Source organism: Mesorhizobium sp. IMUNJ 23033 (genome assembly GCF_044778005.1).
Lineage (GTDB): Bacteria > Pseudomonadota > Alphaproteobacteria > Rhizobiales > Rhizobiaceae > Mesorhizobium > Mesorhizobium amorphae_A.
This window is the reverse complement of the sequence record NZ_JBJACT010000004.1, coordinates 1-113,142: the sequence shown is the minus strand read 5'-3', so window position 1 is coordinate 113,142 and position 113,142 is coordinate 1. Positions and strand designations below refer to the sequence as shown.

General features: G+C 60.2%; 100 protein-coding genes and 10 pseudogenes. 48 read left to right on the top strand and 62 right to left on the bottom strand.

Annotation, left to right across the window (positions count from 1 at the left end; translation table 11 throughout):
* Positions 1 to 641 precede the first annotated feature (641 nt).
* Positions 642 to 1,760, bottom strand: coding sequence for an NAD(P)/FAD-dependent oxidoreductase (locus tag ACFX5Q_RS05780; RefSeq protein WP_404276087.1), 1,119 nt, complete (start codon positions 1,758 to 1,760; stop codon positions 642 to 644).
* Positions 1,761 to 1,870: 110 nt separating this feature from the next.
* Between ACFX5Q_RS05780 and ACFX5Q_RS05775 the strand changes: the two genes are divergently transcribed.
* The 5 genes from ACFX5Q_RS05775 (at position 1,871) to ACFX5Q_RS05755 (ending at position 8,598) form a co-directional block, all read left to right on the top strand.
* Positions 1,871 to 2,776: a LysR family transcriptional regulator gene (locus tag ACFX5Q_RS05775; protein WP_404276085.1), complete on the top strand. Its 906-nt coding sequence runs from the start codon at positions 1,871 to 1,873 to the stop codon at positions 2,774 to 2,776.
* 90 nt (positions 2,777 to 2,866) lie between these two features.
* On the top strand, positions 2,867 to 4,945 hold the full coding sequence (locus ACFX5Q_RS05770) for a hydantoinase/oxoprolinase family protein (protein WP_404276083.1): 2,079 nt from the start codon (positions 2,867 to 2,869) through the stop codon (positions 4,943 to 4,945).
* Positions 4,946 to 4,949: 4 nt separating this feature from the next.
* Positions 4,950 to 6,935 carry a hydantoinase B/oxoprolinase family protein gene (locus ACFX5Q_RS05765; RefSeq protein ID WP_404276081.1) on the top strand — a complete coding sequence of 662 codons (1,986 nt, stop codon included), beginning with the start codon at positions 4,950 to 4,952 and terminating at the stop codon, positions 6,933 to 6,935.
* Complete coding sequence (locus ACFX5Q_RS05760; protein WP_404276080.1) at positions 6,932 to 7,234, top strand: (2Fe-2S)-binding protein; 303 nt, start codon at positions 6,932 to 6,934, stop codon at positions 7,232 to 7,234. The genes ACFX5Q_RS05765 and ACFX5Q_RS05760 overlap by 4 nt, the downstream gene beginning before the upstream one ends.
* Positions 7,231 to 8,598, top strand: coding sequence for an FAD-dependent oxidoreductase (locus tag ACFX5Q_RS05755; protein WP_404276079.1), 1,368 nt, complete (start codon positions 7,231 to 7,233; stop codon positions 8,596 to 8,598). Before ACFX5Q_RS05760 ends, ACFX5Q_RS05755 begins: the two co-directional genes overlap by 4 nt.
* A gap of 43 nt (positions 8,599 to 8,641) precedes the next feature.
* Here ACFX5Q_RS05755 and ACFX5Q_RS05750 read toward each other — a convergent pair whose 3' ends face one another.
* The gene (locus ACFX5Q_RS05750; protein WP_404276077.1) at positions 8,642 to 9,967 is read right to left on the bottom strand and encodes an NAD(P)/FAD-dependent oxidoreductase; all 1,326 of its coding nucleotides are present in this window, start codon (positions 9,965 to 9,967) and stop codon (positions 8,642 to 8,644) included.
* A gap of 223 nt (positions 9,968 to 10,190) precedes the next feature.
* On the opposite strand from ACFX5Q_RS05750, the gene ACFX5Q_RS05745 reads away from it, so the two are divergent.
* Positions 10,191 to 10,667, top strand: coding sequence for an Lrp/AsnC family transcriptional regulator (locus ACFX5Q_RS05745; protein WP_127407051.1), 477 nt, complete (start codon positions 10,191 to 10,193; stop codon positions 10,665 to 10,667).
* 103 nt (positions 10,668 to 10,770) lie between these two features.
* Here the strand turns inward: ACFX5Q_RS05745 and ACFX5Q_RS05740 are convergent, their stop codons facing one another.
* From ACFX5Q_RS05740 to ACFX5Q_RS05710, 7 genes are all read right to left on the bottom strand, one after another.
* On the bottom strand, positions 10,771 to 12,426 hold the full coding sequence (locus ACFX5Q_RS05740; protein WP_404276075.1) for an ABC transporter ATP-binding protein: 1,656 nt from the start codon (positions 12,424 to 12,426) through the stop codon (positions 10,771 to 10,773).
* Positions 12,423 to 13,274: an ABC transporter permease gene (locus ACFX5Q_RS05735; RefSeq protein ID WP_404276073.1), complete on the bottom strand. Its 852-nt coding sequence runs from the start codon at positions 13,272 to 13,274 to the stop codon at positions 12,423 to 12,425. The genes ACFX5Q_RS05740 and ACFX5Q_RS05735 overlap by 4 nt, the downstream gene beginning before the upstream one ends.
* The gene (locus ACFX5Q_RS05730; RefSeq protein WP_404276071.1) at positions 13,271 to 14,221 is read right to left on the bottom strand and encodes an ABC transporter permease; all 951 of its coding nucleotides are present in this window, start codon (positions 14,219 to 14,221) and stop codon (positions 13,271 to 13,273) included. Before ACFX5Q_RS05730 ends, ACFX5Q_RS05735 begins: the two co-directional genes overlap by 4 nt.
* Positions 14,222 to 14,307: 86 nt before the next feature.
* Positions 14,308 to 15,918, bottom strand: a complete 1,611-nt coding sequence (locus ACFX5Q_RS05725; RefSeq protein WP_404276069.1) for an ABC transporter substrate-binding protein — start codon at positions 15,916 to 15,918, stop codon at positions 14,308 to 14,310.
* 64 nt (positions 15,919 to 15,982) lie between these two features.
* Positions 15,983 to 16,675: an HAD-IA family hydrolase gene (locus ACFX5Q_RS05720; protein WP_404276462.1), complete on the bottom strand. Its 693-nt coding sequence runs from the start codon at positions 16,673 to 16,675 to the stop codon at positions 15,983 to 15,985.
* A 267-nt stretch (positions 16,676 to 16,942) separates the two neighbouring features.
* Positions 16,943 to 18,316: an aspartate aminotransferase family protein gene (locus ACFX5Q_RS05715; protein WP_404276067.1), complete on the bottom strand. Its 1,374-nt coding sequence runs from the start codon at positions 18,314 to 18,316 to the stop codon at positions 16,943 to 16,945.
* A gap of 14 nt (positions 18,317 to 18,330) precedes the next feature.
* Complete coding sequence (locus ACFX5Q_RS05710; RefSeq protein WP_404276065.1) at positions 18,331 to 19,170, bottom strand: GNAT family N-acetyltransferase; 840 nt, start codon at positions 19,168 to 19,170, stop codon at positions 18,331 to 18,333.
* Between the two features lie 319 nt (positions 19,171 to 19,489).
* On the opposite strand from ACFX5Q_RS05710, the gene ACFX5Q_RS05705 reads away from it, so the two are divergent.
* The gene (locus ACFX5Q_RS05705) at positions 19,490 to 20,158 is read left to right on the top strand and encodes a haloacid dehalogenase type II (RefSeq protein WP_404276064.1); all 669 of its coding nucleotides are present in this window, start codon (positions 19,490 to 19,492) and stop codon (positions 20,156 to 20,158) included.
* A gap of 16 nt (positions 20,159 to 20,174) precedes the next feature.
* On the top strand, positions 20,175 to 21,449 hold the full coding sequence (locus tag ACFX5Q_RS05700) for an NAD(P)/FAD-dependent oxidoreductase (RefSeq protein ID WP_404276062.1): 1,275 nt from the start codon (positions 20,175 to 20,177) through the stop codon (positions 21,447 to 21,449).
* Positions 21,450 to 21,487: 38 nt separating this feature from the next.
* Here ACFX5Q_RS05700 and ACFX5Q_RS05695 read toward each other — a convergent pair whose 3' ends face one another.
* The 6 genes from ACFX5Q_RS05695 to argE form a co-directional block, all read right to left on the bottom strand.
* On the bottom strand, positions 21,488 to 22,945 hold the full coding sequence (locus tag ACFX5Q_RS05695; protein ID WP_404276061.1) for an NAD-dependent succinate-semialdehyde dehydrogenase: 1,458 nt from the start codon (positions 22,943 to 22,945) through the stop codon (positions 21,488 to 21,490).
* 17 nt (positions 22,946 to 22,962) lie between these two features.
* On the bottom strand, positions 22,963 to 24,006 hold the full coding sequence (locus tag ACFX5Q_RS05690) for a tartrate dehydrogenase (protein WP_404276059.1): 1,044 nt from the start codon (positions 24,004 to 24,006) through the stop codon (positions 22,963 to 22,965).
* A 10-nt stretch (positions 24,007 to 24,016) separates the two neighbouring features.
* Positions 24,017 to 25,480 carry an aldehyde dehydrogenase family protein gene (locus ACFX5Q_RS05685; RefSeq protein ID WP_404276057.1) on the bottom strand — a complete coding sequence of 488 codons (1,464 nt, stop codon included), beginning with the start codon at positions 25,478 to 25,480 and terminating at the stop codon, positions 24,017 to 24,019.
* Positions 25,481 to 25,625: 145 nt separating this feature from the next.
* Complete coding sequence (locus tag ACFX5Q_RS05680) at positions 25,626 to 25,979, bottom strand: cupin domain-containing protein (RefSeq protein ID WP_404276460.1); 354 nt, start codon at positions 25,977 to 25,979, stop codon at positions 25,626 to 25,628.
* Positions 25,980 to 26,001: 22 nt separating this feature from the next.
* Positions 26,002 to 26,925, bottom strand: a complete 924-nt coding sequence (locus ACFX5Q_RS05675; protein WP_404276055.1) for a 2-hydroxyacid dehydrogenase — start codon at positions 26,923 to 26,925, stop codon at positions 26,002 to 26,004.
* 12 nt (positions 26,926 to 26,937) lie between these two features.
* Positions 26,938 to 28,062: an acetylornithine deacetylase gene (gene argE / locus ACFX5Q_RS05670; protein ID WP_404276054.1), complete on the bottom strand. Its 1,125-nt coding sequence runs from the start codon at positions 28,060 to 28,062 to the stop codon at positions 26,938 to 26,940.
* A gap of 241 nt (positions 28,063 to 28,303) precedes the next feature.
* Here argE and ACFX5Q_RS05665 point away from each other — a divergent pair, with 241 nt between their 5' ends.
* Positions 28,304 to 29,206: a GNAT family N-acetyltransferase gene (locus ACFX5Q_RS05665; RefSeq protein ID WP_404276053.1), complete on the top strand. Its 903-nt coding sequence runs from the start codon at positions 28,304 to 28,306 to the stop codon at positions 29,204 to 29,206.
* Positions 29,207 to 29,259: 53 nt separating this feature from the next.
* On the opposite strand, the gene ACFX5Q_RS05660 is transcribed toward ACFX5Q_RS05665, so the two are convergent.
* Positions 29,260 to 30,210 carry a LysR substrate-binding domain-containing protein gene (locus tag ACFX5Q_RS05660; protein ID WP_404276051.1) on the bottom strand — a complete coding sequence of 317 codons (951 nt, stop codon included), beginning with the start codon at positions 30,208 to 30,210 and terminating at the stop codon, positions 29,260 to 29,262.
* A 72-nt stretch (positions 30,211 to 30,282) separates the two neighbouring features.
* Between ACFX5Q_RS05660 and ACFX5Q_RS05655 the strand changes: the two genes are divergently transcribed.
* The 3 genes from ACFX5Q_RS05655 (at position 30,283) to ACFX5Q_RS05645 (ending at position 33,321) form a co-directional block, all read left to right on the top strand.
* Complete coding sequence (locus ACFX5Q_RS05655; RefSeq protein ID WP_404276050.1) at positions 30,283 to 32,358, top strand: FAD-dependent oxidoreductase; 2,076 nt, start codon at positions 30,283 to 30,285, stop codon at positions 32,356 to 32,358.
* A 341-nt stretch (positions 32,359 to 32,699) separates the two neighbouring features.
* Entirely contained in the window at positions 32,700 to 32,855 is a 156-nt protein-coding gene (locus ACFX5Q_RS05650) for a DUF1127 domain-containing protein (protein WP_404276049.1), read from the top strand.
* Positions 32,856 to 33,066: 211 nt separating this feature from the next.
* Positions 33,067 to 33,321 (top strand): DUF982 domain-containing protein, encoded by a 255-nt coding sequence (locus ACFX5Q_RS05645; protein WP_404276048.1) that lies wholly within the window; start codon positions 33,067 to 33,069, stop codon positions 33,319 to 33,321.
* Positions 33,322 to 34,818: 1,497 nt separating this feature from the next.
* Here ACFX5Q_RS05645 and ACFX5Q_RS05640 read toward each other — a convergent pair.
* Together ACFX5Q_RS05640 and ACFX5Q_RS05635 are read right to left on the bottom strand one after the other, a co-directional pair.
* Positions 34,819 to 34,968 (bottom strand): hypothetical protein, encoded by a 150-nt coding sequence (locus ACFX5Q_RS05640; protein ID WP_404276047.1) that lies wholly within the window; start codon positions 34,966 to 34,968, stop codon positions 34,819 to 34,821.
* A 94-nt stretch (positions 34,969 to 35,062) separates the two neighbouring features.
* Positions 35,063 to 35,386 carry a DUF3606 domain-containing protein gene (locus tag ACFX5Q_RS05635; protein ID WP_404276045.1) on the bottom strand — a complete coding sequence of 108 codons (324 nt, stop codon included), beginning with the start codon at positions 35,384 to 35,386 and terminating at the stop codon, positions 35,063 to 35,065.
* A 334-nt stretch (positions 35,387 to 35,720) separates the two neighbouring features.
* Here ACFX5Q_RS05635 and ACFX5Q_RS05630 point away from each other — a divergent pair, with 334 nt between their 5' ends.
* Genes ACFX5Q_RS05630 through ACFX5Q_RS05620 form a run of 3 tightly spaced genes read left to right on the top strand, consistent with a single transcriptional unit; the run spans position 35,721 to position 38,858 of the window.
* Positions 35,721 to 36,566, top strand: a complete 846-nt coding sequence (locus tag ACFX5Q_RS05630; RefSeq protein WP_404276043.1) for an ABC transporter permease — start codon at positions 35,721 to 35,723, stop codon at positions 36,564 to 36,566.
* A gap of 3 nt (positions 36,567 to 36,569) precedes the next feature.
* Positions 36,570 to 37,802 (top strand): ABC transporter ATP-binding protein, encoded by a 1,233-nt coding sequence (locus tag ACFX5Q_RS05625; RefSeq protein ID WP_404276041.1) that lies wholly within the window; start codon positions 36,570 to 36,572, stop codon positions 37,800 to 37,802.
* 12 nt (positions 37,803 to 37,814) lie between these two features.
* On the top strand, positions 37,815 to 38,858 hold the full coding sequence (locus ACFX5Q_RS05620) for a polysaccharide pyruvyl transferase family protein (RefSeq protein ID WP_404276040.1): 1,044 nt from the start codon (positions 37,815 to 37,817) through the stop codon (positions 38,856 to 38,858).
* Positions 38,859 to 38,899: 41 nt separating this feature from the next.
* On the opposite strand, the gene ACFX5Q_RS05615 is transcribed toward ACFX5Q_RS05620, so the two are convergent.
* From ACFX5Q_RS05615 to ACFX5Q_RS05565, 11 genes are all read right to left on the bottom strand, one after another.
* Entirely contained in the window at positions 38,900 to 39,865 is a 966-nt protein-coding gene (locus ACFX5Q_RS05615; RefSeq protein WP_404276039.1) for a glycosyltransferase family 2 protein, read from the bottom strand.
* Positions 39,862 to 40,740 carry a glycosyltransferase family 2 protein gene (locus tag ACFX5Q_RS05610; protein ID WP_404276037.1) on the bottom strand — a complete coding sequence of 293 codons (879 nt, stop codon included), beginning with the start codon at positions 40,738 to 40,740 and terminating at the stop codon, positions 39,862 to 39,864. The genes ACFX5Q_RS05615 and ACFX5Q_RS05610 overlap by 4 nt, the downstream gene beginning before the upstream one ends.
* Positions 40,733 to 41,734: a polysaccharide deacetylase family protein gene (locus ACFX5Q_RS05605; protein WP_404276035.1), complete on the bottom strand. Its 1,002-nt coding sequence runs from the start codon at positions 41,732 to 41,734 to the stop codon at positions 40,733 to 40,735. Before ACFX5Q_RS05605 ends, ACFX5Q_RS05610 begins: the two co-directional genes overlap by 8 nt.
* The gene (locus ACFX5Q_RS05600; RefSeq protein WP_404276034.1) at positions 41,731 to 43,293 is read right to left on the bottom strand and encodes a glycosyltransferase; all 1,563 of its coding nucleotides are present in this window, start codon (positions 43,291 to 43,293) and stop codon (positions 41,731 to 41,733) included. The genes ACFX5Q_RS05605 and ACFX5Q_RS05600 overlap by 4 nt, the downstream gene beginning before the upstream one ends.
* Positions 43,290 to 44,387: an NAD-dependent epimerase/dehydratase family protein gene (locus ACFX5Q_RS05595; protein WP_404276032.1), complete on the bottom strand. Its 1,098-nt coding sequence runs from the start codon at positions 44,385 to 44,387 to the stop codon at positions 43,290 to 43,292. The genes ACFX5Q_RS05600 and ACFX5Q_RS05595 overlap by 4 nt, the downstream gene beginning before the upstream one ends.
* Entirely contained in the window at positions 44,384 to 45,484 is a 1,101-nt protein-coding gene (locus ACFX5Q_RS05590; RefSeq protein ID WP_404276030.1) for a Gfo/Idh/MocA family protein, read from the bottom strand. Before ACFX5Q_RS05590 ends, ACFX5Q_RS05595 begins: the two co-directional genes overlap by 4 nt.
* Entirely contained in the window at positions 45,468 to 46,460 is a 993-nt protein-coding gene (locus tag ACFX5Q_RS05585; RefSeq protein ID WP_404276029.1) for a glycosyltransferase family 2 protein, read from the bottom strand. Before ACFX5Q_RS05585 ends, ACFX5Q_RS05590 begins: the two co-directional genes overlap by 17 nt.
* Positions 46,457 to 47,389, bottom strand: coding sequence for a glycosyltransferase (locus ACFX5Q_RS05580; RefSeq protein WP_404276028.1), 933 nt, complete (start codon positions 47,387 to 47,389; stop codon positions 46,457 to 46,459). Before ACFX5Q_RS05580 ends, ACFX5Q_RS05585 begins: the two co-directional genes overlap by 4 nt.
* Before the next feature lie 59 nt (positions 47,390 to 47,448).
* A complete protein-coding gene (locus ACFX5Q_RS05575) occupies positions 47,449 to 48,420 on the bottom strand; it encodes an NAD-dependent epimerase/dehydratase family protein (protein ID WP_404276027.1) in 972 nt (323 codons plus the stop codon).
* A gap of 1 nt (position 48,421) precedes the next feature.
* Positions 48,422 to 49,612: a glycosyltransferase family 2 protein gene (locus tag ACFX5Q_RS05570; protein ID WP_404276025.1), complete on the bottom strand. Its 1,191-nt coding sequence runs from the start codon at positions 49,610 to 49,612 to the stop codon at positions 48,422 to 48,424.
* Positions 49,613 to 50,270: 658 nt separating this feature from the next.
* Positions 50,271 to 51,569: a polysaccharide biosynthesis/export family protein gene (locus ACFX5Q_RS05565; protein WP_404276024.1), complete on the bottom strand. Its 1,299-nt coding sequence runs from the start codon at positions 51,567 to 51,569 to the stop codon at positions 50,271 to 50,273.
* Between the two features lie 633 nt (positions 51,570 to 52,202).
* Between ACFX5Q_RS05565 and ACFX5Q_RS05560 the strand changes: the two genes are divergently transcribed.
* The gene (locus tag ACFX5Q_RS05560) at positions 52,203 to 53,315 is read left to right on the top strand and encodes a glycosyltransferase (RefSeq protein ID WP_404276023.1); all 1,113 of its coding nucleotides are present in this window, start codon (positions 52,203 to 52,205) and stop codon (positions 53,313 to 53,315) included.
* 270 nt (positions 53,316 to 53,585) lie between these two features.
* Here ACFX5Q_RS05560 and ACFX5Q_RS05555 read toward each other — a convergent pair whose 3' ends face one another.
* From ACFX5Q_RS05555 to ACFX5Q_RS05505, 11 genes and pseudogenes are all read right to left on the bottom strand, one after another.
* Entirely contained in the window at positions 53,586 to 55,460 is a 1,875-nt protein-coding gene (locus tag ACFX5Q_RS05555; RefSeq protein ID WP_404276021.1) for a Wzz/FepE/Etk N-terminal domain-containing protein, read from the bottom strand.
* A 464-nt stretch (positions 55,461 to 55,924) separates the two neighbouring features.
* Positions 55,925 to 56,224, bottom strand: coding sequence for an exopolysaccharide production repressor protein (locus tag ACFX5Q_RS05550; protein WP_404276020.1), 300 nt, complete (start codon positions 56,222 to 56,224; stop codon positions 55,925 to 55,927).
* A 227-nt stretch (positions 56,225 to 56,451) separates the two neighbouring features.
* The gene (locus ACFX5Q_RS05545) at positions 56,452 to 57,405 is read right to left on the bottom strand and encodes a glycosyltransferase family 2 protein (protein ID WP_404276018.1); all 954 of its coding nucleotides are present in this window, start codon (positions 57,403 to 57,405) and stop codon (positions 56,452 to 56,454) included.
* On the bottom strand, positions 57,402 to 58,682 hold the full coding sequence (locus ACFX5Q_RS05540) for an O-antigen ligase family protein (RefSeq protein ID WP_404276016.1): 1,281 nt from the start codon (positions 58,680 to 58,682) through the stop codon (positions 57,402 to 57,404). Before ACFX5Q_RS05540 ends, ACFX5Q_RS05545 begins: the two co-directional genes overlap by 4 nt.
* Before the next feature lie 93 nt (positions 58,683 to 58,775).
* Positions 58,776 to 58,862: pseudogene (locus ACFX5Q_RS05535) on the bottom strand (IS630 family transposase); the annotation flags it as partial.
* An 86-nt stretch (positions 58,863 to 58,948) separates the two neighbouring features.
* The gene (locus tag ACFX5Q_RS05530) at positions 58,949 to 61,069 is read right to left on the bottom strand and encodes a hypothetical protein (protein ID WP_404276014.1); all 2,121 of its coding nucleotides are present in this window, start codon (positions 61,067 to 61,069) and stop codon (positions 58,949 to 58,951) included.
* 54 nt (positions 61,070 to 61,123) lie between these two features.
* Positions 61,124 to 62,575, bottom strand: coding sequence for a lipopolysaccharide biosynthesis protein (locus tag ACFX5Q_RS05525; protein WP_404276013.1), 1,452 nt, complete (start codon positions 62,573 to 62,575; stop codon positions 61,124 to 61,126).
* Between the two features lie 28 nt (positions 62,576 to 62,603).
* Positions 62,604 to 63,818, bottom strand: a complete 1,215-nt coding sequence (locus ACFX5Q_RS05520; protein WP_404276011.1) for a glycosyltransferase — start codon at positions 63,816 to 63,818, stop codon at positions 62,604 to 62,606.
* A 33-nt stretch (positions 63,819 to 63,851) separates the two neighbouring features.
* On the bottom strand, positions 63,852 to 64,994 hold the full coding sequence (locus tag ACFX5Q_RS05515; protein ID WP_404276010.1) for a hypothetical protein: 1,143 nt from the start codon (positions 64,992 to 64,994) through the stop codon (positions 63,852 to 63,854).
* The gene (locus ACFX5Q_RS05510) at positions 64,991 to 66,229 is read right to left on the bottom strand and encodes a glycosyltransferase (RefSeq protein ID WP_404276008.1); all 1,239 of its coding nucleotides are present in this window, start codon (positions 66,227 to 66,229) and stop codon (positions 64,991 to 64,993) included. Before ACFX5Q_RS05510 ends, ACFX5Q_RS05515 begins: the two co-directional genes overlap by 4 nt.
* Positions 66,230 to 66,290: 61 nt before the next feature.
* Positions 66,291 to 67,391 (bottom strand): glycosyltransferase, encoded by a 1,101-nt coding sequence (locus ACFX5Q_RS05505; RefSeq protein ID WP_404276458.1) that lies wholly within the window; start codon positions 67,389 to 67,391, stop codon positions 66,291 to 66,293.
* Between ACFX5Q_RS05505 and ACFX5Q_RS05500 the strand changes: the two genes are divergently transcribed.
* From ACFX5Q_RS05500 to ACFX5Q_RS05490, 3 genes are all read left to right on the top strand, one after another.
* Positions 67,368 to 67,532, top strand: a complete 165-nt coding sequence (locus tag ACFX5Q_RS05500) for a hypothetical protein (RefSeq protein ID WP_404276482.1) — start codon at positions 67,368 to 67,370, stop codon at positions 67,530 to 67,532. The genes ACFX5Q_RS05505 and ACFX5Q_RS05500 overlap by 24 nt on opposite strands.
* A gap of 409 nt (positions 67,533 to 67,941) precedes the next feature.
* A complete protein-coding gene (locus ACFX5Q_RS05495) occupies positions 67,942 to 69,483 on the top strand; it encodes a GMC oxidoreductase (RefSeq protein ID WP_404276006.1) in 1,542 nt (513 codons plus the stop codon).
* A 41-nt stretch (positions 69,484 to 69,524) separates the two neighbouring features.
* A complete protein-coding gene (locus ACFX5Q_RS05490; RefSeq protein WP_404276005.1) occupies positions 69,525 to 70,670 on the top strand; it encodes a glycosyltransferase family 4 protein in 1,146 nt (381 codons plus the stop codon).
* 14 nt (positions 70,671 to 70,684) lie between these two features.
* On the opposite strand, the gene ACFX5Q_RS05485 is transcribed toward ACFX5Q_RS05490, so the two are convergent.
* Both ACFX5Q_RS05485 and ACFX5Q_RS05480 read right to left on the bottom strand, forming a co-directional pair.
* Positions 70,685 to 71,434, bottom strand: coding sequence for a methyltransferase domain-containing protein (locus ACFX5Q_RS05485; protein WP_192177380.1), 750 nt, complete (start codon positions 71,432 to 71,434; stop codon positions 70,685 to 70,687).
* A 157-nt stretch (positions 71,435 to 71,591) separates the two neighbouring features.
* Positions 71,592 to 73,043, bottom strand: coding sequence for an exopolysaccharide biosynthesis polyprenyl glycosylphosphotransferase (locus ACFX5Q_RS05480; protein WP_404276003.1), 1,452 nt, complete (start codon positions 73,041 to 73,043; stop codon positions 71,592 to 71,594).
* Between the two features lie 264 nt (positions 73,044 to 73,307).
* On the opposite strand from ACFX5Q_RS05480, the gene ACFX5Q_RS05475 reads away from it, so the two are divergent.
* Complete coding sequence (locus ACFX5Q_RS05475) at positions 73,308 to 74,078, top strand: Crp/Fnr family transcriptional regulator (RefSeq protein WP_404276001.1); 771 nt, start codon at positions 73,308 to 73,310, stop codon at positions 74,076 to 74,078.
* 1,913 nt (positions 74,079 to 75,991) lie between these two features.
* On the opposite strand, the gene ACFX5Q_RS05470 is transcribed toward ACFX5Q_RS05475, so the two are convergent.
* Positions 75,992 to 78,223, bottom strand: a complete 2,232-nt coding sequence (locus ACFX5Q_RS05470; protein ID WP_404275999.1) for a molybdopterin cofactor-binding domain-containing protein — start codon at positions 78,221 to 78,223, stop codon at positions 75,992 to 75,994.
* Positions 78,224 to 78,227: 4 nt separating this feature from the next.
* A complete protein-coding gene (locus tag ACFX5Q_RS05465; protein WP_404275997.1) occupies positions 78,228 to 78,698 on the bottom strand; it encodes a (2Fe-2S)-binding protein in 471 nt (156 codons plus the stop codon).
* A 546-nt stretch (positions 78,699 to 79,244) separates the two neighbouring features.
* Here ACFX5Q_RS05465 and ACFX5Q_RS05460 point away from each other — a divergent pair.
* The 5 genes and pseudogenes from ACFX5Q_RS05460 to ACFX5Q_RS05440 all read left to right on the top strand — a co-directional run.
* Positions 79,245 to 80,160: pseudogene (locus ACFX5Q_RS05460) on the top strand (aldo/keto reductase).
* Complete coding sequence (locus ACFX5Q_RS05455; protein WP_404275995.1) at positions 80,160 to 80,837, top strand: DUF6064 family protein; 678 nt, start codon at positions 80,160 to 80,162, stop codon at positions 80,835 to 80,837. The pseudogene ACFX5Q_RS05460 and the gene ACFX5Q_RS05455 overlap by 1 nt, the downstream one beginning before the upstream one ends.
* 201 nt (positions 80,838 to 81,038) lie before the next feature.
* Complete coding sequence (locus tag ACFX5Q_RS05450) at positions 81,039 to 81,299, top strand: hypothetical protein (RefSeq protein ID WP_404275993.1); 261 nt, start codon at positions 81,039 to 81,041, stop codon at positions 81,297 to 81,299.
* Between the two features lie 8 nt (positions 81,300 to 81,307).
* A pseudogene (locus ACFX5Q_RS05445) lies at positions 81,308 to 81,638 on the top strand (SLC13 family permease); the annotation flags it as partial.
* 516 nt (positions 81,639 to 82,154) lie between these two features.
* Positions 82,155 to 82,331 (top strand): annotated as a pseudogene (locus ACFX5Q_RS05440) (DNA repair exonuclease); the annotation flags it as partial.
* Here ACFX5Q_RS05440 and ACFX5Q_RS05435 read toward each other — a convergent pair.
* Entirely contained in the window at positions 82,259 to 82,417 is a 159-nt protein-coding gene (locus ACFX5Q_RS05435) for a hypothetical protein (protein WP_404275991.1), read from the bottom strand. The pseudogene ACFX5Q_RS05440 and the gene ACFX5Q_RS05435 overlap by 73 nt on opposite strands.
* Positions 82,418 to 82,670: 253 nt before the next feature.
* The gene (locus ACFX5Q_RS05430; protein WP_404275990.1) at positions 82,671 to 83,075 is read right to left on the bottom strand and encodes a VOC family protein; all 405 of its coding nucleotides are present in this window, start codon (positions 83,073 to 83,075) and stop codon (positions 82,671 to 82,673) included.
* A 626-nt stretch (positions 83,076 to 83,701) separates the two neighbouring features.
* Here ACFX5Q_RS05430 and ACFX5Q_RS05425 point away from each other — a divergent pair.
* Entirely contained in the window at positions 83,702 to 83,992 is a 291-nt protein-coding gene (locus ACFX5Q_RS05425) for a DUF982 domain-containing protein (protein ID WP_404275989.1), read from the top strand.
* Between the two features lie 14 nt (positions 83,993 to 84,006).
* On the top strand, positions 84,007 to 84,288 hold the full coding sequence (locus tag ACFX5Q_RS05420; protein ID WP_404275987.1) for a hypothetical protein: 282 nt from the start codon (positions 84,007 to 84,009) through the stop codon (positions 84,286 to 84,288).
* A 39-nt stretch (positions 84,289 to 84,327) separates the two neighbouring features.
* On the opposite strand, the gene ACFX5Q_RS05415 is transcribed toward ACFX5Q_RS05420, so the two are convergent.
* Positions 84,328 to 85,047 (bottom strand): Crp/Fnr family transcriptional regulator, encoded by a 720-nt coding sequence (locus ACFX5Q_RS05415; RefSeq protein ID WP_404275985.1) that lies wholly within the window; start codon positions 85,045 to 85,047, stop codon positions 84,328 to 84,330.
* Positions 85,048 to 85,240: 193 nt separating this feature from the next.
* Between ACFX5Q_RS05415 and ACFX5Q_RS05410 the strand changes: the two genes are divergently transcribed.
* Entirely contained in the window at positions 85,241 to 85,474 is a 234-nt protein-coding gene (locus tag ACFX5Q_RS05410; protein WP_404275984.1) for a DUF6894 family protein, read from the top strand.
* Between the two features lie 440 nt (positions 85,475 to 85,914).
* On the opposite strand, the gene ACFX5Q_RS05405 is transcribed toward ACFX5Q_RS05410, so the two are convergent.
* Positions 85,915 to 86,625 carry a L,D-transpeptidase family protein gene (locus ACFX5Q_RS05405; RefSeq protein WP_404275982.1) on the bottom strand — a complete coding sequence of 237 codons (711 nt, stop codon included), beginning with the start codon at positions 86,623 to 86,625 and terminating at the stop codon, positions 85,915 to 85,917.
* 216 nt (positions 86,626 to 86,841) lie between these two features.
* Between ACFX5Q_RS05405 and ACFX5Q_RS05400 the strand changes: the two genes are divergently transcribed.
* Positions 86,842 to 88,884: a sensor histidine kinase gene (locus tag ACFX5Q_RS05400; protein WP_404275980.1), complete on the top strand. Its 2,043-nt coding sequence runs from the start codon at positions 86,842 to 86,844 to the stop codon at positions 88,882 to 88,884.
* A 420-nt stretch (positions 88,885 to 89,304) separates the two neighbouring features.
* On the opposite strand, the gene ACFX5Q_RS05395 is transcribed toward ACFX5Q_RS05400, so the two are convergent.
* From ACFX5Q_RS05395 to ACFX5Q_RS05385, 3 genes are read right to left on the bottom strand one after another with little or no spacing between them, the layout of a single operon-like run.
* Positions 89,305 to 89,472, bottom strand: a complete 168-nt coding sequence (locus tag ACFX5Q_RS05395; RefSeq protein WP_404275979.1) for a hypothetical protein — start codon at positions 89,470 to 89,472, stop codon at positions 89,305 to 89,307.
* A gap of 46 nt (positions 89,473 to 89,518) precedes the next feature.
* Entirely contained in the window at positions 89,519 to 89,707 is a 189-nt protein-coding gene (locus ACFX5Q_RS05390) for a DUF6766 family protein (protein ID WP_404275978.1), read from the bottom strand.
* Positions 89,682 to 90,182 (bottom strand): DUF6766 family protein, encoded by a 501-nt coding sequence (locus ACFX5Q_RS05385; protein WP_404275976.1) that lies wholly within the window; start codon positions 90,180 to 90,182, stop codon positions 89,682 to 89,684. Before ACFX5Q_RS05385 ends, ACFX5Q_RS05390 begins: the two co-directional genes overlap by 26 nt.
* Before the next feature lie 223 nt (positions 90,183 to 90,405).
* Between ACFX5Q_RS05385 and ACFX5Q_RS05380 the strand changes: the two genes are divergently transcribed.
* The 3 genes from ACFX5Q_RS05380 to ACFX5Q_RS05370 are packed head-to-tail and all read left to right on the top strand — an operon-like array spanning position 90,406 to position 92,550.
* On the top strand, positions 90,406 to 90,690 hold the full coding sequence (locus ACFX5Q_RS05380; protein WP_404275975.1) for a hypothetical protein: 285 nt from the start codon (positions 90,406 to 90,408) through the stop codon (positions 90,688 to 90,690).
* Between the two features lie 2 nt (positions 90,691 to 90,692).
* Positions 90,693 to 91,940 (top strand): hypothetical protein, encoded by a 1,248-nt coding sequence (locus ACFX5Q_RS05375; protein WP_404275973.1) that lies wholly within the window; start codon positions 90,693 to 90,695, stop codon positions 91,938 to 91,940.
* Complete coding sequence (locus tag ACFX5Q_RS05370; RefSeq protein ID WP_404275972.1) at positions 91,927 to 92,550, top strand: hypothetical protein; 624 nt, start codon at positions 91,927 to 91,929, stop codon at positions 92,548 to 92,550. The genes ACFX5Q_RS05375 and ACFX5Q_RS05370 overlap by 14 nt, the downstream gene beginning before the upstream one ends.
* Before the next feature lie 21 nt (positions 92,551 to 92,571).
* On the opposite strand, the gene ACFX5Q_RS05365 is transcribed toward ACFX5Q_RS05370, so the two are convergent.
* From ACFX5Q_RS05365 to ACFX5Q_RS05345, 5 genes are all read right to left on the bottom strand, one after another.
* The gene (locus ACFX5Q_RS05365; protein ID WP_404275970.1) at positions 92,572 to 93,024 is read right to left on the bottom strand and encodes a GtrA family protein; all 453 of its coding nucleotides are present in this window, start codon (positions 93,022 to 93,024) and stop codon (positions 92,572 to 92,574) included.
* A complete protein-coding gene (locus ACFX5Q_RS05360) occupies positions 93,002 to 93,601 on the bottom strand; it encodes a class I SAM-dependent methyltransferase (protein WP_404275968.1) in 600 nt (199 codons plus the stop codon). The genes ACFX5Q_RS05365 and ACFX5Q_RS05360 overlap by 23 nt, the downstream gene beginning before the upstream one ends.
* A 67-nt stretch (positions 93,602 to 93,668) precedes the next feature.
* Entirely contained in the window at positions 93,669 to 94,691 is a 1,023-nt protein-coding gene (locus ACFX5Q_RS05355; protein WP_404275966.1) for a glycosyltransferase family 2 protein, read from the bottom strand.
* A 207-nt stretch (positions 94,692 to 94,898) separates the two neighbouring features.
* Positions 94,899 to 95,123, bottom strand: a complete 225-nt coding sequence (locus tag ACFX5Q_RS05350; protein WP_404275964.1) for a hypothetical protein — start codon at positions 95,121 to 95,123, stop codon at positions 94,899 to 94,901.
* Between the two features lie 884 nt (positions 95,124 to 96,007).
* Positions 96,008 to 96,157: a hypothetical protein gene (locus ACFX5Q_RS05345; protein WP_404276480.1), complete on the bottom strand. Its 150-nt coding sequence runs from the start codon at positions 96,155 to 96,157 to the stop codon at positions 96,008 to 96,010.
* Between ACFX5Q_RS05345 and ACFX5Q_RS05340 the strand changes: the two are divergent.
* The 3 genes and pseudogenes from ACFX5Q_RS05340 to ACFX5Q_RS05330 form a co-directional block, all read left to right on the top strand.
* Positions 96,153 to 96,374, top strand: a pseudogene (locus ACFX5Q_RS05340) (sorbosone dehydrogenase family protein); the annotation flags it as partial. The gene ACFX5Q_RS05345 and the pseudogene ACFX5Q_RS05340 overlap by 5 nt on opposite strands.
* The gene (locus tag ACFX5Q_RS05335) at positions 96,347 to 97,282 is read left to right on the top strand and encodes an NAD-dependent epimerase/dehydratase family protein (protein WP_404275962.1); all 936 of its coding nucleotides are present in this window, start codon (positions 96,347 to 96,349) and stop codon (positions 97,280 to 97,282) included. The pseudogene ACFX5Q_RS05340 and the gene ACFX5Q_RS05335, both read left to right, overlap by 28 nt.
* 679 nt (positions 97,283 to 97,961) lie before the next feature.
* A complete protein-coding gene (locus ACFX5Q_RS05330) occupies positions 97,962 to 98,405 on the top strand; it encodes a CBS domain-containing protein (RefSeq protein ID WP_404275960.1) in 444 nt (147 codons plus the stop codon).
* Between the two features lie 467 nt (positions 98,406 to 98,872).
* On the opposite strand, the gene ACFX5Q_RS05325 is transcribed toward ACFX5Q_RS05330, so the two are convergent.
* Positions 98,873 to 99,016, bottom strand: a complete 144-nt coding sequence (locus ACFX5Q_RS05325) for a hypothetical protein (protein WP_404275958.1) — start codon at positions 99,014 to 99,016, stop codon at positions 98,873 to 98,875.
* Between the two features lie 1,428 nt (positions 99,017 to 100,444).
* On the opposite strand from ACFX5Q_RS05325, the gene ACFX5Q_RS05320 reads away from it, so the two are divergent.
* Positions 100,445 to 100,714: a hypothetical protein gene (locus ACFX5Q_RS05320; protein WP_404275957.1), complete on the top strand. Its 270-nt coding sequence runs from the start codon at positions 100,445 to 100,447 to the stop codon at positions 100,712 to 100,714.
* A gap of 658 nt (positions 100,715 to 101,372) precedes the next feature.
* On the opposite strand, the gene ACFX5Q_RS05315 is transcribed toward ACFX5Q_RS05320, so the two are convergent.
* Positions 101,373 to 102,128, bottom strand: coding sequence for an SDR family NAD(P)-dependent oxidoreductase (locus ACFX5Q_RS05315; RefSeq protein WP_192178023.1), 756 nt, complete (start codon positions 102,126 to 102,128; stop codon positions 101,373 to 101,375).
* Positions 102,129 to 102,489: 361 nt separating this feature from the next.
* On the opposite strand from ACFX5Q_RS05315, the gene ACFX5Q_RS05310 reads away from it, so the two are divergent.
* The 9 genes and pseudogenes from ACFX5Q_RS05310 to ACFX5Q_RS05270 all read left to right on the top strand — a co-directional run bounded on the left by ACFX5Q_RS05310 (position 102,490) and on the right by ACFX5Q_RS05270 (position 109,446).
* A complete protein-coding gene (locus ACFX5Q_RS05310; RefSeq protein ID WP_404275955.1) occupies positions 102,490 to 103,086 on the top strand; it encodes a L,D-transpeptidase in 597 nt (198 codons plus the stop codon).
* A gap of 206 nt (positions 103,087 to 103,292) precedes the next feature.
* Positions 103,293 to 103,433 carry an ABC transporter gene (locus ACFX5Q_RS05305; protein WP_120019056.1) on the top strand — a complete coding sequence of 47 codons (141 nt, stop codon included), beginning with the start codon at positions 103,293 to 103,295 and terminating at the stop codon, positions 103,431 to 103,433.
* A gap of 146 nt (positions 103,434 to 103,579) precedes the next feature.
* Positions 103,580 to 104,152, top strand: a complete 573-nt coding sequence (locus ACFX5Q_RS05300; RefSeq protein WP_120019076.1) for a hypothetical protein — start codon at positions 103,580 to 103,582, stop codon at positions 104,150 to 104,152.
* Between the two features lie 166 nt (positions 104,153 to 104,318).
* Entirely contained in the window at positions 104,319 to 104,906 is a 588-nt protein-coding gene (locus tag ACFX5Q_RS05295; protein ID WP_404276456.1) for a protein-S-isoprenylcysteine O-methyltransferase, read from the top strand.
* A 9-nt stretch (positions 104,907 to 104,915) separates the two neighbouring features.
* Positions 104,916 to 105,695 (top strand): hypothetical protein, encoded by a 780-nt coding sequence (locus ACFX5Q_RS05290; RefSeq protein ID WP_404275954.1) that lies wholly within the window; start codon positions 104,916 to 104,918, stop codon positions 105,693 to 105,695.
* A complete protein-coding gene (locus ACFX5Q_RS05285) occupies positions 105,692 to 106,582 on the top strand; it encodes an SDR family NAD(P)-dependent oxidoreductase (RefSeq protein WP_404275953.1) in 891 nt (296 codons plus the stop codon). The genes ACFX5Q_RS05290 and ACFX5Q_RS05285 overlap by 4 nt, the downstream gene beginning before the upstream one ends.
* 864 nt (positions 106,583 to 107,446) lie before the next feature.
* Positions 107,447 to 107,649 (top strand): annotated as a pseudogene (locus ACFX5Q_RS05280) (recombinase family protein); the annotation flags it as partial.
* A gap of 94 nt (positions 107,650 to 107,743) precedes the next feature.
* A complete protein-coding gene (locus ACFX5Q_RS05275; RefSeq protein WP_404275952.1) occupies positions 107,744 to 108,166 on the top strand; it encodes a hypothetical protein in 423 nt (140 codons plus the stop codon).
* 89 nt (positions 108,167 to 108,255) lie between these two features.
* The gene (locus ACFX5Q_RS05270) at positions 108,256 to 109,446 is read left to right on the top strand and encodes an NADH-quinone oxidoreductase subunit D (RefSeq protein ID WP_404275950.1); all 1,191 of its coding nucleotides are present in this window, start codon (positions 108,256 to 108,258) and stop codon (positions 109,444 to 109,446) included.
* A gap of 84 nt (positions 109,447 to 109,530) precedes the next feature.
* Here the strand turns inward: ACFX5Q_RS05270 and ACFX5Q_RS05265 are convergent.
* The 3 genes and pseudogenes from ACFX5Q_RS05265 to ACFX5Q_RS05255 form a co-directional block, all read right to left on the bottom strand.
* Positions 109,531 to 109,919, bottom strand: a pseudogene (locus ACFX5Q_RS05265) (NYN domain-containing protein); the annotation flags it as partial.
* A 53-nt stretch (positions 109,920 to 109,972) separates the two neighbouring features.
* Positions 109,973 to 110,332: pseudogene (locus ACFX5Q_RS05260) on the bottom strand (transposase); the annotation flags it as partial.
* 359 nt (positions 110,333 to 110,691) lie between these two features.
* Positions 110,692 to 111,201, bottom strand: a complete 510-nt coding sequence (locus ACFX5Q_RS05255; RefSeq protein ID WP_404275948.1) for a PRC-barrel domain-containing protein — start codon at positions 111,199 to 111,201, stop codon at positions 110,692 to 110,694.
* Positions 111,202 to 111,393: 192 nt separating this feature from the next.
* Between ACFX5Q_RS05255 and ACFX5Q_RS05250 the strand changes: the two are divergent.
* A pseudogene (locus ACFX5Q_RS05250) lies at positions 111,394 to 111,502 on the top strand (IS6 family transposase); the annotation flags it as partial.
* Between the two features lie 53 nt (positions 111,503 to 111,555).
* Positions 111,556 to 111,720, top strand: a pseudogene (locus ACFX5Q_RS05245) (LuxR C-terminal-related transcriptional regulator); the annotation flags it as partial.
* 76 nt (positions 111,721 to 111,796) lie between these two features.
* On the opposite strand, the gene ACFX5Q_RS05240 reads toward ACFX5Q_RS05245, so the two are convergent.
* Positions 111,797 to 112,234 (bottom strand): hypothetical protein, encoded by a 438-nt coding sequence (locus ACFX5Q_RS05240; protein WP_404275947.1) that lies wholly within the window; start codon positions 112,232 to 112,234, stop codon positions 111,797 to 111,799.
* A 751-nt stretch (positions 112,235 to 112,985) separates the two neighbouring features.
* Here ACFX5Q_RS05240 and ACFX5Q_RS05235 point away from each other — a divergent pair.
* Positions 112,986 to 113,126 carry a hypothetical protein gene (locus ACFX5Q_RS05235; protein WP_404275945.1) on the top strand — a complete coding sequence of 47 codons (141 nt, stop codon included), beginning with the start codon at positions 112,986 to 112,988 and terminating at the stop codon, positions 113,124 to 113,126.
* The last annotated feature ends 16 nt before the right edge of the window (positions 113,127 to 113,142 follow it).

Here is a 113,142-nt window from a genome sequence, read left to right as displayed (position 1 = left end):
GGCTATCCAACCTGACCAGCCGGCGCGCGTCGCCGGGCGGTCGTTGGCGGCTTCAGCGCGGCTTCACCAGGAGCGGGAACGCTCCTCTGCGGACCAATGATGCACATAGCATCGCATACTCAGCGACAATCCGTCACCGTTCGCCGTCGACCGCGTTCGGTCTTCAGCCCGAATGACTGCTCGTGACCGATATGGGCATCCTGTTGGTAGCGTCGTCGTGCAGCATTGAAATTATTGAGTAATTTTGTCTGGAGGCGCTACCACATATGCGCGATTTACTAGTTATTTCAATAGCTTATTATTTTGGTAGCGGGAGGGCGCTGCCACCTTTCCCGACACTCATCCAACAGTCAGTTCAGGCTTCGCTGCTAAGGCTAAGCCAAACTAGCTAATCTGCGAATCTGGGTCGAGAGCGCGTGCCAACTGAAGAACGTAGGTCCCTGGGTTGGTATCCTGTCGTCACCTCTTCAGGCTGAATGTCAGGAACGCGCCTCAAATCGGACATTAGCCAGGATTGAGTCGTCCGAAAGCCGCCATACATCCAGGCCGAACTCTAGCAGCTTCGTGCTCCCCAATTCGGCCCAGTCGCCCACCAGCGGTCAAATGGAAGCATGGAGCGCTGATGGTCGGCAGTTGTGTCTTTAAGCGGTGCGACTGAAGCGATCGACCCTGAAATCATCGAGCGGCGTTTCGCAGCGGTCGGTCATGATGAGCTCGGCCATGGCGTCGCCCACGCCCGGACCGAGCTGGAAGCCGTGTCCGCTGAAACCGAAGGCGTGGAACAGACCCGTCGTCGTCGCCGAGCGTCCCATGACCGGCAGCATGTCCCGCATATAGCCCTCGCAGCCGGACCAGGTGCGGATGACCGCGACCTGAGCAATCGACGGCAGAAGGCGCGCGACGGCGCGCAATTGCGACGGAAGGCGCATGGGATCGGCGGCCGCATGGCCGGGATCCAGGTCCACCGCCACCCTTTCGGCGGCGCCGCCGAAGACGATGTTGCCCCGCTCGACCTGGCGCAGATAGGCGCCATGGTCCTTGTCGCGGGTCCAGATGCCGACCACCGGCAGGATCCGATGCGGCAATGGCTCGGTCACGCCCATCTGCGGGCCGCGGGCGTCGAGCGGAACATCGTCCCCGAACTGCGCGGCGATGCGAGCGCCCCAAGCGCCGGCGGTATTGAGCAGGCACTCGGCAGCGAACGTGCCCTTTGGACTGGCGATAAGGAAACCGGAGCCCGTGTAGGTGATCTTCTCGACCTGAGCTCCCTCAACGATTTCCGCGCCGAGCTTGCGGGCCGCCTCGGCAAAGGCAGGGGCGATCAGCCGCGGATTGCTGCTGCCATCTTGCGGAGAGAACGACGCCGCGATCGCTTCGGGACCGAGGCCGGGAAAGCGGGAACGTAACTCGCGCGAGCCAAGTTCTTCCAGTTCGAGCCCCCAGGGCCGCGCCGCCTCGGCATAGGCCCGCATGTCGGCGAGACTGCCTTCATCGAAGATCAGCCGGATATGACCGGTGGCGCGGAATTCTACGTCGCGGCCAAGCATCTTCTCGGCCTCGCCCCATAGGCTGAGCGAGCGGTGGGCCAGCGGAAGCTGAGACAGATGGCGTCCCGTGCGCCGGATGTTGCCGAAGGAGGCGACAGTTGCCCCGGTGCCGATCCGGTTGCGCTCGATCAGCGTCACGCGTGCGCCACGCTTGGCGAGGAAATAGGCCGAAGCCGCCCCCATCAGTCCGCCGCCCAGCACGATCACATCCATAGTGGCCCCTTGCAAACAGCAACCTTTGCCTGCCCGATCTTGTCGGCGCCGCGGCATTGCGTCAAAGATGGGTTTGGACAAGAACCATAAGCTTTACCTATGGAGTGGCAATGCGGGCGCGGCAGCTCGAAGTGTTCATCGCCGTCATGCGCGCGGGTACAGTCACCGCCGCGGCGCGGATGCTGAACATCTCCCAACCTGCTTTGAGCCAGATCCTGCTCCACACCGAAGACGAACTCGGCTTCACGCTGTTCGAGCGGGTCAAGGGCCGGCTACGGCCGACCCCGGAGGCGCTTGAGATATTCGCCGACGCCGAGAGGCTGTCGGCTGGGCTGGAAGGCTTGCGCCGCAAAACCACCGACTTGCGTCTCGGCCGGACTGGGCTGGTGCGGGTCGCGGCTTCGCCACCGCCGGCCATGGCGATATTGCCGCGCGCTTTCACCGGATTCCGGGCGCAACATCCCAATATTTTGCTGCGTTCCCATATGGCGCCGATCGCCGCGATCATCGACATGCTGCGCGCCGGCGATGCCAGCCTCGGCGTGGCCATGGACGACCGCCTGCCTCCCGATATCGAGGCGGAAGTGATCGGCAGCGTCGGCTTCTCATGCCTGCTCCCTGCCGCGCATGCGTTGGCCAGAAAAACCGAGCTGACGCTCGCCGATCTCGTCGGCGAGGAATTGATATCCTATCGCGGAAACACCCGTCCCGCCGACGAACTGGCCCATGCGGCCCGCGCGCAGGGTGTGGCGCTTTCGCCGTCGCTCGAGATCGACGTATCCATCTCCGCGGTCGGCTTCGTCCAGGCCGGTCTGGGCATCGGCCTCGTCGACGCGCTGCTGCCGTGGCACCAGTTTGCCGGGCTTGCCGTCAGGCCGCTCGCGGCGGGGACGCAATTTCCGATCGCGCTGCTGACCTCGCGCACCCGGGCTCTTTCGCGGGCTGATGAGATGATGCGCGAGCAAATCCGTACGGCCTGTTCCGCCGTCCTGGGCGAAGACGGCACAAGGGCATAAGCAAGACTTATATCCTTGCCCGTCATACGTCTTGGACCCGGACCGTCCGGTCGTGCCAGCTTTGCGTTGGCAGACAGGAAGGGACGCATCATGGACAGTGCCATCGCGGCGGATGCAGCGCAGAACGGGGCCGACTGGAAGGTCGGCGTCGATATCGGCGGGACATTCATCGATTTCTGCGCGCTCGAAGCCCGTTCCGGTCGGGTCGCCTCGTTGAAAGTGCTGACGACGCCGGAAGATCCGGGTGCCGAGTTGATGACGGGCCTCACCCTTCTGGCCGAACGCGAAGGCTTCGATCCTACGCGCATGACGCGCTTCGTGCACGGAACGACCGTCGGCATCAACACGATCATCCAGCGCAAGGGCGCGCCGCTGGCGCTGTTCACCAATGCCGGCTTCGAGGATGTGATCGAACTCGCGCGGCTGCGAATGCCGGACATGTATTCGCTGTTCTGCTCGCGGCCGGACCCGCTGATCTCGCGCGACATGGTTTTCGGCATTCCGGTCCGCATGCGTGCCGATGGAAGCGAATCCCAGGCACCGGACATGGCGGCGGTGGAGAGGGCGGTGACAGTGGCGAAGGCAAGCGGGGCGCAAGGTATCATCGTGTCCTTCCTCCATTCCTGGCGCAATGCCGCGCAGGAAGCCTCCGTCAAGGCGACGATCGCGCGTCTTGCGCCCGACCTCTTCGTTTTCTCCTCGGCCGAGGTGTGGCCGGTCATCCGCGAATACGAGCGCAGCTCGACGGCCATTCTCAATGGCTATGTCCATCCGCGTGTCGCAGGCTATCTGACGGCGCTGGAAGTGCGGCTGAAGGGTCTCGGCGCGCCAGCCCGCCCCATGCTGACGAAGTCGAATGGTGGGCTGATGAACGCTGCCGAAGGCAAGCACGCCTGCGTCAACATGCTGCTGTCGGGAACGGCCTCCGGCGTCATCGGTGCCTCATGGCTGGCGCGTCAGGCAGGCGAAGACAAGGTTCTTACCCTCGACATCGGCGGGACCTCGGCCGACTTTGCGCTCATCATCGGCGGCGAAGCGCAGTTCGGCACCGGTGAACTGATCGGCGAATTTCCGCTGCACATCCCCTCTGTGTCGGTGAGCTCGATCGGTGTCGGTGGCGGCTCGATCGCCAGTGTCGACGCGCAAGGGGTACTGCGTGTCGGGCCGGAGTCGGCCGGTTCGACGCCAGGACCGGCATGCTACGGCCGTGGCGGCGAGCAGCCGACGGTGACGGACGCCATGGTGGTGTGCGGATGGCTCGGTCACAGCGAGATGGCCTATGGCCAGCTCAGGATCGATACTGGATTGGCGCATCGCGTGGTTGGCGAGCTTGCGGCCCGGCTCGGCCGGGCGGTCGAGCAGACCGCGCAGGCGATCCTCGACATCGCGGTGTCGGAAATGTTCGTCGAGGTCGAGAAGCTCGCCTCGCGGGCCGGCGTGGACCTGCGCGATTTCACGCTGATGCCTTTCGGCGGCGGCGGTCCGATGCTTGGCGCCTTCCTTGCACGCGAGCTTGGGATGAAGCGTGTCATGGCGCCCCGGCGTCCCGGCGTGGTGTCGGCGCTGGGCGGGCTGGTGGCGGACCTGCGCGGGGACTTCATTCGCACCGTCTTCAGCCCGCTATCGGGCATGTCGCTTGCAGGAATTCGCGAGGCCTTCGAGGCCCTCGCGCGTGAGGGTCGCGACTGGCTTGCGGCGCAGGGGCACGACGCACCGGCGGAACTCAGTCTTTCCTGCGACATGCGCTATGTCGGGCAGAGTTATGAGATCGAGGTCGTCCTTCTGCCGGAATGGCTGACGGACGGCAATGTGGCCGCCATCGAGCAGGCCTTCCATCTCACCCATGAGCAGCTCTACGATTTCCACGACCCTGACGGCGAGATCGAGCTTGTGAATGTCCGGCTGTCCGCCGTAGGCGCGGGGCCGAAACTCTTCTTCCCGGAGGTCGATGCGATCGACGCCCCGGCCATTCCGGCGCGCCGGCTCCCGGTCTACACGGGCGTGAGCGTCGAGACCATCGACCTCCACGACCGGCAAATTCTCGTGCCGGGCAGCACGTTCCTCGGGCCTGCCGTGGTGGTGCAGGAAGACACGACCTTTGCCATTCCCGCCGGAACCCAGGCACGGGTCGACCGCCATCTCAATCTTCTGCTGACCTTCCCGGAGTGATGCCTTGTTTGACCGGACAAACCTGCAGGTTCTGGCGAACCATGCCCGCGCGGCGGCCGAGAACATGGCCCACACGCTGCACCGCACCGCGCACTCCGCCTTCGTCAAGGAGACGCAGGATTTCACGGTGATGCTGATGGACCGCTCGGGGGCGACCTTCGCCGTGCCGATGGAGCTCGGCGCCACCTGGTATCCGGGGCTTACGTATCACCGTGCGATCGCGATGGTCGACGACTACCGGCCAGGCGACGTCGCCTTCACCAACGATCCTTATTCCGGCCACGTCGCCACGCACGCGCCCGACACGCATCTGTGGAAACCGGTCTTCGTCGATGGTGAGATTGTCGCCTGGACCGGGGGGCACATCCACAACACCGACATGGGCGGGGCGGTGCCGGCTTCGCTCAGCCGGGCGCTGACCGAAATCCATCAGGAAGGCATCCGCTTTCCCCCGATGAAGCTGGTGAGGGAGGGCGTCTTCGACGAGACGATCCTGCGGATCATGAGCACCAATGTGCGCAAGCCCGACCTCAACATCGGCGACATCAAGGCGCTGGTCGGCGCGCTCAACACCGGCGAGCGCAAGATCCAGGCGATGGTGAGGAAGTTCGGCAAGGCCGGCTTCATCGAAGGCGTTTGCGCTCTTCTCGACCATGCCGAAGCGCAGGCGCGCGACGTGCTGCGCTCCATGCCTGACGGCACTTGGGAATTCGCTGACTATGCCGACGAGGATTCGGTCGAGGCCAATCCCTGCCGGCTTAAGCTGACGCTGACAATCAGGGGCGACGAAGCAGTGCTCGACTTCACCGGGTCCGATCCGCAGCTCGGCTCGTCGCTCAACGTGCCTTCCGGCGGTGACCCGCGCCACACCATGCTGCTGGTGGGCGTCTACTATGTGCTCTACACGCTCAACCCGAAGATCCTGCTCAACACGGGCCTTACCCGGCCGTTCACCTGCATCGCGCCCCAGGGTTCGGTGCTCAATCCGGTCCACCCGGCCGCGGTGGGCATGCGCTCGCTCACCTGCGCCCGGCTGCGGTCGGTCATCTTCGGCGCCTTCTCGCAAGCAGTACCGGAGCGCCTGCCTGCGGCTCCAGCCGGCAACAACTGCATCGTCAACGTCATGACCACGGACGAGCGGACGAGCCGGACCATCATCACGGCGGTGAACCCCGTGGTGGGCGGCGGCGGCGCGATGCCGCATCGCGATGGGACCAACGGATCGGGCGCCGATGCCGCCTATCTCAAGAACACGCCGATCGAGATCACCGAGACCGAGACCCCGGTCGAGTTCGTGAAATACGGGCTCGCCAGGGACAGCGGCGGTGCGGGCCGTTGGCGCGGCGGGCTGGCGACCGAGATGGCCTTCCGTGTCTTCGCCCCCGACTCCAGGATCACGGCGCGCAACCGCGACCGCAGCTTCTTTCGTCCCTGGGGCGTGCTGGGCGGCAAGGCGGCCGGCCTGTCGGACATGGTCGTCAATCCGGGGACCGAGCACGAGCGGCGGCTGGGCAACATCGACACTGCGGTCCTGCAGCCTGGCGACGTGCTCGATATCCGCTCCGCCGGAGGCGGCGGGCGCGGCGATCCGCATGAGCGTGAGCCCTGGCAGGTCGTGCAGGACGTGCGGCGCGGCTATGTCTCGCCGGCTGCTGCCGAACGCGACTATGGCGTCGTCATCCGCGGCGGCCAAGTCGACGAACAGGCGACGCAAAGGCTGCGCGCGCGGCAGCGGCCGGCCCCCGGCCATTTCCATTTCGGTCTGGAGCGTGAGGGCTACGAAGCGCAATGGACGCCGGCCGCCTATGACCGGCTCACCGCCATACTAAGGGACCTGCCGATCCACTGGCGGTTCTTCGCCAAGACGGAGATCTTCCGTCGCATGAAGGGGCGCTCGGGGCCGGAGGGCGTCCAGGCGGCGTTCGATGCGGTCTGCGAACGGTTCCCCGAATTGCCTCGTCCTGGCCCGGTGCGAGAGGCAGCGGAATGATCACGGCCGGCCGCATCGTTCGGCTGGCCGAGCGCGACCGTGCGCAGCTGCATTTCTTTCTCGACGGGCAGATGCGTACTGCACTGGCGGGCGACACCGTGCTGACCGCCATGCTGGCTTCAGGGCACGCGTTGCGAAAGTCCGAGTTCGGACCCGAGCCGCGGGCCGGTTTCTGCCTGATGGGAGCCTGCCAGGATTGCTGGGTGTGGCAGGACGAGGGACCGCGCATGCGGGCGTGCTCGGCACTTATCAGGGAAGGCATGCGGTTGCGCACAACGGAGCCGGAGAGCTGGCCGTGAGCGAGACCTTACCGCCGCGGATCGTGATCGTGGGCGCCGGTCCGGCCGGCATAAGGGCCGCCGCGACGCTGGTAGAGGCCGGGCTCCACCCGGTGGTGATCGACGAAGGGCAGCGCGCAGGCGGCCAGATCTATCGGCGCCCGCCTGCCGGTTTTACCCGCACAGCGGAGCAACTCTACGGGTCGGAGGCGGCGAAGGCGGGCGCCCTGCATGCGCTCTTCGACCGATTGGCCAAACCGGGGCGCCTTACACATTGCGCGGCGAACTCGGTCATCGCAGTGCAGGAGGGTCGGCTGCACGTGCTGGGAGAGTGTGGCGTGCAGGTGATCCTCTATGACCGCCTGATCCTTGCGACCGGCGCATCCGACCGTGTCGCTCCGGTCCCGGGCTGGCAGAGCGCCGGCGTCTACAGCCTTGGCGCGGCACAGATCGCGCTCAAGGCGCAGGGCGTGGCGCTTGGGCGGCGGATCGTACTGATGGGGTCGGGGCCTTTGCTGACGCTGGTCGGCGCCCAGCTCGTCAAGGCTGGAGCCGATGTGGCAGCGGTCCTGGACACCTCTCCCTGGCATCAGCAGATGCGGGGGCTCTGGAAGCTTGCCGCCCGGCCGCTCGTCGCGCTGCGCGGTCTGGCCTTGCGGGCGCGGCTCGGCGGCCGCTACCATGCGGGCGTGACGCTCGAACGGATCGAGGCCGACGGGCAGGGTGTCACAGCGATGCGCTGGCGCGACGCCGGAGGTCGGGAGCGCCGGACCCCATGCGACATGATCGGCATGGGCTGGCACCTGCGTGCGGAAACGCATCTGGCCGACCTTGTGGGATGCGCCTTCACCTATGACGAGGAGTGGCGGCAATGGCTGCCAAAGAGCGACGAGATGGGTCGGGCCGGCAACGGAGTCTATCTTGCGGGCGATGGGGTTCGTCTTCTGGGTGCGGACGGCGCAGAAATCGCTGGACGTCTCGCGGCGGCGGCATGCCTTGCCGATCTCGGACATCCGGAGCCTTCCGCCAGCGCCGATCTGCGCAAGCTCGCGAGGCTCGGGCGCTTTGCCCGTGGACTGGCTTGCGCCTTCCCCTGGCCGGACGAAATGGTGCGGGCACTGCCCGACGACGCGGTCGTCTGCCGCTGCGAAAATGTGAGTGCCAAAGCCGTGCGCGAGAGCGCGGATTTCGGCGGCGGCGAGGCTAACAGGGTGAAATCCCTCTCACGTGTCGGCATGGGGCGATGCCAGGGGCGCTACTGCCAGTTGGCTGCCGTCGAACTCGTCGCGGCGCAAGCCGGCTGCACACCCGACGCTGTCGGCCGGTTCCGCGGGCAGGCCCCTGTCCGCCCGGCGCCCGTGGGTGCTTTTCTTCGAGATGGCTGATGCGAACGTCACATCGCTAACGGAGGTGGGGTTCTGCCGCTCTCTAGAAGTCGGCGACCTTGCCCCAGGCCGACGCCTCGAAGCGCCGTGGATCATAGGATGTCGCATCGACGATCGGTTCCGAACCGGTCACCAGATCGGCGACGAGATGGCCGGCGCCGGGCCCGATGCCGAACCCGTGCCCCGAAAATCCGGCAGCCAGGAAGAAACCGGGAACGGTGTGGATCTCACCGATGGCAGGCACGCCGTCCGGCGTGCTGTCGATGTAACCGGCCCAGGCCGCACTGATCCTGGTCTGGCGCAGAGCCGGCAGCAGTTCGAGAGCCCGGGCGTGGGTCAGGCGGATCGTCGCCCTATCCGGAACAGGATCGAGGATGCGCATCCGCTCCATCGGCGTCGGCTGGTCAAGCCGCCAGTGTCGGAGCGTTTCGTGGCCCGAGCGCATGGCCTGCAGCCCACCTGGCGCGAGGCTTCGCCACCGCTTCAGGAACATCGGCAGGAACTGCGACGAGAAACGCAGCTGCTGCGGCGTCACATCCACGCGGCCGCGTCCGCTTATGGCGAGTGTGTAGCCGCCGTCGCTGCGACGCGTGGCCGAGATCCTTGCCGTGTGCAGCGCATCCGGCAGACCTTCAGCGCCGGGCGAGACGGACAGGATGGAGGAACGGATCGACGCCTCCGGAAAGCGGAAGCCGAACTGATGGCAAAACGAGGAGGCCCAGGCGCCGCCGGCCAGGATCGCCACCTTGGTCCGGATGGTTCCGCTTTCCGTGACCACGCCGCTCAGGCGGCCGGCCTCGGTCTCGATACCGCGCGCAGCGCAATTCTGGTGCACGGTGCCGCCGAGCTTGAGGATGGCACGGGCGACCGAGGGCGCTGCGCGCGACGGGTCGGCGGTGCCGTCGCTCGGCGAGAAGACGCCGCCCTTCCAGGTCCGGCCCGTGGCGCGGCCCCGCTCGCTGGCCCCAGCGCTGTCGAGCATGTGCGTGGTCACGCCCGCCGTCCTGGCGAAGTCACGCCAGCGCGCCCAGCCGGCCAGTTCCGCCTCGTCATTGCTGAGATAGAGCAGGCCGCAACGGCGAAATCCGGTGTCCTCGCCGGTTTCCGTCGCGAAGCTGTCCCACAGATCGAGGCTGCGGGTTGCCATCGGCAGCTCGCGCGCGTCGCGGTTCTGCTGGCGGCACCATCCCCAGTTCCTGGAGGACTGCTCGGCGCCGATGCGTCCCTTTTCGACAAGCGCGACCTTCATGCCGCGCCTGGCCAGATAGTAGGCCGCGAAGACACCGACAATGCCGCCGCCGATCACCACCGCGTCCGCGGACTGTGGCAGTTGGCCAGATGTCTCGATTTGCTGCAGCGGCGCGCGCATGGTCTCTCTACCTTGAAGCGCCAATCTAGCGCGTTGCGCAGGCAGCCGCTGCTGCAGTTGAGGTCGAAGCAGAATTTTATTCCGGCAACCAGGCTGAAATCGGGAGTCGCTGCGTTTCAAAGCGGTGCCCGCTCGGTTGGACAGGCCAGCGGGCTGTGGTAGTGTCGATGGAAATTAGTACGGCAGCATTTTGTGCTGTGGCATGCGATCTTCGGAGACGGCCGTGAAACTGGATCGGATCGACATCAAGATTCTTCACGAATTGCAGAAGAACGGCCGCATCACCAATGTGGAACTGGCTGATCTGGTGCATCTGTCGCCAAGCCCGTGCCTGATGCGGGTCAAGAAACTGCAGTCGGAAGGTTACATCGAAGGCTATTCTGCGCAGGTCAACATCGGCAAGCTTGGCCAGACGCTGACCGTGTTCACCGAAATCACCTTGAAGAACCATCGCCAGGTGGACTTCGCCCGCTTTCTCGCCGTGGTGGAGAAGATCGACCAGGTCATCGAATGCCACCTCGTGTCGGGCGGCTACGACTATCTGATGAAATTCGTGACCGCCGGCATCGGCGAGTACCAGACGATCATGGAGCGGCTGACCGACATGGATATCGGCATCGACAAATACTTCAGCTTCGTGGTGCTGAAGTCGCCCATCGTCAAGGCGCACATGCCGCTGCCCAGCCTGTTTCCGATGTAGTTAGAGCAATTCCAGAAAAAGTGTGAAACGGTTTTCCGTCCGGAATTGCGTCAAAAACAAAGAGATAGAGCGGTTCGCCGTTTCCGTAAAACGGCGAACCGCTCTATCGGTGTCCGTACTGGCTGACGAGCTCGGGGTCGCGGACGAGGCCGTCGAGCCAGGTCGGGTCGAGCTTCGGCACTGAGGAGAACAGAAGCTTGGAATAGGGGTGGGTTGGCGCCGTCAGCTTGTCGGGTGTGATCTGCTCCACCCGCTCCCCATTATACATGACCATGATCTCGTCGCAGATGGCCTCGACCACGGAGAGGTCGTGGCTGATGAAGATGTAGGAGAGTCCCAGTTCGCGCTGCAATTCCTTGAGCAGCTCTATCACTGCGGACGCTACCACTGTATCGAGCGCCGAGGTGATTTCATCGCAGATGATGAGCTTGGGGTTGGCCGCCAGGGCGCGCGCGAAGTTCACCCGCTGCTTCTGGCCGCCAGAGAGCTCCGATGGGTGCCGGTAGCGCAGCGTTCTCGGCAGGCGCACCATATCGAGCAACTCGTCGACGCGCTTCGAGCGCGCCTGCCTGTCGAGCCGGTGATAGAAGGCCAGGGGGCGGGAGATGATGTCTTCCACGGGCTTCGCCGGATTGAGCGCGGTATCGGCATATTGGAACACGATCTGCATCTCGCGCAGCTGGTCCTGGCTGCGTTTCCTGGCGGAGCGTTGCAGATCCTTGCCGTCGAAGACGATGTCGCCGGCCGCCGCCGGATGGATGCCGGCGATGACGCGCGCCAGCGTCGATTTTCCGCAACCGGATTCGCCGATGACCCCGAGATTGCGCCCCTTCTCGACGACCAGGCTGACGGAATCGACCGCGCGGATAAGTGGCAGTCCGTCAGCCCGCACCGCGCCATAACCTGCCGTCACATTGTCGATGCGCAGCAGCTGCTTTGTCCCGGCATCCGCGTCCGCATGCGCTTGCCGCGGCTTCGGTTCGAAGGCGGCCAGCAGTTCGCGCGTGTAGGGATGTTGGGCAGCCGAAAGGATAGCCGCCGTAGTGCCGGTCTCCTGCACTTCGCCGCCTTTCAGCACCACGATGCGGTCGGCGATCTGTGCAACGACCGCGAGGTCGTGGGAGACATAGACACCCGCTACCCCGCCCGCCCGCATGACCGACTTGAAGGCCTTCAGCACGTCGATCTGCGTCGTCACGTCGAGTGCCGTCGTCGGCTCGTCGAAGATGACCAGCTTGGGATCGCTGATGAGCGCCATGGCCGCCGACAGCCGCTGCAACTGCCCGCCCGAAACCTGGTGCGGATAGCGGGCGCCGATCCCTTCCGGATCCGGCAACGACAAGGCCCTGAACAGCTCGACCGCGCGCTGGCGGGCCCGCTCTGGCGGCATCAGCTTGTGGATCCGTGTGACTTCGATCACCTGCTCCATGATCGTGGATGAGGGGTTGAAGGAGGCGGCGGCACTTTGCGGAACATAGGCGATATCGGTGCCGCGCAGCCTGGCACGTTCCTTTTCGGAAAGTGCTGCCATGTTCTTGCCGTTCACGTTGATCTCGCCGCCGGTGATCCGGCAGCCGGGGCGCGCATAGCCCATGAGCGAAAGCGCCACCGTGGTCTTGCCGGAGCCGCTTTCGCCGATCAGGGCGACGATCTCGCCGTCGGCGATGTCGAGGCTGACGCCCTTGATGATCTCGACAAGCCGTCCGGAGTCGGTCTTCGCCTCGATCTTCAGGTTCCTGACCTCGACGAGATTGCTCATGCGTCCCGGTCCCTGATCTTCTGCGGCAGGTTGTCGATCAGCAGGTTGACGCTGATGGTGAGGCTGGCGATGGCCAGCGAGGGCACGATGACGGCGGGGGCCGCGAAGGGCAGGCCGCCGATGTTCTCGCGCACCAGCGCGCCCCAGTCGGCGAGCGGGGGCTGGAGGCCGAGCCCCAGGAAGGACAGGCCGGAGAGCAAAAGCACGATGAAGACGAAGCGCAGGCCGAAGTCGGCCAGCACCGGGCGGATGATGTTGGGCAGGATCTCGGACCCGATGAGATAGACTGTGCTCTCGCCACGGACGCGCGCGACGGTGATGAAGTCCATGGTGTTGATGTTGACGGCGAGCGCGCGCGCGAAGCGGTAGGCGCCGGGGATGTAGATGACGGCGAGCGTCAGGATCAGCACCGGGATCGACGAGCCGACCGCAGCGACGACCACAAGGCCGAACAGCTTGCTGGGGATGGAGTTCATGGCGTCCAGGAAGCGGCTGAGGCAGGTGTCGAGCCAGCCACCGGTGACGGCCGCGATCATCCCCAGCACGACGCCCGAAAAACAGGCGATGGAGACGGCGGCAAGCGATATGCCGACGGTGTAGCGGGCGCCCATCAGAACTCGCGAGAGCATATCACGCCCCAGATAGTCCGAGCCGAGCCACAGTCCCTGGCGCATCGGGCCGAAATAGTCGTCGTCGACAATGTCGCCGATCGAATGGGGAATGACGTAGGGCGCTAAGATCGCGACGAGCGTCCAAGCCAGGATGACCAGCGCGGCCACGACGCCCACGAGGCTGTAGCTGTGGCCCAGGAAGGACCGTCGGGAGGTTGTCACGCGCGCTATCGTCATCTGAGCCTCGGGTTGGACATGATGGCGACGACGTCGGCGGCTGTGATGAGGAAGAGATAGCCGAGGCAGAAGATCATCGCGCAGCTCTGGATCAGCGGCAGGTCGCGGGTGGCGACGGCATCGACCATCAGCTTGGCGATGCCGGGATAGTTGAAGATCGTCTCGACGATGATGACGCCGCCGACCAGATAGGACAGCGAAAGCGCGACCGCATTGACGATCGGCCCGAGCGCATTGGGGAGCGCGTGCCTCAGCACCATGCGGCCGCGCGAGGCACCTTTCAGAAGCGCCATCTCGACATAAGGCGTGGAGAGCGTTTCGATCACCGCGGCGCGGGTCATGCGGATCATCTGGGCGGAGATGACGAAGGTGAGCGTGATCACCGGCATCGCATAGATGCGCACGAGATCGGTCAGCGAATGCGCTTCATTGACCGAGGACAATGCCGGCAGCCATTTGAGATAGACTGCGAAAAGCAGGACGGCGAGGGTCGCGACCATGAATTCCGGCACCGAGATGATACCGATCGAGAGAACAGTGACGGTGCGGTCGTAGACGGAGCCACGCAGCATCGCGGCGGTGATGCCGAGCGTCAGCGCCAGCGGCACCGAGAGCAGCGTGGTGATGCCGGCGAGCTTCATGGTGTTGACCAGGCGCCCGCCGATCAGCGTCGCGACTGGCATCTCGTTGGCGTAGGAGGTGCCGAGGTCGCCGTGAAGTAAGCCAAGAAGCCAGCGCAGGAAGCGCAGGATCGCTGGATCGTTGAGATGCATGGCCTCGCGCAGGCCAGCGACCGCTTCCGGAGTCGCCGCCTGGCCGAGCAGGATCGACGCGGTGTCGCCAGGCAGCATGCTGGTGGCGAAAAACACGGCGAACATGACGATCAAAAGCGTGACGACCGCGATCCCCAGCCGCTTCAGCACGAGGTTCAGAACCCCAGACTTCATGGAAGCGCTCCCTCCGGTTGTTCGGCCAAGCAATCTTGCGCAATGCAGTGCCGAGGACCGGCTGACCGGCCCCCGGCAGGCTTCTCCTAGGCTTCGAGCCAGAGATATTCCGCCATTGCGTAGCCCATCATGCCACCGAGCGGGTTCGCCTCCAAACCCTTCACCTTGCTGGAGAGGGCATCCACGTTGGAAATGTAGGCCGGGATGATGGTGCCGGCCTCCTCGGAGACCATAGCCTGCATCTGGCCGTAGATCTCCTTGCGCTTGGCCTGGTCGAGCAGGCCGCGCGCCTCGATGAGCAGCTTGTCGAACTTCTCGGACTTGTACTGGCTTTCGTTCCACGGCGCGTTGGACGCGTAAAGGAGCGAGAACAAGATGTCCGGCGTCGGGCGCGGATTGATGTTGCCGAAATGGATCGGCGCCTTGAGCCAGTAATTGTCCCAATAGCCGTCGGACGGAACGCGCTGGACGTCGAGCTTCATGCCGATATCCGCGCCGGCGGCCTGGATGATCATCGCCATGTCGATCGACGAGGTCGCGGCGTCGGAAGCGATCACCGGGATAGACTGGCCGAGCAGGCCTGCCTTCTGGAAGTGGAACTTCGCCTTGTCCGGGTCGAAAGCCTTCGGCTTGACGTCGGCGTTATGGAAGATATTCGCCGGCGAGACGGGCTGGTCGTTGCCGATTTCGCCGAGGCCGCGCAATGCCGATTTGACGATCTGCTCGCGGTTGACGAGATACTTCATGCCGGCCACGAAGTCGGCCTTGCTGCCGGGATCCATGTCGAGCCGGATGTTCAGGTCCGTGTAGTTGCCCGAGGTCGTCTTCGACAATTCGAAGCCCTGCTGGCCGCCGATGAGCTTCATCGCGCGCGGATTGATCGAAGCCGCAAAATTGATGTCGCCGGAAAGCAGGGCGTTGACGCGGGCGCTGTCGTCGCTGATGGCGATGAACTCGAAGGAGTCCAGGTAGGGCTTGCCCGACTTCCAGTAGTTCTTGTTCTTGGTGACCACCGACCGCACGCCCGGTTCGAATGTCTCGAGCACGAAGGCGCCGGTGCCATTGCCCTTGGAGAAGTCCGTGGTGCCGTCCTGGACGATCATGAAGTGATGCAGCGCCAGGATGGTCGGCAGGTCGGCATTCGGGTCGGCGAGCGTGATTTCGACGGTCGATTTGTCGACCGCCTTGAAGCCGGACATCTGGGCGGCGATCTTGGCGACCTTGGAACCGACCGCCGGATCAAGATGGCGCTTCAGCGAGTAGACGACGTCGTCGGCGGTGAGGTCCTTGCCGTCGTGGAACGCGACGCCCTTGCGCAGCTTCACGGTCCAGGTCTTGGCGTCCTTGCTGTCGAAGCTCTCGGCCAGTTCCATCTGCGTGACGCCATCCTTGTCGAGGAAAGTCAGGCGGTTGTAGAGCGAGCAGCAGCGGACATAGTCGGTGGAGAGCGACGCCTTTGCAGGATCGAGCGTGTCGGCGGTCGATGACGACCAGCCGGCCGCCTTGAAATTTCCGCCGGAAACCGGCTCGGCGGCGACGGCATCAGTGGCGCGGCCAAGCACCACGCTGCCCGCGGCAACCGCGGCGCCGCCGGCCAACAGCATCTTGAGAAGCTCGCGGCGGCTCGCGCCTCGCCGAATGGCGTTTTCGACCATGGCATCGTCTGCGCTGGTCCAGTTCGTGATCTTGTCGGTCATGTTATTCCCCTTTCTGTTTGTTTGGTCGGGATGCTCGTCTTGCTGCGGCTTTCCGGGCTTGGGCTCAGGTTCGTTCCTTCAGGCTTTCCCGAACGGCCGCCGCCAACGCGGCCATTGAGGTGAAATGGTAGTCCGGCATGGTGAAGCGCTCCGGCTCGATCGTGCCGCCATAGCCCTTCTGGGCATGCCGGCGCTCGATCCAGCAATTGGTCAGGCCAAGTGCCCGGGATATGCCGATGTCGTGATACTGGCTTTGCGCGACATGCAGGATGTCGTCCTTGCTGTCGCCCCGGGCGGCGACGAAATCGAAGACCTTCTGGAAAAACGCCGGATCCGGTTTCTCCGTGCCGGTGTCGTCGGCGGTGAAGGTGGCGAAGAAGGGTGATCCGAGTTGCTTCTCGAAATGGTCGAGCGCCCAGCGCCGGGCATTGGTCATGGCAATCAGCTTGTGGGATTTCGCAAGCTCGGCCAATGCCGCCGCGCTGTCGGGGAAACCTTGCCAGGTGCTGGCGGAGTCCCGCAGGCGGACGCCGTATTTCTCCTCGGCCGGCAGGCCGAGTTGCGCCGCGATGACCATGTAGACACGTACGAGATCGTCAGGGAACAGCCCCGCATCGGGCATGTAGCGGGCCTGCCGGTACAGGGCCAGCGCGGCTTCGCCATCGATGGAGACGCCAGCGTCGGCTGCAATCCCGGCCAGGCAGGCCGTTATGCCGCCTTCGAAGTCGATCAGCGTGCCGACGACATCGAAGGTCATGTATTTGAATTCGCTAAAGCCCCTGGCCAAGACTGGCTCTCCTCTGCGCGCGGCCGAATTGCATGGTGCTGAACAGAACAAAATTCCGTGCTGTCCATGGCGTCGGCCTTTTCAAAAGCCCGGAAATTTGGGCCTTCTGGCCTTGTCTTAGGAGCAGTCTGGCACTTCCCCCGCGCTGGATTCGCCGAAAAGGCGCAGGGCTGCGGCACAAAATTGCGAAATCGCCTGCCCCGGCGCTATTTCGAAACGCGCGGTATTCGTCTCCCGTCATGCCAGGGCCTGGCGCACATCTGGATCGTCCAGCGTCTGATCGAGCGTCCGGCGCGTGCGCTCGATGATCGCGTCGATGTCGTCGTCGGTGCAGCAGAGCGGGGGAGCATAGCCGAGAACCCCGTTGGCAAAGGCACGGATGATGAGGCCGTTGTCCCACGCCCTGTCGAAGACGCGCCGCGCGGGCGTGGCCGATGCGGGAAGTGGTGTCTTCTTCTGCTTGTCGACCACCAGTTCGATCGCGGCAAGCATGCCGCGACCGCGCACATCGCCGACGAGCGGGTGATCGCTCAGGCCTTCCAATCCTGCCATCAGGCGAGCGCCGGCCTTGATGCCATTCTCCAGAAGGCCGTCTTCGTAGAGCCTCAACACCTCAAGCGCGACGGCGGCGCTGACGGGATGGGCGGAATAGGTGTAGCCGTGGCCGACCGCCGAGTTGCCCGCACCATCAGCGATGACGTCATAGACATGATCGGCCATGAACACGGCGCCCATAGGAACATAGCCCGATGTCAGGCCCTTCGCGGTCGTCATGAAGTCGGGAACGATGTCCTCGTCCGTGCAGGCGAACAGGGGTCCTGTGCGGCCGAAGCCGGTGATGACCTCGTCGGCGATGAACAGGATGCCGTACTCCTTGCAGAGCTCGCGTATCGCCTTGATCCAGCCCTTCGGTGGGACAATGACACCGCCCGAGCCCTGGATCGGCTCGGCATAGAAGGCAGCGACCCGGTCCGGTCCGATCTCCTCGATCTTGGCCTTCAGCGCGGCGAGCGATGCGGCGATGATCGTGTTCGCGTCCTCGCCTACCGGGTTGCGATAGGGATAGGGCGAGGGGATCTTGTGTTGCCATTCGAAGGGAATGCCAAAACCGGCGTGAAAGGCGGGCAGAGCTGTCAGGCCCGCGCCGACCACCGACGACCCGTGATAACCCTGCTCGATGGAAATGAACTGGTTGCGTTTCGGCTCGCCCCTGGCATTCCAATAGTAGCGGACGAAACGGATCGTGCTGTCGACCGCATCAGACCCGCCGAGCGTGAAATAGACGTGATTGAGATCCCCGGGCGCGCGCTCGGCCAGTTCCGAGGCGAGCCGGATGGCCGGCTCCGAGCCGAGGTCGAAATAGGCAGTGGCGTAGGGAAGCTCGCGCATCTGCCGGGCCGCCGCCTCGACGATGCTGTCGTGGCCGTAGCCGGCATTGACGCACCAAAGCCCGGCGAAGCCGTCAACGAGCTGCCGGCCCGACGCTTCGGTCACGGTCGCGCCCTTCGCCGATTTCAGCACGCGCACGCCGAGCGCCTCGTGGCCGCGATATGAGGAAACCGGATGGATGAGATGGGCGCGGTCGAGTTCGATAAGGGAATTGGCGAGCATTGTTGTTCTCCGGACTAACCGAGCGCCTGGTTGGCGAGGGCGTAAACTTTTGACCTGGCCTGTTCCGCGCCATTCTTGGGCGGACGGTCCATGGCCACGCCGCCGCCGACATGTGCGAGGCCGATTTCCTCGAGCCAGCCGGCAATCCCGGTCCTGCTGTCGGTATCCACGCGCAGGAAGGCGCCGCGGCGCGGCGCGGCGAAGAAGGTGATCAGGTCTTTGGCGGCGTCGGCGCTTCCTGCGATGACCGGCCCGATTACCTCGCCGCGTCCAAACGGGCGGATCGCGGCATAGGCCTCGATGCCACCGTTGTGGCGGATGACGGCGAACTGGCCGCGCTCGGCCAGTGCATCGATCAGAGCTTCCCGGTCGGCGCCATAGGCGTCGCGGTCCAGGGCCTTGATTTCCGGCAGATCGTTGGTACCTGCTGCTTCCACGCCGTCGGGCGCGCCAAGCTCTGCAACCTTGCCTTGATGCTGCAGGATCGTACCGGAGGGCACGAAGCCCAATTTCTGGTAGAGAGGCATGCCATCCACCGTCGCGACAAGCCGCAGCGGACGGTCGCCGGCAAGGGCGAGGGCCTTGTCCATGAGCCGGCGCCCGAGCCCCTTGCCCCGCACATTCCTGTCGACGATCACCATGTTGATCATGGCGCAATCCGTGCCGTAGGGCGTTACCAGGATGGTTCCGGTGACACGGCCCTGGTCGTCGAGCGCGACCGCGCCGCTCGAGAGCTGCAGCGCCATCTGCCAGTCCTGCGCGCGATGCGGCCAATTCTCCTGGCGAGAAAGCGCTACCGCCCCCTCGATATGGTCCGGCCCGAAGGCCTGCAGTTCGATCTCGCCCTGCTGCATGAGGCATCCTTTCGTCTGCCCTCAAGTCTCGACCATTGGCGCGTCGCTAATCGTCTGAAGGCTTCGGCTTCGGCGATATCTTTCGCCGTAGCGCTAGGGGTGCGCCGCATCTTGTGCTGGCACTCACCGCAGCGGACGCGCTTCACGTCTCGCGCGGCGTCGTGCTCGGCACACCAGATGCTACAGCGTGCCAAACCGGATGGTGGATACGGAACTTTCTGCTTTCGGGAGGGCGATTTCGGTGAGGTGGGTCGCCACCTGTCGTCCTATGATGAAATGCATCCCAACGCGGATGTGCTTCCACCGGAGATCGACGGACATGGCTTCTTTCAGGCCCAAATACATCACCTTCGACTGCTATGGCACGTTGACCCATTTCCAGATGGCGGAAGCGGCGCGCGATCTCTACGGCAGCCGGCTCGACGAGCCGCGCATGCAGGATTTCATCAAGAACTTCGCGGCCTATCGGCTCGACGAGATCATGGGCGACTGGAAGCCCTATGCCGATGTCGTCCACAACGCGCTCGAGCGCTCCTGCAAGCGCAACGGCGTCGCCTTCAGCGTCGACGACGCCAGGATGGTGTATGAGCGAGTCCCGACCTGGGGACCCCACGCGGACGTTCCGGCCGGCCTGGCGAAGGTGGCCAAGGAGATTCCGCTGGTCATCCTGTCCAACGCCATGAACGCGCAGATCATGTCCAATGTCGAGAAGCTGGGCGCGCCGTTCCATGCCGTCTACACGGCAGAGCAGGCGCAGGCCTACAAGCCCCGTTTCCAAGCCTTTGAATATATGCTGGACATGCTGGGCTGCGGCCCGGAGGATATCCTTCACTGTTCGTCGTCGTTTCGCTACGACCTGATGTCTGCCCACGACCTCGGCATCAAGAACAAGGTCTGGGTCAATCGCGGCCACGAACCAGCCAACCCGTACTACGGCTATGTCGAGATCGCCGACATTTCGGGTCTTCCAGGCGTGGTCGGTCTCTGAAACAGGCGGATTGCCGATGAAATTGGTCTCCTACTGGCACGACACCGCCCCTGTCTTTACCGGCGGGGCGCAAGGCCCGGTCGAGGGGCACTACGATGCCGCCATCATCGGCGGCGGCTTCACCGGACTCGCCGCGGCGCGCCAACTGGCGAAGGCCGGCGCGAAGGTGGCAGTGCTGGAGGCGGAGCGCGTGGGCTGGGGCGCATCCGGTCGCAATGGCGGACACCTGAACAACGGCCTCGCCCACAGCTACCTTTCGGCCAAGGCGGAGCTCGGCAAGGAACGGGCAATCGCGCTTTACCGGGCGCTGGACAGTTCCGTCGACACCATCGAGGCGCTGGTCGCCGAGGAAGGCATCGACTGTAACTTCCGCCGCGCCGGCAAGCTGAAGCTTGCCTCCAAGCCGCAACATTTCGAAGCGATCGCCCGCAATTTCGAAGCCCTTCATGTGGAAGTGGATCCGGATACGGCACTGCTGTCTGCGGCCGATCTCAGATCCGAGATCGGTTCGCCCTTCCACGGCGCGATGCTGTCGAAGAAGAGCGCCATGATGCATATGGGCCGCTATGTGGCAGGCCTGGCCACGGCCGCCGCCCGCCACGGTGCGGTGATCCACGAGAACGCGACTGTGACCGACCGCAAGCAGGCCGGTGGCAGGCATGAGCTCATCACCTCGCGCGGCCGGATCAGCGCCGACAATGTGCTGGTGGCGACCGGCGCCTACACCACGCCGAATTTAGGCTATTTCCGCCGAAGGATCATCTCCGTCGGCAGTTTCATAATCGCCACGCGGCCGTTGAGCGACGCCGAGATCGCCGTGACCATGCCCGGCAACCGGACGTGCGTGACATCGATGAACATCGGCAACTACTTCCGGCTTTCGCCGGACAGACGCCTGATCTTCGGCGGCCGCGCGCGCTTCTCTGCGACATCGGACCAGCGCTCCGACGCCAGGAGCGGACAGATATTGCAGGCGGGCCTCGCGGCGATCTTCCCGCAGCTCGCCAAGGTCGAGATCGACTATTGCTGGGGCGGGCTGGTCGACATGACCAAGGACCGCTTTCCACGGGCCGGCTACCATGATGGGGTCTGGTATGCGATGGGCTATTCCGGCCACGGCGCACAGCTTTCCACCCATCTCGGCATGATCATGGCCGATGCCATGCTTGGCCGCGAGGACCGCAATCCACTGAAGGGGCTCGAGTGGCCCTCCATTCCCGGCTATTCCGGCAAGCCCTGGTTCCTGCCGATCGTCGGCTTCTACTACAAGGCGCTCGACCGGATCCAGTGACCGTCGATCCGACCCAGTCGGCCTTCAGCCAAATTGCCTCAGCTGAGTCCGCCCATGTGGAAGCTTTTCATCTCAAGATATTCCTCGATACCTGCCTGCGCCCCCTCACGCCCGAGCCCGGACTGCTTGACGCCGCCGAAGGGGGCCACTTCCATCGAGACCGAGCCGGTGTTGAGCCCAACCATGCCGAACTCCAGCGCCTCGCCGACGCGCCAGGCGCGCTTCAGGTTCTCGGTGTAGAAGTAGGAAGCAAGCCCGTAGGGCGTGCCGTTGGCCAGCGCGATCGCCTCCTCTTCCGTCTCGAACCGGAAAAGCGGCGCGACCGGGCCGAACGTTTCCTCGCCGGCGAGCTGCATGTCTTTTGTGGCGCCGATCAGCACCAGCGGCGCGACATACTGAGGACCACCCGGCAGCGCCAGCTTCTCGGTGATGATCGCCGCGCCTTTGGCGAGCGCATCCTCGACGTGGCGGTTGATCTTCTCGACCGCCGCCATGTTGATCATCGGCCCGATGGCGACACCGGGTTCTGTGCCCGGTCCTACCTTCATGGCGTTGACGCGAGCGGAAAGCTTCGCGGCGAAGGTTTCGTAGACACCGGCCTGGACGAGGATGCGGTTGGCGCAGACGCAGGTCTGGCCGCCGTTGCGGAACTTCGAGACAAGCGCGCCCTCGACGGCGAGATCGAGATCGGCGTCGTCGAAGACGATGAGGGGCGCGTTGCCGCCGAGTTCGAGGCTGAGCCGTTTCACAGTATCGGCCGCGCCGCGCATCAGCAGCGAACCGACCCGCGTCGAGCCGGTGAAGGAGATCTTGCGAACGGTCTCGTTCACCATGATCTCGTTGCCGATTTCGGCCGGCATGCCGGTGACGATGTTGATGACGCCGGCGGGGATGCCCGCCCGTTCGGCAAGCACGCCGAGCGCCAGCGCCGAGTAGGGCGTGAACTCGGACGGCTTGATGACCACAGTACAGCCGGCTGCCAGCGCCGGCGCGACCTTGCGGGTGATCATCGCGTTGGGGAAATTCCAGGGCGTGATGATGCCGCACACCCCGACCGGCTCCTTCAGCACGATGATGCGCCGGTCCGACGTCGGCGAGGGGATGGTATGGCCGTTGATGCGGCGTGCCTCCTCCGCGAACCATTTGACGAAGGAAGCGCCGTAACGAATCTCGCCCCTGGCCTCGTCCAGCGGCTTGCCCTGTTCCGTCGTCAGGATCAGCGCCAGATCGTCCAGATGCGCAAGCATCAGGCCATGCCAGGCCTCCAGGAGGCCAGCGCGCTCGGCGTTGGTCTTCTTCTTCCAGTCACCATAGGCGGAAGCCGCGGCCTCTATGGCCGCGCGGGTCTCCGGACCGGCCATGTCGGGCACCGTGCCGATTGCTGCCTGGGTCGCCGGATCGACGACATCGACCGTCTTGCCGGAACCGGAAGCGACCCATTTGCCGCCGACTAGTCCGGCTTCGCGGAAGAGACTTTTGTCTTTCAGGTTTTTCATCGAAAACGACCTTGCAATCAGGTGAGTGCCGCAACGATGGCGGCCGTAATGGCTTCCGTGCTGTCCTTGCCGGGAGTTGTTCCAATGCCTCGCGCGGTCGTAGCTTCGACCGCCTTCATGACGCGTCCGGCCGCAGCCTTTTCGCCCAGATGGTCGAGCATCATTGCGCCGGACCAGATGGCGGCAATCGGATTGGCGATGCCGAGATGGGCGATGTCGGGCGCCGAGCCGTGCACCGGCTCGAACATGGAGGGCGCCGAGCGGTCGGGATTGATGTTGGCGGAGGCGGCGTAGCCGAGTCCGCCCTGGATCGCGGCGCCGATATCCGTCAGGATGTCGCCGAACAGGTTAGAGGCGACGACCACGTCAAGGCTCTCCGGCGCCATGATCATGCGCGCGGCGAGCGCGTCGACATGATAGCTGGTCACTTCGACGTCCGGATAATCCGCAGTCAGCTTTCGCGTGATCTCGTCCCAGAACACCATCGAGTATTTCTGCGCGTTGGACTTGGTGACGGAGGCCAGTTTGCGCCGCCGCGACCGCGCCTGCTCGAAGCCGAAGCGCAGGATGCGCTCGACGCCGGCACGGGTGAAGATCGAGGTCTCCACCGCGACCTCGTCCAGCGTGCCTTGATGCACGCGCCCGCCGGCGCCCGAATATTCGCCTTCGGTGTTCTCGCGGATGCACAGTATGTCGAAGCTCTCGGCCCGCAGCGGCCCCGTCACGCCCGGCAGCAGGCGGTGCGGCCGGATGTTGGCATATTGCACGAACGCCTTGCGGATCGGCAGCAGCAGGCCGTGCAGCGAGACGGAATCCGGCACCTGCGCCGGCCAGCCGACCGCGCCGAGAAGGATGGCATCGAAGCCGCGCAAGATTTCTATGCCGTCCTCGGGCATCATGCGGTCGGTCTCCTTGAAGAAGCGGCAAGACCAGGGGAATTCGGTTCCCTTCAGGACAAAGCCGGAGTGCTTGGCCACTGTTTCCAGCACCGTCCAAGCGGCGGCGGTCACATCGCGGCCGATGCCGTCACCGGGTATCAAGGCGATCGAGTAGGAATTCATCGGTATCTCTTTACAGGCTGATCAGGACGCTCTTGGTCCTGCGGTTGGCAAGATAAGCCTCGCGGCCGAGATCCTTTCCGATGCCGGAGCGCTTGTAGCCGCCGGTGGGCAGGATATGGTCGCGCGAGCGGCTGTAGCGGTTGACCCAGACGGTCCCCGCTTCGAGCTTGCGCGCGAAGCGGATGGTACGGGACAGGTCGGAGGTGAACAGGCCAGACGCCAGCCCGTAAGTCGGATGGCTGGACAGCGCCAGCGCCTCTTCTTCGGTCTCGAAGGTCTGGACGGTCAGGACCGGGCCGAAGATTTCCTCGACGATCGCCGGATTGGCCTGGTCGATATTTGCGATCAGCGTCGGCTCATAGAAATAGCCTGGACTGTCCATGGCGTTGCCGCCGGTCAGGCATTCGCCGCCTGCCTCGACCGCGGCCTTGACGATGCCGTCGATACGCGCGCGCTGCCGGTCTGAGATGATCGGCGAATAGTGTGTCGCCTCGTCCCAAGTCGGGCCGGGCCGGGGCGCCTTCATCCGCTCCAGGATGGCGGCCATCAGTCTGTCGGCAATGCTCTTCTCGACGATCAGGCGCGTGCCGGCCACGCAGGCCTGGCCGGCGTTGAAGGTGACGCTGCCGGAGATCGCCGCCGCCGCCTTGTCGAGATCGGCATCGGCAAAGACGAGCTGCGGGCTCTTGCCGCCGAGCTCCAGCGTCATCGGCTTGACGCCGGTGCGGGCGACGTTCGCCATGATGGCCGAGCCGGCGCGGGTCGAGCCGGTGAAGCTGACCTTGGCGATCTCGGGATGGCCGGTCAGCGCGGTGCCGGTCGTCGGACCGTCGCCCAGAACCACGTTGATCAGCCCGGCCGGCAGGCCAGCCTTAACGGCGAGCTCTGCCAGATAGACCGCCGAGAAGGGCGTCATTTCCGACGGCTTCAGCACCACCGCATTGCCCGCAGCCAGTGCTGGACCGAGCTTCCATCCGGCCATCGAGATGGGAAAATTCCAAGGCGTGATCGCGCCGACCACGCCATAGGGCTCGCTCATGATCATGCCGAGACTGGCGTCGTCGGTCGGCACGAGCTCGCTGCCTTCCTTGTCGGCGAACTCGGCAAAGAAGCGGATCTGCTCGGCGGTCACGGCGATGTCGCCGGCAACGACCTGAGCTACGGGCCGGGTGGAGCACAGCGCCTCGATCCTGGCCAGCGTTTCGGCTTCCGCCTCGATCAGGTCGGCCCAGGCCTGGAGTGCCCGGGTGCGCTCGCGCGGTCGAACGCCGCCCCAGTTGCTGGCCTTCAGCGCCGCCTTGGCGCTTTCCACCGCACGGTCGATCATATCGACATCGGCCACGGGGCAGGCGGCATACACCCTGCCATCCGACGGTCGGCGCACCTCGATCGCACCCTCAGCCGCGATCAGCTCTCCGCCAATGAAATGGCCAATGGGGAGGGGAACCGCGTCCGGATCGAAGCTCAGGTTCATGGGCGACCACCTTGCAGTATTCTGGAGGAGCCTAGCGCGAGCATGACCGCAGCGTGCACCGTTCGGCGATCAGTCGCGGATGATTGTTGCGTGCTGGCGATGAGGGACGGCGAAATCTGTTGCGGGGCACCTCAGGCGGACCCAATTACCCTACCGTCACGTAGATCTTGCGCACCGTTTCGATGGTCTTCCAAACACCGGTGAAGCCAGGTTTCATCACGAAGCTGTCGCCGGCGCGGTAGGTCACCGCCTCGCCGCCATCGGGCGTGATTTCAATCACGCCGGTGAGGATGTGGCAGAACTCGAAAGTCTCTCCCTTTATCGAGCGCGTCTCTCCCGGCGTCGCCTCCCAGACGCCGGTGTGGACGAGGTCGGACTTGGCGACATCCTGCGCCCAGGTCTTGAACGCGGGGTTGCCGGCAATCAGTCGTTCGGGCAGCGCCTTGGATTCGCGTGGCGGGAAGGCTGGATTGGTGTCGACGGTTTTGAGCAGGGACAAGGGATAACCTTTCATTTGGACGTCAATAGCCGAGAGACCGGTCGATGAGCCCGATTGGATCGAGCCCGGCGCGGTGACGCTTGATGTTGTCGATGACGGCCCGCGCGGCGGTCGCGGGCTGGGTGACGCTGGCGATATGCGGCGTCAGGATGATCTTCGGATGCGACCAGAACGGATGTCCTGCGGGCAGCGGTTCGGGATCGGTCACGTCGATCATCGCCGCCGAGAGTTGACCGCGGTCGAGCGCGGCGACAAGCGCTTCGTGGTCGAGCTGCGGCCCGCGGCCCGTGTGGACGAGCGCCGCGCCTTTTGGCAGTTTCGCAAACAGGTCGGCATCCAGGAAACCGCGCGTCTCCTTGGTCAGGGGCAGCAGGCAGATCAATATGTCGCAGGTCGCGAGCATCTCCTCCAGCCCAAGCTCGCCATGATGACAGGTCACGCCCTCGATCTGCCGTGGCGAGCGGCTCCAGGCGGCGAGCGGGAAACCGAAGGGCTTCAGCCGGTCGAGGACGGCCTGGCCGAGTTGCCCGAGGCCAAGCACGCCGAGTCGGCGCGACCTGGCCTGGAGCTGCGCGATATCCCTCCATTCGCCGGCGCGCTGCTGAGCCAGATAGGCTGGCAGGTTGCGGTGGAGGGCGAGCACGGCAAGCGTTACATATTCCTGCATCATGCGCACGATGCCTTCCTCGATCATGCGCACGATCTTCACGTTAGGAGGCACCGCATCGAGGCGAAGCTGGTCGACGCCGGCGCCGATGGAAAACAGGATTTCCAGGTTGCTGTAGCGGGCGAGGTTATCCGGCACGGTCCAACTGATCAGATAGCGCACGGCGTCGGGATCGACCGTTGCGGCATCGATCGTGAAGGGGACGTCCGGTAGGTCCCTCGCGAAGGCATCGGCGAAGATCGCCCCGCGCCGCGCATCCGAATTGAACAGGAATGTCATTCCGATTCCCCTTCAAGCAGCGCAGCGGGCGCCCAGCGCCTCGATCAATCGCTGGCAGGCGGCGAGTTCGCTGGTGAGAATGTACTCATCCGGCTTGTGGGCGCGGCCGATGTCGCCGGGGCCGCAGATGATCGCATCGAACCCGGAGGCCTGGTAAAGTCCGGCCTCCGTGCCGTAACTGACGGCGGCAAGCGGCACCTCGCCTGTCAGCTCGCGCAGCAGTGCCGCCAGCGCCGCGTCCTCCGGCAGCGACAGCGCTGGATAGGCGCTCATCGGCGTCCACTCGATCCGAAAGCCTTCGGCCGCAAGCGCCTCTGCCCGCGCCTTTACCGGCGTGAGCAGGCTGGCCGGGTCGACGCCTGGAATGGCGCGCGCCTCCAGATCCAGCGTGCAGGCGCTGGGGATGATGTTGACCGACTGTCCGCCCGCCACCACGCCCGCTTGCAGCGAGGAGTAGGCCGGCTCGAAGGCAGGGTCGAACGGACCATTCGTCAGCCGCCCGGCTTCGCTCACGGCCGCGCTCAGCGCACCGGCCATGGCGTGGATGGCGTTGAGGCCGAGATCGGGCCGCGAAGAATGGCCGGAGCGCCCGTTGATCGTCACGCGGGCGGCTGCCTTGCCCTTGTGGCCGCGCACGGCGCGCATGCCGCTCGGCTCGCCGACGATCACGCCGAGCGGCTTGGCGCAAAGTTCGGGAAGGTGGGCGATCAGGTGCGGCACGCCGCGGCAGCCCACCTCCTCGTCATAGGAGAAGGCGAGGTGGATTGGCCTGGCAAGGCGCAGTCCCGCAAGCATAGGCACGGCCGCGAGTGCCGCGGCAAGAAACCCCTTCATGTCCGTGGTGCCGCGTCCGTAGAGCCGTTCACCCTCCCGGCGCAGCGCGAAAGGAGCCGAACTCCATTGCGGCTCGCCGGCGGGAACGACGTCCATGTGGCCGGACAGGATGTAGCCCGGGACATCGGCGGGGCCGATCGTCGCGAAAAGATTGAAACGGTCGCCTTCCGGCCCTGGTAGAACGGAGACCTTCGTCCTGTGTTCTGCGAGCTGGGTCTCGATCCAGCCGGCGATGTCACCGTTCGGCTTGCCGGCGACCGATGGAAAGGCGACGAGACGGTCGAGGATATCGAAGACGTCCATTCCAGCCCTCAAGGCGTTTCGGGTTCGCCGGGATCGATGCCGACGATTGTGTGCGGCAACATTTCCGCAGAGGATGTCTGCGTTCTCCCGCGATTGCGTGCCGAAAGCGGAAATGTTTCAGTTGAATCTTGCGTTAGCACGTGGCTTTCGAGCAAATCGTACGGGCGTGTTTGTTTAGCGTTGGTGGACAGAGGGCGGCTGCGGCGTGTCGCCCGTCAATTTGCGGGTATCTTTCAGAGGCATGGAATTGAAGCCGTCCGGAAACTTGAAAATCGACAACTTCTCGATGCGTATCGGCGACATCGAAGGCGTCGAGTTGGACCGGTTGCACGCACTATCTCTGTCCGTGGGATGGCCGCATCGGGCCGAGGACTGGCAATTCCTGCGCGAGTCGGGAGAGGGGTTCGTGGCGCTCGATGACATCGGCCGGGTTCTCGGTTCGGCCATGTGGTTCGCGCACGGCGCCGATTTCGCCACCGTGGGAATGGTCATCACCTCGCCGCGACTCCAGACGCTGGGGGCGGGGCAATGGCTGATGAAGCGGGTCTTCGACAATGTGGTCGGGCGCGACTTGCGCCTCAATGCGACCCGGGCGGCTAAGCGGCTCTATCTTTCGCTCGACTTCAAGCCGGAGAAGACCGTCTATCAGTGCCAGGGGATTGGCCGCGCCACCACGGCGGCTGGAATAGACAAGGCGCGTGGCGAGGTCCGTCAGCTGCGGGCCGAACACTTGCCGGCAATCATCGCACTCGACGCGGCTGGTTTCGGGGTGCATAGACCAGCGCTTGTCGAAAAGCTGTTCGACCAGTCCGTTGGCTACGGGCTCTTCGACGAGGACGCGCTCAAGGCCTTCGCCCTCTGCCGGCGCTTCGGCCGCGGCCACGTCATCGGTCCGGTCGTGGCGGAGCGAGATACCGATGCCATCGCGGTGGTCCGGCCGCACGTGGCCGACCATTCGGGGTCTTTCCTGCGGGTGGATACTCATATGAAAAGCGGCGAGTTCGCCGCATTTCTGCCGCACAGCGGAATGCCGGTCTTTGACACAGTGCTGACCATGTCGCTGGGCAAACGCCTCGCTGACTTTTCCGTCGGCGGCGCGGCTACACCGAGGGCCTATACCCTTGCCAGTCAAACTCTCGGGTAGTTCAGCCCAGGACGCGCTCCGATAGTTAGTCGACAAGAGAGCCGGCCCGACGTTCAACCCGATTGCCAGACGTCCGGCCGCAATGTTGCGTGCAAAGCCTTCAACTCCGCTTGCATCTCGGCAATCATCCAAGCGCAGATCTCGGAGACGACAGGCCGCAGCGGCCGCGAGCGTGGCGCAATCAGGTGATGAGTGCGGCCGGTGTTGATCTGCCGGTCCGAAGCCGGAACAAGTGCTCCCTGAAGCAAGGCCCTCGAAACATTGCTGAGCCAGCCGAGCGCGACGCCTTCCCCGTTCATCGCGGCCTGAAGCACAACCGCGTAGTCTGAGAATTCGAGCCACTTTGCCCTGCTGGTCTTGCGGTCGGCGACGTGGCCCCAAGTGTCCAGCCACTGCAATTTGGGATCGGTGAGATGGAGCAGGACATGACCTCCGCCGTCCGCGTCGTGCTTCAACGGACCACGAACCGACAGGTAGGAAGGACTGCATACCGCAACGATGATTTCCGGCGAGAACGCCCAACGATGATAGCTCGTGTCGTCATCGGCCAGGATTCTCGTGGCAAGGTCGACGTTTTCGGCCGGCCCGCGCAGAACGCCCGCGATCAATTCGAATCTCAGGTCCACATCTGGAAATCTTGTATTGAAGGCGCTCAGCCTCGGAACAAACCAATGCGTCACCAGCGAACTCGAAAGGGAGAGCGTCACGACCGGCTTTGCCGCATTCTTCTCCTTGATCCTGTGGATCACCTCCTGGATGCCGTCAAATCCCTCCCGCACAGCCGAATAGAGGGCACGTCCATCTGGGGTCGGGGTCAACCCCGTTGGACCCCGCGTGAAAAGAGCGACGCCAATATCGGCCTCGAGCTGGGCGATGCTTCGGCTGACGGACGGTTGTGTGACGTTGAATTCCCGGGCGGCGGCCGTGAAACTTCCCGATCTGACAGCCGACTCAAAGACAAGAAGTCCACGCGCTGAAGGAACGAGTTTTGCGAAGCCAGCCATGCGCCCAGCGTATAGCCACCCCAACAATTTTCAAGCTTTCTGCGATCTCGGAAATGGCGAAGTATAACCTTCATGAATGGGGCGGAGCAGGACGTGAAGGTAGCGGGATCTCAAGCAGGCAGCACATCCAGCGATCCTCTGCTTCAGCCGTTTCGGCTCAAGAATCTGACGCTGCGCAACCGTGTTGTCAGCACCAGTCATGCTTCGATGCTGGACGATGGCGGCCAGCCGCTCGAGCGCTACCAACGCTACCATGAGGAGAAAGCGCGCGGCGGCCTGGCGATGACTATGGTGGGCGGCTCGGCCATGACCTCGCCCGACTCGAGTTGGGGCGGCGGTCAGCTGGATCTTTCGAGCGACCGCATTGTCCCGCATCTCCAGTCGCTGTCGCAGCGCATCCATCGCCATGGTGCCGCCGTCATGTGCCAGGTGTCGCACCTTGGCCGGCGCGCTACTGCCTATGCCGGGAATTGGCTGCCGCCGGTGGCGCCGTCACGCGTTCGTGAGACGCGAAACCGGAATTTTCCGAAAGAGATGGACGCCGCGGACATCGACAGGATCGTCAAGGATTACGCCAGTGCCGCCAGGCGCTGCCAGGCCGGCGATCTGGATGGCATCGAGACAGTCACCGGCGGGCATCTGATTGGTCAATTTCTTTCGCGCAGAACCAACAGACGCACGGACGCCTTCGGCGGCTCGCTGGAAAATCGCGCGCGCTTCGGCCTGATGGTGCACGAGGCGATTCGTCGCGCGGTGGCCGACGACTTCGCTGTCGGCATCCGCCTCGTGATCGACGAGGCCGTCGAGGACGGGTCGGATTTCGAGGAATGTCTTGCCTTCGCCAGACTGTTCGAGCGGGAAGGTCATATCGACTTCTTCAACTGTATCTTTGGCCGCATGGACACCGACTTGTCGCTGGCTGAGCAGAACATGCCCGGCATGTTCAGCCAGAGCGCGCCGTTCTTGCCGCTGGTCGGACAGTTCAAACGGGAAACCAGGCTGCCCGTGATCCACGCTGCAGGCATTCGGGACATAGCCACGGCGCGGCATGCGATCCGCGAGAACCTTGTCGATCTGGTCGGCATGACCCGAGCACATATTGCCGACCCGCATATCGTCAACAAGGTGATGCGCGGAGAAGAAGAACGCATCCGCCCGTGCGTCGGCGCGTCCTACTGCCTCTATAAGAAGGTCCATTGTATCCACAACCCGGCCAGCGGACACGAAACGCTCGTCAGCCACATCATCGAGCGGGCCGAAACACCGAGACGGGTGGTCGTGGTCGGCGGTGGTCCGGGCGGGATGGAGGCGGCAAGGGTCGCCGCCGAGCGCGGGCACAGCGTGACCCTGCTGGAAGCCGGAGCGCGGCTTGGTGGACAAGTGCTCGTCGCGGCCTCCGCCTTCGACCGCAAGGATTTGATCGGCATAGTCGACTGGCGCATCGACGAACTCGCGCGCCTTGGCGTGGAAGTCCGTCTCAATACCTATGCGGATGCAGAGCTTGTCCTTGCCGCAAGACCCGACGCGGTGATCGTCGCCACCGGCGGCGTTCCCGATATGGAATGGCTGGAGGGCGCTGAACATTGCGACAGTGTTTGGGACGTCTTGACCGGGGTCGTGCCGGCGAAGGACGATGTGCTCATCTACGATGAGACTGGACGCCAGGCCGCGGTTTCCTGCGCCCTGCATCTTGCTCGCATGGGGCGCACGGTTACACTCGCCATCGCGGACGACACGCTGGCGATCGAGACCCCCTACCCGGATAGGGTAATTTTCCGCAAGCGCCTGTCGGAACTCGGCATCCGGGTTGTCAGTGATGTCCGGTTGGCCAAGGCAGCGCGCCATGGCAACGGGATCATCGGCAGGTTCCGGCATGAGCTCACAGGTGCAGAAACTGAAATGCGTGCTGCCCAACTCATAATCGAGCGTGGCACGGTCCCCATGGAGGACGTTTATCAGGAATTGCGTGCCCGCTCTTCCAACAACGGCGTCACCGACATTGCGCTGATGACGGCAGCGAGGGCGAAGGGGGACACCCCCTCCCCGATCGCGGGATCGTTCGAGTTACACCGCATTGGGGACGCGGTTGCCAGCCGGGATATCTACTCGTCGATCTATGAGTCCTACCGTCTCTGTTCGCAATTGTAGACGGGCGACAGCCCGACAGCCACGAAGGGGCGGTGGGCGCGACCTCGATCGTGGGTGACATTGGACCGCATACCTAACGTTTCAAAGGATCGCCAAACCGATATCCATTTTGCAGAAATGAAAAACTCCTTACGACCGTGGCTGTAGCGCGAAGCGGGCATCACACGCAAGTATCCAGGCATTGGAGGCTTGGACCATCCTGCCTGGCGGGACAGCGAGAAGCGCCAAAGCTGGCCAAGAAGCCAGCGCTATCCTTTCGATCGGCATGTGCTTCGCGCAGATGCTTTGCGCTTTCGACCAACCCAGGCGCGCGGGCGTTCCGCGCGCCAAAGGAGACGATCATGTTGTATGAACTTCGACACCGTTTTGCCCGCTGGCTTGCCTATCGCCAGACGATTGCGAGCTTGAGGCAGGTCCCGGACAGCACATTGGCGGATGCTGGCATTTCTCGCGAAGAGATCCGCGAGCGTGCCTGCCACGCCAGCCTGCTTCGTTGAAATGATGGAGGCGGGTCACGACCGTCGAAACCGCAATACCGAACCTACGCAAATTCCTCGACGGCGGTGTTGCTGCGGGGCGCGGCGACGCCAAAAGGATAGATAATGCGGCCGCTGTGGCGAGAAGCGACGGGCCTGTCAGCGAGCAGACTACGCTAGCTCCGCTCAGAAATTTCTACCCAACATTCCGCTGCTCCATTAGACTTTACTAATGTCCGCTCTCTCGTTCAGCCCCAAGGTCCCTGTGAAGACCAATGCCGGTCACCGACTTCTGATCAGCGACGTACAGGCTGCGTCCAAGGAACTCCTGACATGGACCGAGCGTGGCCCGCACTGGAACCGAGCGGCACGCGTTTGCACCGCCGCCCTGACTGGCAATGCGACTCCGCAGGAGGCCAGGAGGTGCTTCAGGATTGCCGCCATAGAGAATGGTCGCCTCCTTCCCCGCATTGAAGAAGAAAACTGAATACCTATGCCGCCTCGGCCACCTTCGTCGGTCGCCGCTTCTTTCTGGCACTATGGTTGATTGGGACGTTGGCAGTGCGGACGAACAACTGCAAGGCAAGGGGAGAGCGACATAGCCCTAAAACTGGGGGAAAACTGCGCCGCAGGCTTTTATTAAGGAGTTGCTAATATTACTATTGACGCTAAGCCGGCTTTGCCACCCTAGCCGGTTAGGCCCGGCGGTCACGCAGTTCTACCCCAACAGACTGTCGGGCCGCTGCGGGGACGGTTGTGCCAGCTGGGAACCGCCGACAAGCCTGGTTCGGCTTTCTCCCGCAGATGCGTGGCTTTGCGCGCCGGCCGAAGCATGCCCGAGATCACCTGGCTCTTTCGGGTGCGGATATGAAGAGCGTTCTGCACGACATTGCCAATCTGATGAGAACCCCAGCAGCCGAGTCTCGAGACCGCTTGCGGCCTGGCAGTTGGCATGTGTGGTGGTCACCTCATCGCTGATTGGCCCGCCATGCGGGAAAAAAGCTGGGGGAGACCACGACGTTTGTAAGGCTTGCCGTTGATCGGACTTCATGGCCTTCAACAAGCCATACGCAGAGCCTGAAGAGCGAGACACCCTCTGCGGCGTTAACCACCTTGCTATGTCAGGTCGAACCCACGGTTCGTCTTTGCCGTTGGGGAACCATGGAAGATCACAAAGCGAGCTTCCGACGTCCCCTCGAAACGTCGGGTACTTGGAGGGAGACCCCTTTACTGGAGGGACATGGCAGCGCGCCAAGGTAGCCTGCGACCTGCTGAAGCTCATCTTCGACAACCAGTTGGAGGCTGGATCGCGTGGCAGCAAGAGCAAGCCCTCGGACGATCCGGCAGATCGTGTCGACGATCTCATTTCATCCATCCGCAAGCGCCGCGGTGCTCTCAAGAAAACGCACGCATTGCCGCCGCACAGGCACGTTGACGATTTCAGCAGTAGGTAGTGGGGATTGCAGCATCCTAAACGGGATCCTGCTACATTCCCCCATGGCCGTCCGAATAGTGGTTGTCCTGGCGCTTCTTTTCGCCTTCGCCTACGGATTCGCAAAACTCGTGAGCGATCAGCCGTCACCCTGTGAACAATGGTCATTGTCCGATTGCGCGAGGCCAGATGCGCCGCCTGCAAGGTAGCGATACGCCCATCTGTTCCACGCCGAAACCGAAGCGCTGTTCGCTCGTAGAAGATGGCCTGCGCCCCGTTGGGCGGGGGGCTTTGGGGTAAAGGGCGCCGGCCAGGCGGGCAATCGGTCCGCCGCCTGAGCAAGCTAACAGAAGAGCCGCCGTCGCGTATAGACGTGATGCGGAGTTGACCGTCGAACGCTTGAGCCTGGGCGGGTAAGCCCGTCGGATTCAGTCCGGCATATCACCAAGTGCCGCTCAGCGGTGCGGCCATTCAAATCCAGTTGCCAAGCGCACCTTAGCCAGATCGACCGTCACAAGCGGCCCAAGGTTCAAGGTCACTTTGCCAGCGGCATCATCGATGCGCGTGACTTCCTATCAGCTCAATGTTCTGACCCTTCTTGGCAATGCGGTCTGCTACCGAGTGCGGGAAGTCATAAGAAGGGATCGCCACGCTGACGCGGTCGTCATCCATGCGCTGCAACACGGTGGCGATTATCGACATGTCGTCGCCAATGCCAATGCCTCGTTTCGATTTGCGTTTGGTTGTGATGCGTTTATTTCCAGCGGCGGCGTGTGTCCCGGCTGCTCGTGCCTGATCACCTGCCGCAGGTCGCGCCAGTCGACGGCCTGGCCACGAACCGGGCAGCAGTGGAAATGGTCGCGCTCTCATGCTTCACGGGCTCACCATGACGCGTGCCGCCGATCGGCGGCCCAAGGTCCGAGAGTTGGTCATGTGTTCCCGGCAAAGCCTGCGCGGCCTTGGTTAGGGTCGCCCTATTGTTGCCGTGCTGGCGGATCAGCTCGCGCACCTGTTCTGGTGTGATGTTGTTTTGCAGCGCGAAAAATTTCACCTCATATTCGTCATCCGCAGAGAGCTGCTTGCGGTCCCGGAAGTCGCGTTTGCTTTTGTCGTCTGCCATATCGGCTGCTCCTTAAAATTTGCAGAAAATTGCTATGTTCGCTCTGGCTAATATAAGCCAGCGGCCTACACTCGGTTCCATGCGCAGGCGGGCAGGCGCCGGCACCATCCGGCTGGAGTTCATTGAGCCGTTGATGCCGACCCTGGTGGAAAACCACCACAGGGCGGCGACTGGATTCATGAGGTGAAGTTCGACGGCTACCGCTGACGGAGGCTGAAACCAATAGTCCAGGCGTTCGAGCGTTCCGGAGGATAGACTACGGAGAAAGTCCTGATTGCACTGCGCGGAAATGTAGGCCTCAATGGGCCGTCAAGGAAGCAGGGACGCCATCATAGTGTCGGTTCGGACAGACCCGCTACCTGCAACTGTTGAGACGGTGATCGATCCGTCCCGCAAGCGGCGGCTGATCGACCTTCCCGAGCTTTGGCGATATCGGGAAGTTGTGTTCTTCCTGGCCTGGCGCGATTTCAAGGTCAAATACCGCCAGACTTATCTGGGCGTACTTTGGGCAATGTTGCAGCCGCTCGTTGCCATGTCGGTCTTCAGCGTCTTCTTTGGTCGACTCGTAGGCATCTCATCAAACGGCGCGCCATACCCGCTGTTTGTCCTGTGTGGGCTCGTGCCATGGAATTTTTTTTCGCGAGCGGTTGGCAGCATGACGGGCAGTCTTGTCAGCAACCAGGAACTAGTGAAGCGCGTCTATTTTCCGCGTCTGATCATTCCCATGTCCGCTATAGCCGCGTGCCTGACCGATATGATCGTCGGCTTCGCTCTTTTGTTCGCCGCGCTGCTGGCATTCGGAAGCTGGCCGGCACCGCAGGTGCTCTTCCTGCCACTGTTCGTGCTCGTCATGGCAGCGTCGGCGACTGGGCTGGGAGTGGCGCTATCTGCGATCAATGTCCGCTTTCGCGATGTGGGATATCTTGTGCCGTTCAGCCTCCAGATAGTTCTGTTCATGACCCCGGTTGTCTATCCGGGCAATCTCGTGCCCCCCTTCTGGCGGCCGCTCTACAGCCTGAACCCTATGGTCGGGGTAGTCGAAGCCGTGCGCTGGAGCGTACTGGGCACGCCCGCCGATTGGGTCATGATCTCGATATCGACCCTCTCCTCACTGGCCCTTCTCGTTGCCGGACTGGCTATTTTCTCAAAGTCCGAACGCGCGTTTCCGGACCTGATCTGAGCAATGACCGACATAGTGATTCAAGCCACCAATCTCTCCAAAGCCTATAGATTGGGGGTGGCGAACAACAGCTTCCCTACCTTGCGGGACGCGCTGGCCAGCGGCGCAAGGCGAATAATTCACGGGGAGCCAGATTTGGGTCGGCGCAACAGTGGAGACGATCAATTCTGGGCCCTGAGGGACGTCTCCTTCGAGGTGCGCGCAGGCGAAGTCCTTGCCGTGATCGGACCCAACGGCGCGGGAAAGAGCACCATTCTCAAGATATTGGCGCAGATTGTGGAACCGACTTCCGGTCGCGCGAGGATACGCGGACGGCTGGGAGCTTTGCTGGAGGTCGGCACGGGGTTCCATGCGGAGCTCACCGGCCGCGAGAACATCTATCTCAACGGAGCGATACTCGGCATGCGGCGCGCCGAGATCAGATCCAAGCTCGATGAGATCGTCGATTTCTCCGGCGTCGAGCCGTTTCTCGACACGCCCGTCAAGCGTTACTCAAGCGGTATGTACTTGCGGCTCGCCTTTGCCGTGGCGGCGCATGTCGAGCCCGACATCCTTGTCGTAGACGAGGTGTTGGCGGTCGGCGATGCGGCATTCCAGAAGAAGTGCATCGGCAAGGTGGGGCAGATCGCGCAGACTGGCCGCACGGTCATTTTCGTCAGCCACCAGTTGTCCGTGGTCCAGAAACTCTGCAACCGGGCGATCCTTATCGGCGACGGCACGATCAAGGCAGACGGCCCCACTGCAAAAGTGATCGAAACTTACCTTCGGACGATCACGGACCAGGCCGCGGAGGATCTCGCCACTCGCGCGGTCCGCTCCGGTCGCGGGCGGGTTCGCTTGATGGCGATCGAGATCGAAGGCGATACGAGCGTCCCGACCTCCGGCCAGCGCACTCGTTTTCGTTTTCGTGCCGCTGGCGACCAGTCGCTGGTCGATTGTTCTTTCACAATCTACGATGAGTTCGGTGATGCCGTGACCTCATTCGACTCTGCCGAGCATTCTGACAGCGAGCTCGTCGGCGACAGTTTTGTTTGCGAGTTCCAGCCCTTGCTGCTGCGTCCCGGCCGCTATCGCATCAATGCCGCGCTGACATCGCGGGAGGGTGCGCTCGAGGATCACGTCGAGGGTGCGGCGACCTTCGATGTGCAGCCGGGCGTCCTCGGCGGACGGCTGGTCAATGCAGAGCCAGGGTACGGCAGCATGACGATGCCTCACCGCTGGACCAGGGGAACGTAGGCTAGGATATCGATGAAGATACTGGTGGCCGGCTGGTTCAGTTTCGCGCGCGGGCACGCCACGGCCGGCGACCTGTTGTCACGCGACGTTCTTTGCCGATGGCTCGACGAAAGATCCATTGCCTACGATCTGGCGACTGATCCGCCCTTTGCCGGCGGCTTAAACTGGCGACTGCTCGATCCTGGCGACTATTCCCACGTGATCTTCGTTTGCGGTCCGTTTGGCCGCGGCGAATTTGAAGCGGAATTCCTCGGGCATTTCGCGCGATGCCGGCTCATCGGGCTGAACTTGTCGATGGACCTCCCGTTGGACGAATGGAACCCGTTCGATCTGCTGATCGAGCGTGACAGTTCAGTCGTATCCAATCCGGATATGGTCTTCGCGGCGCGGCAGGATCTTCCTCCGGTCGTCGGCGTCTGCCTCGTCGAGGAGCATCCGGGCGCGGAAGTCGCGCGCACCAACGCGGCGATCGCGAAACTGATCGAAGCCCGCGAGCTCGCCATCGTTGGCATCGACACGCGGCTCGACGTCAATGAGGGGGGTCTGCGCACCCCCGGAGAAGTCGAAGCGCTGATCGCGCGAGTCGACGTCCTCATTACGACGCGCCTGCACGGCCTCGTCCTTGCCCTGAAGAACGGCGTGCCGGCGCTTGCAATCGATACGGTGCCGGGCAGCGGCAAGATCGCCAAGCAATGCACCCGGGTTGGCTGGCCGAACGTGCTCACGCTGGACCAGATCGACGAGCGGCAACTAGCGCAGGCGCTGGATTTCGCCTTGAGTCCCGAGGCAAGGCGGTTGGCAGGAGAGTGCGCGTCGGACGCCGAGAAACTCCTGCTTCAAACCCGCGAGCGGCTGTTGGACAGCTTGACCGGTGACGAGGTCGAGGCCTCGTTCCGCGCCCGTCAATTGCCCGAGCGAATGGAAGCGTTCAGGGCCGGCCTTCAGCCCGTCGGCGATTTGACAGCCGAACGGAACGATGTGGAGACGCCGCCTGCGGCCAAGTCGTGGAGACGCAAGGTTGTCCGGGGAGCTTTCACCATGCTTCGTCGAGGATGAACGAGCCGGGGCGTATCGCTGACGCGCTCACCAATTGGTGGTCACGATCCGCTGACGCTCCCGGTCATCAACCTGTAAAGGCGAGCAAGTCTTCGCGCAAAGCGATGACGAAGCCGCGCGAGCTGCATTGCGGCTTTCAATGACAGCCGATCGGCCTTGTTTCGAACGGTCGGCTCGCTGGTGTAAGGCGATCGCGCGAGGCGAATTGCGCGATCGAGCTTCGGATCCTTTATCCCGCTTTTGACAACGTACTCGGTGAGCCAGTCGAGAAAGGGTGCGCGGGCCGGATGCGAGCCCATGCGATCATAAAGGCCACGCTTGGCCGCATCCGCCGACACCGAGCCGGAGTGCTGCCGATAACGCGAAAGACAGATTGGTGTGACATAGGCCGGGTAGCGCAAAAACAGCTTAACCCACAGCGCCTGGTCCTCGTAGAGCCGGAAGCGTTCCTCGAAGCCGACGACAAGTTCGATGGCACTCCGGCGCACCAGCACGGAACAGGTGCACGGAACGTGACCATCCTGCATCAGCAGAAGCCGACTTAGAAGCCGCGGAGGTTGATGCAAACGGCCGGCAAGCCCGTCCGTCGGCTCGATCCAGTCGGGGCTCTCACCGTCTGGATACCACCATCTCGTCGGCCCGAAGATCATTGCGGCTTCCGGGTTGGCATCGGCTGCCGCCAGAACCGTCTCGAGCATATGCGGTTCGTACAGATCGTCTGCATCCAGGAAGGCAAGCAAATCGCCGCTGCTGGCCTCTATTCCGGCGTTTCTCGCTGCCGCGGCGCCACGCTTGGATCCGGGAGGCCTGCGCAGCACCTTAATTCGGGGATCGGTTGCCGCAACATCATTGGCGATCTTGACACTGTCATCCGTCGAGCCATCGTCGACCAGCAAGAGCTCCCAATCCGTAACCGTCTGGGCTCGGACGCTGGCGATCGCTTCGCCCAGAGTTGCCTCCGCATTGAGGAAGGGGGTTATGATCGTCACCCGCGGCAGGGAAGTCATCGTTGAAGCCGTCTCTTGATACTTCGCTTGTTCGCTTTCCAGGTTTCGCGCGCGAGCACTTTCCAGATTGCGGAACGAATGCGGAAAGAGGCGCCCTGATCCGCCATCACGCCATTCAGCCACTTGAGAAACGCAATACGCGCGGCCTCGTCAGCGCCTGCCCTGGCGGAGGCGACAGAGCAGCTTTCAGCATGCTGGCGGTATTTTGCCCAAATGCGGCCGGATACATAGACGGGCGCGAATGCGAGCGCCTTGGCAAAGAATGTCTGATCCTCGAACATCAGGCGAAAGCTGTTCTCGAATCCCCCAAGCGTTGCGAACAAGCTTGAACGCATCAGGGCATTGCAAGTTGTCGGCGTCTGGACCTCGTTCTGCAGCAGCAGCTCCAGCAGCACAGGTGGTTCATAACGGGCGTCTGGTTCGACGCCGAGCGGGTAGTGGAAGTCTGCATGATCGGCAGCCTCGTCCCAGCTATGCCAGATCAGAGTGCGGCCATAGATCATGCCTAGCGCCGGATCGCTTTCCATGATGGAGACTTGTTCGGAAAGCTTTTCGGGCAGCCATGTATCGTCTGCGTCGAGAAACGCGACATAGGCGCCGCGCGCCTCCGCCAGCCCACGGTTGCGCGAGGCACTGATACCATGATTGCGGTTGTCGTGATGAGACAATAGCCGAACCTTGCCCGGCAGGCGCTGCTCATAGCCGCGTATGATGGCGGACGACTGGTCAGTCGAGCCATCGTCGACAACGAGGAGTTCCCAGTCGACGAAGCTTTGACCTACAATGCTATCAACTGCTTCCCGGAGATACCTCTCACCGTTGAACACGACTATAATTGCCGTGACACGCGGCTGTCCGCCTGAATTGTCAGCCATGGCATAGCACCATGCGCCGAAAGTCAGCCTCATCCCAATTGGCGACCGTAACGCGCGGCAATCGGAATGGGTCGACGCGAGGCCCAGCTTCACGCGGCAGGGTGGTTACTGCATAGTCCATGCCGGCAGACCTTACGGCGTTGGCGGTGCTGTCATCGAAATCTCCAAACGGGTATGCGAATCCCACCACCCGCCGTCCTGTAATCTCCTCGCATTTTTGGCGGCTGCCCGAAATCTCGCGCTTAAGATCGTCCCGTTTCAGTAGCGGCAAGGATGGGTGCGTACAGGTGTGGGCGCCGATCGCAACGCCATCGAAGTCGGCGAGCTGCCGCAGCTCCGAATGCGTCATGGCGCGATCGCGCCCTCGGGGACTGGCGTCGGTTCCTGCCCATCTTGCCAGCCGCTCCAGCGCCTTCTCGCGTTCGTGTGCTCTCAACGGCTTCAGCAGTGCGTGCAAGTGGAAATGGAGCTTCGTGCGGTTGATCGCGTTATTGGAGTCCGCCTGCATTGCGTCCTTCCTCACGCGCCAGTCATAGTTTCGGCCAGCGATCTCGATCTCCAGAGCATTCGGGAGAGCTGGCATTTCCAAAATGATGCGGGATAGAATATCCCACCAGAACACTGACGGATCGGTGATCGCATGGGTGGTGACGAAGACAGTCGCAGGACAGTTCATACGCCGCAGGATCGGCACGCCGTTTTGGAGGACATCCGCGTAGCCGTCGTCAAAGGTGATTGCCACCGCATTTCTCGGTGGCCGTCCCTCGCGAAGCCGTTGCGCCAGCCACTGCAGGGGAACAATGCCACGCGCTTTCGTCAAGACTTCGATCTGGCGTGCAAAATTTTGCGGCGAAACCGCGAGTTTCCACGGATCGACGGGCGGTGCTCCGACGCGGTGATACATCAGCACGATAGGTCGATTGAAACCGGCAAGCAGGCGCCCCCGTCGCAGGAGTTTGCTGACAGTTTGACGCGCAGTCACGGCGCCGCTCATCGCCTGAAAGCCCGCGCCGCGACTATTACCGGACAGTAGGGGTCGTTCACATCAAGTAATGCCGAATTCAGCTCATGTTCTGCCAGGCCGTAGAGGAAGCCCGTAGCAGAATACGCGCTTCCATAGTGACTGACTTCGACGTTCTTCGCCCCGAACCTGTCCGACAGAAGTCGCCTCAGGGCAGCCGGAGTAAGCGACCAGTACCAGCTCCCACCCCATTCTCCCCTGTCAATCGGGCTCACCCAAGGCACTGTAATCAGAAGCACGCCTCCCGGCTTCAGGATCCGCCACAGGGTGGCGACCGCAGCGGGTAGATCGAAAACGAGGTGCAGGGTCTGGGTGAGCACGATACAATCGAAGGTCTCGGAGGGCAGATCCTCGCTGTTCGCCAGGTCACCCACGTAGGTTGTCAACGGGTGGCCGTCATAACGGTTCAGAACATCGCTTGTGGTGACCCGACTGCCTCCGAAACGCATCGTATAGGCGTTGTCGCCAATCTCCAGGACCCTTCCGGATATGTTCAACGAACAGGACGCGAGGAAAGTCTCGACATAGCGGCGGTCCACTGGCTTGCCGCGATCAAACCCGAACTCCGTGCTGAAGGGTACGGTACGCTCGAGGTCACCGAACCGGGTGCTCGAGCGGTGCCGACTTGAACGGCGCCTGATGCGATGCCGGAGCATCAAGGCGGTCTGCAACGGCGCTGCAAGCGCAACGGCGATCGTGCTGCTGAATTGACCGGCGAGTGAAGAACGGGATCGAAGCGCTGTACCAAGCTGTGCCAGTTGCAGGTCCGTATAATGGCACTTCCATTTTTCGACACCCTGACGGTATGCGGCCGCCCAATCAGGATTGGTCTGCGCGACGTTCCGCTGCCGGCGAAGGACCTTCAGCGCCGCGCGCAACATCATCGGATTGCTCTTCGACATATTGCTTGCGTGCCGACGGTAATCTGCGAGGCATTCCGGAGTGCAGGCTACCTTGTTCGCCCGTGATAGGCGAAGGTAGACGTCGTAGTCCTCGCAAGCCCGCAGTGACCGGTCAAATCCGCCGGCGGCTTCCAATGTCCTGCGGCGATAAAGCACTGTCGCATGCATTCCAATCAGGTTGCCTGTCAGGAACCCCGCATACGGGTCCTCGCCCGCCGACCTCAGTGGCACAGTATTCCTGACTGCACCGCCCTCGTCGATGTCGCGGTAGGCACCGTAGACGAACGCGCAATCGGGATTGTCGTAAAACAAGGCAAGATTGGTTGCGAGCGCGACCGGGCGCAGCCTGTCGTCGGCATCCAGGAAGGCAATGAATTCGCCGCGCGCTGCCGTCATCCCTGTGTTACGGGCAGAGGCCAAACCCTGGTTTTTTTGGCGGATGTAGTGGACGTCGTCATATCGACGAACAACACTTTCGGGATTGTCCGACGACCCATCGTCCACAATGATGATCTCATCCGGCTTTACGGTCTGGTTGCGGACGCTGTCGATGGCTTCGGCAAGGAACCGCGCATGATTGTAGGTCGTGATGACAACTGAAACGCTGGATGCAGCGGGGCGGGTGGTCATCTCTCACCCGCTCCGTTTCCGCAGGTCGGGTAGCCCGCAAAGGTCAACCAGCCGATCGACCGCCGACATGCTTCCTCGAAGCTGACAGCCGGCTGGTATCCGAGTTCGTGCTCGGCCTTACGCCATGGAAGTTTCGTCTGGCACTGGTGCAACAGTGCACGCTCCTCCGATACCATGACCGTTGGGGCCATAGTCGCACCGGTCGCATTGCGTCCTGCCTTGCGCCACTCGGCATAGCCTGCCTTCAGTCCGCTGCGAACAGGCCTTGGCAGGCTTCGGGCAAGCCGCCGATATCCTTCGCTTTCCTTCAGCCTTTGTTTCCAGCTCGGAGCAAATGACAAGGGCGCTGAAATCGAAATCGTGGCCAGGTCGAACCCCAGTGCCTCGGCGATCGGTCGGCAAAGATCTGCCCAACTGATCTCTTCCAGGTCTCCGATCAGATAGGTTCGCCCAGACGCCTCGGGCACTTCTATGGCAAGCTTGATCGCGTGAATGACATTGTCGACATAGGCGCTGTTGCAGATACCACGACCGCCATCCACCAAGTAGGCTGAACCGTCAATGAGCTCGTCGGCAAAACCACCCGTCCAACGGGAGCGTGGGCCAAAGACAATTCCAGGCCGCAGCACCACTACCTGCACCGCGCCCTCGCGTGACAGGTGCCCGAGTCGGCGTTCGGCATGAACCTTCGCATTGTTGTACTCGATCGTTTGATCGTCATGCAGCGCGCTCGTTTCGTCCGTCCCGGGCGGGGGCGATTGGCCATGAACGGAAGCGCTGCTGAGATAGATCAGACGAAGCACGCCGGCAGCGGCGGCTGCACGATAGACGGGCTCGATAGCATCGACGATCGTGCGGGCATCACCGGCAACTGCATGTACGACGTACTGACAGCCTGCAAAGGCCGCGGTAAGAGCCTGAAGATCACGCGCATCCGCCACCATTGCGTCAATCGCAAAGCGAGACAGACTGGCCAAAGCATCCGGCCTGCGAACGATCGGCCTGACATTCGCCCAGCCGGAAAGTTGCAGAAACTCCACTGTGCGGCAACCTATGAAGCCGTTGGCGCCAAGCACTGCAACTGTGCCGGTCATTGTCTGATCCCAGCGCAAGCGGTGATATGGAGCAATTCTTCCGAACCGAGCCAGGGCATGTCCATCAGTTTCCGTCTGGCATAGCATCCTTCGACCAGATCGAGCACATTGCGCCCAGCGCTGGCCGGCACGGAAAGGGGGGCCCCATTCCGGACCGCATCCACCAAGCCCGAAATCTGATCGCAAAATGCATCGACAAAATCGCGCGACCGGCCGTCGGCATTGGTGAAGGAAGCGAAGCCTGTCGTGCGACTTCCATTCAAGGCGACCTCCACAGTCTCGGTCTCATTGACTGTCCAGGAAATCGAGCCGCGTTCGCCCTCAAGGCGGTACAGATTCGGGCGAGCCCAATCCCGGCTCAACCTGACCGTCGCGTCGAAGCCGCTAAAACGCAGCCGGACAAGGCAGTTCGCCTCGACGCCGCCCATTGCGTCATCGGCGTAGTGAATCTCGTCGGGTTCTCCAAACCACCAGGTCAAGAGGTCAAGGCAATGCGTGCCGATATCCTGAAGCACGCCACCACCGGACTCCGAGAAGCTAAAATAGCTCATCGAAGCCACCGGCCACTGGAAGAAGCCGCCCTCAAAACAACTGACGCTTCGCAGCCGTCCGATCAATCCGCCCTCCAGCATGGCCTTTATCGAACGCGTCGCGGGGAACTGCCTTCTGACGAGCCCTGTTGCCACAAGAAGATTGTTGGCTGCCGCTGCCGCCAGGGTACGATCCGCCTCGGAGCAGTTCGTGGCCATCGGCTTTTCGCACAGAACATGCATGCCGGCTTCCAACGCCTGTATGGACTGATCAGCGTGATATCGAGGTGGCGAAGCAATGATCGCGATATCGGCGTCCATAGCCAAAAGGCCCTCGAAACTGGCCGCAACCTTGGCTGAGGGCAGTCGCCCCTGAACGAGCGCGGCCTGCTTCGCTACTGGATCGAATATCCCCGCGACTGCAACTTGGCCTCTGCTTTGAAGGCGTGAAAGCGCTTCCGCATAGTAGAGCTTTGTGACGGCGCCACATCCGGCCAAAACGAGCCGGACCGGTTCAGCTTGCTGGAGTCCTGCAGGCCGCTGCTCGGTTTCAGCCAGGATGGACAATCCTGCCTCCTTGTCTTGCAACGAGCCGCAGCATACGCCCAATTGTCTTGAGTGAGGGATCGAAGCGGAACGCTTCGCTCATCTGCGCCAGGCATCCAGCCCAATCACCGGCGCCGAGCTGTCGCCGCGCAGTTTCGAGAGCGCTTAGCGCATAGGTTCGCCGGGCCGACGCGGCGACATCGTCCGCAAGCTCGGTTGGAAGATAGCTCTTGAAAATATCGATCGCCATTCGCGTGTAGGCCATGTCCTCGGCACTTCGGATATGGCGCCCTGTGTTCGACTGGGGGTGCATCCGATAAAGTGCAAGGGCCTGCGGTTCGTACCAGACAGGAAACTGAGAAGCGATACGGACCCACATCTCCCAGTCTTCACTGCATTTCAGCCGCCGGTCGAACGCGCCGAGTTCTTCGTAGACCGCGCGCCGCACCACGATTGATGGCGTCATGATGTGCTGTTCCAGCGCCAGTCGAACCGCCGCATTCTCGAGCCGTCCGGGGCTTGACTGCATTGCAGGCGGGATCGACAGCTCCTGTCCGTGGGCATCCATGAAGATCGCCCGACAGAATGCCGCGCCCGTATTCAGGTCCGCATCGAAGCCTCGTCCGAGCAATTCGTAGAAGCCGGGGCGGACAGCGTCGTCGCCGTGCAGGAGATGTACGAGTTCGCCCTGGGCACGATCCAGGCAGGTATGGAAGTTGCCGATATGCCCTAGATTCTGCGGCTGGTGGAAAAAGCCAACGCGGTTCCTACCGATTTCATTCAAGACTCTTTGCGGATCATCGGAGGAACAGTCGTCAACCACCTCGATTTGCATCTGAGCCGGGCCGGGGTCCTGCGCCAGCACGCTTTCCAGCGTTGCGGCAAGAAAGCGGGCGCAGTTATAGGCGGGGATCATCACCGACCATTTCGGGCGAGCAGCCTCCCGTGGCAACGGCGAGATCGGATCGCGATACTCGAAGTCGCGGACCGCCGTCATCTCTGGAGCACCGAGGACTTCAGCAGGTGCAGCCCCAACCTGGCAATGTCGCGTTTGGGCACATCACGTGCGATGCCACCGCCGCGAAGGCTCCGCAGGAAGCACGATCTGGCCGATGGCAAATCGCCTTCTACCAGATACCGCATTGACCATTCATAGAAGTAGCGGGAGCAGCCGCCACGCGCAGAATTTGCCCCCTGAGTGTCCATGACCTGCGCCATGCGCCGGTAGAATCCTTCGATTGCATCCAGCTTGCGCCGGTTTGGCAGTGCCGATACGAGTCCGCCCGGATGCAGACGGTAGACACCTGCTACCTCGTCGACGAAAGCGAGATCTGCTGTCTTTGCGCAAAGCACATACAGCGGCCAGTCAGTAATCGGAAAGAAATCAGCATACCACGACGGCACGTTTCGAACGCACGCGGTTCGCATCATGCCGGCGCAAGTTGCGAAAGGATTGCCTTCCCAGATATCCCTTTGGGTCACGATGGGTTTCTGGTCCGCCCGCGTCCACCGCGTCGATGTGACCTCATCGCCATCCGCCACGACTGCATTATAGAATACTGCGGAGAGTTCCGGGTGCGCGTCGAGATGGGCCGCCTGATCTTTCAGCTTGGTCCTGGATGTCCACAGGTCGTCTCCATCGAGGACCGAGACGTAGCGCCCACGCGCCACCCGGAGTCCCCTCGCGACGACTTCGTTCGATCTCACATTACTGCCGGAATAGATCGCCGACAGCCTTTCAGGATGGTTGGAAACATATCGCTCGACAATCTCCCGGGTACCGTCGGTCGAAAAGTCTTCACTGATCAATATCTCGACACCGAAATCGGCCTCTTGCATGAGAGCGCTGTCGATTGCGGCCGCCACGTAGCGTGCGTGATTGTAAGTGACAATAAGGACGGTCACGCGAACCGTTGATTCATTCACCTTCCGCTCCGCAGTACGTGCCGATCGCCTATTTCAGATCATGCCGATCATTGCCGGCTCTAGATCGCATGGGTTGCCCTCATTTCCGCAATTCCACCATTGCCCTCAAACCAGCGCAAGGTGCGCACGAGACCCTCTTCATAGGGCACTTTGCATGACCACCCCGGCAGGATTCTTCGGCACAAGGTCAGGTCAGGACGCCGGTTGGTCGGATCCTGTGGCGCCGGCTCATCATGAACAATTGTCGTTCCGGGAATGAGGCCCGCAACATATTGCGCGATCTCAAGCACCGAAATTTCCCGGTCGTTTCCTACGTTGACTGCTCCCACATGATTGAAGTTCTCCAGCCAGAACAGCCGTTCGAGCCCATCGACAATATCGTCGACATAACCCCAGCTGCGGGTTTGGAGACCATCACCATGAACGACGATCGGCTTGCCGGACAACGCATTGGCGATAAAGTTGGAAACAGCACGCCCATCATCGGCTCGGGTGCGCGGACCGTAGACGTTAAAGATCCTGGCAACCCGCACATCGACGCCACGGACACGGTTGCTCTCGAAGAGGAGCGCCTCGGTGCAGCGCTTGCCTTCGTCGTAGGAAGAGCGCGGGCCCGTACAGTCCACTGACCCCCGATATGTCTCGGGCAGGGGGTTGACCAACGGATTTCCATAAACCTCCGAGGACGACGCAAAGCAGATTCGCCCACCCTTTTTGAGCAGCTTCAAGAGCCGCATGGCGCCAATCAGATTTGCTGAGACGGTACGCTCGGGCTCGCGCATATAGACTGGCGGCGATGCGGGCGACGCAAGATGAAAAATCTCGTCGAATTGGAAATCGGATTTGAAATGCTCCACCTCGGAGCGGACCAGCACTAGGCGTTGATCTCGGATATGATCAATGTTTTCGGCCCTGCCGGTCCATAGGCTGTCGACCACAACCAGCATGTCCAAATCGTTTCTTTTAAGAAGCCGGTCGACCAGGTGCGACCCGATGAATCCTGCTCCTCCAGCCAGCAACAGCTTCTTCATCTCATGTCTCGAGGGGACGTAGTAGGCTGTCGGAATTCGTGTGCTCGTTGGGCATTGCAAGCGTCCCTTGTTCAGGAGGCCGCGTCAAATAGGCTCCGCTTGGTCCAAGTTTCTCGTCCATTACAGCAAGATTGCTGAGCCCCACGCGGTGGTTGGCATGCTCGTCGGAATCCGCAAACTCATGAATAGAGTAGTTCCAAAAATTTCGTGCGATCTCCGAGCTGCGGTCCTGGCTTTCCGGTTGCGGAAGCGCTCGCTTCACCCTGCGCAGGAAAATGGCCGCGAATGCTGCAACGAGTTTCGCGAACTGCACAGGTGACCGCCAGAGCATCTTGGTGCAGTGCCTGGCGACCGCAGCAAATCGGCGCGTCATTAACCCAAGCTTGGCAATCTCGACATCGGTACGGAACATCGCATCCAGCAAGTCCGGCTTCACCGCCTCTGTACAGCGGGCAAGTACGCTTTCGAGCACCAACCGACGCGAGATGAGCATTCGCACGAAATCTGCCGACATATTCCCTGGCGTTCGGCGATATCCGACAAGATGCTCCTCAACGGCGCCGAAGCGGTATTTCGAGGCAACGCTTTGTTGGATGAAGAAGTCCTCGCAACCCTCTGCACCGCTCTCGCGCAGTCGCGAGGAGTAGCCACCCATTTCGAAGAGAACATCGCGCCGAAACATCGCCGAACTGCCGTTGCCGATGAAATTTTGTCCGAGATGCTGCATGAACACCCATCCATTCGGGTGCGTCCGCTTCGGCGTCATGATCACCATATCGTCGGCATCAATCGTCCGGTAAAGTGTATAGACAAGCCCTAGGTCATTGCCAGCCGCAGCGAAAACACGCAGTTGCTTTTCGAGCTTGGTCGGGTGCCAGAGGTCATCGGCGTCTATGGGCGCTATAAAGGTGCCCTTGCTAGCCCGCATCCCCGCATTCCGCGCCGACGCGACGCCACCATTCTTCTGTTGGAGCAACTTGATGCGCCTGTCGCCATCAGCCAGTCGTCGAACGATCGATGCTGTTCCATCGGTCGAACCATCGTCAACGACTATTACTTCGATATTCCTATGCGTTTGGGCAAGCACGGACGCCAAGGTACGCTCGATGAATGCTTCCGCGTTGTAGGCAGGGATGATAACCGCCACGAGCGCGTGGGCAGAGTGTTGTGAATTGCTCGGCAACTCCGCCATCCCTAGTCACGCCAGAACGAAGAGCACTGCGATCGTTCCCAGATTGGCCAGAAATGATTTGACGGACAGAGTGTCATCTAAACCCTTCTCCGCTGGTGTGCAGGCTTCCGCAAAAACCGCTGAATGTCTTTGTTTTTCAGCGTTCTTCGTCTGCTGCTATCCGCCGCAACGCTAGGCACAGAGTTGCTGGGATGGGTCGTTTACTGCACATATTAGCTGAAACTACTATTCGTGCCAAGGAGTTGAAACCGGGCGATATAGCGACGGCGGTGCGTTCTATCTCCGCGTAAGAAAGGCGGAACCAAGTCCTGGGCCGTCGTCCACTTCAAGGGCTCTGGCGCCGGCCGCGTCTGGAAGGAAGCCGGACTCGTCTCCTTAGGCCCGGTGCCAAGACACGAGGGCAGCCGCTTGCAGACTTCGTCCGAACGCCGTAGCGCGCCTCGCGAACCCGTGGTCGCCCGCTGCGCGTCAATTCGAGACCGGCGAGGGGTTCGGTATAGAACCCTGGCGCTGCTTGCTGACGATCTAACGCGGCGTACCAGGCATGCGGCAATCACGTCTTTGCCCAGACCCTGAGCGGCCACCTGAATTCTTTTGGCCCGGATCACATCTCGATAGAACACCGCTGATCTCCGCCTCTAATACAATATTTAGCTAGCTAGTTCGCGACCGCCGCTCCTGGCGGGGCCTGCAGCGTAATTGTGATGGTGTCACCCGGAGCGAGCAGGGTATCTTCAGTCGCCCCGGTCGTCTCTGCCTGTCCTTCATTGGAACGGGTTACACCTATCGTAACCCGCCGGCTCCCTTCGGCCACAAGGTCGCTGCGCAGCTGCCTCACGTAGGCGATTTGTTTGGCCAACGAAGCCATCTCAGCGCGCATTTGCGTCATCGCCGCGCTTTCGGTCTGCAAGTTAGCCAGCAGGTCAATTCGACTTTGGTCGGCAAGCTTCTCAAGGCTTCGCTGCAAATCGCCTTGGTCGCGTTCAAGTCGAGAGATCTCAGCGTTGGTTTGCAAAGCGCGGGTCGCGGACAAGAGCACTGCGCGTTGAGCATCGTTGACCCTGGTGATCTGGATCAGACCTTTTTCGAAGAGCTTCTTGAGGCGAACAAGTTCCGCCGCATCCGCTGCCGCACCCGCCTGATCTGTCTTCTGCTGCTCCTTCAGGTAGCCCATCCGTTCCGCCGCCTTGGTCGTGGCCAACTTGATTGAAGCGCGCTCCTTCTCCTGATCCCCATAGAGAGCTTCAAGATGCTTCTGCTCCTGCTGCAAAGCTTCGTCGCGACGAGGTTTTAGGCTCGGGTCACGTTCTGCGTCCGGAACCTCAATCGCCCTGGCGCCGCTCAGCTGTGCTTTTATGCGAGCAGCTTTGATTTCGCTTTCCTGATACTTGATGCGCAGAACGTCGAGGCGGCCGCCAAGGTCCGCCACTGTCAGTTCAGGGTTTTCAAGCTCACCACGACCGAGCTTATAGCCGCCGCCAGCCGCCACAGCTTGTCGAACAGTCATTCCTGGTCTGAAGGCCTGAGTCCCAGGAGAAGCAATGTCGCCGTCAATATAGACGGGTCGGTATTCCTCAATATCAACTATAATCTGATCTGGGTAGAAATTAGTCCAATTCTCAGTGCCGTCGGCGGATCGCTGCGGAAGGGACTTCGGTTTTAGAACCTCGATTACCTCCTTGCGTACGTCCTCTATTGTCTTCTGGAGAACGTTTAGGGGACCCAAGACCGGTAACACAATTATACCGCTCTGATCGATAACAGCTCGCTTTTGCATCTCGGGATAGCCTATGACAGCGAAGCCGATCACGTCGCCAGTCTGCAGACGGTACTTGTCGACATTGTGCTCCTCAGCTAGGGCAGGGCCATTCGACAGATTCGCGCATGCGAACCACAGAAATATGCACGCGGGCGCGGCGCAGCTGCCTGCCTGCCACCGCCCCGATCTATTCGACATTTGCGCTCACTCAATTCAGCCCCTTGTCGCAACCCATTCAATGGATTGAGCAGTCACGCATCGAGGAGGATATCAGCTGCTCCAACCTGTCATGAAAATATCGAGTTCACTGTGCCCTCGGTCACAGCGTGTCTGTCCGATATGCCTCACTTATCCCAGGTAAAGCTCGGTACAAAAGTCGCCCAGGCGGAAGAGTTCGACGGGATCGGCGTGACGGACCGAAGAGCTAGCGTCGTTCCCGCAGCACTATCGTTGAAGTAGTGGCGTGTAGCGGCAGGTGAGAAGGACACCTATCCCCGGAGCAGGCAGAACCATGGAGCTGGACGGCGGCTGGCAACGCAGCCCTTCGAGTCGATTGTTTTCGGCCTGCGTCGCGCATCCAATGCTCATTGGCAGGCAGTGGAGATAAACAAAGCCATATGATCGGGCCTGAAAGGGCAGAAACCGGCCATCTTGTGGTCTACCGGTCTTTCAGGCGGTTGCGAGGTCTCTTAAGGCGGCAGGAACCGAGAGACCTCCCAAGCCGCACCACCGGCCCCTCACCGCAAGCGGTGGAGAAGTCCGCACAAGATCGGCCAGTTATTTGCGATAGTAGATACGAGGTGCAACATAATCGGAGCGCTTCACTATCACATGCGAATTCTTTACTTCATCTACGGATTCGATCCCGGTGGCGCCGAGCACGGGCTGCTTACCTTGTTGCGAGCAGGATTTTTCAGCGGCCACCAGCTGAAGATTCTCGCCTGTTGCCGTGGTCGCGGGGGGGCTCTTGCCGATGAAATTGCCGCACAGATCGGAGAGCACAATTTTATCCTGACTTCGCAGAGTGAAGAGACTTCCTTGCGCAACTTCGTGGGCTCGTTCTTTGTAGTATTACGCCTCATCTGGGAGTGGCGGCCGGATATGGTTGCGTTGTCGCTCAAACAGGCCAATCTCCTGGGACGGCTTGCTGCGATGTTTGCTCCTCGGCTGCACTGCGTTTCATTCGAACACAGCGCCCGCTACCGCTACCGCTCCCGGCGCGCCGCAGGCGTTTATGGCCCTGTGCTCAAGGCGCTGTCCTGGCGCGTCGACGAAATCTGGGCTGATTGCGAAAGTACGCTGCAGGAGACGCAAGCATACTTCCTGCCGCGCAGGCGCCGGTCGCATATCGTGCCTCTGTTTTGCTCCAATGAGGCTTCCAGCTACAAGCGCGATTACGCGCTTCACACACCCTTGCGCCTTGCTGCTGCCGGACGGCTAATCCCGCTGAAGAACTTTGACCGCCTGATCGAGGCCATCCGAATGCTCCAAGACCGCAGCGTTTCTGCAAGCCTGGATCTTTACGGCGACGGGCCGGAACGGCAGGCGCTTTCGCGCAAGGCGGATGAGCTCGGCGTTGGAGATCGTGTGCATTTCCATGGCTATGTCGCGCGCTGGTTCGAGCTTGCCTGTGATCATGACGTGTTCATCAACCTATCCGATACGGAAGGGTTCTGCATCGTCGTCGCCGAGGCGATGCTTGCCGGCCTTCCGGTGATCGCGACCGACGTCGGCGGGGTCCGGGATTACGGCAAGGATGGAGAGAATATGCTGAAGCTTGCTGTTCCCTCGGCGGAGATGGCGGTGACGCAAGCACTGATGTTCGCGGGCGATGAAACGCTCCGCAAGAAGATCGGAATGCAGGCACGACAGAATATGCTGCAGGCCTATTCGCAGGCCGCTTTGCGTGTCCGCGCTGAGGCGGTGTTGGGCGACGGAATGTAAGGACCGGCAAAGGACTGGCGACCAAGATAGCCGGGCCGATCGTGAATTCTGACGGCTCCGCATCTCGACCTGGCCCTTCTCCCAGCCCGATGCCAGCGCACAGGCCGACGATCACCGTCTCCACCGCCGCGGATGATGCGCGCAGACTCCGCCTAGAAGGCGAACGCCCGGTCATGCGCGTCGAACACCATTTCCTGCGTCTCGCACGGATAGGCCCGGACAGACATCATTATTCGTCATTCTCGGCTTAAAACAATGCTTACTCCACAACTAAGACTGGTAATACTGACCATAACGTTCACTGTAAAATTCGGCACTGCCGAACTTTTGATACAGCTTGATTCTTTTGATATCGACCTTGTTGAGCAGAACGCCGATACATTTATCCGCAAGGATCGGATTGTTGTTGAGGCATTCGCGCACGAATGTACGAGCGGTCACGCCCCATTCAACAACCAGAACAAGGCCGTCGAGGTGCTGGACGAAGGACCTCACGTCCGCGACTGGAGCCAACGGGGGCAGATCAACGACGACGTAATTGAACGTAGAGCCCGCCTTGATCAGAAAGTCGCCCATTTTCTCGATAGGCTGGACGGTCTTTGCGAGCTTTTGTTGGCTTTGGTTCACGCCGGGCAGGAACCTCAATGGCAATGATTGATGGGCCAGCATATCTTTCGCATTGAAATCTCCAGCCAACAAGTTGGCCAGGCCCCGTTCCCAGCCGTTGGCTAACATAGGGGACAAGCCCGGATTGTGGATGTCGGCATCGATCAGCAGCGTCCTACAACGCTGCATGGCAAGAACCGTCGCAAAATTAGCCGCGACCAGCGACTTTCCTTCTCCCGGAAGGCAGGAAACGATGCCGATCGCCTTGGTGCTCTTCGTTGGTATCTCGACATCAACAGCGACTTTCACCGTTCGCATCGCTTCAGCGAATTCCGAGCGCGGATGCTGCTCTACCCAGTTAAAAGCGGTGTTCCCCACCTCAATGAATGACCGCTCTCCGGCCTCAGGATCACGCTTGTTCCGGCGAATTGGCTTCCCGTCCAGCAACGGGATCATTCCGAGCGTGTCAAGTCCGAGCTCATCGCGCACTTGACCCCTCGTGCGGAAAAAGCGCTCCCGGTACTCCCGAATTCCGCCCACACCGGCGCCAATCATGCCGCCGAGCACGGCGCAGATCGCCAACGTAACAATGCTGTTCGGAGAACTCGGTCCGCCGGGGTATGACGCTTCCGAGATAATCCGCGCCTCAGTCAACGCCATCGAAAGGTTCTGCAGGCTCGCTTGGTACTGCTGCAGGACCTGTTCATATTGCGACTTGAGGGAAGACGCTTCAAGTTCGAGCTGGCGTAAGGTAACCAGCGTTTCCTTGGTCAGCACAATGTCTGTTCGGAACCTGTGGACCGCGAGCTCGGCGTCGACCGATCGCTTGCGCACCGTCTCGACTTCTTCCGCCAGGGCACTGCGAGCCCGGATGATCGACTCATCTTTGGCTCCAACTTGGTCAGAGATATAAATTTCAGCATATTTATTGGTTATTTTTTGCGCCATTTCAGCGCTAGGCGACTGAAATCGGATTTGTAGAATGTAAGAATCGCCTACGCGAGCTACCGTTAAATTATCAGCCAGAATGCCAAATGCCTGCCATCGATCAGGCCCTCGCGCCGCGCTCGGTTCCACCGGCGCTCCTCTCTCTTCGGAACTGCCAATGAATGACCGCACCACCGAAGCGAACGATCTTGTGAGAGTGGTGAGCAACGAATACGGCGCTGACAGGAAAGAGCGATCGGTAGCAAGACCGAGACTGTCAACGACCTTTAGCCCGATCCGGTCGGAACGCAACAATTCGACTTGACTCAGCATCATCGGGTCAAGCTGTGTGGAGCTTCCGCTCTCTGTTAATTTCGTCACGACGGATGGCTGGTTCTTGTCGATCAGGATTCTGGCCGTCGACTCGTACAAGGGCACCTCGGCCGCCAGGTACGCCAACCCAAGCATAAGGCCTGCGAGCGCGCATGTAAGGACGAACCTCAACTGCCGTCGCGCTGCCGCCAAGAGTGTTTCGAGATCAATCGTTCCCGACAGAGGATCGCCGAATATGAAGGCAGCATCCGGGTGCCGATTTTCAACTTCGCGGAGCATAAGCCTTCAAACCCGTGGGATGAGACTGGCAGCGCATAGGAGAAACACCTTACCACACTATCTGACTTAATGTCCGCAAATTCAGTATCGACGCCGGCGGAGCACAGGGGCGCACTGCTCGGGCGGACATCAGCCCGTTCCCTCGCCAAAGGCGCGAATTCCTAACCTCTGATTGCAACAAACAAAACTCACGCGGCCCCATGCTCCCCTCCAGGTCGAGCGATCCAATTAAAAGAAGAAACTGGGTCGTATTGCCAAATGGCAACATCTGAGCAAGAGATTTCGGGCCTAGGTTGAGCCTGTCCTGCGGGAAACAGGGATGTCGATTCGAATGACTCGTCGATCACAGGCGCGCGATAACGATCATAGCAAGAGGTCTGCGCGCATTTGGCGCCTCGCGGAACGCCTCTCCAGTGCCCGAATAAGACAGGGTGCAGTCACATTTTGTATCGTGGTGTGGGGTGTCATCGTGCTGATCGTCCTCCTCTAGGCGGAAAGTGGTCCGCCTTATTCACCAAGTGGCTAGGCCGTTGCTCCCTTTCGGACTCATCGCGCGCGATGTGTGATTTCGGAATCTCGGATTCTTTGGAGACCGAGCGCCACACAAGCAGCATGACAGCAACAAAGTACCCAATCTGGATCAAGATCCCGCAAATTACCGTTTGGACAAACGTGGTCCAGAGCGAGCCGGTAAGCAAGTATGTACTGATGGCGAATGCCAACAGGACTATAATAAGGCCGCGCAAAAATAGCAAAAAGGACATCGCCGTCCCACTCGCAGCCGCTCGCGTGACGCGCTCCTTGGGTATCGATTTCTCAGCGCGTTAACCATCATAACATATCGGAACGGGTCAGAGCGGTAAAATATTAGGAAATGCGAATAAACGTGCCTACCGTTTTGCCAGGACGCTTTCGGCGGATTTGGCGGTGGTGGATCGCCAGGCTGCCGCATGAGATGCTCGAGCTCTCCAATCCGCTAGCATCTTTAAGGTCAAAGTTTTTTGCGCATGACGCGGTAGAACAATAGCTTGGCTGCGCGGCGCACCTGTGGCTCCATGCCTGTAGGTAGGGCGCAGAGAAAAAGGTAAACGTATACCCGCCAGGACAATGGATCGTGCAGTATCGCGCGAATGAGCAAGCGCGCTCCGCGTTTCTTTTCGCCTTGAGCCACGCAATCATTGCCGGCTTTTGCGTATAAACGCGCGTTGCGCCGCCGCGCGAGGTGCGCAAGCTCCGGCCGTCGGATGACCCATTCTCGCGTAAGGTGTTCAGCTACCGGCAGAAGCGCGTCGAGTCTGCGGGTTGTGTTTGAGCCATGACGCCGTTTATAGACGAGTGCTCCGGCCACATGTTGAAATGTCCAGCGCTCTGCTACGCGCATGCAAAACTCTGTATCCTCTCCAACCCTGACTGTCTCGTTGAACAACCCGATATCTTCAACAATCTCCCGCCGCATAACGATACTGGAAGGAACAATCGGCCCATCAAGCAGAAAATACGTCGGCAGCGTATCGCGTTGATCCGCGCGATAGCGGCCAACGGCCACGGGCACAGCATCGGAAAGATCTGGAGCGGAAAAGTCGACTAAATCACCATAGACGAGAGCTGCCTTGCAGCCATTGCCGAAGGCGGTCAATTGAAGCTCAAGCTTGTCCTCAGCCCAGAAATCATCGCCGTCGAGAAATGCAATAAAATCACCGGTAGCATGTCTGATTGCAAGATTCCTCGCCGATGAAGGCCCGATACCCGCCGTTGTCAGGATATGGATGCGCGGCTCCCGATCGACCAACGACGCAATCACTTCGGTCGAGCCGTCCGTCGAGCCATCATTGACAATGATGATCTCTTTGATGGCGCCCGAAGCGGTCTGATTGATCACGCTTTCCACTGCCTGCACAATGAAGCGTTCCTCATTGTGGCATGTCAAAATGACCGAAACACTCATCTTGTGCTTCCTGGCAAGGCGCGGCCAAGAAATCGAGAATGACTAGTGCTCGTCGGGTGGGACCTCCGCGCCCTGTTCAATACCAGGCAAAGCCCGTGCCCCGTCAATTCCGGCAGGAGCGAGACAAGGATCAGCGTGACGAAAGCTCGTGTGCCCGAGGCTTCTGTTCCAACGTAGAAAGCGCAGGGAACAAGGATCACGAGGGGCAGAAGCCGTGCCTGGGCTGCTCCGATCAATCCGTGAAAAAGTGCCGAGCTTAGAACACGGCTTAACCGAAACCATGCGGCGGCCCATATCAGAAGATAGAGGCTGAGCCCAATGATGCCATTCTCGGTGAGTATGCGTTGAAACTCGCCATGGATCCCCAGCCGCAACTCGTCAGGAAGACTGCGGAACTCAGTATCGATGATATTTTTGAATTGGTTCGTGCCCACGCCCACTAGTGGATGTTCGGAGATGAGCCGTCTGGACAGAGTGAAGGCAAACGAGCGCTGGACGTTGCTCGGCGTATCTCCAGGGGCATATTTCCCCTTTGCGGCAAGGTATTCGTACTGCCCCATGCTCAGCGGATCGAGCATGGTCTGCAATTGCTTCTGGATATAGGCGTTGTCCATCGTGGTCGATAGCACAAAAAGACCCACGAAGCCGGCGGCGATCGCCGGCACCATCGCGGCCAGCCGTCCGCGTGTCAGAAGCGCAGCGGTCAGAAAGAGATAGATCAAAAAAGCCTTACGTTCCCCAGATAGCACGAGCAGGGGGAGTAACCCTGCCCATGCTAACCAAAGGTTGCGCCGCTTGGCCCGGCTGGCGAAGAGCAGCAGCCCCGCGAGCGTAATTGGAAGGAAGGTGAACACGAGCCTTGGATCGAACAGATGTTTCCAACCGACCGGGTACCCATGAGCCACATGCCAGGCGATCGTATAGGCGAGGATCAGCACCATGCCGAAAAGCAAGATGTTCACTGTCTGGTGCGTATCGAGCCGTCTGGCCTCCTGTGCGAGGACGAACGCAAAGGCGCCCACTGCGGACATCTGCAACAGCTCGCGCAGGCCGTTCTCTATGTCCACGCTTAAGGCCGAGACCATGTGCCAGCCCAAGAAGGGCAGGAGGAGTAGAAAACCGGCTGGAAAAACCAAACCTCGCCAACGCCCCGTCGTGAGGCCAATGATGAGCGACAGCAATGTGATCAGCTCGAACGGACGCAGCAATACAAGACCCGTCTCGAGCCTGATTGGCAGGAAAAGGCTTAGTATCGCGAATGTGAGGAGATAACGCATCATAGCCCCACGCGGCGCGATATCCTTTTAACATGTTCTCTTTCCCGGAGACAGAATCTTGTTGGTATGCCGGCGGGCGGAGAAGATTTTGCGCCGTTTCATTGGTGTGTCGACGACGAAAGGGGCGGTGAGCCCATGACAGCGCAGCCCAGCGATGAAGGTCTGCGTCTTCCAATGTCCAACGGTGCCTTCGAGCGTAGGATAGAACTCATCAGGTAGTCGACGGAGAGTGATGGCGCATCGTTACGGTGCGCAGTCGATGCGGCCTAGCCGACGGTCTCGCTTTCCGGGGTCCAGGCTTCTGGCTGGTCGAGCACAGAGACTGCGCGAACATGGCAGCGAATTTTATGCCCCATATCCTGCGAGCCGAGCTCATAGCTTGTGCCGGTTTCGCCCACGATCGGAACGCCGTCACGATACCAGAGACATTCTATTTGCGACGCAACCACGTTCGGTACGACAGTCAACGCTTGGCTTGGTGAAGCCCGGCCCGACAAGGTCGGCAATGCGCTGAAACCCGGCGGGACCCTAGCCAGATCCGTTTCCGTCTGCCGGACCTTTATATAGTCAATGACCATGTCATACGTCTGCGACGGGTCCGGTTGAGCACGCCCCTTGTTTTGATCGTAGGCGAAATCCACCATGATGTATTTTTTCGCTGCGAGTTCCGGGCTCGTCGGAACGCGCGCCACTTCCCAGCCATCGATCACGAAATAACTATAATCATCCTCGATCTGGGCGTACCAAGTATGAAATTCGCCATCGTATATGTCGATTGTCGCTGGAAAGCCATTTGATGGATCGACTTGATAGCCGGCTATTTTCCGGTGCACGCCACCTGTCGCGATTTGTGGATCTGCATAACCGAGTTTGGGTTTGTGCACGTGCTGGCTTATGTTGATGTAGGCCCCATTGAGACCATCATATTCCCAAAAGTCAGTCTCAAGCCGATTGCGCGTCCTCCAGAACAGATGCTCTTTGCCATACGCCCAAAAAGCAGGAAAAAATCCGGGGCGGGGCGCTGCGATCTTTGGAAGTCTGGCACGGATCTCAAAGATTCCCTTTCCCCAACACCGCCCTTGGCCATTGTTGTTCACTGAAGAGAACGCACCTGTCCTCCAGCGGCCCTTATGTAAGAGCCGGAGCGCCAGCGTGTGGCTGGCGGCGTCGTGCACATATGAGGAAGGCGACCCCGAGATCCGCTGGGCATTGGCGTCAACGCCGACATTCGCCAAAGAGGTCGGCGCATACCAGATGCTGGCTTGGGCACCTTTGGAATCATCGACAACCGTGTTGGAATCGAAATCATCAAAAAAAACCGTTGTGTAACCGCGGATCGGTGGCGCCGCCTCTCCACGATGAGCATATCGCTCATTGCCGATGCCTGCCCAGGACTCCCACGAGACTGAGTCGAATGCGTAACGTGCCGGTTTGTTGTTCGCATCCACGGATGAAGGAGGGCGCTGGCGATAGGGATGATCGCTGGGCAGGGCGGATTGCCGGCCGACGCGCCACATGCCCCATCCCATCAGCATGTCGATCAGCGAGTCATCTAGTTCGCTTTGCCCGATGATGACGCAGTCGATCGCCACATCGGCCCTCATCGGATTGATCACATCGCCCATGAAGCTCTCCGATTTCATCCGGTTGGGTGCCAATGCATAAATCGTCTGACCGGCCGTCTTGACCCCATTCACCACGGCCTGCATCACGAATCCGCGGCGGTACCCGACCATGACATTCCAGCCGCCAAAGTCCGTCGAGCATTTCCCTTCCTCGCTCTTGATCTTACCATCATCGACCTGTGAAGCGAACGTGCCTGTCGATGGCCTGAAGCAGACCCGCGGCTGGCGGTGCACCGAACCACCCTCGGCGCCATTGACGCACAAAACAGAAACGTTGTTCGCATCGGCGTTGGCTGCGGAATCGCACCGGGCGATCACGAGCCACCAGCGGTGAAGGTATGGGGCGTCGTTATCGGCGGGCCAAGTCAATGCCTGTTTCGTGCCCTTCTCGAAGACGACGCCACGACTATTCGGAAGCTTTGTCGGGCACAGAGAAGGCTCGGCCTGCACCGCAGCCACAGGCTTCACGCCGCCGGATTGCCACGAGGAGACCTCGCCTTCGGCCAGATCCTCCTGATACCAGGATTTCACGATCATCTCCGGGAACAGATCTGGATGCCAAAGTTGCGAGCCCTGGTCCGGACCGGCGGCGAGAGCATCCCGTCCTGGGCGACCGGAAGCCGTCAGCAGAAGGGCGGCGCATGCGCCGCGCGCCAGATCCCGGCGGGAAATGCGGCTGGTCATCGTCGTGGTGCCGGCACGGGATTCTGCCGTGGACACCCGCTGCCAACCATTGCGCTTCTTCAGACTCCGTACACTCATGATTCATCCTCGGATGGGCGGCCGGTGATGCGGCGAGAATGCAGCTACATTGAACTATGCAAATCTGACCCATTTCGCGTTCTTGGATGTCAGCGTTTGCAGGACTTCCGCACCATACTTCCCGAAGAGGAGCGACGCTCTCAGATAAAGAGTAACGACAGATAATGTGCCTATAACGAGAAGCCCGGTCGCGAGCACTAGATAGTCGGGCGATCCGGCAAGCAGCGTTTTGACCGCCGAGCCAGTGGCGAAGACCACGGCGGCAAATGCGACAGGTGGTACATGGACGAGCGCGAAATCCAGCACTGACAATCCCGTCATCCGACAACTGACCGCCGCATAAAGGAAGAAACTTGTCGCAATGGCGCCGGACACTGCAAAGGCGACCGCGTTCACGCCGTGGGGCGCCGAGAAGAATGCGGATGCAGTGACAAGGCCCATGTAAATGAATTGCATCAAGGCCGTTCGGTAACTTCGACCTGTGGCTAGCGTCACGGCTCCGCATACTTTGTAACCGACGCGGAAATAAATTACTGCAGAGAATGCAACCATAGGAGCAACGGCGCCGATCCAGTTCTGGCCGAGGACCGTCAGGACAAGCTCTTTCGCAAAACAGCATAGAAACGCGCTGGTCGGCAGGGCAAGCGCCGCCGTCAAAGCATAACCCTTAAGCTGAGCTGTGCGGAGCCTCGCCTTGTCGTGATGAACCTTTGACAGCAGGGGGAAGACCACACTCTTGTTCAGATCGCCGAAAAGATTTGCCGGCATCGCGATCAGATAAAACGCTCGCGAATATATGCCCAGTTCCGAGGTGCCGATCAAGCGCGCGACAATAACATTGTCGATATATTTGGCGATGAAGCTCGATATACCTGCCAGCGAATAGCCCAGGCTCTGGCTGCGGATATCGCGGTAGGACTGAATGTCGAAACGAGGACCCACAAGATAGTCCCTGGCAATGAAGAAATAGATGCCGGCCAAGATGAATGCCTCGGCCATGTACGCGACCACCAAGGCCCAATAGCTGAGGCCAAAATAGGCAAGCGGAATGGCTAGGCCGACATTGGAAGCAATCCAGGCGACCAGCCTCGCTATGGAGGATATTTTGAATTTCAGATGCCGTGACAAAATGGCCTCGGCGGTCAGATTGAACGCGTTCGCAATCATCATCACCGCAAGGATGCGCGAAACGAGAACCAATTCCGGCACATGAAGAAAATCGGCAATCTGCTCTGCAAACACCCATTGAAGCAAGCCGAGGATAAGAGCGATTGTCAGCGAGAAGGAAACTATGGTTCCGATATGGCGCTCTTCGATGTCCGCTCGCTGTACCAAGACCTGCGACATGCCAAGGTTGGCAATGTTACTGCCGATGGCCACGATGATCAGCGCAGCGCCAACAATACCGTACTCTCGGGGGGAAAGCAGGCGCGCGAGAACGGCCGTCACCAGGACATTCAACAAGGTTCGAGCAAGCAATGTGGTACCTGCCCACGAGAGGCCCATGGCTGCCCTTCGTGTCAGCTTCCTATGTTCAGCTATTTGGTCCAAGTTGACATGACCCAGACTGTCCAATTGGTCGGCGACGCTTCAGTGCATGCAAGCGAGCTGCAATATCGTCAGCTATTTTTGTCGCCCACGCTTCGCGGGTGAATTCACATTGCATTCGCCGTCTCGCGTTCTCGCCGAGCCGCGTCCGCAACTGTTTATTCTCGCGCAATTGAGTCAGCGCGCGGGTCCAGTCCATAACGTCGTCCGGGGAGCAAAGGAGGGCGGTTTCGTCGGCAGTAAATATCTCTCGCAAAACCGGCAAATCGCTGCACAGAATGGCTTTTCCATGCGCCATGTATTCGAATGCCTTCAAGGGCGACATCCAGTCAGCGAGGTTCGTCGTATTGTTGTCGACGCCTCGCACAACCCGCTGATAGGGCGCGAGCACCACGTCGAATGCCGCCAGGAACGACGAGATCCGGGCATGTGGCACATATCCGTGAAAGATAATATTTCTCTCGGATTTTGCCCGAGCCCGCCATTGGTCGATGTCATGCTGCGCCCCACCGACGATATGAAAGGTGGCCCAAGGGCAGGCTTGCGCAAGAGGAAGTATGACCTCCATTCCTTTTCCGGGATAGAGTTGCCCCGCATATCCGACATTGAAATTCCCGCAGAGCGGGATCGCGTCTTCCTCCGGCGTTGAAACGAGATTGCCACCGAGCGGCATGGACAGGATGCGACCTGATAGCTCGGGCCACCGGCTTTCAATGTGTTTCCTCAATGCTTCGCTGATGACAACGAGCGAAAGAAGGTTTTTCGACTTCGCCAAGTTGTCGAAGCGCCTGATGACGGCCTGGTGCTCGGTATCAATCGAGCTATGCAGTTCCAGCACTGTCGGAACGCCGGCCGCAACCGTAGCCCTGGCAACGGAGATCGCCCGTGTGATCACGGCATCGCGCGCCGTCAGCCATGCAAGCAACGACACGGCACCGCCAAAGGCGAGCTTTCGGGCTGGAATATGATCGAATGGTATGTGCCACAAACCAAAACGCCGCTCTGGATCATAGGCCTTCCTGATTTCGCCCCACTTGTTGGTACCGGGTCGATCAAGGGGAATTGCAAGGACGGTTCTGCAGCCGATTGCTTGGAACGCGCTGCATGCCTTCACGACCTGTACGGCGTTTGCCGCCTGGCTCGGAATAGGCACGGGATGCGCATAGACAAGCTTCAAATTACTCATTCCTTTGGCGCCCAATCACCGTTTCCGCAGTCACTTCATCAAGCACCGTCATTGAAACCGGTTTGCCGCCTGCAGCAGCAGTCGGCGTATTCCGCTGGCGCGTGCAAAATCGAGAGGCCATGAGAGAAATGGCAGCCGCCCGCGCACCAACGACGCCGCCCGTATGAGAACGCGTTCCAGGCGGAAGGAGACCTGGCGCTGAACGGCCTGGTAGTGGAATTCGATCTCTCGCTTGTTTTTGAGCGAAAGTCCTGGATAAGGTTGCCAGGACGCCCTGGCCGCTTCGAGGTTGAACTGTGGAAAGGGCGGCAGAGTAAATTCGGTTCGCAGACGCTCCATCGACGGTTCCAGCATCGAAAGGAGCTCGGCCCTTTTATCGGGTGAGAGATATTCGTGATTGTTGTTGGGGCTTGCTATTCTCTGGTCTACTGCTGCAAAGATCCTACGTTCCAATTTGCGCTCGGAATATCGAATATGTTCATTTCTACACCGCTTATATTCTAGGAGATCTCGGCTTAGCCGCTCATTGGCACGAAGATGCGGTTTTGTGAACGAGGAGATATCCTCAATTCCGAGAACATGCCGCACGAAATCATTGATCAGATTCGGCAGAGCCGCTTCGTAAGGGCGCACCGAGCAAGCGGTGCTCCCAAAGACATCGCGCCAGATCGATAGGTAACGATGATAGTCCAGCATGTCATAAACTATGCTGAGAAAGTCGCCAACATCGCCGCTAAACAGAGCGCCCTTCTTTACATTTTGATTGTAAAGTGACTCAAGATAACAATCTGGCCTTCGTACGTAGCAAATTATGTGGCATTCCACGTGGGCAGGAATAGCGGCGTGCAGGCGCTCAATGAGACTGCGCTCTTTCGCAAGGACCTCCGCGCTCGTTTTCTGGGCGTGGAAGCATTCCAGATACCGCACCATAGCATAAAGATTTTCTGAGCTTGCGATGATTGTATCGCCTCCGTTTTGCTCTGCCTTTCTCAAAATCTCAAGAATGAAATTCCGGAGTCTCTCTTGCCCATCTACCAAAGGTGCGTTCACAAGACTATTGCAATGGAACTCGTGTGCTGGTGACGCGTAGTACATGCCATGCTCGCCCAATCCTTTTCCGTTTGCGTAAAGGAATTGCTGCAGCGCCGTGCTCCCTGTCTTATGCGTGCCGATATGGAGGATGAGCCTCATGTTACTTTTGCCGGCAGGTGAGCTGGCGCATGGCGATCTTTCTGCATAAGCGTAGCGATGAGACTCATTTGCCGTGTTGCGACGCTTTCCATGCTGAATTGCGCAGCGACAGTTCGTATGGCGCGGCGCGCCATCGCATTGCGCTCGGCTTCCGATAGGCCAAGCGCGCGAAGCAGGAGCCCGCCATACTCCACATGCGAGCGAGCCAAAAAGCCGCTGCGCTCATGCTCCACAATATCGGACGCACCGCTGACATCGGTGATGATCGGGACCACACCGCAACTCATGGCCTCGAGCAGGGCGTTTGACATGCCTTCCGACACCGAGGTGGAAAGATAGAAGTCAGCCTTCCACAGGAATGGAAAGACATCTTCGACCGCGCCGGCGAATTTGACCCTGCCGGAAAGGCCCAACCGCACCGTCTGTTCCTCGAGCGCGGCGCGACACTGGCCATCGCCTAGGACGGTGAGTTGCGCCTGTGCCTCGGCGGGAAGGGCCGCGAACGCGTCGATCATGTGCTCGAGGCATTTCTCCGGCTCGATGCGGCCAAGGCAAATGAAGCGTCGGGTGCCATCTGTGCTCGGCTGGCGGCGAGGGTTGCGGGGCAGATCAATCCCATTTGGAATCATGTGAATGCGATCCGCCTCGATGCCATGTCTCTTCAGGTCACCTGCGATTTGGCGGCTATTGGCGATGAAAGCCGTGACGTGCCGTTTGATCACGGACGACGCCCAGCGACCGACAATTTTCTTTTCGCGCACAACGTCGAGATCGAAACACCGTCCGCCGCGGCCCATTTTTGCGAGAACGGGCTTGTGCAGGAGGGCCCCTGCCACCGTCGCCGGAACGGCGTGAAGTCGGGCATGAATGATATGCACAACATCGAATTCGTCGCGACGGCGCAGCATCCAGATCGCAAGCTGGACACACCACGACAGGAACGACAGCATATGCCGCCCGCCCAAATTCGGCGCGGCGTGCAAGCGAAGGCGCTCGATGAGCACTCCGTCGATGGCGGACCGTTTCGGCGTCGAGTGTGACAATCTGGGTGCCAAAATGGTTACGCAGACGCCCCTTTCAATCAGCGCCCGAGCAAATCGCCGCGTCTGTTGCTCGGCGCCGCCATATGACTCTGGAAAATAGGTGGAGAGCACGAGCAAAATGCGTATGCTGTGAAGGGCTTCGGCTCGCGGGGTAATCATCGGATGAGCAGAGGCACCTTCTGTTACATTCATATCAATCCACCGAATTTACCGCCAACAAATCCGGCAATCTGCCCGATCTCTGTAGGGCACTTCATCGCGGAAGCGCCAGATTTCGAACAGGAGGCCTAGTCGACGCTCCCTTGCTCGCCAGATGCTGGTTGAGAGCCTGGCGGTAAATGGAGTCGATCCGCTTGCCCATGCGATTGGCGTCCCAGTTCGAAAGGTCCGTCGCTGCGGCACCTCGGGCGAGGCAAGCCAGTCTTTCGCGATCCTCCAGGAGGGCGGCCGTGGCGTCGGCCATGGCGTCCAAGTCGTCCGGGGGTGTGATCACGCTATTGGTGCCAGGACGGAGCACTTCGCGAAGACCTGGCAGATCGCAAGCGACGCAAGGCTTGCCGCCGGCGAGATATTGCATGAGCACGCGGGGCAATCCCTCCCGTATGGAACAGAGCAGGCAGAGATCCGCGAGTGCGATCAGCCGCTCGGGGTCGTCGCGATAACCGGCAAAGACCACTCGGCGTTGGATCCCCAGCCGGTTGACTTGCAATTCGGCGATCGAACGAAGCGGCCCATCGCCTGCGAGCACAAGTACCGTGTCGGGTAAGCGGGCGGCGATTTTCTTGAAAACCTCTAGAAATTCCGCGTGTCGCTTGCGTTGCTCGAATGCCGCAATCATCAAGAGCACAGGCGGGCGCGGCGCGTCCGGTGTCAAGCGCAACAACTCACGCCAATCGGCAGGCGGACTGGCGTTGCGAAAGCGATCGAGATCGAATCCGGAATAGACGACATGATGCTTGTCAGCATGTCCCACTCCCGCGCTCATGCATAAGTCACGGATGCCCTCGCTCACACTGATGAATGCACTGGTGACTGGCGCCGCCAGTTTTTCCAAGGCGAGATAGGTGAGCCGCTCGGCGACGCCGACGTTGACAAAAGGCACGATATGCACGCCATGAATGATCACTGGAACCCTCGCCGCCCATGCTGCGAAACGGCCGAGAATGCCTGCCTTGCTAGTATGCGTATGTACGATGTCGGCATTCAAGGCGCGGAATCTCCGGGTAAGCGCCAACAATGCCCTCACGTCGGAGGCAGGCGAAATGGACCGGGTCAAGTCGGGGACGTCAATGAGTTCCACCCGCGGGTCCACTTTAGCTAAAATTTCTGGGTGAACCGCCTCGCCGTGGAGCAGGAAAACATCATGTCCTCGTTGCGCGGCCCAATTGCAGGAACAGACGGTATTCTCATCAGCGCCGCCATTGATGAGACGAGTAATGACATGAGCGATACGCAGTCGATGCGCCGCGTCAATTTTGCCTTCCGCATTCCGTGATTTCAAATCGCCGCTACCGGGCTCAATCCACCCGATGGTGGCGCTGCCCCCCCGGGCGCCCCTTTTGTTTCCTGACCTCCAGATAGCGGTGCTACTGCGTTGGAGTGACATGTCACGTCCTCAGTAAGTGCATGCCGTACGGAGACAAACCCTGACTCCTGGCGCACCCCGTCTCTCTTGGGGGCGCACCTCTCCTATCCATAAGGACAGGTTCCAAACGGCTTTCAGTTGGTCAGATTTGATTCATGTTTTAGACGTCGCAGAGACGTGTCGCTGTTACCGCGGGCACAGCCGGGAGCCTATTCGTCGTATAGTTATGCGCGAATACTTTTCTCCTTTGCCGCGCTTGTGTGAAGTCGGACCGGACTCGTTCGAAGAGGCAGTCAAGGCAACGGGATGTGCCTCGCATATGAATTCGCTTCTGGATGTGACGACAACCGAGTTGACGTGCCAAGCCTGCGTCATTGGTTCCGGACCCGCCGGAGCGCTCGTTGCCCTCCCCCTCGCCGAACGGGGGGTGGATGTGATCCTGGTAGAGGCGGGAAACCTGGATCCGACACCACTTTCATCTGCGCCCCTAGCGCAACTCGATGTCGATGGTGCGGTTGATCTGTCTTACGCCCAAGCTTTGCAGCTCGGTGGATCTTCAAATCTTTGGGCCGGTCGCGTGGCGAGAATGGACGAGGCAGATTTCGTGGAAAGGCCGGACATTGGCGCACCGGCTTGGCCATTTCCGCTGTCCGAACTTTCTCCATACTACGAGCGTGCGTTGGACATCTTGTGTATGCCTAGTTCCGAACACTACAACGAATTGCCACGCATGCCTCGTAGCTGGAAGACGTTCGCGGCGAGCGATCGGGTTGACATAAAATATCTCATGTGGTCGCGACCGGCCTTCAAAGTCGCCGAGCTCGTGACAAAATCCGACGGAAATCTCGCCAATCTACGGGTTCTGACTGACGCTCCCGTGTTCGACGTCACACCTAATGGAGATCGGCGGACTATCGAAAGCGTCACCGTCGGTCGTCGGCAAAACCACAAAAGAATCAAAGCTCAGGTGTTTGTTCTCGCCGCCGGTGGGATCGAAACCACTCGGCTCTTGCTGGGCTATGCGCGCCGTCACTGGAGGGATGAAGAGGGGGCAATCGGTCGATATTTCTCGACGCATCCCAAGGCGGACTTGGCCGTCCTACGGGCTAAACAACCGGTCAGTGCGGAGCATCCGTTGTTTCGAGAAGCTACGAGCAACGGGGTGCAGGTACGAGCGGGTATCGGGCTCTCCACGGCTACGCAAATCTCCATCGGCACATTGAACCATTGCGCGCGTCTCTACCCCATTGCCGAATACAAGGCCGAAAAGGTCTTCGAGTCTATTAAGAGCGCCGCATTCCGAGGCGCGCCGATCGTGAATCGAAGCGCCAGGTTACGACGTCTTCTGATCGCCTCGGGCAAAATGGCGTTTGACCGCCTAGGACAGGCTGCACGATTGCAGGCCAAAACACATGCCTTCGTGGTCCGATTGAACTTGGATCAGCATTCGAACGCCGAGAACAGGCTGACCCTTTCCGAGGACTGCGATCGGGAAGGGCGCCAGCTGCTCAACCTGAGATGGCGATATGATCTAGCGGATCGCAGGTCGGCTATGACCTTTCTCGACATGTTGAATCGCTTCCTTCGTGCACATGATGTTGGCCACCTCGATTACTCTTCCCTTCGCGATTCGGATTCCTGGCCCCTCACAGCTGTTCACTCGCACTTCCTGGGTACTACGAGAATGAGCAACGATCCCCGCCAAGGAGTCGTCGACCAGAACTGCCGTGTCCACCGGTTGCACAATTTGTTTGTCGCCGGACCTTCCGTCTTTCCGCGATACGGGAATGCCAATCCGTTCCTGACGATCGCCGCTCTATCCCTTCGATTGAGCGATCATTTGAGCCGTGTGCTGGGCTGAGAGTGAGATCCGTGCGGATAATGTACTTAACCGCGACGCCTATGCCGGGACCGCAGGCGCATACCGTCAATATCGCTAAGATGTGCAGCGCGTTCTCCGCTTCAGGTGCGGATGTGACCCTCATTATCTCAGGTCGACTCCGTCGGCGCCTGCAAGGCAAATTGGCAGAACACTACGGGCTGGAGCACGGCTTCAGGGTGTGGACCATAGGGCTTCGGCAGCCCAACTCCCGTTGGGTTATCATGTTTGGAGTTCTGCTGGCGCGTATCCTTCGCATTGACCTCGTGTATACGAGAGAGCCGCGCTTCGCGCTGTGGCTTGTGCGTGCCGGATTTCCCGCCGCGCTGGAATTGCATCACGACCATCTTTCATTTGGGCCGAAGTCCAAGGCCGCATTTGCGGCGCTGACGCAATATCCACGCCTAAGGGGTTTGGTCGCCATTTCTCAAGCAATTGCCGACACGGTACTCAAGGATTTTCCCTCTCTCGCATCCAAGATCATCGTGGCTGCTGACGGCGCCGACGCAACGATATCTCCTCCCCAACCGATCGAGGCGCCGTCGCGTTCAAAGCTCTTGGTCGGATATGTCGGACACCTTTACCCCGGCAAGGGCATGGAGATTATCGCCGATTTGGCACCTCTATGTCCGTGGGCCCATTTCGACATTGTGGGTGGGCGCCGGGAAGATGTTCAGTATTGGAAGGAGCGGACAGCGACACTCCCCAATCTGACTTTGCATGGACCCCTGCCTCACGCTGCTGTTCCTGCCAAGCTTGCTGGTTTCGATGTCGTCTTGGCGCCGTACAAGCGTTCCGTAATTGTGTCCAACGGCCGCATGGATGTGGCGCCATGGATGTCTCCGCTGAAAATATTCGAGTACATGGCTTCGGAGAAAGCCATCATCGCTTCAGATTTGCCTGTCTTGCGCGAAATCCTGACCGACGGCGTTACCGCATTGCTCTGCGATCCTGATGATGTCAGATCCTGGGCGGCAGCGCTCGAGCGCCTTGCTCAGGATCCCGCAGAACGACGACGCTTGGGGCGCTCCGCGCGCGAGCTCCTGCTATCGGGCTATACTTGGAAACAGCGTGCGGAGAAGATCCTAATCGCCCTGGGTATGGTGGCAGCGCGAATACCACTGGATTGCAAATGCGCGCAAGAGATTGGACATAGTGCGCACGAGTGAATTGCCCAAGGAAGTCACTTCACCACCACCGCCTGCAGGTTTGACGGCAACATGGAGTCGATTCGGCTTCGCTCATCCAGGAATTGACGCGTCTCGTACTGTCTCACCACAAAGACGTCCAAGACCCTGATGGTATGAAACAAGAGCTCGATAAAAGGCCGGGCGAGCGGGAAAATGTCACATTGCAAGTGAATGCGCTGGATCAGAATTCCGATCGTTTCAAAGGGTTGGCTCGAGCCGCGGAGCATATCGAACCGCGTCCAATCCTTGAACAGCAGCTTGAAGCCATAGGGGGTGAAATGGAAAAAGTTGTCCGGGCATTCATGGAATGAAAACACCGCGCTCGCGGAAATGACAAGACGACCGCCAGGCTCAAGAATGCGCCTCATATCCGCGACGATGCGTTCGGGATCGGGTATGTGCTCGAGAAGGCCTGTGCAGACGATGACGGGATAGCTTTCCGAAGCGATCTTGCTCAAATCCCGGTAGTACAAATCGACATGCATGTCCGCCGGTTTGTCGGGCCGCTTCGTGACGGTGAATGCGTTGGGGAAATGGGGCTTGTAGTCGACGTCTTCGGAATGGATCACCAGCGTCCGCTCAGCGGTCGCAAATTCGCGACACAGTCGGTCCAGATTCTTGGTCGACAATTTCCTCTTGGTGAACGTGAAGCGATAGAGACGTCTGCGGACGCGTTTCCATAAAGTCGGCGCCTGCGCAGCAGGATTCTGAACCCCGGCTATATGCTCGACGTCGGACACCATCAGCTCTCCGTTGCCGCACAAAACTATAAAACATACACGAAAGAGAGGGCCATGCGGACGGCTCGCAATGGGCTGGCTCTGGTGTGGGCGCAGATAGGCCAGGCGAGCGGCGGCCAATCGCATCGAACCATGGAGAGCCCTGAGAAGATGCTATACATCAATAGACATCACGATCCGAAAGCAACAGCAAAGCGGTCGTCCAAATTATCTTAAGATCGAGCAGCACGCTCCAGGACTTTATGTACCAGAGATCATGCTCAACGCGTTTTTCCATCCGCCACAGCTCCTTCGTCTCCCCTCGGAAGCCGTTGATCTGAGCCCAGCCTGTCAAACCGGGTTTTACACGATGGCGATAAGCATAGCTCTCAATAACCTTGCTATAGGTGTCGTCATGAGCGACGGCGTGGGGTCGCGGGCCCACCAGGGACATTTCTCCCCGAAGCACATTGAATAACTGCGGCAACTCGTCGATGTTTGACCGGCGCAATATACGGCCAAGTCGGGTAACTCGCCTATCATTGCGCTGAGCTTGGCGAATTTCCTTACCGTTCTCCTGCACGGTCATCGATCGGAACTTGTAAATATTGAATGGGTTACCACAAAAACCTCGCCGCGTCTGCTGGAACAGCACTGGGCGACCGTTCTCGATCGCTATGGCACATGCGACTACCGCCATCAACGGAAACAGGAACAGCAGTAGCAGGGATGCAAGAACAACGTCGAACAACCTCTTCAGCAAGCGTTCGGCAGGTCTCAAAGGCGCGCGCTGGACTTCGAAGGCTCGCTGCCAGCCGGTGTGCAGTGGACATCCGGCCAGAATCTTATCTGTGTAGGCATCAGCGAAAAGATAGATCGGCAGCGGGAGGCGGGACATTTCCTCCAGAATTCGTTCGATCAACTTACGCTGGTCCCACGGGCAAAACAGATAAACTGCCTCATATGGACCAAAGCGGAAAGCAGCCTGCGCAGCTGCGACGCCGGCATGCACCGATTGTGCTGCGATCGTGCCATCGCGGTTCTCGATGTTCGAAACACCGCAAACCGCGATGCCTTGTTGCCTGAGCTTGCTGATTATCCCCTGTTCCATTCCAGGAACGCCAGCGTAAAACAGATAGGCTGTGCGCAAGACGAGCTTCTCAGCGGCCAGAAGCCGTTTCAGCACGCGCGCGAGAGCCACGTGGCCAGGCAGCAGGATTGGGAATCCGACAGCAAACGCCAGAGTCAAAGAGCCGCGCGAGAACGTCGACGTGGTCTTCGTGAGAAAGGCGAGCCAGAGAATTGCAAAGAAAGCGAACAACCACCCGGTGAACAGTGTTTTGATCACACGGTGATCGTCCAGGATGCCACTGACCGTATAGGCCCCTCTGGCAGCCATGAATGCGACGAGCACTAGGCCGGCGGTAACGCTTAGATAAATCGTCTCCCAAATATCTGACGGGCTCACGCCGAGGTGCCTATGATAGACCTCATTTGAGGCAAGGAGTATCGTCTCTGCAAGCAGGAAATCAGCAGTTGCAAGAAATATGCAAACTGCTCCCACAGGAAGCCGTAGCGGTTCGATGCTCCGCTTTAAGAACGCACTCGACGCTTGGGTTGGTGCATGCCGCATGGAGACAAGCCCCCGGATCCTGTTGTGTCTCTCAACGGCTTCCAGTCGGTCAAATTTGATTTAATCTCTCCCAGAAACATGCCGCTGTTACCCCGGGCACAGAGGGGCCGTTATTTTGGTGGTATGCTAATATGCTAATGTGCTAATATTTCTGGCTTAGCGCGTTTGCGCGAGAACGGCCCGGCGGAGTCGGACCGTTCTAGGGTAGTCAAGGCAATGCTTTAGGGACCGGGGCGCTTTACCCTTATCAAGGGGGCGGGAGCCATGGCATTGAATAGCGCTGAGGTTCGGGTCAAACAGCTCGATAAAATACGATTATTTCGGCTATTTGGGCAAGATATTCTTAATGAACTGGCGAAAGTGGCCGTCCTACGAAGGATTCCTAAGAATAAAATTGTCACTCACCTTGGTGATATACCAAGTTATATTTACTACATAATTCAAGGGAAAATTCGGCTTAGTGCTCCACTTTCGGACGGTCGAGAATTCATCTTTTCCGATCTCGGTCCGGGTGACACTTTCGACCTGACTAGATTGTTCATCACGCGACGCAGTAGCATGAACGCTGCTTCAGTTGTGGACAGCGACTTGATGCAAATCGAAGTAGCTTTCATGGCTAGGGTCTTCGACAAACACCCCGATCTCGCACTAAAGGTGATCCCGTATTTGTGCGAAGCAACGCACGACGCGCAAGAGCGAGTGATCCACAGTGCGGCCAGTGCTCTGTCCACTCGATTGGCGAGCACGCTCTTGCGGTTGACAGAGAGGCCGAACAGCATGGCTACCGTGGATAGAGCTGGGAGCATCCACATTTCGCAGACTGACCTTGCGGCAATGGTCCCGGCCTCTCGAGCGAAAGTGAATCGTTGCCTGAGAGAATGGGAACGGCGGCATCTGACCCAATACGACCACGGCTCGCTGACGATCCTCAATCGGGCCGCGTTAGAGTCTGTTGCTCTTGGCGAGATCGCCTTTGATCGTTCGATGATGCATATCCCACGTGCTCGGGCATCTTTATGGCAGGGGAGGCAATAAACCGAAGTGGCGCCGGTCGTTCTCGCATCCCTCGGTAGAGCCCTTTCGTCGGCGTCGTAAGTCGCCACACCGGACAAATGCGCCTTCTCACCGTATCGCTTCGGTGTGCGACGCCGAGGAGATCTGGCCGGGGTTCCGGCCGATCCTGGCGCGTCGGGCTAATTGCCGCCGAACTCATCCGCAACGCCGCGCGCCATGGGCCGGCCGCCATCCGGGTTCGATCGCCGAGGAGGCCTTCGGCTGGGTGAGTTGCAAGGTGGTCGAGAACGGAGGGTTCAGGCGTGCCGCGGAGCCACGCCGGGGTCGCAGACTAGTAGAGACGCCGGCCAAGGAGGAGGAGCGTTTGTGATCTCAGAGGAAGCAGAGCGGTGGCGCTAAGCCACCGCTCCTATTTGGATCTCAGTTCCGGCAGTCGGGGCTGAGAGGGTCGTGCTCTTCTTGGGCTCACCCCGACGCACTTGGATGACGGAACGTCGCCGGCGTTCCCGATGGACCCTGTCTGCAAGGGCCCCACCATCTCTTTTGATTCGAACGAATGGTGACCCTTCAACGCGGCTGGAGGCTCAAAGCCGTTATCCGCACGAAGGCTGCGGACAAAATTTGACTCAGCCGCCAACGAAGGTGCCGTGAGGATGAAAAATGCAGACGCGGCTACAGCGATCTTGTACATATTTAGCTCCTTTGGTGCTATTTTTGATATCATCACAAAGTTTGTGATGAGAACGATATCGGGTTGCTTTCAAACGCCAATATCCTCTTTCTGACGATGATCTTTGTTGTCGCCGCCAGATCTACCCTTAAGAGAGGCTAGATTGCTGTTCTCGCATTTCTTTTACGCCAAGGAGGTATTTTGTATGTGAGTGAATTCACAAGTGGTCGCTAATATGCTTGGGATAGCCTTTCCGGCAAGCTTCCCGCCTTCGGGCCGAAAGGTCGGGCTGACCGCTTGTTCCCGGCCCGCAACAACCGTGCCGTGGCTGCTACGAAAGCGCCATTGCGGTAGTTCGACCGCCAGCTAAGCTAGGCATCCCACATAGGCTGTTTAGAAGCGCGCCATGCGCCGTGGGCTGCTACTTGGTGTGGTAGGCCGCATCGATCTTTTCGCCTGCCCAGGCGCTCGCGTGCCCCCGGATGCGCCGGCTATGTCAGACGATATCATTCCAAAGCTGAAATGTGCCAAGTGCGGCGGCAAGCGCGTCGGGCTGATCTACGCGACCGACACCCGGCCGAAGGCCAAACGGGCGGTGACACCTTCACATTGTGTACGAAATTAACCAATTCGAGCGCTGTGGAACGAAATTTCCAGCTTGTCGTTTGATGCCATGGCCGGAGCCTCTTAAGGCCCCCCCTTGTTCCGGCCCTACCTGTACGGCTCGCTGCTAGCCAGGCAGCGGGCCGTTTCGCGCTTGAGCACTGCCGTCAGCGGCGTTAGTCCACTTTGTCCCTTAGCGGCGTCCTGCGAAGGCGGCCGGTACTTCTCGACCAGCCTGACCACGCCGATACTGACCGCCACCAGTGGACCTCAGAGCGATCGTCCCGCCTCGTCGTCGATGCTGACCGGACGCATGCCTCGCTGCAGGATTTTCGGGAGGAGGATTAGCGCACCCTAATATTTGCAATTGACAGGCGTCCGCAGGATGGCATTTTTTACGCTTGTGACTTCCAAAGGTGGGGGTGGCAGCCACCGCCCGCGTTCCCGTCGAACAAAGAGACGGGACGCGGGCTCACTGCCCTACACAGCACCCTTCTGCCGAGCGTTCAGGAAGCCGCCACGTTTCAGCAGAGAGATGGCTGCGGCGAGGCGTCCCGGTAAGATCTGGAATCGATCAGCGATTCAACCCGTAGGAACGGAGGTCAGCTTGTCGTTGATGAAGACGCTGCAGGTTCTTGCGTCGCAGAACTGATTGATCGGGTCATGCTTTCAAGCCCGCGAGAATCCGCTTCGGTGTGAACGGGATGCGGCGGAACCTCACCCCGGTGGCGTCGAATACGGCATTCCCAAGAGCGGCTGCGGTTGGTCCCTGCGCCGCCTCACCCGTGCCGAGAAACGGTTCGCCGGGCCGATTGATCAAGATAACATCGATCGGCGGCACCTCTTCGAAGGTGATGATTGGATAACTGTAGCTCTTCCAATCCTCCGACAGCACACTCGTCTTGTCGAACCTGACCTCCTCCTTCAGCGTCCAACTCAACGATTGAATGACGCCGCCTTCGATCTGATTCGTGATGCCGTCGGGACTGATGGTCTGGCCGCTGTCGTTGGCGGCGACAACGCGGATGAGGCGTATACGACCATTCTTCCGATTGACCTCGACTTCAATCGCCACCGCTGTCATGGCGGCAAGATTCTTGTATCGCGCAAAGCCGATTCCCCGGCCTCGGCCTTCCGATTTGCGCCACTGATCCCAGCCGAATTTTTGCGCTGCCGATTTCAAGACGTCTCGCGCACGTTCATCCTTGAGGAAGCGCAGTCGGTATTCTACCGGATCGGCGCCCGCCGCGTGGGCAAGCTCATCCATAGTCGATTCGATGGCAAACACATTGGCGTAGGCCCCGAGACTACGGGTGGAAGACACGCGAAGCGGCATCTCGCTGATGAAATGCGTGACCACGCGTTGGGCCGGGAAATCATAGAGCGCTGTGGCGTTTCGATCGGCAGCGTAGTTGGGCGGACCGCCGTTCTCCGGCATTGGCATCGCAAACGGCTTTGCGAGATAGCGGGCCGAAAGCAGATTGCCAGGCTCACCATCCGGCCGCGTGCCATGCGGAGTTGACCAGAGTTCCAGATTCCAGGTGAGCACATCGCCACGATCATCCACTCCCACCCTCGTCTTGACGACCATGGCGGAGCCGTAAGGTTCCCATTTGTGTTCCTGCGGCCTGGTGTATTGCAGGCGGACAGGTTTGCCAGGCATCTCTATTGCCAGAAGTGCTGCGTCCGCGGCGGCATCATCTGCCAGGTTGTGACCGTAGCAGCCGGATCCGGGGATGTGCTGGCAGCGGACTTTCGCAGGATCGAGACCGAGCATTCGCGCAATCGCCTTTGCAGTTTCGAAAACGCTTTGGCTATGGGTCTGGATTGTTAGCATCCCATCATCGGACAGCGTGGCGATAGCCGCTGATGGACCGATCGAGCCATGCATTTGGTATGGCCGTTCGTAAGCCGCCTCGAAAACTCTTGACGGCGTGCGCGGGGCGCCCGCCGTCTCGTTCATGATTTCTTCGTCACGAGTCGGCGCGCTTAGGAGCCAGTCAAAAATTCCCTCATCGCCCGGTAGGTCGTTCTCGACGTCCCATTCAGCCCCCTTGGCCAGTGCCGATGAGGCGTCATAGGCCTGGTCCTGTCGGCTGGCGATGATCGCGAGGAAACTGCCGTTGCGCACGACCTTGAGCACGCCAGGCATCTTCTCGACTTTCGAGGTATCGACCTTCTTGAGCTTCGCCTTGTAGGTCGGGGGACGGACAACGGCGCCGTGAACCATTCCGTCCGGTCTTCGCTCCTGGATATACAGTGCTTGCCCCGTCATGATGGCCGGGATGTCGAGGCGCGGAACAGATGTGCCGACGTATTTATAGTCGGCGACGTCCTTTGGTTTGACCTTGCCGGTAGCCCTGCGCTCCAATTCTCGCCCGGTGACGAGCTCCCAATAGGTAATCTTGGCTCCGTCTTCGCTGCTGATCGTCCCGTCCTCTACTGTGAGGCTTGCAATCGGGGCTTTCAGTTTCTCAGCGGCCAGGTGCAGCAAAATGTGCCGTACCTCCGCCGCCGCCTGCTTTACGGCAGACGCGCAGTTGGGCATCGATTGTGAACCGGCGGTAACACCTTCGTTCGGCACCAGTGCGGTATCCCCCGAGATTGTTCGCAAACGCTTCAAGTCGATGTCGAGCTCATCGGCGCACACCTGCGCAACGGCCGTGACGGCCCCTTGGCCGAGTTCGACCTTGCCGATCATCAACACAACAGTTTCTTCGGCATCGATCCTGATCCAGGCACTCAGGAGGGGCGTATCCTCCAGATCGCCAGGAAGCTTCACCGCTTCGGCCGCGGCAGCGTGGCTGCGATTGCCGGCGATCCCGAAGGAAAGCGTCAAGAAGCCCGCTGCGCGAAATAAGTCTCGCCTATTGAGTCTGAATTGTTGTGCCATCGCGTCATGCCTCGTTGGCGGCACGCAAAACGGCCCGAACGACCCGGTTATGAGTTCCGCACCGGCAAAGATTGCCTTGGAGGGCAGATCGGACATCGGCGTCGGTCGGGTGGGGATTGCGCTCAAGGAGAGCGTGAGCTTCCATGATAATGCCGGCCGTGCAGTAGCCGCATTGAGCGGCCTGTTCGTCGATGAAAGCCTGTTGCAACCGGCTCGGGCGGCCATCGGTTGTGAGCCCCTCAAGGGTCGTCACCTCCAGGCCTTCCGCCGCCTTCGTCGGGGTAACGCAGGATCGGATAGCCTCTCCATCGAGCAGCACGGTACAGGATCCGCATTGCGCGCGACCGCATCCGAGCTTTGAGCCATTCACCCTGAGGTCGTTCAATAGAACATAGAGCAGGTCGGCCTCTTCAGGCGCATCGACGCTTACGTCCTTTCCATTCAGCCGAAACGAAATCAACTCAACCTCCTGCACGCAAACGACCTCAGCGTGATCGCTGAGGTGCGGTTTTTGGTCAGACCGGTATCTGGGTCAGATGGTCACGAATTCTCGACTTCTGACCGTCATCATGAGCTTTTCTCATTTTAGTGCCTTTCCTCGCCTGCACGGCCGGCCCCGGCCATGGTTTTGGTTCCAAGCACTTTCAACGCGAACTAATTCACTAACGCCAAAGGACGCGAAAAAATTCCCTGTTGCGGATAATTCCCTGCGTCGGTGCCATCGGATGCTTAATCAAATCGGCCTTGTTCGATGTAGGTCACGTTCGGCACGCTCTGCACCATGTCGCGCTCCACCGCGGCCATGGCGTCGTTGGCGGCGGTGGTCGGGCCGGCGCCATAGGCGGCCGTTCTAGATAGCCGTTCGGAACGGGCTTGAACGGCCTTTTCTGCTACTCTGGAGGAGACGTCTTTTCCAGCGGCAGCAATGGAGAGCCATGACCGGAATGCTCGCCTGATATCTGCTTTCGGCGTTTCAGGGCGTCTTGCCACAACAACGTGACAGCGCCCAACGGAGATGCATATGACGATGAGCCGAAGAACATTCGTTCAAGCTGCAGCCGCCGCGGCCGCGGCGACCTTGCCGGCACCCGCGATCGGCCAGGCCACCGCACCCATGATGCGTCCTATTCCGTCCTCAGGAGAACAAATCCCCGCGATCGGGCTCGGCACCTGGATCACCTTCAATGTCGGTGACGATCCGGCGCTCAGGGATGAATGCGCCGACGTGATGGGCGCATTTTTTTGAGGCGGGTGGGCGTATGATCGACTCCTCGCCCATGTACGGCTCGTCCCAGCCTGTCATCGGCTACGGCCTCGACCGGCTCGGCCGGCCGGAGACCTTGTTCTCGGCTGAGAAGGTCTGGACATCGTCCTCCGCGGGCGGGGCCGCGCAGCTGGAACGATCGCGCAGCTTCTGGGGTGTTCAGCGCTTTGACCTTGTCCAGGTCCACAATCTCGTCGCCTGGGAAGCGCATCTGCAGACGCTATTCGAGATGAAAGCGGCCGGACAAATCCGCTATGTCGGGATCACGACATCGGAAGGGCGCCGCCACGATCTGTTCGAGGAGATCATGGGCTCTCATCCTCTCGATTTTGTGCAGCTCACCTACAACATCGTGGATCGCGAGGCGGAGGAGCGGCTCCTGCCGCTGGCAGCCGAACGCGGCATTGCCGTGATCGTCAATCGGCCTTTCCGTCAGGGCGCGCTCACACGACGGCTTGACGGCGAGCAACTGCCCGGATGGGCCAAAGAGATCGGCACCGCAACCTGGGCTCAATTCATCCTGAAGTTCATTCTCTCGCATCCCGCCATTACCGTCGCCATCCCAGCTACCACCCGGGTCAATCATGTCCGCGAGAACGTGGCCGCCGCGCGCGGTGCTTTTCCCGACGCCGCCATGCGTGAACAGATGGCTGCCTACGTTCGCGATCTCTGATGTCGGAGTGGTGGACATACCGGCCTGACGATTTCCTGCTATTCTCCGCGCGCGTGTACTGGCGCATGTTCGAACTGCAGAATGAGGCGCTGTGGCCATTGCACCTTGTCACGGTCGCCGTGGGCCTGGCGATTTTTATGTTCCTGCTCCGGCAACCGAACCGTGATGGTGGATGGATTGGGCTTCTCCTCGCTGCACTCTGGATCTTCGTCGGCTGGACCTTCCTGTGGGATCGCTATGCGGCCATCAACTGGACGATCTTCTATGTCGCCCCGCTCTTCGCCTTCCAGGCGGTCGGGCTGCTGATCGCCGCCATCATGCCCGGCGGACTGGCCTTCGATCGGCGGGACATCGCCGGCTGGACCGGGCTGCTGTTCGCAGCCGCCGGCTTCGTCCTTTATCCGCTTTTCCCGCCCCTCGTTGGACGACCGTGGACAAACGCGGAAGTCTTGGGCATCGCGCCAGATCCAACAGTGATCGTGACGCTGGGATTGTTGCTTGCGGCACGCGGCAAATTGCTTCCATTGCTCCTTCCCATTCCTTCGCTTTGGTGCCTGCTCAGCGGCGTCACGCTTTGGACCATGGATGATCGGCAGGCCTGGCTGCCCCTTGTGATGGTCGCGATTGTGCTTGCGGCACTTGGGCTGCGGTCTTTGATCAGGCGACCTGCTTCCTAGGGTCCGCTCCGCCTCCATTTCGACGCCCCCGACAACATAATGTAATTGGAGCGGCGCTGCGGTCGAGCGGCGGCGGGGAGGAAGGGACGAACTATACGCATCGGTTGACCACGGGCGAAATACGTTTCTGCTCTGAACCCGGATGCTGCAGCAACGGAATGTTGCTAACGCCCTGCTGAACGCCAAGAGCGAAAGCCGACCATGCTTACTTTGTCTCAGACCCTCTCCTTTGTGGTCATCGCGTTGATGATAGGAGCCTTCGTGTGGGGCCGTTTTCGATATGACCTTATCGCTGCGTTGGCTCTACTGCTCGCCCTGGCGGTCGGCGTGGTTCCGCTCGACGAAGCTTCACCGGATTCAGCGATGACATCGTCATTACTTCTGCGCGAGTTCGGGCTGTTGCCACTGGCGGAGCGCCGCGCCGCCCAGGTGCAGCAGATGTCTCAACTTTGGCTGACGTAGGCGCCGCCCTGCCGGGCTACGGAGCGCTGTCCCTCATCCTCATCGCCGCGATGACGGTTACGCCTTTCCTCAACAACGCCGCGACTGTGTGCTGGTCATGGCTCCGATCGCCGCTGGGTTTGCGACCAGCCTGCATTACAGGCCTCAAGCGTTTTTGATGGCAATAGCAATCGGCGCCGGCTGCGATTTCCTGACGCCTGTCGGCCATCAATGCAATACTCTGGTCATAGGCCCCGGCGGATATCGCTTCTAGACTATTCGCGGCTCGGCCTGCCTCTTTCCGTCATTGTCATCATCGTCGCGGTCCCGGCCATGATGATCGTCTGGCCGCTGGCCTGATACGATCAAACGTGGACGTCCCGTGAGCGAGTTCTCGTCATCTTCCGCGACCAGATGGGTTGTTACGACAAGGATGGAGGGCTCGCCCAGAACCACGGTGTCCACGGGACCGCGCGATAGGTCCGTTCGCCCTATTGGGGGACGGAGACGGCCACCAACTTCGCTGCCCTGAGGGGTTAGGCCCGTGCTTCTCCGCAAAGAAACGATCGCCACGCCTTCCCGCACTGGGGACCAGTCCAGACGCCCTCTCGTGAGGCCCGCAGAGGCCAAATAGAAGAAAGAAAGCCCGGAGCGTGTTGCAACCGGGCTTCCTTTAGACAGGTGTCGCTTCTACTCGGAACTGACCAGCGGCTCCTACAACAGCCTATTACCTTAGCATTTCCGGTGTTGGCTTCCGACTCAGCCTAAAGACGTAAATTCTGCATTGTGCGGATGTAGGTTGACCTCTCGCCCCAGCGAAGTCCGGCAGCCCGATGGGCAACGCGTCACGCCGAGCGCAGGTGCAGCTCGGAACCCGAACTCATCGGCGACGCCAGTCGCAGGCATTCGTCTCCATCGTGGATCTCTGCCTTGCAGAGCGGGTCGATGCTGGTCATCGCCGGCGATCTTTACGGTGGCGATCAGACCTCGATGAAAACGGCGCGGTTCCTGGCGTCGCAGATGACTCGCCTGCACCAAGCCGGGATCAGGGTTTCCTTCGCGCTGACTGTTCTGACCGCCTCTGCACGCTCGGCATCCACCTTGGCTTGCCTGTCGAGGAAGAGTTCCGCGACGGCCATCACCGTCTCCGGACTGTCGCCAGGATCCGAACTTATGCCGATGCTCTCAAGCGCGCGGATCAGGTTCGCGCAGGCGTGTTCGATTTGGATGCGCCACGACGTCATGTCGCGGATATCGAAACAGCTGGAGCCGGTTCGCCGATGGCCTTCGCATCAGCGCTTACACCGAATCGGCAAAATCCATCGCCGATAACGCAACAGATTGCTGCCGGTCTGGGACGAAGACTGAAACGGAGTCGAAGTGGATCCAAACTTAGCTGTTATGCGCTTCCGACGGTTCGACTTGGTAAATCTCGATGGGGAGCCCGTCCGGATCGGCAAAGAAGGTGAATAGCGCACCAGTGTAGGGGTCGATGCGGACAGGTTCTATCGAAATGCCCTGGCTCTGCAGGTGCTCGACTGCGTGTGCAACCGACTCGACCGCGAACGCAAGGTGCCTCAGGCCGCGTGCCTCCGGTCGACTTGGGCGCGGTGGAGAGGTAGGAAAACTGAAAAGCTCAAGGCGCACTTCACCGCACTCAAGATCGCACTTCCAGGATTGCCGGTCGGCACGCCAATTCTCATCGACCACGCCGAAACCGAGTTGCTCGACGTAAAATCGCTTTGACACAAGGTAATCGCTGCAGATGATCGCGACATGATGGATGCGACAGAACATGTGCTTCCAACACTAGCTGAGGATCCGCGGCCACACCACCGGCAACGGCATCCGCCTGACGGCGGCACGGCGCACGCCGCGAGTGCGGGGCAAGGTTGCGGAAGGTGCCAAGCCAACCCCACGAGCCGCCGTAGCCGCGATGGAAAGATTCGAGCGGGGATATATCAAAGTTAAATGCGGGCGATAGGCGCCAGGTGTTAACCAACGCTCGGCGGGGGCGCTCATGCAGGAGACGCGCCCATGGAAATTCGAGACTTTCTTGGCAGGTTGTCGGTCGCGCTGCTGCGCCGCCGTGCTGCCACGTCACCGGCGCCGTCCGAAAGGCCTATCCGCAACTCGCTCGCCAACGTCCCGCTAAGGCCGCGCCAATTGCCACCACACAAACCACGGCCCCCAAGCCGACCGGCCAGCAATATGTAGCTCGATCCGCTGCAATCTCCTTTGGAGCGATCACGCAAGCATTCAACAAGGGAATTGAACAAACATGTCCACGGCCAAATCTTCTTCGATGCAAAAATTGAAACCGCTACAGAACCCCTTCCTGGTTTTGGGCGCCGCTCTATTTTTGTTGGCGCCATTCGTTGGATTGCTGTGGCGAACAAGAGAGTGGTTTGGCTGGTAAATCTATGACCAGATTCCTTCCTGTCACGATCAAATTTGTGGACGGCGGCACGATGGTGGTTTCATCGATCACCGATGCTAAAAAAGCCCTTGGCGGACGGTGGAAAAACAAGGAAGCGATAGCCTATGGGGCAGCCGTCCGGTTGGTGGACGACGCATTGAGCGGGATTTGCCGCCCGGCGGTTGCTTTCGCCACTTTCAAGGAAGCAGCCAAGGAACAAGGGCTGCTGAAACCGGAAACCCGAAGCTCTGCGCTTGTGATGCTGGACGAATTGTGGTCCCGGGGCGGAGGCTGAGCGGGTCATCCGGAATGGCTTTGAATCTTGATATCGGCGACGAGGTAACGCTGAGCGCCACCATCCTGAAATTGCTTCAGAGTGGTCGAGCGAGCGTCGAAATTCCCAGCCATGATTTTCCCTTCGCTATTGAGCCTCCAGCAAACGCCAAACCGGGAGACCGAGTTGCAGTCACGGGCCACGTCACTGGCGTCGACCTTGACAATGGCCGGGTGACAATAAAGGCCGGCGGCCTGGTCACCGTCGACATCATGTCGGTCTTAGCGTGGAAGCCATCACGCAACAGTTCGCGTTGAATAAGAAAGCGGTGCCCTTCCTGCGGTGGAACCTTGGTATCATCTAGGCTCGCGGTTCATGCTGAGATAGGTGGGATCGAATTCGGCTATTTGCACAAGCCGCTCCCAGTCCAGAATCGTTACTGTATGGTTCGCCCAGCCAATGACGCCGATGTTGCGTAGCGTGGCGATAACTCGGTTCATATGGACGACCGACAGTCCAAGCACGTCGGCCAATTCCAATTGAGACAAAGGAAGCCGGAAACTCATGCCGATCGTTCGTTTGACGCCCTGAAGTCGAATAAAGAGCTCGCACAGAAGATGTGCCAAGTGAGACGTTTTTGACCGCCTTCCCATGGCCACGATCCATTCCCGGTGAATGGCCCCGTCAACAAGCGTATCCAACCACAAAAGGCGGGTCAGATGTGGCGCTTCCTCGGTGATGGCACGTAGCCGACTATGCTCGGCAACGATCACCCGGCAGGGTGACAGGGCGATGATGCCGTGGTCCATGGTCTTCAGCAGAAAGGCGTGCAGATCCACAAAATCCCCAGGCACCTGCAAGGACGTGAATTGCCGCCCGCCATCCTCTAGGACTTTGTATCGCGCAGCCAGACCGTCGAGGATCAGGGTGCTGTAGGTCGGCCGCGAGCCCTCCGAAACAATATCCTGCCCCGTGGCAAAGTCCTTTTCGACTGACATCGCACCAGCGAGTAGAGCCTTTTCATGTTCCGAGAGGGCGTCGTGCTGGCCAAGATTTAGATAAAGGGACTCTAGCATTCAAATTCCCTGCTGTGTTCGACCGCCTAGGTCAAACGTCGGAGATCGGGGGTGGTTGCAGGCAGCTGTGCGGTCCGCATTCCCCGGCATGTCCGGCAAAGGGCGTCGATCGCTACCTTTGAAGGCTAACGCTTTGGAACAATGATCCCGGGCGGGAATTGTGGATCTAACGCAGTCCCGGATGCTTGAGCCAATGGAACGCTTCTATTTCGACTTGTACAACTCGGAGGGCCCCGAGATGGATCGTGAGGGGCAGTTTTTCCCGACGCGCGATCGCGCGAGGATCGAAGCGCTCCGGATATTGCATGATGTTGCCCACGACGAGATGCCGGATGGCGATCTGATAGTGATCACTGTCAAAGTTCGGGATGAAAACCGGCAACAGATCTTCGAGGCGTCTCTCACTCTTGCCTCTGCCTGGAGTTGAGCCTTCGCCGCGTTGGCGTCTGCAAGGTTGTCCGCAGGAACATTCCAGATTGAGGCTGTTTCGGGATTGTTAGTGGATAGACACGATGGCTCACGATAAACGCCACTCCGAGGTCCTTGCCGAGTTCCTGCGACGCCAGTTTTCGAATGAGGCGGTAAGGCGCCATTTGCGCACCTGGCCCTTCTTTCGAGTTGAACCCCTTTTATCCGATCGGCTTCGAGCACTGCTCGACCGGTTGTCCCGAAAAGATCGCCGGGGCCGCTAGGCCGCCGAACAAATCTGCACCTCTGTCCGCCTTCGAACGGGCCGGCGGGGAGCGGCCCGAGCGGTTCTGACAGAGGGTTCCGCAGAACCTCGCTGGGGAACCAGATTCTCCGAGTCTGTGGCAACGAGCACCCCGAACGGTTTTCTTCATAGGGAAAATTGCCGTGATTCGAGCGCTACTGTGACTGAAGATCGTTAGTGTTCGCAGTCTCGCCTTCGAAGCTGACTTTCGTGCCCTTGTCTACCATTGATGCCAAGTCTTCGGCGTCCCAATTGGTAAGACGAATGCAGCCATGCGAAAAGGTCCTGCCGATCTTTCCGGGTTCGGGCGTGCCGTGGATGCCGTAGCTTTCGATCGAGAGGTCAATCCAGGTTGATCCAACGGGATTGTTAGGCCCGGCGGCGATGGTGAACGGTCGTTTGGCCTTCACTCCCTTGAAAGCGAACTTCGGATCGTAGTGATAGGTTGGGTTGTGCACCACGCGTTTGACCTCCGCCATACCGCTCGGCGCCGGCTTCTCCCCGCTGCCGATTGAGGCGGGGTAGACTGCAATCACTTTGCCGGAAGGAGCGAGTGCGCGCACCTGGCGGGCACTCTTGTCGACCTCAAGGCTGGCAACCGCGTCGGGAAGATCACTCCGCCCAACGTCGGGTACGACCAGGGCCGTGCCGGCCTTGCGGAAGTTGGCGCCAGGATTGAGCCTTCTCAGCAATTGCTCGCTGACATGGAAGCGCTCAGCGAGCTTCTCGACCGCGTTGCGATAGCCCAGCCTCGACAGACGCGCCATCCTCTCCATCCGCGGCGGGATACGCTTGGTGAACGGGCCACTCACATCCTTGCGTGTCAGCTCATAAGTTACCAGGGCAGGGCTGGCGGAGGTCGCCATCAGTCGGTCCCAGGTCTCCCCTTCCTCTATGACGCAGCAAGGCCTTATCTGGTTCCCCGGGGCCGCGCGCAAGACTGCCGGGACCAATTTCGCTGCCGGTCGTGGGCCTTCTCCGCCCGACCCAACCAAGTTTGGTTGAATGCATGAACTAACGCTTGCCGTTCCCCGGCTTGCGATTATGGTTGGCGAGTTTCTGAGGCGGCAGGGGAAACGGATTTGCCTCGTCGACCAGCTCGATCGCACCTGCTCGGTCTGATCGCAGCCGCGGTGATACCCGTCTGGCTCTTCGCAGCCTATCTGCTTGGCCAATATGCCCTGCATGATCGATCCCGCTTCGAGCAGGATGCTCTGCAAACGGCCCGCCAGGTCTCGCTTGTTGTCGAGGGTGAAATCGCCAATCTGCAAACGATTCTCGACGGCCTGTCGAAATCGGCCGCTCTCGCGAATGGCGACCTGGCAGGCTTTCGTGGCGAGGCGCTCCGCGTTGTCCAGGGCACGGATCGGATCATTGTCCTGCGCGATCTTGGTCGCAATCAACTGTTGAATACAGAGATCGGTTACGGTGCGAAGCTGCCGCTGGTCGAGCCGATGTCGGCGAGGGATCGCGAGAAGCTCAAGGCTTCCGGAATTTTCGTCAGTAATGTCTTTGCCGGCAAGGACCCTCAAGACTATCGCATCTCCGTTGCCATACGGGTGCCGGTTCTGACGGGCGAAGACCTGCTTCTTTCGATCTCTGTCCCAACCGCCCGCATTCGTGATGTGATGATGCCAGCAGTGCCTGAGGGCTGGACTGTAGGCATTGGAGATCGCGATGGAACTTACGTGGCGCGTTCCAAGTCGCATGAGGAGATGACCGGTAAACCCGGATTGCCCGAATATCTGGAAAAAATCGTCGGTCGCTCCGGCAGTTTCACATCCCGCAACTTCGAGGGCACGACGCTGCTGGCAGGCTACTACAGATCCTCGTATTCCGATTGGTTCTATACCGCCAACGTGCCGCTTTCGGTGGTGCAAGCGCCGCTTTGGCGTTCGCTCGCGGCGATTTGCGGGATCGGCCTGCTCGCGCTTCTTGTGTCAATGGCCCTCGGGTACGTCGTTGGAAAGCGCTTCACTGTAGCGACCGCCGAGCTTGCTGCTCGCGCTGAGGCTCTGGGGCATGGCCGCACAGTTGAACCCTTGTCAACCTCGGTTGCCGAGTTCGCTGCTGTCGCGCAGGCGTTGGTTGACGCAGAGCGTGCCATCGCTGAGCGCCGGTATGAGTTGGAAACGGTGTTGGAGACGGTGCCGGCTGCGGTTTGGTTTACCTACGACCCGAAGGCTCTCCAAGTCATCCGCAATCGCTTCGCAGCGGAACTCATGGGTTTGCCGACGGACGGCCGTAAGTCGTTTGGCGCGCCCGACCTCGTGATCAACACCGTGGCAGTCAAGGACGGTCACACCGTGAGCCGTGAAGACCGACCGTTGAGCCGGGCAATGCGCGGAGAGCTGACCGACAACGAAGAATTCGCCTACATCCTTCCGTCCGGGATAGAGCGCTTCCTGCTTTCGAGCGCGCGGCCAATCCGCGATCCGGGCGGTAGCATCATAGGCGCCGTCCAGATCAGCCTTGACATAACCGATCGCAAGCGCGGCGAAGAGCACCGCAAATTGCTGGCCAACGAACTGAACCACCGCGTCAAGAACACGCTTGCAGTGGTCCAATCCATCGCAAGCCAAACGATCCGCAACGCCACCAGCTTGCCCGAGGCAGGTCGGACCCTGTCCAGCCGGCTTGTCTCCCTGGCAAAGGCGCACAACCTCCTCACGCAGAAGAACTGGAGCGGCGCCGATCTCAATGATCTGATCACGGCGTCAATCAACCCGCACGCGCGGATGGAGCGCTTTCAAATCAGCGGAGAGAAGGTTTGGCTTCCGCCCAACGTCGCGCTTTCATTGGCGTTGGCAATTCATGAACTCACGACAAATGCGATCAAATATGGAGCGCTGTCGAATGCGAAGGGCAGTGTTTCGATATCCTGGAAGCTCGCCAGTCAAAAACGCCATCGCCGACTGGAACTCGATTGGCGTGAAAAGAACGGCCCGACCGTCGGGCCTGTCGAGCGCAAGGGATTTGGCACCCAGCTGCTGGAGCGTGTATTCGCCTCCGATTCCGCTGGTCGAATTGTGCTGACATTCGAAAAATCAGGGCTGGTCTGCAATTTCCAGGTGAATTTGTCTGGATCGAATGAGGCTCAGGTGCCGAAAGCCTTTTCCTCCTAACTGCCTGCGGCCAGGGAGCTTCGTTGAGCCGTTAGAATTGACCACCTTCTATCCCTATGCACTGCGCACAAACGTTGACTACGTTTGGGGCAGATGGCGCTCGGCGACGCCGCCCGAACTCGTCAGAACGTGGCCCGCTCGACGGTCGCCCGGACACAGCGAACACTGCAGGTGGCTGGTGGCAACCCACGCTTGTGAACTCTGACCTGCTCGTCGAAATGCGCGAAGCATTGAGCGCAGAAGGCGAAGTCGCGATCTCCCGATCCCGCGCTGACATTTCCAGCTTTGTTGAAGCTTGATCAGCCAGACCGCATAACACCCGGCTCCTCGGCAGGTGGATCGCCGCTCGGCCGTTGCAACTCGGAACTGTCGCGCATTACGTCGGAGAAATTAACGATAGAAACCAAATAGCCTGCTTCATCATAAACCCTGATTGTCGAGCCTGATTGATCGGCGCCGGTCGGAGGGTCCACGATAGCTGCGCGGGGCGATTTCGATTGCTCTCGGGCTGGCAAGGTCTGCGCTGGCTAGCTCTTCCTCGAAAATCGTGGTTTTGCCGTCAGTGGTCTCAAAGCGGAACTTGGGCATAGAAACCTCCTGACCCACGCAATGCCCCGGTGGAAGTTTAACGCGATCAACGGCCTGTCTTGCTATGTGGGTCGGATACAGCCTTGCTCTCCGGCGAGCCGCGCTCACGAAGAAAGACTGCCATCAGGATGAGGATGGCGGTCGACAGAAACTCGCTTTGCCAGTTCTGAAAACTCTCAAACCAGAACGCACCGGAGATTAGCGTGCTGTCATATGGTCTCGGGTTGTGCGCCATGCTGGAGCGCTTCTTCGGCGGCGCGGCGCGTGCTGTTCCACACATGCAGCACGAAAGTAGCGATGAAAAGCGCCAATAGCGCCAGGCCCAGCGAATGCGAATACACTGCCCTGGCCCAGCCGCCGGCACGCACCGGCCAAGGCGCATCGGTGCGGTTCTCGTCCAGAGCCGGATCGCGGTCTTGCCGGGAGGACTTGTCCGGATCCTTCGATTCGGCAGATCCGCGCTGGATCAAAAACGCGGTCAGCATGACGAAGGCCCATTTTTCCAGAAATTCACTTTCCCAATTTTCAAAGAGCGCCGAAAGGAAGGAGCCTGAACTAAGAAACATTGAAATACTGCGCTGCGCTTCGCCATGGAGGGCGCGTTCCTGATTGTCCGCAGCCCAGCCAGTCAGCGCCTGGCCAATGAGGCAGGCCAGGAAAATAGCCAGCATTGTGAGCACGAGGCCATTGTTTTTCAGAACAGATCGCATGCCGTCGCCGAGTTGAAGTCAGAGGCCGCAGTTGGCCAATGCTGGAACGGCTTTGCGTCAAACATTGTTCCTGTCTCGATCGTGATTGTCCGACCGTTCATCCGGCGCTTCCGAACCGGACCCCCTCGGTATGTGAAACCGGGCTGAAAAGAGTTTGTTGCAGTTCACCAACCGAATATTAGCAACCTCTTGACGATCGCCGACCGTGCTCCAGAATCTCTGTATGACGCGGGAACATAGGGGCATCGACATTGGCCACGAGGTGACGATAGGCGTCACCATTCTGGAACTGCTCGACAACGGCCGGGCCAGCGGGAACGTTCCGACCGACCACTTCCCCTTCTTGATCGACGCGCCGAAGAAGGCCAAGCCGTCGCACGAGTTGGATCTCACCAGACACGTCACGCGGGTCGATGACGAAGATGGCAAGGTGATCGGGAAGGTCCGGGGTGCTCGCGGTCGATCAGGATTCCCTGACGAAATGGAAGCGCGTCCGGCCGCTGCTTAGCGATGAGCAAAGGTAGGACCAACAATCCCGTCACGGCTGTCAAGAACACCGGCCATGCGCCGTGGGTAAAGGACCCCAAGCATTTCGAGATCTTCCGTGACTACTGGCGGTGGATCTACGAGCGCCACCGGATAGCGGCGGCGGTGGTAGCCGTGCCGCTCCTGTTCGGTATCGTTGGACTTGCCATTCGCTATGCAGCGGTGGCTTCAACGTTGGTAGAACCAGGCTTCGAACCTTATGCTCGTGCGCTCTGCCGTTGGGATTGCCACTGGTATGTCGATATTTCCGAACGTGGCTACGAGCGCTTTCCCATACCGAACCAAAGCAATGTCGGACGATGGGGGTTCTTTCCACTCTATCCGACGCTGGTAGCGGCGATCCGGTCGGTTTTCCCTTTTCCAACGATACTGGTCGCGTCGATTGCCTCGCTTGCATGCAGCTACGCCGCATGTCTGGTTGCATGGCCGCTGCTGGAGAAGAACATGCGGGCCTATGTGCTGTACTGCGCTTTTCTGCTCAGCGGCCCGTTCTCCTTCCACTTCACCACGTTCCTTTCCGAACCGCTTTTCGTGCTCCTGACCTCGTGCGTTTTTCTGGCACTCAAGCGCTCCAGCTATCTCGTCGCGGGCGTTTCATCCGCGCTCCTGTCGGCAACCAGGCTTGTCGGCGTCTTTGTTGTATTTGCGACCGTCGTTCAAATGTTCCGGCAGCATCGTGAACGAGGCGGCTCGACATTCTCCTTTCCACGCTGGGTGCTCGGTCGACCGGATCTCCTCGTTGCGATCTTTATCTCGCCTGCCGGCTTGTTCGCTTACATCCTGTTTTTGTATGTCACTGTCGGCGACGGCTTTGCGTTCCTACACGTCCAACGCGCGTTTGGACGGGTGGCTGGAAATCCGCTCCTCTTTCTATGGGACGGGCTCTCGGCGGTTCCGACGACCGGATGGCTGCCCACGGCGCCGCAATGGAGCGCGCTAGCGGCGATCGCCGGGCTGGCGCTGTCGGCTGTGCTGGTGGCTCGCAGGCAATATGGTGCGGGGCTCTTCTGCGCGATCTGCATCATCCTGCCATTGATCACGAATCTGGCCTCCATGGTCAGATACGTCATTGGGCTTGCGCCTCTGATAATGTTGGTGGCTGTCCTGTTGTCGGCGTCGAAACTGACTTGGCTCGCCGCTTTGGTTCTCTTCTTGCATGCCTGCTATTTCATGACGGCGGCATGGATTGGAGGCTACCTTGCCTTGGTCTGACGCCCTGGCCCCCTATGGACGTGCGGTCTCGTTTGGCGGCTATGCGGCTGCGACGGTTCTGGCCGTGTCCGAGATCGCCGTCCTCGCGCTGGCTCTCAATCCAAAGGTCAACGCTGACTATCGTGCCTATTACATCGATCGCACGACGACATGCCTCAACCGCGATGCCATTGGCAATTACACCCTTGGCCAGACGGTTTCCTTCCGGTCCGACGGCGCCAAACAAGCAGCCGGCATGATAGTTTGTGGCTGGTCGGGGCCGGTAGCCGACGGCACGCACTCGCTGGGCGAGACCTCGCGACTTCGTCTGCGGATACCGCCACTGCACAACGGTCTTACGGCAACGCTACAAATGGCCGCCGTCATTCGTCCGCCACAGATCACGCAACGGGTGATGATCTCGGTGTACGGCGTTCCGGTGCATAAGGTCATACTGTCGGGCAAAGAACCGACGACGGTCTCGTTCGTCATTCCGCACACGGCCTTTGGGAACGCGGAGACAGTCGAAATGGCCTTCGACTATCTCGATGGGATTCCGCCCAGCCCGGCCGCAAGCAATATCTACAAACGCTCCATCAAGTTGGTGTCGTTCAGGCTTGACGCCGGTTAGAACATTATTTTCTCGAGCGGATCATGCGGAGCGATTTGGCTGATCTGGACTCCGCTCGGCAAAAACCCATCGGTCAAGCACGAAGAAATTGATCGCGGGGACAAGTAAGCAAGTAACCAGCACGGGAATGATGAGCGGCAGGCCCAGCTTGACCGTCAGCAGCGCCGGCGCCCCGTAGGCGATTGCCAGGCCTGTTGCCGCCAGCAGGAGAAAACGCGGAGCTTCAGATTGATGCGGTCCGCCCGACACGAACGTTACGGATTTGTGAGCCAGATACGAGAACAGAGTGGCTGCGGCGTATGCAGCAAGCGAGGCCTGGATGGGCGTGAAGCCGATCCGTTCCGATTTGGTGAAAATGGCAACCAATGCAGCATACAGGATTGTGGCGGCGATGCCGACCAAGCCGAAGCGCGCCAAAAGCCTCAGGGCGCCGCCACGAACAGGCCGATGCTCAGACAAGCGCACTACACGCATATTGTGCTCCCAGCGGCAGGCGCGCCAGCGCGCGCTCGACTCTTCGGGCGAACGGCTTGGCTGACGGCAACAGCAGGAAGTGCTCGGATCGGATGTTCCTGAAGCCTGCTTCTTGAAAGAGGGATGCTGTTTGGGCTGCGCTGAGCAGGACCGCGTCCTGGTCGAATGGACACCGGAACACCGCGAGACGCGTCAGCGGATTATAGGGATTGTGCTCAATGATGCAGGCGACGCCGCCCGGGCGCACGACGCGCCGCATCTCCCGAAGGAATTCGAGCCATGAGGCGGGTGGAACATGATGGACGACGCAACTGGCGAAAGCCATATCGAACGCGCCATGGTCATATGGCAAGTTCGGCGTGTTGCAGGCCCTGTAGGAGACGTGTGGATTGTCCTGGCTGGCGCGCAGGATCGATTCTTGCGAGATATCGCAGCCATCCAGGCAGTCGAAAGCGCCTTCGAGATAGGGATGGAGCGAACCGATGCCGCAGCCGACGTCTAGCGCCCGCACACGCGAGCCGCCGTGACGAAGCTCTCGCTCGACAACAATGCGTCGCAGCACGTCGGCCTTCGCCACTAGAAAGAAGTCGTGCTTAAGGCCGGAAAACTGGATCGATCCTTGGACCGCCTCGCCATAATTCAATCTATAGCTGTCGAAGAGTTCGGACATTGGCCGAGACTCCATTCCGGGGTTTGCGAAACGATCGGCGGCTCTCACCAGGGGAGGCACGCATCGCCTCGTCAAAGCCGGTGAGGCGATCAATCACGTAAAGCGGGCGGCGTTTGACCTCGGCGTGAATGCTGCCGACATAAAGTCCGACCACGCCGGTCATGAAAAGATTGATACCGCACAGGAGCGACACGATCACCACGGTGGAGGTCCAGCCGGCAATAATGCCGGTTTCAAAGATCCAGGCGAAAATGGCGTAGGCGCCAAAGACTATGGCAAGCGTCGAAATGGACAAGCCGCCCCAGAGCGCCAGGCGCAGCGGTTGCTCTGAGAAGCTGACTATGCCGTGCACGGCAAGGTGCACCATCTTCCAGAATGGGTATTTGGTCTGCCCCAGGGTCCGCGCTGGGCGTTCGAAAGGCACCGCCGTTTGCTTGAAGCCCATCCAACCGAACATACCCCTCACGAAGCGATCTTGTTCGGGCATCTGTCTAAAAGTTTCCAGCGCTTTGCGTCCGACCAGGCGGAAATCCCCGACGTCGCGCGGGATGTCGACTGACGTCATCTTCTCGAGCAAGCGGTAGAAGAGACTTGCCGTAAATCGCTTGAACCAGGTTTCGCCCTCGCGCTTGACGCGGCGGGCATAGACAATCTCGAAACCTTCCTTCCACTTCGCCACCAAATCGAGAACCACCTCGGGTGGGTCTTGAAGGTCGGCATCCATGACGATAACGGCATCCCCCTCGGCGGCGTCCATGCCGGCTGTGATCGCGATCTGGTGCCCGAAATTGCGGGAAAGCTCGATCAGCCGGAAACGAGGCTCGTCGGCGACCACACGCCGAAGGTAGCTAACGCTGCCATCGCGGCTTCCGTCATCGACGAAAATCGCCTCGGTCTCTCCGTCTAACCGGTAGATCAGCGACCTGATCCGCTCGACCAGCCGAGGCAGCACCTGTTCTTCATTGTATATCGGCAGGACCAGCGAGTAGCGCGGCATCGACGGCGCATTCACCCCCGTCCTGATGCTTTGGACCACAGAATTTCGCATGCGGGTGAAATGAAACGGGCGCCCCAAAGTTCCATAAGTCATTCCTAAATTAGAGAAATTTTGTGTATGCGGCTCGTCGGTGTCGGAGAGGCTGCGTTGCTCGCACGTTCAAGTGGTCGACGATTTGGTGCCCGAGGCATCCATCGGTTGGCGGTTTCACCCCACGAGACCGCCTTCACGATGTTCGACTGCGTGGATGATCGCTTCATAGACGCTGCCAATCTCTTCATCGATCTCCTGAATCGGGATGCCCTCGGCGTCGGCAGCCCGCATTGCCTGGTCTGCCAAATCGGTCACGAGCCGGCCAAGGTCGTCGATTGACCCCTCCGGCATATGTTCGGAAATCCATTTGTGCAGAAAGTCAGCGCCTCGCGTGCTCATCGGCAGTGGGCCAGATCTGACGATCCCTTTCCGGCGCCAACATTAGGATGACGACAAGCCTCGTGCGTCGTCGTGGCATTTACAGCAATTGGGCCGTCAGCCGTAGCATTTCTCCTTTTCAGCCCAAGACCTTCGGGTGCCGAACGTGGAGTAGCTTCAAGGGTTCCGTGGCTGGCCCTCAGTCGCATCCAATTGCGGACTTAGGTCTCATTTCGGCATCCACCCTGGCCGGCCCATAACATCTTGATCCGCCCGTGAGAGGAGGGCGAGACAGTTCCTCCCAAATGTGATTCTGCGGCGGGAGGGAAGACGCGTTACGCTGTGTGGTCAACGAAGAGGAGATGACGAATGAAAACGTTCCTCTCAATAGCCGCCGCACTGGGCCTCACCATATCCGCCGCTTCCGCAGAGTGCCCCGGGCATTCGAAGGTGTAGGCGTCGGTCGACACACAGACGACCGCGAGCGTCGAAAAGGCCGACACGTCGAGTTCGACAGATAATACAGATATTAAGGAAGAAGTGCCGCCGAAAGCCGAATAGCGGCAACGCCTGCAACAGAGGCCACGCGGCCGTCGGGCAGTTCCCGGTGTTGGAATAAGCCCGAAAATGCAGCTGCCAGGTAGGACTCTGCCCACCCGTTGGCCGCACCTTGGCAGCGCACCAATGGTGGCCCCGCTTTCGCAAGCCTCGCGCCCGTGGATGACGGCAGGCTGGCTTGAAGTCTGCCCCAAGATTCTCCTAGTTAAAGTCTTGGCGCAACCACTCGGTGGCGGGCGCGTTTGTGCACAATGGCTGCATCGATTGGAGGGATGGGTTCGCCAACGGTTCCAGGGACAAGCGCTGACATCGCGAAACGCACCGAGGTGCGTTGGCTCGCGGCGTGCTCATCCTTGGAAGTGTGTTCCAGTTGCGCAGGCGTCCAGTCGGCGCTCGATCCGGCCGGTGAGGAAGCGCACCAGATCGCTCAACTGTTCTGGCTCATGGCTACTGTCGGCGGTTTTATCTGGCTGGCGGTCATCGCCCTTCTCGTCCACGCGACGCGCGCCGCGAAGCGGCTACAAGGTGATCTTCGTGCCGTTTGCGGATGGCAAGCCGTCGGGGCCGCCACAAGACGTGCTCACCGGGTTTCTGAGCAAGGACGACAAGGCCCTCGGCCGTCCGGTCGGCGTCGCCCTCGACCGAACTGGCGCGTTGCTGATCGCCGATGATGTGGGGAACAAGATTTGGCGGGTGGTCCCGGCGACAGACTAGGCCGGCGCATCCCCGCGGGGCGCCCGGAAGGAATTGGGCTCATGGATCGAAACGACGGCGGGGCCGAACGGATCGTCACCGTTTTCGGCGGAACAGGATTTCTCGGCCGCAGGCTCGTGCAAAGTCTCCTGGAGAAGGCGTTTCGGGTGCGCGCGGTATCCCGCCATCCACATCGCGCGAAACCTAAGGCGGCCGCGACCGCGCCCAACATGCCCGAACCGATCGAAGCCGATATATTGGACGCTTCTTCCATCGGATCGGCCGTCACCGGATCATATGCCGTCGTGAATGCGACCAGCCTCTATGTCGAACATGGAGATGTGACGTTCGAACGCGTCCACGTTAAGGCAGCCGCAGACCTCGCCGGTGCGGCGCGCGCAGCTGAAGTCGAAAAGTTCGTCCAGATTTCAGGGATCGGCTCCGATCTGCGGTCGGACTCGACATACATAAGGGCACGGGGGCAAGGGGAAGGGGCGGTAAGGAATGCTTTTCCCGGGGCGCTCGTCGTCCGGTCGGCCGTCATGGTCGGGCCCGACGATGTCTTCCTGACGACGCTGATGCGGCTGGTCCGGCTCCTACCGATCTATCCGCTGTTCGGCGATGGCGCGACACGGCTTCAGCCCGTCTATGTCGGGGACGTCGCCGAAGCGATAAGCCGGCTGATCGAGAGAAGCAACGAAGAGCCATCGACCTTCGAGTTCGGCGGGCCCCGCGTCCTGAGTTACAAGGAACTGGTCTGGGAAATCGGCCGAAGACTGGGCACGCGCCCGATGCTGGTGCCGATGCCATTTGCGGTGTGGAATTCCATCGCAGCCATGGCTGAGTTCGTTCCGGGCGCCCGATCCAGCGCAACCAGGTCGATCTCATGCGCGTCGACAACGTGGCGGCGATCGACCTGCCAGGTTTGAGGGAAGTCGGAATCAAGCCGCGCGACATTCAGGAGGTAATCGGCATGATCGAGCACTCTGGCGACTAACCCCCCCTCGTTTGCAACTACTGTGCTCTGCGGCCGTAGGCCCGGGAACGTTGGCTCTGCAGGAATTTCCGGCGGCGTGATCGGTGGGATCTCCGGAGGTCCTCTTCCCGGCTCGGGAACGGGATTAGGCGAAGGGGGGAGGCACGCCCGGCGGCTCGTCGGGCGGGGTTTCCGGAGGGGCGGGGGGCCGGGTCGGCTCCGGATTGGGGTTGTCCGGCGCCGGTACGGGATTGTTCGGATCGGGACGGTTCATGGCGGTCTCCCGGGTTTCGATGTAGGGCTCTCCTACCGCGCTCCGAATGTTCTACATCTCGCCCGTGGCGCGGTCAGCTGGTGCGTTGGTTCCAACGAATTCGTCGCTTTGATCGCGTGCTGCTGCGCCTCTTCCCAAGCCATAGGCTCGATCCTGCGTGTTCGGATTCCCGCGTTGGTCATTGAGCCAAACCCTCGGAGGCGAGGAGTGTTGCCGTTCAACGTCGAATAACCTTATCGGCAGACGCCATTCCGCCTTGCCGTCGCCCGTCTATCGGAACATCGAGACGCCACACGAGTTGAGGGGGCAGGACGGGTGCCTGACGCATCCGCTCCGCCAATCAACAGGAGCGCTGGAAATGAGAGTTAGCGAAGTGATGACCCGCGACGTCCGCGTCGCCAATGCGAATGAGACCATCCAGGAGGCGGCGCGCATCATGGCTGAGATAGACGCCGGCCTCGTTCCGGTCGGCGACAATGACCGGCTCGTCGGTATGCTGAGCGACCGCGATATCGCTATCCGTGCCGTAGCAGAAGGCAAGGGTCCCGACACGAAGGTCGGCGACGTCATGACGAATGATGTCAGATACTGTTTCGAAGACGAAGACACCGCTGATGTATGCCGCAATCTTGGCGATCAGCAAATCCGCCGCATTCCCGTGCTGAACCGCGACAAGCGGCTGGTGGGCATCGTCTCGCTGGGCGATCTCGCGATCACGGACGGCAGCGGCAGCACCGGCGAAACCTTGGCCGCCATCTCGCGTCCCGGCGGACAGCATACGCAGACCAGCGGCATGCAGTAACCCAAGGCCGATCGAGCGATACAATCGAGACGCGGACGTGTCCGCGTCTCGAACAGTATCGCAGAGAGATTTAGGACCGTATCTCACCGTGGTCGCGCCTTGCGTTCCGTCTGATCAGACGTTGCGTCCACGCATCGCACGTTCGCGAACACGTGTGGAACCAATCATGAAAGGCTGGCCGACTTACTGCAATCGCTAGCATCCATCATCCAAGTTGAAGATTAGCGATTTCCAACTATTTCGATGGGACGACAGGCATCGCCTCCGGTGTCTGATGAAGATCGGGCCTCCGATCGGCCCGCGTCCTCCGGCAAGGGAGCGGGCTTCTTATTTGCATCGCCGGGCTTCCTGGCACCTGGCGGATAGAGCGGTGCCGGCTGGGCGATAACTTAACCCGGCCGGCGCTTCTGACCGGCGTGGTTCGAACTGCCTTCCGGCGGACTCCCCCGAGAATTAGAACGAGGGCTTCACCCCTGTTTGACGTAGCCGGCGGTAACCTCGTCTTTGTGCGCAGGGAAGGCTTCCAGGACCTCGGCGTTCTCGGGCTTGGGAACCTTGAAGTGATCCAGGGTCCTGCCGAGTTCGGCTGCGACCTCATCGACGCGCAACACTTGCCCGGTCGCATCGGTGACTAACTTTTGGTTTCATCCTTAGCAATACATTGAACAAGCTGCTGGCGCAGGGGTACGCCAGCAGCGGGTCGCCAAAGGTAAGCGTTTAACTACAACCGCAACAACGGTGGTGCGAACGCCCTGTTTGTCGATGGATCGCAGGAAGCGACCGGCAACTCGGCGAGCGCCGGCTGGGTCGGCGGTCACAGCAATATTTGGATTGCAGCGGGTGACAACCCGGACACGTTCTGGGCGTCCTATGTGGGCGAGATCGCAGAAATTGGCCACTGGAATGTAAATCTAGACGCGGCAGAGGTTGCTGCCTTGGCTAAGGGGTTTTCGCCAAATCGCATTCGTCCTGCCGCGCTTGTTTTCCATGCACCAGTTGTTCGGGAGAGCGGAGGGCTGGGCTCGCGGGAACACAACAGGCGGCGCAGTGTCCGACCATCCTCGGGTGATTGGTGGGGCAGTTTAGCCGGAAGCGTCAACGCTTGTAACCGGTCGGCAGAGCGGCCACCGCCTCCCGGTATCGGTGTCCCACTGCCGCCGTATATATTCCTTTGTTGAACAGCCCGTCCCATAGGAAAAAGCAGGCCACCAAGGCGATCACTGTAAGAACCGGTCGCATCGGAAGACCTCCCTCTCAAGAGAGGGAACTAGGCCGGCTGAAGGTTCCCGACGGCGTGTTGGCGCATCCTCAACACCAGCAAGCGCGTAGCTGCGAACGGTGTCATGACAAGGAACGCCATCGTGACGCTGACCATGAACGACAACAAACAGAATGCGCTGGGGACGTAACAAACGGCTTCCATAAACATAACCCCTTCAAAACACCGTTTACCCTGGTGGCCTCCTCCGTCCGCTCTCTAAGCATGATCCTGCTTCAGGAGAAATTCAAGAGATCGCTAATATACAGGCGTCCGGGTTAACCGGCGAACGCCAGTCCTACCGCTATTCCCAAGCCGATGGCGAGACCCATGACGAGCTTGCCCGCCAAGTCCATAGCGAAGGCGCGGACAGGACGCCACACGTCTGTGTGAGGCTCCCTGATGGCGCTGGCGAGGTTATCGAATGTCGCTTCCATGGTTGCCACCCTGCGATCTTCGAGGGCAAGCCTAGATCAGATCCACAGAAATGTGAATCCCCATCGTTGGGCCTATTGGCAACCGAGAAGCCATGAGGAATATTGTCCTATGTGGGGCGACCCCTTAAACGGAGATCGCCATTCTCATGACTATGAAATTTCCATTCGTTGAGGACACGCTCGGCAAGAAGCTGCAGATCGGCACTGGCCTCGGTGGATTGCATTACGTGCCGACGTCATGTCGTGCTCGACGTGCCGGCGCTGGCGCGTCGCCTGGGCGATGACCACGGCTGTATGCACTGGGATCTCATCAAGGTGCTGTACTGCCAGTCCCGCTAGATCTGATGGAAGTCGATTGCGATCTGGAGGAAACCGCAGACGATGAGCCGTCGATCGGCTGGACTGATCGCGGCCCCAGCGCTGGCGGCCTGAACGACGATTGCGAAGCCGATGCTAGCGATCTGGAGGACAGCGGCGACGAGCACGAGGCTTCCCTCGGCTGGTCGAGCCAGACAAATCAGGTTCTGGCCTTGGCCGATGCCCACGCCGATGTCACGTTCTACGATGGCGAGGTCGATGCAGGCGACGCGCCTGAGATGCCAGACCACAACTGACATTCCCTCATTTGCAGGAAAGTGGCCCGCTGCCGGTGGTGGCGGCCTTTTTGTCTCGTGAAATCTCTAGCCGCCCTTGTATCTGGCGGCGTCGACCCATCTTCACAGCAGCCCCACGCGTTGGTCTTTTTCACCTCGATAACCTAATCGAGGTAGGCCCCGTTGCGATCCAGACTGACTTGCTGCGCTGGTAGATACTGATGGTTATCTGCTTCCCCCAGACCTCGACTTATAACATCTCGCTCCATGACACCTCCATGTCGCAGTTCATGTCGCACGGACTAGCCGATAGTCGCAGGAAACCGTTGGAAATCAACGGTAGCGGCTTGCAACATGGCGCGACATGAAAACAGCCGCCCAGGTGCATTCGATGGCATCTAAGCGACTGATTTAATTGTGAGAATTTTGGTAGACGGAGAGGAACCGGGAACCAACCTTCTCTACGGAGCCGCGCCATGACGGCAACTGAAATGCGCCTCGGATACGTTGATGACGACCGGCCTCGCCGGAACCGCGCTTTGGTCGGCTCCCCAAACTCCGCCTCGCTCCGTGCAGATGGGCGTCTCTCATAGTCGACGGGCGGCAATAGCATGACGCCGTCTCGGCGCGGCCCGCCCGCTATTCAAGAGCTGGGACGAACTGCGGCCAGCCACTGCACCTAATGGGCGGTGTAAGCTCCGTCCACCAGATGGTAGCTTCCAGTGATAAAGCTAGCCTGGTCGGACAAGAGGAAGCACACAAGAGCCGCTACCTCCTCAGGTCTCCCGCGCCTGCCCATCGGCTGAAGCCCCGCAATGCGCCGGATGGCTGCTGCCTCCATTTGCTCCGATACGAGTGGCGTTTCGATCCAGCCGGGGCCCACGACATTGATTCGGATGCCCATTCTCGCATATTCCATCGCCGCAACCTTGGTCAGTCCAACGACCCCGTGTTTCGCTGCCGTGTATGCGGACGCAGTTGGCAATCCGACGGAACCAAGAACGGAAGACATGTTGACGATAGCGCCTCCGCCCCGATCCAGCATGGCGGCGATCTCGTATTTCATGCAGTAGAAAATGCCATTTAAATTGACGTTTATCAGCTTGTGCCAGTTGTCGAGCGGATAGTCTGCCGTTGCTTTTCGAACGCCGTCGATACCTGCATTGTTTACCGCCATATCCAGGCCGCCGCATTTCTGGACAGCGAACTCGACCAGCTTTTCCACGGCTGCCGCATCAGTGACATCGACCGCAAAGTCGTGAGCCCTGCCTCCTTGCGAGCGTATTTCGGCGGCTTTGCTGTGCGCAGCCTCAGCATCAAGGTCGGCAACAACAACCTCGGCTCCTTCTTGTGCGAGTTGCCTTGAAACAGCCGCTCCTATTCCGGAGCCCGCGCCGGTCACAACCGCGATCTTATCTTGGAAGTCATGCTTCATCTCTGTCCTTGTGCCCACAGCGACATAACCGAATGGAGCCAGATGGTTGTTACAAGAGGCTTCGTTCATAGCAGATTTCGGCAGCCAAGGCCCCTGTTTGTCCTGTGAACTCTCCTGGCGCCCGACGCCCTCAGCCAACCTGCGTGGCGCCCAAATGAAAGGTTACATCAAGAAGCCGGCCTGACTGGAATTAAGGCATCACACCAGTGAAGCGGTTTGGGAGCATGGCCGGTCGGCAACGCAACAACGCCTGGTTCCGGTTGTTCCAGGTCAGTTCGGGCAAGGCGCGAGACTTGGCCGACGGGCCTTAGAGTGTTAGAGACGACGGCGGTAGGGCTGACCATTTTCTTAGCAGGTGGAAATGGACAATAACCACATTGCGCGCCGGGGGCTCGTGCTGGGTAGTCTGGCTCTGATGGTTTCCGGATGTACGTCAGCGTTACGACAGGCGGCGGAGCCGATTTCATCCGCGTTCGCACCAAGGCGTGGCCTGGATCCTCGTTACCGACGGCAGCATGTGCGGTATTACGGAAACGAGCAGGCTGGAACGATCGTCGTTGATACTTCGCAACGTTTCCTCTACGCCGTCGAGAGGGATGGGTGGGCGACGCGCTACGGCGTCGGCGTCGGCGAACAGGGACTTTCGTTCAAGGGTACAGCCACCGTCGGCCGCAAGGCGGACTGGCCGTCGTGGACGCCCACCGACAACATGATGAGGCGCAAGCCGCGCCTAGTGCAATACGCCGGCGGGGTCCCCGGCGGACCAAACAATCCGCTTGGTGCGCGGGCCCTTTATCTCTATCGCGACGGACGCGACACCCACTTCCGGGTGCATGGCACAAACGAGCCGTGGACGATAGGCACAGCGGTATCGAACGGGTGCATCCGTTTGATAAATGACGATATCATTGACCTCTACGACCGTACCCCTCTGGGCACGACGGTGCTGGTTATTTGATGGTCTGAGATGCGCCGCACGCCTGATCTCCGTCGGATGGTGAACTCTGCCAGCACGTCACCGTAAACGTGCCGCGGGGAACCCGGGTGCCAATTGTGTCATTTCAGCACTAGGCCTTGGCGTAGTTTGCAGCTAATTTAGCGGGGCTGCATTATTATTTGTGGCGCTTTCATAGGCTATTCCGCCCCCGGGGAAAGGATTGCTTGATGAGCAGGATCTTGATTGCAATGGTTGCCATGCTCGCCGTTGCCAGCCTGAGCGGCTGCGCGAACGATTGGATCGGCAAAGGAAAGGGGAAGGCTCCTCCGCCGGAACCCGCTCCGGTAGAGCAGCCCGTGATTAAATAAGGACCGGCTTTCGGTGAGTATGGGAAGGGCCGCCAGGCCCTTCCCCGTCGATACGCAGGGCCAAGGCCGACTTCATAGCCTACGGCGCGATTGGCGGGCATAGGCTGATCCTAGGCCTGCGCTTCGTGAAGTTCGAGAACGCGGCGATGACGCTTGTAAATGGCCGTCTCTTGCTTGTGGCCCTGCTGCCGCTCGCGGCAGCGGCATGTCAGACGAAAGACCTGCCGGCCCAGCCGAATTTCGTTTCTTTTGCCGATGGCGGAACTGCCTCTCAAGATAAGGACGAGCGGTTCTTCATCGAGTTCCGCTCCCGCTACGCCCTCAGCTACGGCCACACTTACGCAGTTTTTGGGCGCTTGAACCAAGACGGGAGAATGGTCGATCCCCAAGTCGCGGGCCTTCACCCGGCTTCGAATAGTGCAGTTCCCTACGTTCTGGGCCATTTCGTGCCGGTGCCAGCCGAAACCGGGTGGAGTGACGGTGATCTGGAAGAACAATACAGATCCGCAAGCTGGCGAGTCATGCTGACTCGGGACGAGTACAACAAAGTCGTTGCCTACATCCGGAAGCTGCAGGCGAAGTCCCATGTCTGGCAGGCAACAGTCTTGAACTGCAACAGCTTCGTGGCGGACATCGCGCGCTCCATGGGGTATAAGACTCCCGCTATTCAGCTCCGGCCGCAACAATTCATAACTAAGCTTCGGGAAATGAATACATAACCAAGTTTCGAGGAATGGATGGGGCCGAGTGCGATCGGTACTGCCCCTCCGGTTGTCGCATTAGCGGATCGCTGCGCCTGAAGGTCGGCCCGTGACGAAATCGAGGGGATGGGTGAAGTGGTACAGTCCCAGATCGCAGAAAGGGCGGCGGTGGCCTGAAATGAGCATTGCCGTAGCCTCAGTTGGCGAGATCATATGGGTGGTCGGCGTCATTGCTTGGTATGTGATCCGGTATCCCTTCGAGCGCCGGGCGAGGCGTGTGCGAATTGTAAGTGGCGGCCGCTCACGTTCCGACACCGTCGGACTTGCATCGGCTCTTTTTGGCCTAGCGATCCTGCCTGCCTTCTATGTCGCCACCGGCATCCCCGGAGCGGCTGACCATCCGGCCAGCGCCTGGGCGGTGGCTCTAGGCACCATCATCTTCTGCTGCGCGTTGTGGATTTTTCGCATATCCCACAAGGAACTTGGCCGTAACTGGTCGATTACGCTGGAGATTCGCGAACGGCATGAACTGGTCTGCGCCGGGCCATACGCCCTAGTCCGTCACCCGATGTACACCTCGTTCCTGCTCATGGGGCTCGGCCAGATCTTTCTGCTGTCGAACTGGGTTGCGGGCATTTCGGGTTTGATTGGTTTCGCAGTCCTTTTTCTGCTGAGAGTGGATAAGGAAGAGCGTATGATGCTGGAGAATTTCGGCTCCCAATACCGTGCCTATATGGAAAAAACCAAGCGAATAGTCCCTTATCTTTATTAGAGGTCGTTGATGCGAGGCCGAGCCCTCAAGCTTTCGGCGCCCCGGCGCCTGGTTGGCGATCTGATGAGGTTTTCGATCGGCGTGCCACGGGTCGCAGTGCAGCGTCAGATGAACCTCGGCCCACTCGTAGCGGCTAGAATGGCGCAACAGACCAGGCCCTCTTGGACAGCGATCTTCCTGAAGGGATACGCGCTTCTCGCCCGAGAGCTGCCGGAGCTACGGCGCGCCTATGTCAAGTTGCCCTGGCCGCAGCTTTACGAGTATCCGGTAAGCGTAGCCTCGATTGCCCACGAGCGCGAGTATGACGGTGAGCCGGCCGTTCTGTTAAGCTGCATCAAGTGCCCGGAGCGCTATTCCATCACGGAACTTGAGGCATCGATCCACGCGGCGCGGTCACGGCCGCTTCTTGAGGTCACGGAGTTCCGGCGTGCCTTGCGGTTGGCACGTGCGCCCGCGCCACTCAGGTGGCTGCTTATGTGGCTAGGCCTGAATATCGCCCGGCAAAGGGCAAATTACTTCGGTACCTTCCAACTGTCTGTCTATTCGGGTCTCGGCGCGGAATCACTCAACCCGCTCACACCATTGACCACGCTTCTTAACTACGGTCCGATCGGCGAAGACGGATCGGTGAATGTCCGCATCCACTACGATCACCGGGTGATGGATGGAGCGAACGTCGCACGGGCACTAGAGAGATTCGAAAAGATTCTGAACGGCGCTGTCGCCAATGAAGTGGTGCTGCTCGGTCAAAGTGTTGCCGCTCCTGCAAGGCAGAGGAACGCGACATGATTTCGCACTGTGAATTCCGGCCCGCGGTCGTCGTGATTGGCGGGTCGGGTGGAATTGGACGGGCAATTGCGAGCGTCGCTGCACGTGAGCGCGGTGCGGTTGTGCTCGTTGCCCGCTCGCCCGAGGGTTTGGCCACCTCGGCGGCTGAGGTTCGGGAGGGGGGTGGCGAGGCATTCACGCTCGAGTTGGATCTCGTGGCAGGCGATGCGCCAACGCGCCTAGAGGACTTTCTGTCCGCACACGGCCTGGTCTGTGATGTCCTAGTCAACAGCGCAGGCTATGGCCTACGGGGCGCGGCGACGGCGCTCTCTATTGATGGCCAACTCGGCATCATCGATCTAAACATACATTCCCTCAGCGAATTGACCCTCCATTTTCTGCCGGGAATGGTGGCGCGCGGGCGGGGCGGGGTGCTCAATCTCAGTTCCGTGGCCGGGTTCGTTCCTGGGCCTTATATGGCTTTGTACTTCGCCAGCAAAGGGTTCGTGCGCTTCTTCTCAGAGGCGCTTCATCAGGAATTGCGCCGAACCGGTGTGACTGTCACATGCGTGGCACCAGGGCCGGTGTCGACGGAGTTTCTCGAAAGGTCCCGCGCCTATCAGACGCCGCTCTTCAGTATCTTGCCCAAGCTGGATCCGGAGGATGTGGCCGAACGCGCGTGGCGAGGGTTCAAATCCGGTCGTCGCCTCGTCATACCGGGAATCTCGGCCAAGTTGGCTGCCCTTGCGGCAGCGCTCCTGCCTTCTGCAGCGATCCTGCCCCTGATCGGCCGGCTGCAACGCGGCGGTAATGATCCATGTCCTTGCGGTTCAGGTGTGAAGTTCAAAAAATGCTGCGGTACCCGCCAGTTCCAGCTACGCCGGGGCCCTCGGGGAATTATCCCCTGATCGGACCAGCACGCCACTGCTCGCCATTTCAGAAGTCGCTGATGGTCTTGGTTGCTGCTCAACGACCAAACGCTTCAGCAGCGAGGTGAACCACTTCGAAAAGGGACCCGGCCACAGGAGCCGATGAGGTCGTGCGACCCAAGCCGACGCTACGGTATTTGAGTCTATCTCGGTTCGGATTTCGCTCGCGCCCCGTAACTGCTATCTTGGAGATGTGAACGGCAATCCGCGAGGTGCTCTGCACTTAAAATTATGACGGGCTATCCTCAAGGACGTTGTTGTATGGGGTTTGGCTGGTGGTAGCCTTCCTCTTACTTTCCACGCTTGGGGCGAACGCGGCAGAGCCAAAGCGCGTACTTCTGCTGCACTCGTTCGGGCGTGATTTTGCGCCTTTCAGCGAGATGACCAAGAGTTTTCAGGCGGCGCTCGTGAAGCGATCGTCGTTGGAAGTCGAATGCCGGAGGTCGCCCTCGGGTCAGGTCACGACGATGCCCCAGCCGGCCTGAATGTCGGCTCTTGAAGATACACAGTTCAAAACTGCCGGTCAGCTTCCGGCCCAAAATAGGACGATCGTCTGGCGCTGAGCGTCGGCAGTTGGCGCGAAGCCGACATTTCCGAAGGTCGGGCAGTTTCGCCCATTCGGGCAACAGGCCTGTCACCTCAAGATTTAGGCTTGACGCTACTCTGTCACAAATAGCCGACGTCAACCCAGGTGATACGCTCACTGGCGCCCGCGGTGTTACGTCACGCCGGGGTATGCCCTGAGGTGACGTAACACGATCCTCAGCGACCGATGTAACATCGGAGTTGACATCGACTATTTGTGACAAGGTAGCCTCGGGCCAAAACCTTGAGGTGACACCTATGAGCCGGATAGGCTACGCGCGCGTCAGCACGATCGACCAAGATCTCGATACGCAAATTGCTAAGTTAAAGGCCGAGGGTTGCAGCATCGTCCGCTCGGAGAAGATGTCCGGTGCCAGCCGAGACGGCCGCGCCGAACTTGCGACCATTATTGACTTTCTGAACCGGGCGACGAGCTGGTCGTCACCCGCCTCGATCGGCTGGCCGCGACTAGTTAAATTCGATGCATGGTTCACCGATCATACCTGGGACGGTCGGGAACCATAATTCGGGCAAAATGGTTGTGTCGTCAGCAAGATGATCCTCCTCAAGCAAAAGGAAGGAACGATCATGCGTATGCTGACCATAATTGCCGCCCTTTCGGGACTGGCCCTGGTGGAGCCGATCCACGCGCAAACCACAGACCAGCAGCTTCCCCAAATCGCACCCCCGGCACCAGAAACCCTGCCGGATCAAACCGTACCTGACCAAGGTTTCTCCGAATTCACCGATGTTGCCATTGTCGCCGTCGAGGATCTGCCCCCGGAAATCAAGGCACAAGCGGAGGCTGTGATTACCCAGACCAGCGCTGACGATTTGCTTCGTCTGCAAAGTTCAATTGATGCGTCGCCGCAAGCAACATCGGCGTTAAGGGCGAGCGGGCTCAGCTCCTCGCAGGTCGTCGCTGCCAACATCGATGGCGATGGCATCCTGACGCTGATCATCCAGACGACGACATGATCGGCGGTCCGAAGCGGGGCAGTTAGGGCGGAAAAAGCGGCTCGCTCATTGGAACCGAAGCCCACAACATAATATCGGGGAGGACCCGCATGGCCGAAGCCGGAGTTCGCAACTTCACAATCAACTTCGGACCGCAACATCCGTCTGCTCACGGCGTGCTGCGACTGGTGCTCGAACTGGACGGCGAGATTGTCGAACGTGCCGATCCCCATATCGGCCTGCTGCATCGCGGCACCGAGAAACTGATCGAGTACAAGAACTATCTGCAGGCCTTACCCTATTTCGATCGACTCGACTACGTCGCGCCGATGAACCAGGAGCATGCATTCTGCCTCGCCGCCGAGAAGTTGCTCGAAATATCGGTTCCCCGGCGCGGGCAGTTGATCCGCGTGCTGTTCTGCGAAATCGGCCGGCTTCTGTCGCATCTTCTCAATGTCACCACACAGGCGATGGATATCGGCGCGCTGACCCCGCCGCTCTGGGGTTTCGCGGAGCGTGAGAAGCTGATGGTCTTTTACGAACGCGCCTCCGGCGCCCGCATGCATGCGAATTATTTCAGGATCGGCGGCGTGCACCAGGACCTGCCTCCGAAGCTTCTGGACGACATTTGGGCCTTCTGCGATCCGTTCCTCAAGGTCTGCGACAACCTCGACTGTTTGCTCACCGGCAACCGCATTTTCAAGCAACGCAATGTCGATGTCGGGGTAATCGGTCTGGATGACGCCTGGGCTTGGGGTTTCTCAGGCGTCATGGTGCGCGGATCGGGTGCGCCATGGGATTTGCGCAAGGCGCAGCCATATGAATCTTATCCCGAAATGGATTTCGACATTCCGGTCGGCAGGAACGGCGACTGTTATGACCGCTACCTCGTGCGCATGGAGGAGATGCGCCAGTCGGTGCGGATCATGAAGCAATGCCTGGAAAAATTGCGATCTCTGGAAGGCCGGGGTCCGGTGGCGATACCGAACCAGAAGATCACGCCGCCGCCGCGTGCGACGATGAAACGTTCGATGGAAGCGACCATCCACCATTTCAAACTTTATACCGAAGGGCTTCATGTGCCGGCCGGAGAAGTCTACGCCGCCGTAGAGGCGCCAAAAGGAGAATTCGGCGTCTATCTGGTTTCGGACGGGGGCAATGTTCCTTATCGATGCAAGATACGCGCGCCGTCGTTTGCTCATCTGCAGGCGATGGATTTTCTGTCCCGAGGTCACATGATCGCCGATGTCGCTGCAATCATCGGATCGCTCGACATCGTGTTTGGAGAGATTGACCGTTAACAGTCGTCGACCGATCAGATCATGGTCGAGAGACCTCGACATAGACACCCGCTTATCGGCGAGTTTTCGTCCTGCTGGCGCCGGCTTTATACGAATCCGCAACGATCCATCATCGGGATGGTCAATCTCGGAAGAATTCGTTTCCGCACGAGATCAGTTAGTTTCCGAAACCCGAAGGTTCTCGGATCAAGTCCGATGCCAAGTTGGCGAGCTGATTGCCGACAGCACCGAGTGGAACCCAACCGTCCTCGCTCTCCATCTGTGCGATGACTTTCGAAATGACAGGCGTGGCGGCACTGGTAAGCTAAAGCGGGTTTATTGGCCGGGTTGCGTTCTTCTGCTCGCCGAGACGAATACGTCGATGCCCTGCTCGCGGATACGTGCCGCGAGACGAGTAGAGTCGCTATCCGAGAAAACCAGACAGAAACCGTCGAAACGACGCTATGAAGCAGATCCATAGCATCGATCACCATTTCTGCGACCTCAGTGCACTATTTTCTCTCTCAGCCAAGTAAGAAACTGTTCCTCGGTCCCACAATAGATTTGTCGTGTCGCAGGAAACTATAGCCCACGGTTGGTCTCGCTGCCGTCGATGACAACGCGATCCGGTCGGCCATGACGCTCCAGCGCCTTTCTGAAGAAGCGCTTGGCCGCGTGCAAATCCCGATGCTCGCCGAAATAGATTCGACCGTGTCGCCGACGCTGTCGATGGCGCGATAGAGGTACATCCACTGTCCATGTAGGTTTCGTCCATGTGCCATTTCCCGGTCACTGTGCGTTTGCGCCGGTTGAAGCGCCCCAGGAGCAGCGGCGCAAAATGAACGATGCTGATGCCGCGCTCAGCCATCATCTCCTTCAAATCGCGAAGGCTCAGGCTGTAGGTCAGATACTAGCGGACGCATAGCAGGATCACCGACTGATCGAAATGACGGCTGCAACGAGGTGTTCACCTATGAAGGCTGGCTCATCGAGATCGTCGACATGGACAGGCGCCGCATCGACAAGCTGCTTGCGCATCGATCGTATCAGGGTGGACCTTGATTGGCGCCACGACACTGGCGGTCTGTCGATGCCGCCAATGCCAGTTAATCGCGGGAGCACTTGAGTTGAACTTCGGTTAGCGACGTCTATCGCCGCAGTTGACTGTCCCCTGCGCGTCAAAACCCGCGCTTTGCGACGCGCCAAGCTCCGCAGGGCTCACCTTACCCCGCGGCGCTTTCGTTCCTCGGCTTCGGCCGCAGCCGGCTATTGAGCAGGTGCCGTAGGTGCCGGCGTGCCAGTCGCCTCAGGCGCGGGAGCGGGAGCGGGAGCCGGACCATAAGGCCTACTGTCGAATGCCGGCAGAGCAGTGAGTTCTTCTTTGGTCCCCGCCACGACTATCCAGCGGTCGCCTTCGCGCTCCGCCCATTCAATCTTGTCATACGCCATTTCGACACTTTTCTCGCCGAGACCGAGGAAACCGCCAACGCCAATCACGATCGATTTGACCTTGCCGTCCTTGTCGATGACGAGATCATTCACGTCGCCGATATTCTGTGCGTCGTCACCGGTGCCGTTATAGACCATTTCACCGACAATGTTGGTGGCGAGATGACCCTCGGCCGGAGCCACTGCCGGTGCTGCCTGTTCCATCGGGGCCGGGGTAGCGGGGTCTGCAGGAGCCGCGGGAGCCGGCTGTGGGGTCGTTTCCTGGGCGAACGCGCCGGCCGCAATCACCGTCGCGACCGCTGTTGCGGCCAAAAAACTGCGGATCATGACAACTTCTCCTTGTGCATGATTCCGTGCTGCCGCGCCTCAAAAGCACCATTGCGGGGAAGACGAGGCGCGGTGCTCACAACCTCACAACGCTGTGAACAGGTTCTTGTTCCGGGTCCGAGTCCGAGTCCATGCTGGGGCGCGGTACCGTAAAGTTAACTGAGGGCTGACGGAAATCTGCGATCAGGGAGCATGTCGAAGATGGCCCGTGATCCGCTCTATCGCCGCCACCGCTTTCCGGCCGTGATCATCTCGCATGCAGGTGTGGCTCTACTTCCGCTTTCCGCTTAGCCTGCGCATCGACTCCGTCAGACCAGACTGTTGTCCCACAACTGACATATTCACGCCGCGGCGGTCGCGGATGCTCTCCGACGGGGCAAGGCAAACAAGATCATTCCCTATGAGCTCAACCTTCGTGAAAGCACGGTGAAGGTCATAATCCGCAACATAATGCGGAAACTGAAGGCCATAAATCGTACCGAGGTCGCCTACAAGATGAGGGACTTTTGCCGCTCGAATACGCCACCCTTGTTCTTTACGGCGGTCCGCCGGCTCAGGCGAGCCCGCTTCAACAATGCCGCGAAGCGTCGCCGGCTTATCCGACGAACGCCTCACGCATCCGAGCGAACATGCCGGGCTGTCTCCCGGCAATCGCCGCACGGATGTGACGGGCGGCCGTTGCGGCGTTCACCGTCGCGCCGAAATGACAATAGCAGATGATCCCATGCAATTGCCTGTCGGTCAGTTCGAAGAACCGCTTCGCTTCGCCGTAGTTGTCGTTTTCCAACCCGGCGGCGCGGAGGACAGGATCCTCGAAAGCGACTGAGATCGGCGAGCAGTCGCCGCGCATGGCCCCGCGTGCTCTAACCGGCTGAAACTCGGTCTGGTGCAGCGTCGAGAGGCGCCGGTCAGGGTTCCGTTCAAGGAGCTCCGCCCAGCGTTCAAGACGTTTGCTGCGCGACATGGCCTGGCGCGGGTAGGCCTGATCAATCTCGGCGACGATGTGCAGTTGCTCGATCGTCTGGTGTTTCATTTTGACCTCCTATTCGGACGATAGTTGGTCCACCCATATCCTTCTTATATCTGCAGCCAGCGTGACTCCAACCGATCGTGAAGTCCAATCACGATGATGCTCGGAGGGCTTCACTCACGAAAATGCGGAGGCCTCGCAAGGGTTCGGCCAGTTCAATTGGCGCGTACCAGAGGCAAATCGTAAGTCACTTCGGAATAGAAGCGGGCGGCAGCCTCGGCGTCCTTATCGACTACCCAGCAGGCAAAGAGGGCGACGTGTTGACGATCGAGCCTCGGCCTGACCCACTGCGTCGCCGGCTGTGCGGGTCCATTCAGGTAAGGACGAAGCCGGCCAAAAGGACCGTAAGGATAAGTGAGAGGGGTACAGCAAGAAGCCAACGAGCTTCCATAACGCTGTTGTGCTGATTGTCCATTAGCTCGTGTCTCGCTCCATTGTCCAAATCAATGGAGCGCACGCCTGACAGGTTCCCGATGGACTTGCTGGAGAGGTTAACAACGCGTTTCCGCACAGGCCGGTAAGAAGCCCGCGCCTCTGGCGGAGAGCGCGGGCCGATCGGAGGCCCGATCTTCGACAGACACCGGAGGGCGATGGCTGTCGCTCAGGCAGAATAGTTAGAAATCTCTAATGTTCAACTTGACGATTGGACACGCCCGGAGTCGATACCCAGTGTCACCTGGCCTCAGGCAGCAGGTGCGCCTTCGTGGATAGCTTTCTTGATCTCGGAGCGGAACTCAGGCGTATCGTGTTCCCCATGAACAGACACAGCGTGTTGTACCGCAGCCTTGTGGCGGTGTTTGGCGCGATCTTTCTCGGGGAGCGGCTCTCCGGATCGAACTGGCTTGGCGTCGCCCTTATCGCGGCGGGGGCGGTGCCGGTCGCCTATCGGGGGTAGCGGGCCGCAGCCGCCC

Excerpts from the sequence above, each read along its gene's own strand:
- ACFX5Q_RS05270 (WP_404275950.1), top strand. The coding sequence starts at position 108,256 with ATGGCCGAAGCCGGAGTTCGCAACTTCACAATCAACTTCGGACCGCAA.
- ACFX5Q_RS05695 (WP_404276061.1), bottom strand. The coding sequence starts at position 22,945 with ATGAAAAACCTGAAAGACAAAAGTCTCTTCCGCGAAGCCGGACTAGTC.
- ACFX5Q_RS05430 (WP_404275990.1), bottom strand. The coding sequence starts at position 83,075 with ATGTTCTGTCGCATCCATCATGTCGCGATCATCTGCAGCGATTACCTT.
- ACFX5Q_RS05240 (WP_404275947.1), bottom strand. The coding sequence starts at position 112,234 with ATGAAACACCAGACGATCGAGCAACTGCACATCGTCGCCGAGATTGAT.
- ACFX5Q_RS05255 (WP_404275948.1), bottom strand. The coding sequence starts at position 111,201 with ATGATCCGCAGTTTTTTGGCCGCAACAGCGGTCGCGACGGTGATTGCG.
- ACFX5Q_RS05310 (WP_404275955.1), top strand. The coding sequence starts at position 102,490 with ATGGACAATAACCACATTGCGCGCCGGGGGCTCGTGCTGGGTAGTCTG.
- ACFX5Q_RS05475 (WP_404276001.1), top strand. The coding sequence starts at position 73,308 with ATGGCATTGAATAGCGCTGAGGTTCGGGTCAAACAGCTCGATAAAATA.
- ACFX5Q_RS05235 (WP_404275945.1), top strand. The coding sequence starts at position 112,986 with ATGAACAGACACAGCGTGTTGTACCGCAGCCTTGTGGCGGTGTTTGGC.
- ACFX5Q_RS05595 (WP_404276032.1), bottom strand. The coding sequence starts at position 44,387 with ATGACCGGCACAGTTGCAGTGCTTGGCGCCAACGGCTTCATAGGTTGC.
- ACFX5Q_RS05705 (WP_404276064.1), top strand. The coding sequence starts at position 19,490 with ATGGCTTCTTTCAGGCCCAAATACATCACCTTCGACTGCTATGGCACG.
- ACFX5Q_RS05750 (WP_404276077.1), bottom strand. The coding sequence starts at position 9,967 with ATGCGCGCGCCGCTGCAGCAAATCGAGACATCTGGCCAACTGCCACAG.
- ACFX5Q_RS05305 (WP_120019056.1), top strand. The coding sequence starts at position 103,293 with ATGAGCAGGATCTTGATTGCAATGGTTGCCATGCTCGCCGTTGCCAGC.
- ACFX5Q_RS05565 (WP_404276024.1), bottom strand. The coding sequence starts at position 51,569 with ATGTCGAATAGATCGGGGCGGTGGCAGGCAGGCAGCTGCGCCGCGCCC.
- ACFX5Q_RS05510 (WP_404276008.1), bottom strand. The coding sequence starts at position 66,229 with ATGAATGTAACAGAAGGTGCCTCTGCTCATCCGATGATTACCCCGCGA.
- ACFX5Q_RS05455 (WP_404275995.1), top strand. The coding sequence starts at position 80,160 with ATGTCGGAGTGGTGGACATACCGGCCTGACGATTTCCTGCTATTCTCC.
- ACFX5Q_RS05660 (WP_404276051.1), bottom strand. The coding sequence starts at position 30,210 with ATGGCTGGCTTCGCAAAACTCGTTCCTTCAGCGCGTGGACTTCTTGTC.
- ACFX5Q_RS05420 (WP_404275987.1), top strand. The coding sequence starts at position 84,007 with ATGGCTTTGAATCTTGATATCGGCGACGAGGTAACGCTGAGCGCCACC.
- ACFX5Q_RS05330 (WP_404275960.1), top strand. The coding sequence starts at position 97,962 with ATGAGAGTTAGCGAAGTGATGACCCGCGACGTCCGCGTCGCCAATGCG.
- ACFX5Q_RS05480 (WP_404276003.1), bottom strand. The coding sequence starts at position 73,043 with ATGCGGCATGCACCAACCCAAGCGTCGAGTGCGTTCTTAAAGCGGAGC.
- ACFX5Q_RS05775 (WP_404276085.1), top strand. The coding sequence starts at position 1,871 with ATGCGGGCGCGGCAGCTCGAAGTGTTCATCGCCGTCATGCGCGCGGGT.
- ACFX5Q_RS05300 (WP_120019076.1), top strand. The coding sequence starts at position 103,580 with ATGACGCTTGTAAATGGCCGTCTCTTGCTTGTGGCCCTGCTGCCGCTC.
- ACFX5Q_RS05720 (WP_404276462.1), bottom strand. The coding sequence starts at position 16,675 with ATGACCTTCGATGTCGTCGGCACGCTGATCGACTTCGAAGGCGGCATA.
- ACFX5Q_RS05710 (WP_404276065.1), bottom strand. The coding sequence starts at position 19,170 with ATGCAGCAGGGCGAGATCGAACTGCAGGCCTTCGGGCCGGACCATATC.
- ACFX5Q_RS05690 (WP_404276059.1), bottom strand. The coding sequence starts at position 24,006 with ATGAATTCCTACTCGATCGCCTTGATACCCGGTGACGGCATCGGCCGC.
- ACFX5Q_RS05395 (WP_404275979.1), bottom strand. The coding sequence starts at position 89,472 with ATGCCCAAGTTCCGCTTTGAGACCACTGACGGCAAAACCACGATTTTC.
- ACFX5Q_RS05365 (WP_404275970.1), bottom strand. The coding sequence starts at position 93,024 with ATGCGTGTAGTGCGCTTGTCTGAGCATCGGCCTGTTCGTGGCGGCGCC.
- ACFX5Q_RS05730 (WP_404276071.1), bottom strand. The coding sequence starts at position 14,221 with ATGAAGTCTGGGGTTCTGAACCTCGTGCTGAAGCGGCTGGGGATCGCG.
- ACFX5Q_RS05550 (WP_404276020.1), bottom strand. The coding sequence starts at position 56,224 with ATGTCCTTTTTGCTATTTTTGCGCGGCCTTATTATAGTCCTGTTGGCA.
- ACFX5Q_RS05620 (WP_404276040.1), top strand. The coding sequence starts at position 37,815 with ATGAAGATACTGGTGGCCGGCTGGTTCAGTTTCGCGCGCGGGCACGCC.
- ACFX5Q_RS05390 (WP_404275978.1), bottom strand. The coding sequence starts at position 89,707 with ATGGCGCACAACCCGAGACCATATGACAGCACGCTAATCTCCGGTGCG.
- ACFX5Q_RS05275 (WP_404275952.1), top strand. The coding sequence starts at position 107,744 with ATGATCCTCCTCAAGCAAAAGGAAGGAACGATCATGCGTATGCTGACC.
- ACFX5Q_RS05715 (WP_404276067.1), bottom strand. The coding sequence starts at position 18,316 with ATGCTCGCCAATTCCCTTATCGAACTCGACCGCGCCCATCTCATCCAT.
- ACFX5Q_RS05495 (WP_404276006.1), top strand. The coding sequence starts at position 67,942 with ATGAATTCGCTTCTGGATGTGACGACAACCGAGTTGACGTGCCAAGCC.
- ACFX5Q_RS05740 (WP_404276075.1), bottom strand. The coding sequence starts at position 12,426 with ATGAGCAATCTCGTCGAGGTCAGGAACCTGAAGATCGAGGCGAAGACC.
- ACFX5Q_RS05380 (WP_404275975.1), top strand. The coding sequence starts at position 90,406 with ATGACGCGGGAACATAGGGGCATCGACATTGGCCACGAGGTGACGATA.
- ACFX5Q_RS05555 (WP_404276021.1), bottom strand. The coding sequence starts at position 55,460 with ATGCTCCGCGAAGTTGAAAATCGGCACCCGGATGCTGCCTTCATATTC.
- ACFX5Q_RS05350 (WP_404275964.1), bottom strand. The coding sequence starts at position 95,123 with ATGAGCACGCGAGGCGCTGACTTTCTGCACAAATGGATTTCCGAACAT.
- ACFX5Q_RS05725 (WP_404276069.1), bottom strand. The coding sequence starts at position 15,918 with ATGACCGACAAGATCACGAACTGGACCAGCGCAGACGATGCCATGGTC.
- ACFX5Q_RS05490 (WP_404276005.1), top strand. The coding sequence starts at position 69,525 with ATGCCGGGACCGCAGGCGCATACCGTCAATATCGCTAAGATGTGCAGC.
- ACFX5Q_RS05530 (WP_404276014.1), bottom strand. The coding sequence starts at position 61,069 with ATGAGTGTACGGAGTCTGAAGAAGCGCAATGGTTGGCAGCGGGTGTCC.
- ACFX5Q_RS05355 (WP_404275966.1), bottom strand. The coding sequence starts at position 94,691 with ATGCCGCGCTACTCGCTGGTCCTGCCGATATACAATGAAGAACAGGTG.
- argE (WP_404276054.1), bottom strand. The coding sequence starts at position 28,062 with ATGGACGTCTTCGATATCCTCGACCGTCTCGTCGCCTTTCCATCGGTC.
- ACFX5Q_RS05575 (WP_404276027.1), bottom strand. The coding sequence starts at position 48,420 with ATGAAGAAGCTGTTGCTGGCTGGAGGAGCAGGATTCATCGGGTCGCAC.
- ACFX5Q_RS05600 (WP_404276034.1), bottom strand. The coding sequence starts at position 43,293 with ATGACCACCCGCCCCGCTGCATCCAGCGTTTCAGTTGTCATCACGACC.
- ACFX5Q_RS05485 (WP_192177380.1), bottom strand. The coding sequence starts at position 71,434 with ATGGTGTCCGACGTCGAGCATATAGCCGGGGTTCAGAATCCTGCTGCG.
- ACFX5Q_RS05700 (WP_404276062.1), top strand. The coding sequence starts at position 20,175 with ATGAAATTGGTCTCCTACTGGCACGACACCGCCCCTGTCTTTACCGGC.
- ACFX5Q_RS05450 (WP_404275993.1), top strand. The coding sequence starts at position 81,039 with ATGCTTACTTTGTCTCAGACCCTCTCCTTTGTGGTCATCGCGTTGATG.
- ACFX5Q_RS05385 (WP_404275976.1), bottom strand. The coding sequence starts at position 90,182 with ATGCGATCTGTTCTGAAAAACAATGGCCTCGTGCTCACAATGCTGGCT.
- ACFX5Q_RS05645 (WP_404276048.1), top strand. The coding sequence starts at position 33,067 with ATGTCCGCTCTCTCGTTCAGCCCCAAGGTCCCTGTGAAGACCAATGCC.
- ACFX5Q_RS05570 (WP_404276025.1), bottom strand. The coding sequence starts at position 49,612 with ATGGCGGAGTTGCCGAGCAATTCACAACACTCTGCCCACGCGCTCGTG.
- ACFX5Q_RS05770 (WP_404276083.1), top strand. The coding sequence starts at position 2,867 with ATGGACAGTGCCATCGCGGCGGATGCAGCGCAGAACGGGGCCGACTGG.
- ACFX5Q_RS05415 (WP_404275985.1), bottom strand. The coding sequence starts at position 85,047 with ATGCTAGAGTCCCTTTATCTAAATCTTGGCCAGCACGACGCCCTCTCG.
- ACFX5Q_RS05290 (WP_404275954.1), top strand. The coding sequence starts at position 104,916 with ATGCGAGGCCGAGCCCTCAAGCTTTCGGCGCCCCGGCGCCTGGTTGGC.
- ACFX5Q_RS05615 (WP_404276039.1), bottom strand. The coding sequence starts at position 39,865 with ATGACTTCCCTGCCGCGGGTGACGATCATAACCCCCTTCCTCAATGCG.
- ACFX5Q_RS05525 (WP_404276013.1), bottom strand. The coding sequence starts at position 62,575 with ATGGGCCTCTCGTGGGCAGGTACCACATTGCTTGCTCGAACCTTGTTG.
- ACFX5Q_RS05410 (WP_404275984.1), top strand. The coding sequence starts at position 85,241 with ATGGAACGCTTCTATTTCGACTTGTACAACTCGGAGGGCCCCGAGATG.
- ACFX5Q_RS05375 (WP_404275973.1), top strand. The coding sequence starts at position 90,693 with ATGAGCAAAGGTAGGACCAACAATCCCGTCACGGCTGTCAAGAACACC.
- ACFX5Q_RS05320 (WP_404275957.1), top strand. The coding sequence starts at position 100,445 with ATGGAAGTCGATTGCGATCTGGAGGAAACCGCAGACGATGAGCCGTCG.
- ACFX5Q_RS05515 (WP_404276010.1), bottom strand. The coding sequence starts at position 64,994 with ATGAGGCTCATCCTCCATATCGGCACGCATAAGACAGGGAGCACGGCG.
- ACFX5Q_RS05780 (WP_404276087.1), bottom strand. The coding sequence starts at position 1,760 with ATGGATGTGATCGTGCTGGGCGGCGGACTGATGGGGGCGGCTTCGGCC.
- ACFX5Q_RS05640 (WP_404276047.1), bottom strand. The coding sequence starts at position 34,968 with ATGTCGATAATCGCCACCGTGTTGCAGCGCATGGATGACGACCGCGTC.
- ACFX5Q_RS05425 (WP_404275989.1), top strand. The coding sequence starts at position 83,702 with ATGACCAGATTCCTTCCTGTCACGATCAAATTTGTGGACGGCGGCACG.
- ACFX5Q_RS05760 (WP_404276080.1), top strand. The coding sequence starts at position 6,932 with ATGATCACGGCCGGCCGCATCGTTCGGCTGGCCGAGCGCGACCGTGCG.
- ACFX5Q_RS05650 (WP_404276049.1), top strand. The coding sequence starts at position 32,700 with ATGTTGTATGAACTTCGACACCGTTTTGCCCGCTGGCTTGCCTATCGC.
- ACFX5Q_RS05635 (WP_404276045.1), bottom strand. The coding sequence starts at position 35,386 with ATGGCAGACGACAAAAGCAAACGCGACTTCCGGGACCGCAAGCAGCTC.
- ACFX5Q_RS05560 (WP_404276023.1), top strand. The coding sequence starts at position 52,203 with ATGCGAATTCTTTACTTCATCTACGGATTCGATCCCGGTGGCGCCGAG.
- ACFX5Q_RS05405 (WP_404275982.1), bottom strand. The coding sequence starts at position 86,625 with ATGGCGACCTCCGCCAGCCCTGCCCTGGTAACTTATGAGCTGACACGC.
- ACFX5Q_RS05655 (WP_404276050.1), top strand. The coding sequence starts at position 30,283 with ATGAATGGGGCGGAGCAGGACGTGAAGGTAGCGGGATCTCAAGCAGGC.
- ACFX5Q_RS05685 (WP_404276057.1), bottom strand. The coding sequence starts at position 25,480 with ATGAACCTGAGCTTCGATCCGGACGCGGTTCCCCTCCCCATTGGCCAT.
- ACFX5Q_RS05540 (WP_404276016.1), bottom strand. The coding sequence starts at position 58,682 with ATGCGTTATCTCCTCACATTCGCGATACTAAGCCTTTTCCTGCCAATC.
- ACFX5Q_RS05285 (WP_404275953.1), top strand. The coding sequence starts at position 105,692 with ATGATTTCGCACTGTGAATTCCGGCCCGCGGTCGTCGTGATTGGCGGG.
- ACFX5Q_RS05315 (WP_192178023.1), bottom strand. The coding sequence starts at position 102,128 with ATGAAGCATGACTTCCAAGATAAGATCGCGGTTGTGACCGGCGCGGGC.
- ACFX5Q_RS05665 (WP_404276053.1), top strand. The coding sequence starts at position 28,304 with ATGGAATTGAAGCCGTCCGGAAACTTGAAAATCGACAACTTCTCGATG.
- ACFX5Q_RS05605 (WP_404276035.1), bottom strand. The coding sequence starts at position 41,734 with ATGAGCGGCGCCGTGACTGCGCGTCAAACTGTCAGCAAACTCCTGCGA.
- ACFX5Q_RS05470 (WP_404275999.1), bottom strand. The coding sequence starts at position 78,223 with ATGGCACAACAATTCAGACTCAATAGGCGAGACTTATTTCGCGCAGCG.
- ACFX5Q_RS05735 (WP_404276073.1), bottom strand. The coding sequence starts at position 13,274 with ATGACGATAGCGCGCGTGACAACCTCCCGACGGTCCTTCCTGGGCCAC.
- ACFX5Q_RS05610 (WP_404276037.1), bottom strand. The coding sequence starts at position 40,740 with ATGGCTGACAATTCAGGCGGACAGCCGCGTGTCACGGCAATTATAGTC.
- ACFX5Q_RS05435 (WP_404275991.1), bottom strand. The coding sequence starts at position 82,417 with ATGGCCGTCGCGGAACTCTTCCTCGACAGGCAAGCCAAGGTGGATGCC.
- ACFX5Q_RS05675 (WP_404276055.1), bottom strand. The coding sequence starts at position 26,925 with ATGACATTCCTGTTCAATTCGGATGCGCGGCGCGGGGCGATCTTCGCC.
- ACFX5Q_RS05585 (WP_404276029.1), bottom strand. The coding sequence starts at position 46,460 with ATGACGGCGGTCCGCGACTTCGAGTATCGCGATCCGATCTCGCCGTTG.
- ACFX5Q_RS05545 (WP_404276018.1), bottom strand. The coding sequence starts at position 57,405 with ATGAGTGTTTCGGTCATTTTGACATGCCACAATGAGGAACGCTTCATT.
- ACFX5Q_RS05625 (WP_404276041.1), top strand. The coding sequence starts at position 36,570 with ATGACCGACATAGTGATTCAAGCCACCAATCTCTCCAAAGCCTATAGA.